Consider the following 115,343-nt stretch of genomic DNA (forward strand, 5'->3'; position numbering starts at 1 on the left):
GCAGGTCATGCAGGGGCGGAACATGGAGACGTTCCGTTTCACTGGCGTGGTCAACAAGTTCGACATCTCGCCGGGCAATGTCGTGGCCTCGAACAAGGTCGGTCAGGCCAAGGTGGCGCGAGTGGAGGGCGGTCCGATCGCCGATGGCAGTAACGGCGGCTGGTTGCAGGGCATTCTGCTCGGTGTGTCGCCGTTCTGATGAGGCGCCTTGCGACGGTGCTGGCCCTGACGGCGGCCGCCAGCGCGACCTTGGGCGGGTGCCTCTTCACGACGCCGGTGCCGGTGATCGCCGCGCAGGTGGCGTCCAGTGTGGTGACCACCGGCGTGATGCTGTCGGACCAGTTGCCGTCCATCGTTCCTCCCACCGAGCCCGCCGCACCGGAACTGCGCTCGCGCAGCTTGTGCATCGAGCTGGCGCCGGACGGCATCTCCGATTTGTTGCCGGCGATTCAGGGGCGGCTGCGCGCCTACGGCATCGTGAGCACGATCTATAGCCCCGGCACGTGGCCGGCGGGGTGTGTCGTCCTCAATTACACCGTGCGGCGCGCGTGGCGGAATTCGCTGTGGGGCAGTGCGCCAAGCGAATACCTTGCCTACGCGACGCTCACGCTCAGCCAGAACGGGTCGGTCATGAATACGGTGTATTTCGACGGCAGATCGTCGACGATCGAATCGTGGTCGGCGTCGAACTCGCGCATGGCGCAACTGGTCGACCGGCTGGTGGTGTTTTGAGCGAACGCTTCATGGGTTTTGTGAAGCTGCCTTCACGCGCCTGTCAGAACCGGTAACTCACCTTGAGACTTCCCGCCTGTGCCGACGCACGCGCAGTATTGATGAGCGCGTCGTAATCGAGCGAGATGTCCAATCGCTTGGCCAGCGTCACGCTTAAGCCCACGCCGAGCGTCAGGAAGCCGCGTGGCAGATTCGCGCCTGGTGCGACGAACATCGTCCCGTCCTGTGACGCCACCGTGATAGCGCGGCCGGCATCGAGTAGTTCGTGAGCGTACGCCACGCGGAACTGGACGTTCATGGGGCGTTGCGCGTCGCCGAATGCCTTGTCGAAGGTCACACCGACAAACGGTTGCAGGCTCCGGGTGTTGTCCGTGCCGACGCGCAGATTCTGCCCCCCGGCACCGCTTTCGTCGAAGCCGTTCGCGTGGAAATACGCATAACGCAGGCCCACCCGCGGCGTCATGACAATGCCGCCGAACGCCAAGGGCGCGCTCGCCTGTGTCGCCGCCGTGAATTCCTGCCCGATATGATCGCCTTCGGCGGTGCCTATGTTCGCGAACGGACGCTTCTGCGACAGGAAATGGATGCCATAGCCGACAGTGGCCGCCACGTCGACCGGTCCCATCTCGCGGCTCGCATAGGCGGCGAGACGCAGCGTGTCGCGAGTGCCGGAGTTTGCGGTGTTCTCTTCCGAGAGGTCGGCATGGGAATAGCCGCCTGCCAGCCCAAACGTGTTGCGCTCCCCGCGCTTCTCCGCACCGGCGAGGAACCCGTATTGGTTTTCCTGGAAGCCGGGTTGGGTGCCGGTGCCGGACACACGGCCGTGCAGGCCAGTGGCGGTTGCCCAGACCGACGAGATGCCCGGCGCCTGCGCCGTGTCTCCGGTGGCAAGCCCCGTGTCGACGGCGCGTCGTGTTGCCCGGTCGAGCACTGCCGACGTGGCCGACTGCGCATTCATCAGCGCAGCCGTGCCGAGCGCCGTATAGAGACTCGTATTCTTCGGGGCGATGACTACCGGAGTGGAAGGCCCCGATGCCCCCGAATTGCCCGATGCCGGATCGGCCAGCAGCAGGGTGACATCGTTTGCGCCGTAGGCCACGGACGATTGCAGGCCGCCGAGGTTCGCGCCTGTCGCCAACGTCCCCGTGACCGACGAAAAGCGCCCGCTTACACCGTTCGTTGCGCTCACCACGGTGTAGCGCGTGGCTGAATACGTACCGGGATCGTACGTGATCGCCAGCGTGCCGTTCAACGTCGCGCTGCCCGATACCATGAGTAGCGACGCCGCCGTCGGACTGACCTCGATGGAAAGCGTCGCGTTCGATGCCTGCGTGTAGTTTCCACCGACGCGCAACGTGCCGATGGACCCGCCGGGCGCCACGACCCCGCTGTTCGCGACATTGCCGAGCACTGTGCCGTGTCCGCGCAGTATCCCTTGCGCACCGACGGCCACGTTGCCGCCGATCGCTGCGCCGTCATGACTGGCGTCGCCCACTTCGAGTGTGCCCCCGCTGACGGTCGTCGTGCCCGTGAACCCGGTGCTTGCCCCATTGAGTACGAGCATGCCGGCGCCCTGCTTGACGAAGGCGCCGCTACCCACGAGCTGGCCGGCATAGGTACTGTCGGTTGCCGAGTTGACTGTCAGCGTGTTCGCGCCAACGAGCATACGCGTGCCGGCCGCGCCATTCAGCCCGGAAAGCGTCTGCGCCCCTGCGGAGGAAAAATCGAGCGTTGCGCCGCTACCCATGAGCGAAAGGGTCGACGCCGAAGACAAGCTGCCGCCTCCCGTCAGGGCGAGCGTGCCGCCGTTGATGGTGGTCGCGCCCGTGTAGGTGTTTGCCGCAGAAAGCGACTGTGTGCCCCCGTTCAGTGTCAGGCCGCCACTGCCGCTGATGGTGCCTGCGAAAACACCCGATGCATTCGTGAGCGTCAGCGTGCGCTGCCCGAGGGCAACCGCCCCGCTGCCGACGAGACTCGTCAGGGACGTGCCGCCTGACGTTGCCGAGATGTCGAGCGTGCCGTTATTGGTGACGCCACCCGATGCGGCGACGCTGCCGTTACCGCTCAACTTCAGCGTTGCACCGTTGTCGATCACGGTCGCGCCGGTATAGGTGTTGACCCCTGTGAGCGTCTGCGTGCCGGCGGCCACACGTACCGCACCCGAACCGTTAATGACGCCGTTGAACGTGCCGGCCGCATTGGTGAGCGACAGTGTCTGTGCGCCGAGCCACACCGTGCCCGTGCCGGTAAGCGCCTGGATCGACGCCCCTGCTGTGACGGCGGAAATGTCCAGCACGGAGTTCAGCACGACGCCGGACGAATTGCCTATGCTGCCGTTCCCCGACAGGGCGAGCGTGCCGCCACTGATCGTTGTCGTTCCCGTAAAGGTATTGGCACCCGTCATCGTTAGCGTGTTCGCGCCGACGAGATTCAGGGTGCCGGTACCGGAAATGACGCCCGACATCGTCATGCCGGCCGACGTCGTGGAGAAGGTAACGCCCGACGCCGCGTCGCTCAGGATGACGTCGTTGTTCAGTGCAAGGCCCGGGTTCAGCGCCGCGATGGTGGCAGTCGCCCCTGCATCGAAAAGCAAGTTTCCGAGGATCGAGGAGCCGGTCTGCAGATTCAGCGTGTTGTTTGTGCCGCCGAACTCGATGGCCGCAGCTCGGGTTCCGCCGCCGCCGGTCAGCCCGCCCATGATGAGACCCGAGTTGAGGATCGAATCCGTGCCCCGCGTGACGACGCCGACGCCGCCCCCGCCGGCCCCGTTGCCCAAACCGCCCGAGATCGTCCCGGTATTGCTGAGGCTATTGTGCGTTCCGGAAAGATTGACGCCAATACCCCCGGCACCGCCTGCGGCCGACTGCGTTGTGCCTGCGCCCGCAGCGCCTCCTGCGCCGCCCGTGATCGTGCCGGTGTTGATGATGGCGGCGAGACCGCTGAGCGCGAGCAGTCCATCGCCGCCTGCGCCGCCGCCGCCGCCGAAGCCGCCGGAGCCCCCGGCACCGCCTGCGCCACCGGTAATCGCCCCGTAGTTGTAGATTGTCGCGATGACCCCGGCCGACGTCATCCCGCTGCCGCCACCACCACCGCCACCGCCGTTACCCGACACCCCGTTGCTGGTATTTCCACCGTTGCCCCCGGCCCCGCCCGTGAATGTCGCCGCCGGCATGACGGTGATGTTGCTGCCGAGGTAATACAGCCCTGTGTTGCCGCCGTTTCCACCGCTTCCGAAGTTGAGTCCGTCCGGTCCGGTATTGCCGGCGGCGCCGATCGTCGTTCCATTGCTGAAGACCCAATTACCGGTGAGGGATTGCGCGGGGCCGTTGGCCGGCGCACTGGCTGTGTCTCCGGTTGCACCCGCGCCGCCGGTACCCTGGGTTCCCCAGCTACCTGTGTCCTGGACGGTCACGGCGCTGGCGTTTATGTGACTGGATCCACCGCCTTGGCCATTACCGGCACCGCCGCCACCGCTTCGACCCGGAACACCGTCGCCGCCCAATGCGCCGCAGCCGCTGGTGTCGCTGATGGAGCAGGCGGCTGCCCAGGCAGGCGCCGCAGTACCCGCGAGGGCCAGCGCAATGGCTGTGCTGCCAGCCGTTCGAATGAGTCGGGCACCCGCTGGTCTGTGGGCCGAGCCTCGGGCCGGCGCAGTGACGCAATCGAGCGTAGAAGGCGTTAGGGACGCCGGAGTGGCGGGTTTCGCCGGGTGGGCTGTGAGCCTGCGTTTGCGTTGGACCACGAATATATCCTCTCGTATCGCACCGTGCATTGCGACCGGCGACCGAGAAGATACGGCCATTCCCCCGCGGTACGGCAGTCATATAGGGCACCAGTGCTCAGGGAGGCAATGCTTGTTTCGACTTCGGAGCGCTGGAACGTGCGTCGCCTAGGGGCGCATCGGACACCGAATGTAATACAAAGTGAGGTGCTTCGCTATCGCGTTCAGAAAGTCGTCCCGTTTGGGGCCACCGGGGCGGCCCCTGACAAAACACTGAGCGTTGACGCAGGGTAGGCGGGGATCCGGGCAGGGACCATTCCCCGGCCATGCCAGGGTTGCGCCAACCAATGCCGGAGATGCATGACGAAGTACAAAGCCGACGACTTCTGCATTCGGGAGGGGCCCGCTCGAATGCGACACGTTTCGATGGGCGATATTCGGCTACTACGATGGAAGCGGCCGAGCAGGGGAGCAGATCGAGGGCGTTTTGAGTTCCCCACAGAGGCTGCGACCGAATGGGTGCGATCCGGTACTAGGCGGCGACGCCTTGCGTATGCGAACGGACGAGAGTGGAGCCTCGTAATCCATTGAATCTATTGGCGCGCCCGACTGGAATCGAACCAGTGACCCTCGGCTTCGGAGGCCGATACTCTATCCCCTGAGCTACGGGCGCTTGCTGACCACCGGTGAAGAAGGCGCGAACGCGCGACCGGCAGGCAAAGAAGTGGAAGCATAGCGGTTTTGCCGCGCGCCGTCCATGCCCTGTGCATACGCGTGCCCCAAAATGCGGCAATTCGCTGCCGAGCGCTCCGCTCGCGCGGATTTGCTGTGACTGCAACGCCCCCGCAGTTTGCGCACGAAGCATGCGGAACATGCCTTTGGCTTTCGCGTAAGTTAGGGAAAATACGGGACTTTTGCGGCGTCTGCGCACTGCCTTAGCGTGTCATCGGCCGAGGGTTTGTTGCTACAATGGTTCGTTATTTTGACTGGATGGTGCCAGCTATCCGGTGTGATGCACTCGGTTTCCACAAAAACTATTGAGAGATCCCGCATGAGTGAAGCACATAACGAGCATGAGTCCCTGATCAAAACACCCAAGCAGCTCATCGCCGCGGTCATTGCTGGCTTTCTCGTACCGATCGTCATCATCGTCTTGCTGGTCAATTACGTGGGTAACAACGCCCTGACCGGCGCCGGTAGTTCCGCCATGACCGAAAGTGCCGTTGCCGAGCGCATCGCGCCCGTGGCGAAGGTCGAAGTCAAGGATGCCAACGCGCCGCGCGTCTACCAGACCGGCGAACAACTTTATAAGGCCGTTTGCGCCGCCTGCCACGCGGCCGGTACTGCCGGGGCGCCCAAAGTCGGCTCCGCCGACTGGGCCCCGCGTATCGCTCAGGGCTACGACGGAATGCTCAAGATTGCGCTCGCCGGCAAGGGCGCGATGCCGGCCCGTGGCGGCACCAGCCCCGACGACGTGACGGACTACGAAATCGGCCGTGCCATCGTTTATATGGCCAATGCGTCGGGCGGCAAGTTGCCAGAACCGGCAGAACCGGCCCAGCCCGCATCGGGCGCTGCTGCGGCCTCGGGGGCGCCTGCCGTCGCCTCGGGCGCCGACGCGGGCTCTGCCGCCGCTGCCGCCGCCGCGATGGCGTCGCTCAAGACTGCGACCCCGGCTGCCGCCAGCGCGGGCGGCAATCTCGAGGCGGGCAAGAAGCTCTACGACACCGTCTGCATGGCCTGCCACGCGAGCGGCGTGATGAACGCCCCGAAGTTCGGCGATAAGGCCGCATGGGCCCCGCGCATTGCCACGGGCATCGACACGCTGCACAATGCTGCCATCAAGGGACTGAATGCCATGCCGCCGAAGGGCGGCGCTGCCAACGCGTCGGATGACGACGTCAAGGCGGCGGTCGACTACATGGTGAGCGCGGCCAAGTAAGCTGCCGTGTAAGTCGCGTAAGCCGCACGAGCTGCCTGCCTCACAGGCGGTCGCCACCATAAAAAATCCCCGCTTCGGCGGGGATTTTCGTTTCTCGCGTTGCGAGGCAGCCCTTCGACGGATCACACTCGCACGACCATCTGCGGGTCGAACGCGACATTCTCGACACGTCCCTCGAAGCAATAGCCGCGCGGATTGCACAGCACCCGGGTGTGGCCCACCCGGTAGTCGAACGAATCGTGCGTATGGCCGTGGACCCACAGCGCAGCGTCGGACTGGTCGACGAATGAAGTTAAATCCGAAATGAAGGCCGGATTGACGAGCGAACCCGCGAAGCGCGGATGGATGCTTTGCGGTGTCGGGGCATGATGCGTGACCACGACCGTCGGGCCATCGTGCGGTGTGGCGAGTGTGCGCGAGAGCCACGCGACGTTCTCGCGGCATAGTGCGGCGCAGTCGTCGGGTGAGAAAAACGGCAGATCCGACCACGGTGCGGCCGGGTCGCCGATGCGAATGCGCGTGAAGTCGCGCACGAATTTCTGCGACTCCTCGACGACGGCGTCGTGCTTGCCCTCGGCGTCGTACAACGCGAAGTCCGTCCATAGCGTGGTGCCGACGAAGCGCACGCCGCCCAGCACGACCGTGCCGCGCTCGAGCAGATGCACATTGGTGCCAGCGGTGAGGCGTCGCAGTTCGGCCAGCGTGCCCGCGAGCGTCGCGCCGTAGAACTCGTGATTGCCGGGGACGTAGATGACGGGGCGTGGCAATTGCCTGGCCCACTCGATGGCTTGCGCCGGCCGGCTGATATCGCCAGCGAGAATCGTGACGTCTGCCTCGACGTCGGGAATTGCCAACGGCGCTACGGACAAATGCAGGTCGGACAGAATATGCAGTCTCACGCACCACGCTCCACAAAGGCTTGAGGATCGGTGCCGCACACCCGCCGACGCCGTGTGTGCCAGACGCATCGCAAGCGCGCCGGAGGTGTGGGCATTGGGCCGAAATCAACGCAATTCACGCATTGTTTCGCCCGTTTTTTACCGACTATCGCCCGCCGCGCGCCGATGGTCAAGATGTCTTTGTCATCGAAGGGATGCGCTTCTATAGTGAAACCTCACCTGACGAGTGGAGGCGAGCCTATGCGCATACTGTTGGTTGCTGTTCTGCTTTGTTTGACCGGTCTGGCAGGGGTGTTCGTGGCGTGGAGCCCGGCAGCCGCCTGTGAGCAGACGTCTTCAGGTAGTGGCAAATAGCAGCAAGCATTGACCTCACGGTGCGCCCTACCGCCGCAGACAGCCCCGGTCGGATGTCGCCGTTCCTCAAGCCAGCCCCCGTACGCGGGGGCTATTCGTTTGTGCGGGGCGAACGTCCGGCGGCCTCAGGCGCCCGACGACGACGGCGTCTTGTTCGCGCCGCCCGCGAGCATGGCCTTGAGGCTGGCGAGCCGGTCCTTCGGCGACATGGGGGCGTCTTCCGGCGGCGGGGGGGGCGCTTCGTCGAGTTGCATCTCCGGCACGAAACGCGACACTTCGCATGAGAAGGTTTCGCGCGCGCGCTTGCGTTTCTTGCACCACGAGAGTTGCAGCGTGCGCTGCGCGCGCGTGATGCCCACGTACATCAACCGGCGTTCTTCCTCGATCTTCTCGGCGGTGACCTCCTCATCCTCGCGAATGTGGGGCAGGATGCCTTCTTCCACGCCGACGAGAAACACGTGCGGATACTCCAGCCCTTTCGACGCGTGCAGCGTGGACAGACGCACCGCGTCGGGATCGTCGCCGTCGCGGCCTTCGAGCATCGACATCAGGGCGATGGTCTGGGTGAGTTCCATCAGGCTCTTGCCGTCGCCATCGAGGCCGTCGGCCGTGTCGAAGCCGGCCGTCTGCGCGTCTTCGTTGCGCGTGCCTTTGCGCTTCATCCATTCGAGGAATTCAAGCACGGTCGTCCAGCGCGACTGCGCCTGACGCTCGTCGAACGTGTCGTACAGATACGCCTCGTAGTGAATGCCTTCCATCAGATCGTCGATGACCTCGTTGGCCGGGTCGCGCGCTGCACGCGCCGCGATGCGCTGAATGAAATCGCAGAATGCCCGCAGCGGTTCGAGCTGACGGGGTTGCAGCCGCGCTTCGACCGCGCCCATATAGACGGCTTCGAAGAGCGAGACCTTCGCCTGTCCCGCAAAGCCGCCGAGCACTTCGAGCGTGGTGCTGCCCACGCCACGGCGCGGCGTGGTCACGGCGCGGATGAAAGCAGGATCGTCGTCGGGGTTCGCCAGCAGCCGCAGATAGGCGCACAGATCCTTGATTTCCGCCTTGTCGAAGAACGACTGGCCGCCGGAGAGCACGTAGGGAATGCGTTCGCGCCGCAGCACCTGCTCGAAGATGCGCGCCTGATGATTGCCGCGATAAAGGATGGCGTAATCGCGGAACTCCGCGCGACGCTCGAACTTGTGCGCCGACAGACGAAACACCACCGATTCGGCCTCGTGCTCTTCGTCGTTCATCGCCGTGACGGTGATCGGGTCGCCCAGGCCGTGCTCGCTCCACAGTTTCTTCTCGAAGATTTTCGGATTCTTCGCGATGACGTTGTTCGCCGCCGTCAGAATGCGCGACGTCGAACGGTAGTTCTGCTCCAGCTTGATGACCTTGAGCGTCGGGAAGTCCACCTGCAACTGCTTGAGGTTCTCCAGTGTGGCGCCACGCCAGCCGTAGATGGCCTGATCGTCGTCGCCCACGGCCGTGAACGCCGCACGCGGACCCGCGAGCAGCTTGAGCAGCAGGTACTGACAGGTATTGGTGTCCTGATACTCGTCGATCAGCAGATAGCGCAGCTTGTTTTGCCAGCGCTCGCGCACTTCCTCGTCGCGGGCGAAGAGTTCGGCGGGCAGGCGGATGAGGTCGTCGAAATCGACGGCCTGATAGGCCTGCAAGGTCGCCATGTAATTGCGATAGACGAGCGCGGCCTGATGTTCGTCGGCGGTCTCGGCGGCGGCCAGCGCCGTTTCGGGCGCGACCAGTCCGTTCTTCCAGAGCGAGATGGCCGTTTGCACGCCGCGAATCATCGCTTTGTCGGTCGTGCCGAGTTGTTCCTGAATCAGCCCGAAGCAGTCGTCTGCGTCGAGAATCGAGAACTGCGGCTTCAGGCCGACGTTTTCCGCCTCGCGCCGCAAAATCTGCACGCCCAGCGAGTGGAACGTACAGATCGTGAGCTGATTGACGGGCACCTTGCGGCCTGCCTTGCCGGGGGTGCTGAGCGTCTTGCCTTCGAGTTGCTTGGCCACGCGCTCGCGCATTTCGGCGGCGGCCTTGTTCGTGAAGGTCACGGCGGCGATGTGCTTCGGCTCGAACCCCTTCGTCTCGATCAGCCACGCGATCTTCTGCGTGATGACGCGCGTCTTGCCGCTACCCGCGCCGGCCAGCACGAGGCATGGGCCGTCGAAATAGTGCGTGGCTTCGTTCTGGGCAGGATTAAGCGGAAAAGACGACATGGTGTGACGCGATGGGGGTGAGTGCGGTGACCGTCGGGTACGCGTGAGCCACAGGGCGCGCGCGCCGGTACGAGCATCGAAGTTGGCATGCGCCAAGGGGTGGGCAAGTCTATCACGCGGGGTGTGCGCAGCCGTGACATCGCAGTGGCTTCGCGTATGCTGCGCTGTGGGGCAGGCACGACGCCTCGCCGCAGTCTGGCGTCGGCGTAGATGGGGTGCCTATAATGAAAAACATTGCCATCGTGGTGGAGTCGCCGTGCAATGTCCAACCTGTGGGATGAACAATGCGCCGCGTGCGCCGTACTGTGAGAAGTGCGGCGCGAAACTCGCGGATGCCGAACCCGGTTTTCGGGATGATCGTCCGGCCACGGGTGCCGGCGGGGGCAGCGGTGCGCTCGATAACCTGGGGACGCCCGTGTCCGACGTGCGTGACGAAACCGCGCAAGCGGCGTTCGCTGCGGACGCAGCGCCCACGCGCCGTGGCAAACGAGAACGCGGCGAATCGCCCAGTTGGATCAATGGTGCGCTGGTTCTCGGTACGGCGATTTTCGCCGCCGTGGCATTGCTCGGTATCTGGTGGAATCTGCGCGCCCCATATGTCGACCCGGCGCCCAAACTCCCCGGCGGGCTAGCCGTCACCCCCTTCGGTAGCCCTAGCAACCCACCGCCTGCCGTCGCGTCCGGCGACACGGCGCTTGCCGCCGCCGGCAGCACCGAGAGCGAGGCCTCCGCTGCATTGGCGCGCGCACAGGCGCTGGCGGCTGCCGATGCCGCGGCGTCCGACGCGACAGCCGACGTCGCGTCTGCAAGTCAGCCGGTGCCGCTCACGGCTTCCGCGGCCACTGCGGCCCTGACCGCCGCGGCCACGGCGATGCCCCCGGCCCCCGCCCGCAACAACACGCCGGACGACATGATGCAATTGCTCGACCGTCGCAACACCGGCAACACCACCGCGCCACGGCCGACACCTAATGCCGATCTGCCTGCGCATTACGACAACAACGACATCGGCCCGCTGGCTGCAGAAGCGCAGCGTCAGGGGGCACCGGCCGCCCCGGCATCGGCGGCCGCCACCATCGCGTCGGCACTCGCGAAATGCAACCGCTATCGCTGGTACGAGGTCATTCCGAAGCAGCGCTGCATCTGGGCCGTATGCAATGGGCGCTGGGGGAAGGATGGTTGTCCGGCGGGGGCGAATCCGGGCGAGACGCATTGAGCCGCGCACGCGCTTCATGCGATCAAAAATGGCGTGGCCACGAGACTTGCCGGCTGGCGTGAAACGGCCGCCCGGCACCGCCCAGCGCCGATTCACACTCAGGCAGCCTGCGCTAAATTGACAGCCCCCGGCTTTCCCCGTAAAGTGCGCGAGCGTGGTCGGGAGAGCGCGCCGGGAAGCACATGCCGGCGCCGCCGAAGGGGTAATACCCACAAACTCTCAGGCATCAAGGACCGTCCGCGCCGAAGGCTTCGCCTTCGATCTCTGGAGAGCGGTTGCGGCGTGCATGCCACGCGAACAACCCACCGAAGGGGCCGGTAAGAGCGGCATCGCGCGCAGCGCGCCGCACGCACCGGGCAATCTCTCAGGTACCAAGGACAGAGGGGTCATCTCGCCAACTGGCATTGCGCCGGGCACATGCACAAGCATGCGCCGGACGCGGAAAGTGCCGGTCGTCGAGATGACCCCTTTTGCGTTTTCGGAGGACGTTTTCCGAAATCCATGAACCTTGAGCCCTGAGGCCCCGACGCTCCGATGACCGAACTCAAACGTACTCCGCTCAACGATACGCACCGCGCCGCAGGCGCCCGCATGGTCGACTTCGGCGGCTGGGACATGCCTGTGAACTACGGCTCCCAGATCGAAGAGCACAACGCTGTGCGCACCGATGCCGGCATGTTCGACGTCTCGCACATGTGCGTGGTCGATCTGCATGGCCCGAGCTGCCGCGAATTCCTGCGCTTCGCCGTTGCCAACAACGTCGACAAACTGCAAACGCCGGGCAAGGCGCTCTACAGCTGCATGCTCAACCCGAGCGGCGGCGTGATCGACGACCTCATCATCTATTTCATCGCCGAAGACTGGTTCCGTGTCGTGGTGAACGCCGGAACGGCCGACAAGGACCTTGCCTGGCTCGGCCAGCTCAACGCCCACGGCGACTACAACCTGACGATCACCTCGCGCCGCGATCTGTCGATCGTCGCCGTGCAGGGACCGAACGCGCGCGCCAAGGTCTGGCAAGCCGTGCCGGGCAGTCAGACAGCGAGCGAAGCGCTCAAGCCGTTCAATGCCGCGTTCGCAAAAGACACTGCATTCGGCGAACTGATGATCGCGCGCACCGGCTACACGGGTGAAGACGGCTTCGAAGTCATCGTGAGCGCCGATCACGTGGTGGCGCTGTGGAACGCGCTGGCCGCGGCGGGCGTGCGCCCGGCCGGGCTGGGCGCACGCGACACGCTGCGTCTGGAAGCCGGCATGAACCTGTACGGTCAGGACATGGACGACGACGTGTCGCCGCTCGACGCAGGCCTCGGCTGGACGGTCGAGAAGGAGAGCGCACGCACGTTCGTCGGCAAGGATTCACTGCTCTCGCGCGGACAGACGTGGCGCTTCGCGGGCCTCGTGCTCGACGGCAAAGGCGGCGTGTTGCGTGCGCATCAGGCCGTGATCACCGAAGCGGGCGACGGCGAAATCACCAGCGGCACGTTCAGCCCGAGCCTGCAGCAATCGATTGCGTTTGCCCGTCTGCCGAAGGGGGTGCCGGACGGCGCCACCGTCCATGTGCAAATTCGCGACAAGCAATTGCCCGCACGTGTGGTCAAATTACCGTTCGTGCGTCACGGCAAGGCCGTGGTGGCGTAAGTGCCACGGTGCGGCGACACGAAACACCGATAACCGAATACCCCAAACACTGAATCCCGGAGCGTCAACATGGCGAATATCCCCGACAACCTGAAGTACACCGAGTCCGACGAATGGGCTCGCCTCGAAGCCGACGGCACTGTGACCGTGGGCATTACCGATTTCGCGCAGGAATCCCTGGGCGACATCGTGTTCGTCGAGCTGCCGGATACCGGCCGCACGGTGGCTGCCGACGAGGCATCGTCCGTGATCGAATCGGTCAAGGCGGCGGCTGACGTTCACTCGCCGGTCGGCGGCGAGATCATCGAGACCAATGTGGAAGTGTCGGGCTCGCCGGATCTGGTCAATGCCGACGCTTACGGCAACTGGCTGTTCCGCCTGAAGCCGTCGAACGCAGCCGAATTGGACAAGCTGCTCAACGCCGAGCAGTACGCCAAGAAAATCGGCGCCTGATGCCGGCTGACGGTGCCGCGAGACCTTCGGGTCGCCCGGCACCGTCTGCGTTGGCTTTGCATTGGATATGCCCTGCCGTCACTTGCCGTGATCGAACGAGAGATTTGACCCATGAATGCTTTGACTGACCTGCAAGCCCCGCGCCGCTCGCTCGCCGAGCTTGAGCAGCGCGACAACTTCTGCGCGCGCCACATCGGCCCGGACACCCCCGAACAACAGGCGATGCTCACCGAACTGGGCTATGCATCGCGTGCCGCACTGATCGACGCTGTCGTCCCCGCATCGATTCGCCGCGACGGCAGCCAGTTTGCCACGTCGCTCGGCCAGTTCGCTGCACCGAAAACCGAATCGCAGGCGCTGGCGCAACTGCGCGCGCTGGCGGATCAGAATCAGGTCTTCAAGTCGTTCATCGGTCAGGGCTACGCCGATACGTTCACGCCGGGCGTGATTCTGCGCAACGTGCTCGAGAACCCGGCCTGGTACACGGCTTACACACCGTATCAGCCGGAAATTTCGCAAGGCCGCCTCGAAGCGCTGCTCAACTACCAGCAGATGATCATCGACATGACGGGGTTGGCGATCGCCAACGCGTCGATGCTCGACGAAGCGACCGCCGCCGCCGAAGCGATGACGCTCGTCAAGCGCACGGGCAAGTCGAAGTCGAATACGTTCTTCGTGGCCGACGACGTGCTGCCGCAGACCATCGAAGTGGTGCAAACGCGCGCCAAGCCGTTGGGCATCGAAGTCCAGGTCGGCCCCGTGGCCGCCGCGGCCGAAGTTGATGCGTTCGGTGTGCTGGTTCAATACCCGGGCGTGGACGGCGACGTGCGCGATTACCGCGCGCTGGCCGACGCCATTCACGCCAAGGGCGGCATGCTGATTGCCGCAGCCGATCTGCTGTCGCTCACGCTGCTCACGCCGCCGGGCGAGTGGGGCGCGGACGTGGCCATCGGTAACAGCCAGCGCTTTGGCGTGCCGATGGGCTTCGGCGGTCCGCACGCTGCCTATCTGGCGACGCGCGACGAACTCAAGCGTTCGATGCCCGGCCGTCTGGTCGGCGTGTCGGTCGACTCGCAGGGCAAGCCTGCGCTGCGTCTGGCGCTGCAAACGCGTGAGCAACACATCCGCCGCGAAAAGGCGACGTCGAACATCTGTACCGCACAGGCGTTGCTCGCCATCATGGCCAGCATGTACGCGGTGTATCACGGTCCGCAGGGGCTGCGTGTCATCGCCGAGCGTGTGCATCGTCTGACGGCCGTGCTGGCCGCCGGCCTCACCGCCCTCGGTGCGGCGCCTCGCAATGCCACATTCTTCGACACGCTGACGGTGCCGGTGGCCGGTCGTGCCGATGCCGTTCACACGGTGGCCGCTGCGCGCCGCTTCAACCTGCGTCGCGAAGACGCCGGCACCGTGGGTATCTCGCTCGACGAGACCAGCACGCGCGACGACGTGATCGCGCTGTGGGAAGTGGTGGCTGAGGGCCTCGGCAAGACCGCTATCTCGCTGGACTTCGACGCCATCGAGACCACGGTATCCAACGGATATCCGGAGGCGCTCGCCCGTCAAAGCCAGTACCTGACGCACCCGGTGTTCAATCGCTATCACTCCGAGCACGAGATGCTGCGCTATCTGCGCAGCCTGTCCGACAAGGACCTCGCGCTCGATCGCACGATGATCCCGCTGGGCTCGTGCACGATGAAGCTCAACGCCACCTCGGAAATGCTGCCGGTGACGTGGCCGGAATTCGCCCAGATTCACCCGTTCGCGCCGGCGGAACAAACGGTCGGCTATCGTTCGATGATCGATCAGCTCGAGCAGATGCTGGTGGCGGCTACCGGCTACGCCGCCGTTTCGCTACAACCGAACGCCGGCTCGCAAGGCGAGTACACGGGCCTGCTCGTCATTCAGGCGTATCACGCATCGCGTGGCGAAGCGCATCGCGACATCTGCCTGATTCCCGCATCCGCTCACGGCACGAACCCGGCGTCGGCCCATATGGCCGGCTTGCAGGTCGTGGTGGTCGCCTGCGACGCCAATGGCAACGTCGATCTGGCCGATCTGCAAGCCAAGGCCGAGCAGTATCGTGACCGTCTGGCCGCCATCATGATGACGTACCCGTCCACGCACGGCGTGTTCGAAGCCGGCGCGCGTCAGATTTGCGAGATCGTGCATGCGAACGGCGGTCAGGTGTATGTCGACGGCGCGAACATGAATGCGATGGTCGGCCTGTGCGCACCGGGCGAATTCGGCGGCGACGTCTCGCACCTGAACCTGCACAAGACGTTCTGCATTCCGCACGGCGGTGGCGGGCCCGGCGTGGGCCCCGTGGCGGTAGGCGCGCATCTGGCGCAGTTCCTGCCGAATCAGCGCTCGACGGGTTACTCGCGCGCGACCGACAACGGCGACGGGATCGGCGCTGTGTCGGCTGCCCCGTATGGTTCGGCGTCGATTCTGCCGATCTCGTGGATGTATGTTGCCATGATGGGCGCGCAGGGTCTGACGGCGGCGACCGAAACGGCCATCCTCAACGCGAATTACCTCGCGAAGAAACTCGCGCCGCACTATCCGGTGCTGTACTCGGGGCCGGGCGGACTGGTCGCGCACGAGTGCATTCTGGACCTGCGTCCGCTCAAGGACGCCAGCGGCATTACCGTCGACGACGTCGCGAAGCGTCTGATGGACTTCGGCTTCCACGCGCCGACCATGAGCTTCCCGGTACCGGGCACGCTGATGGTCGAGCCGACCGAGTCGGAATCGAAGCACGAACTCGATCGCTTCATCGAGGCGATGGTCACGATTCGCGAGGAAATCCGTGCCGTGGAAGAGGGCCGTGCCGATCGCGAGGACAACCCGCTCAAGCATGCCCCGCACACGGCCGATGTCGTGACCGCAGACGAATGGCCGCACGCCTATGCCCGCAGTCAGGCGGCATACCCGGTCAAGGCGCTGCGCGAGCGCAAGTACTGGCCGCCGGTGGGGCGCGCGGATAACGTCTACGGCGACCGGAACCTGTTCTGCGCCTGTGTGCCGATGAGCGACTACGAATAAATCGTCGCAATATCCGGACAAACAGGGGCTGGCAGAAACATTGCCAGCCCTTTTTTGTCTCAATGGATGTAACTCGAATGTGTCATCCCGACGGCATTCGTTGCGTCACAAATACGTTTCAGAACTTCAGGGAAGCCCCATGGCCGTTTCAGTTTTCGATTTGTTCAAGATCGGTATCGGACCGTCGAGTTCGCATACCGTGGGGCCAATGCGCGCGGCGCTGATGTTTGTGCAGGGATTGGAGCGCGACGGCCTGCTGCCGCAGGTAGCGTCGCTGCGTGCCGAGCTATACGGCTCGCTTGGCGCGACGGGCAAGGGTCACGGCACCGATAAGGGCGTGCTGCTCGGTTTCATGGGGGAGGCCCCCGACACCGTCGATCCGTCGACGATTGCGCAGCGTCTGGCGTCGTTACGCCGCGCGAAGGTGCTGTCGATTCTCGGCAAGCACGAGGTGCCATTCGTCGAGAAGGAGCACATGGTGTTCTACCGCCGCGAGGCGATGGCCGAACATCCGAACGGCATGAAATTCCATGCGTTCGACGTCGAGGGCAACAAGCTGCGCGAAGGGCGATACCTGTCGGTCGGCGGCGGTTTCGTCGTAACGGCCGGGGCCTCGAACGCGCAGGTGCTGGCGGCCCACGATCAACTGCCGTACCCGTTCCGCACGGGCAAGGAACTGCTGGAGATGTGCCGCGCGAGTGGCAAGAGCATCGCGCAGTTGATGTGGGAGAACGAGAAGGTCTGGCATCACGGCGAAACGGCGGAAGAGGATATTCGCCGCGGTCTGCTCAACATCTGGCACGTGATGCAGTCGTGCGTGACGCGCGGCTGCGGCATCGGTAACGACGAGGCCGACGGCGAACTGCCGGGGCCGCTGCACGTGCGGCGTCGCGCGCCGGAGTTGTATCGTCAGCTTACGCAACGCGCCGAACGCACGTTGTCCGATCCGCTGTCGGTGATGGACTGGGTGAACCTCTACGCCATTGCCGTCAACGAAGAGAACGCCGCAGGCGGACGCGTGGTGACGGCGCCGACGAATGGTGCCGCCGGCATTATCCCCTCGGTGTTGCATTACTACGACCGTTTCGTACATGGTGCGGACGAGCAAGGCGTGATCGACTTTCTGCTGACCGCTGGCGCGATCGGCATTCTGTACAAGCTCAACGCATCGATTTCCGGTGCGGAAGTGGGATGCCAGGGCGAAGTTGGCGTGGCGTGCTCGATGGCCGCCGGGGCACTCGCTGCGGTGCAGGGCGGTACGGTCGAGCAAGTCGAGAACGCGGCCGAAATCGGTATGGAACATAACCTCGGTCTGACCTGCGACCCGGTCGGCGGGCTGGTGCAGATTCCGTGCATCGAGCGCAATGCGATGGCATCGGTGAAGGCAGTGAACGCGGCACGTATGGCACTGCGGGGTGACGGCGCGCACTACGTGTCGCTCGACTCCGTGATCAAGACGATGCGTGAGACTGGCGCCGACATGAAGACGAAGTACAAGGAAACGGCACGAGGCGGACTGGCGGTGAATATCGTGGAGTGCTGAAAGTTTGATGATTTGATTGTTTTGATGTGCAAGCTGCGTGGTGAGAGCCGCGCAGCTTTTCTTTTTTGTGACCGCGCTTTCGTACACGTCCGCGCCATCTGAGTTTTTCGGGAAAATACCAAACCAGAATGTGGCCCCCCTCGCCGAGAATGTCGGCTTTGGCGCTATTGAGACCGCAGATGCATGACGTGAGAACACGCTCGGCGGCTTACAAAGTACAAAGAAGGGGAAGGTGATGCGAAGCGGACAGTCGGGCTTTTTTCTGGTTTCCGCTGCGGTTGCCGTGGCTGTGGTCGGCATGCTGATTACGTTTTGGGGCGTTCAGCAGCGTCGTCAAATGCGCATTGAGCGCGCAGAGCGCATTGGCGAGTCGCTCAAGGCCATTGGCGACGCGGTGGAGACGTTCACCGTGAAGCATCACGGCGAAATCGAGAAGCTGCTCTCAGGCGCGACACCACGCTTCTCCGCAGGTGGTGAGACCTTCACCATCAAAGGCACGCCGGGTCCGGGGGCGCTTACGGAGATCGCCGACTTGAATGCGGCACGCGTGATCAATGCGCTCACCCTCCCAGGCATTGGCACGACACCACCTCGCGGCGTCGGCGAGTATGCGATGCGGGTGTACCGAATCTGTGACGCTGGCAGCACGTCGTCGTGCAGGATCGAAACACTTACGTATCTCACGGAGCCGATAAGGAAGCTGTACTCTTCCGAGCCAGATCTCAGTCTGGCGGTCGTCGCGGCAAAGAAGATGGGGGTTTATGGCGGCCTGTCGACGGCCGATAACGCGCGCGAGTTCAGATTTGTCGAGCAGATCGACGGCGCACTGCCGGTGGAGAATCCCTTGGGGCGGCCCGGGCTGATCGCCATGCGCGGCGGCGCGCAGACAAAGGATCTCAGCAATGTTGTCACGCGAGACGGCTCGCGTGCGATGACGGGAGATTTGAATTTCATGGATCCCAGCACATCGCAGAAGCACAGCATCGTGGGTGTTCACAATATCAAAGCCGAAGGTGCGCTGGACGTAGGCCAGCTCAATATTGCCGACAAGGCAGTCGCCAAAGAGATGGACGCGACCAGACTGTCGACAAGTTCCTTGACGACCACAGGCCCATCCAGATTCGGCGGTGAGTTGAATATGGGCGAGGAGAGCGTGACGAATGCGAAGACCATCGAGGCTCAGGAAGTCAGATCCAGGCGCCTCCGATCGACATCGGGCATCGTTGAACTTAACGAAGTGCAGTCGCTGAACGACGAGTGCAGCGGCTCCGGCATCGCTGTGGATGGCGCTGGCAAAGTGCTGTCGTGTCAGCCGGACGAAAAAAGTCTGACGGGAAGACTGTGGAAGCTCTCGGGGACTGCGAATACCAAGGCCGATGTGTCCCTGAGTGTGCTCGGGGAGATTGCCAAGGACACGATCACAGACATGGTGCTTGTCGGCGTCACGCGAGGCGAACGATGGAATATCTCGAAGGTGCCCGTTGGGTCAACGGCCTGGTTGGGGGGGAACCGATATCGTCCCGCTCTCCAGGGCTACTCGGCATCGAACGTGGTGCTTTGCGGATTTTCGTCGCGCGCCGAGAACACTGTCGGCAAGCGGTGGGCTGGCCAACCGGCAAAACTTGAGCGTGACGGTGCCGGGAACTACACGCTTGCCGGAGCCAGCCAGCATCCGCTGCTTTGTCTGTGGCGGTATGACGTCAATGCCGCGAGGAAAGCCAAGTACCGAGGCGCGCAACGGGCGGTTTTTAAAGTGGACAATATTCACGATGTTCAGGGGGTGACGAACTACTCGAGCGACGACGTCGAGTTTGAAAGGTTGCTTGCCGACCTGACGCTGGGGCTAGGTGGCTACGACATGAATCAGGTTCGGGCTTACGCGATCGGAAGGCGGGAGTGGTACCCGTCAAACTTCGAGCGTATCGCGCGTGATACAGGACACTTTATCAACAAGGCGCGGATGTGCAATGTCGAGACGTTTTTCAGAACCGACGACGAGTACGGACTCCGTAGCTTCGATGTAGAGACCCGTAATGACGGTGTGTATGTCTCGTACTCGGATTTGCCCTTCAATAACTATCTTCGGGCAACGTGCCGCTTCGATACTGCGCAGGATGTTCGCGCCGCTGGTTTTGACGAAGTTTTGTAGGCGCGGGGCGCATTATCAATTGCCATGACGATCTCCGACGTTTTCTCCTTTCGCGCCGCGGCTTCAGCATCTGGACCGGCCGAAGAATTTTATCCGTCAAATCCTAAACCCTAAGCGATGCGTTCAACCCAGAATGTCCCCTTTTAATGCTGCGGCAATCGCCGCCGCCTCGTGCGGCGCGATTGCCGGCCGTTCCGAGGGCACGTCAATGCGAAGAAAGCAGTCCGGCATTTTTCTGATCTCAGCAGGTATCGCCGTGGCGGTGACCGGCATGCTGATTACATTCTGGGGCGTTAACTACACGCGGCAGTTACGCGCCGAGCGGGCGGAGCGCATCGGCGAGTCGTTGAAAATCATGGGCGACGCGACGCAGAGTTTCGCCGTGGCATATCACGACCGGCTGAATAAGCTGTTCGAAAAGAACGAGCCATTCGTCATCGGCGACGTTCAGTTCACGAGGGAGGGTACCGCGCCGCGAGTGGTGGGCAATCTGACGGCGGAGAACCTGCTCAAGGTCATGAACGTTAGGGGCGTCGCAAGCCGGCCGCCGAATGGCATGGGGGAATACGCCATTCAGGTGTATGAAGATTGCGTCAACAACCAATGCGATATCAAGACGTTGGTGTATCTCACTCAGCCTATCAAGCGAGCATACTCGGAAGCCCCCGATTTCGATGCCGCCGCTACCGCGATGCGAAAGATCGGTGCGTTGGGTGGCATGTCGCGGCAAGACGCGCCGGGCCAATTTCACTTTCTCGATAACAACGGGTCGGAACGCTTGGTCGCGAACCCGGCGGCGCAACCAGGCCTGATCGCTGTGCGCGGCGGACATCAGACGAGTGCGATGGACACTCTGCTCAGCCTCGATGGGCGTAAGTCGATGACGGGGAATCTCAATTTAGAAGATCGTAACGGCGGGGCGAACGGCGCAGCGACACGTCACAATATTGTCGGCGCGGGGAATATCGAAGGAAGTGGCGCACTGGCGATGAACAGCCTGGCGGTGAACTCCGCGCGCATCGCTGGCACGCTGGATCTCAGCAGCAACAAAAAGGACGACGACCAGAAGACAGGCAGCAGCATTATCGGTGCGCGTGACATCACCGGGAGCGGGACGCTGAGCATGGGCGGTGTCAATGCAGATCGCGTGAAAGTGGGCACAACGCTGAGCCTGAATGCGAACGACATCACGGGGGCGAGAAATGTCGACGCGAAGTCCGTTGACGCGACCAACGTAGAGGCAACCCGCGTCAAAGCCGAAAGAGTGGAATCGGCAGCCCTGAAGTCGACCGACGGTGTGGTCGAGCTGGGCACCAGCATCTCGGGGGGATCTTGCACGGGGATGGGCATCGGCGTTGATGCGCAAGGTCGGGTCATGTCGTGTCAGCAAGAAGACCCAAAAGGCAATGGCAGGGGCGCGCGCGTCTGGAAGCTGTCGAGCCCGACAGTCACCCGGGACAACGTGCCTGATAACGTTGTGGACAAGATCACGTCCGAGGTACAACGCAACTCGTCGTGGTGGATGTCCAGATTCGATCTGAGATGGGGCAAGAGCAAACTACTTCACCGCGGCGCAGCAAGCGTTCTTTATGAAGTGGGTTCGCCTGCGACTGCCTGTGTGCTGGACGCCGAGGCGATAAGCGCCGGTGGCATTCTCGAATACAACCACCGGCTCGACCGGTTCGTCGTGCGTGCAATGGGGCGTCCCGCCGGGGCCTTGTATTGCTTCTCGTACGGCAGTGGCTCAGTGGGCATGAGAACAACCTTTTGGGACTGGGGGAAGAACAACGTCGGGCACGGCATTATGGAAAATCCGACCTGGTATCGCGACAACACACCGGAGTTCCGTAACCTTTTCAAGACAACGATGACGCAAAACATCGGCGCGCTCAATGAGGGCGGAAACTGGCACCACTGATGCGTTTCGGGCAGGGATATCGATGCGGCTATCGTTCGCGCATGATCGTCACATGACCGACACAGAAGCTCGGTAGTCTACCTCCCGATGTCTCCTTGCCTTGTCTTTGAGCCGCGCGGCGTTTGCCGGGCGGCTTTTTTCTTGTCACGCGATTGCGTATAGGAATTGACGGAAAGTCTCGCCGCTTCCTGTCGCGCAGGGTCAAATCTTGAGATTCTTCGTCGCTTGCCCCCTGTTTTTCGGTGGGTCTACGAGTCGTTGCGACAGGAGGCACGTGACATGGAGAGTTGGCTCAAGCCGTTGGTCGATGCCGTCGGCGGGGTGCTGTCGGGATACCCCCTTGTGGTCACCTTGCTGGGGGCGGGGGTGTACTTCACCGTCCGTTTCGGCGGGATTCAGATTCGGGCACTTTGGCACAGTATCAGCCTGCTGCGCTCCTTCGGGACCACCTCGGGTATTTCACCGTTTCAGGCCTTTGCCACGGGACTGGCGAGCCGCGTCGGCACCGGCAACATTGCCGGGGTGGCCGTCGCGCTGACCATCGGTGGTCCGGGCGCCATTTTCTGGATGTGGATGACGGCGCTGCTCGGCATGGCGTCTGCGTTCGTGGAATCTACGCTGGCGCAAATCTTTAAGATCCCGCACCACGACAACACCTTCCGCGGCGGCCCGGCGTATTACATCGAGATGGGGCTGGGCTCACGAAAATTCGGCATCCTTTTTGCGCTGGCGCTGCTATTTACCTTCGGTTTCGCGCTCAACTCCGTGCAGTCGCACTCGATTGCCGAAGCGCTGGAAGCGTCGTTCGGCTGGGAGCGCACATGGATCGGCATCGCGCTGGTGTTGATGACGGCGCCGATCATCTACGGCGGCGTGCGACGCGTTGCGCGCTTGGCGCAGTGGATTGTGCCGGTGATGGCGATCGCCTATCTCGGGCTTGCCGTGTACATCTGCATCGTCAATATCGATCAGCTCCCCGGCATGATGTCGATGATCCTGCGGCACGCCTTCGGGCTTGAGCCTGCTGCGGGCGGTATTGCCGGCTACGCGGTGAGTCAGGCGGTGTTGATGGGGGTCAAGCGCGGTCTCTTTTCCAATGAGGCGGGCATGGGCAGCGCGCCCAACGCGGCAGCGGTGGCGACGACCCGGCATCCGGTGCAGCAAGGGTTGATGCAAATGCTCGGCGTGTTCTTCGACACCATTGTGGTGTGCTCGGCCACGGCATTCATGATTCTGCTCTCCGGCGAATTCATGCCAGGCGCCGCGCCCGAAGGCGCCGTACTCACACAACGCGCGCTGGCGGCGCACGTGGGCAACTGGGCCGTCGTCTTCACAGGGATCACCGTGTTCTTCCTCGCGTACTCGAGCGTACTCGGCAATTACGCATATGCCGAAGTGAACATGGACTACCTGACACAACGTCCGTGGCTTCTCAATATCTTTCGTGCACTGGTGCTCCTCGCGGTGATGCTCGGCTCCGTCGCCAGCCTGCCATTGGTTTGGAGCTTTGCGGACGTCGGCACGGCTTTGATGGCGTTCATCAACCTGGTCGCCATCGGCATGCTGATGAAGTATGCGTTGATCGCGTGGCGCGACTATCAGGCGCAGCGCAAGGTGGGTATCGTCGAACCGGTCTTCACGCGCGACGTGCTGCCCCCGGAAATGCGAGAGCGTCTGTCGAAAGATGTTTGGTGTGCCGAGCGGGGTGATGAACGTTGATGGCATCCCTAATTAACTTTGGCATTTGACGTTCTGTCGATAGCCGAATGATGAAAAAAAGCCGCGCGGCGTCAGTCACGCGGCTTTTTATTTTGGGGTTGTGCTTCTGGATTCGTTGTCACCGATGGGAGGTTAACGGGCATTTCCCAATCCTCGAACGAGCCGCCTCACTGACAATGTCATATTTCAACGATCTCGCAATCGCCGGCATGTGATGCCGCGCGTTTGCCGGACAACTCAAATGAGAGCGCGTCAATGCGAAGAAACCAATCCGGTATCTTTCTCGTCTCAGCTGCGGTTGCGATTGCTGTGGTCGGCATGCTGATTACGTTCTGGGGGGTAAACCAGATGCGGCAGATGCAGGTTGAGCGGGCCGAACGCGTTGGGCATGGGCTCAAGATCATTGGCAACGCAGCGGACACGTTCGTCGCGAAGTACTACAAGGATATCGAAGCGACGCTATCGGCACCCCGTGGAACCTTTACCGTCAAAGGGCACACGTTCACTCACACACCGCCGTCTTCGTCGTTCGCTTACTCGTACATTGGAAATCTGGACGCTCCATCGCTCGTCAAGGTGCTTGATCTTTCCGGCGCGGGAACCAAACCGCCGCACGGCCTGGGCGACTACGAGATCCGTGTGTATCGGAAATGTGATGGCGAAAACCCGCCAAATTGCCAGATCAATTCGCTCACTTATCTCACTGAGCCGGCAAAGCGCGCCTATTCGTCTTCGCCCGACTACGCTTTCGCTGCGATTGTCGCGAAGACGGTCGGCGTCTTTGGCGGCACGTCGCCGATCGACCGGCCGCAGGAATTTCGATTCGTCGATGAGAACATGCGGCCGCTTCCGGATGCTGTGCCGAATCCGTTGGGCAAACCCGGATTGGTCGCCATGCGCGGCGGCTTCCTGACGCACAGCCTGGACGTCAACGTCAGGCGCGACGGATCGCGCAACATCACGGGCGATCTGGATTTCGAGAGCGGCAATACGAACCAGAGCATCAAGGGCATCAAGAACATCGTCGGCGTAGGAAAGCTCGACATGAAGGAGTTGGAGATCCAGGGTAAGGCGACCATCAAAGGCCCGCTGCATCTGAGCGAAGGAACGGACGCGAGCCGACAGGACATTGTTGGTGCGCGAAATATCGAAGGCAAGGGCAAGCTGACGATGGCTGAACTGGACGTGCAAGGCGCGACCGTGGGTGGCGACGCAACTGTGAGAGGCGAGTTGGCGGCAGAAAAAGGGGCTACGATAGGCGGCGTGCTAAGAATGCAGCGCAATAATATCGAAGGTGCGAACCGGGTTGAGGCAACTCGGCTGCGATCCGAGTCGGGCGTCATTCAACTGGACGGCGTCAAAGCACTGAATGGTCGTTGCTGGGCGGGGGAAATCGGTCGCGATGCCAACGGAAAAATGTTGTCGTGCCAAAACACCGACGATGGCTGGTCATGGCAACTCGCGACGACAACCAAAACCGAGTTCGTCACCACTGTCGTGGAAAAGCCGGTGGAGCGAGTCGTCGACCGGCCCATCGTGATGGCGAAATGGACGCAGACGTACGCTGGCTGCAATGGATATAAGCGGCCAGTGGGGAGTAGTTGGCGTTGGAGTGGGTATTTCGGAAAGATCAACAATGCCGAGTTTTGCACCATCGTCGCGAGAGGGTGGTGTGACTCAAGCGCGTTCGGATACTGGGATAACGCCGGCGTGTATAACGTTGACGAAAGGGGCAACTCAACGACTTCCGGCGGTACCCCTTACGTCTACTTCGGAAATACCTACGGTGAACTGATGTGCGGTTTCAGATCGAAGGAGGACGCGCTCGCGGGCGGGTTTACGATTTGCAATGCCAGGACGAACAACTGCGAGTCACAATATTGAGCCCATATAGCCAACGCCTCTGCATCGCCTTGCCCAACTGCGCCTTCACCCGGCGCCGCTCGCCACTCGCCGAGCGGCTTCTTTTCAGTCGCGGTGAAATGCCAAAAAACACAAGGGCCGATGAGTTATCCTCACCGGCCCTTCTTGATGGTGCTGCGAGCGAAGCGCTGCCGGCTTACTTGCCGCCGACCGTCTCCAGCACGGTCCACTTGCCGTCGACTACCTTGTAGACCGTGATCGAACCGTACTTCAGATCGCCCACGCTGTCGTAAGCCAGCTCACGTGTGGTCACGCCGGGCATGCTCGTCTTGGCGAGCACCGGCAGATACTTCACCGGATCGGTCGAGTTGGCCTTCTTCATGGCCGACATCATCGCCATTGCGCCGTCATAGGCATACGGCGAGTACGTCTCCGGGCCGCTGCCGAATTTGGCCTTGTAGCGCGACTCGTATGCGGCCCCGCCCGGCATCTTGTCGAGCGGCAGACCGGCCAGCGAGACCACCGAGCCGTTGGCGGCGTCGCCGGCGATCTTCAGGAAGGCATCCGACTTGACCATTTCGCCGGCCATCAGTGTGCTCTTCATGCCAAGCTCGCGCATTTGCTTGGCGAGCGGGCCGGCTTGTGCGTCGGCGCCGCCGTAGAAGATCACGTCCGGGTTGGCGCGTTTCAGGTTGGTCAGAATGGCACGGAAGTCCACGGCCTTGTCGTTGGCGAACTCGCGGCGAACGATCTTGCCGCCAGCGGCCTTGGCGGCCTTCTCGAACTCGTCGGCCAGACCCTGACCGTAGGCGGTGCGATCGTCGACGATGGCGATGTTCTTGAAGCCCAGCTTCTTGACGGCGAAGTTACCGACGACCGAACCCTGCTGGATGTCCGAGGTCATCATGCGGAACGTCGTCTTGAAACCCTGCTTGGTATATTCCGGAGCCGTCGCCATGGCGATTTCGGGGATACCGGCCTGCGCGTAGATGCGCGATGCCGGAATCGTCGTGCCGGAGTTGAAGTGGCCGAGCATGCCCTTGACGCCCGTGTCGACCAGCTTTTGCGCGACCAGCGACCCCTGACGCGGGTCAGCCTGATCGTCTTCGGCCTGCAACACGAACTTCACCGGCTTGCCTTCGATGGTCGGCTTCGTGGCGTTGTATTCGTCGACGGCGAGCTGGATGCCGTTCTGCATGTCCTTGCCGTAGTGGGCCTGGGCGCCCGTGAGCGGTGCGGCAAAACCCAGCTTCACTTCCTGCGCCTGTTGTGCACCGGCGGTGCCGAACGCGAGCAGACCCGCGAGCGCGACTGCGCTGAGCATAAGCTTCGATTGCATCAACCCTCTCCTTGCATGTGTATGTCGTTGAGTGGCTTACCTGCGGGATCGCCGCGGTACGCCTTTCTTGGGACGCCGTCGAGACAAGGCCGGTCAGGCCCAGAGCGGCATCCATCGCAATCAAACGCAGAAGGCGTCCGACGCGGCAGTATTGGATGGCTGCGCGCGCCGGTCAAGAGGGACATATTCCGATAGATGGTGCTACCGGCTTATGGCGAAGGTTGCGCCGCCGGGGTGCCGGTGCTACCCGAGCCGTCCGCCGCGCCTTGCCTGATTGCACGCAGGGCAGCTTCGGCGGCGGTGTAGCGGGCGAGCACGTCCGCGCCGGGGGCGCGGTCGAGACGGCTCACGACGATGAGCGCCAACCCCCCCAGCACAAAACCCGGCAGGATCTCGTAGAGATCCCACCAGCCGAAGTGCTTCCAGATCAGTACGGTGGCCGCGCCGGTGACAATGCCCGCGAGCGCCCCGTTACGCGTGACGCGGGGCCACAACAGCGTGGCCAGCACCAGCGGCCCGAAGGCGGCGCCGAAGCCCGCCCATGCGTAGCTCACCATGCCGAGCACACGGCTTTGCGGATCGAGCGCGAGCAGCACCGCGACCACTGCCACGGCCAGCACCATCGACCGGCCGATCCATACGAGGCGGCGCTGGCTGACCGGCCCGGGCGCGAAGGTCTTGTAGAGGTCTTCCGTCAGCGCACTGGCGCACACCAGTAACTGGCACGACAACGTACTCATCACGGCGGCCAGAATCGCCGCCAGCAGAATGCCCGCGAGCCACGGTGCGAAGAGTTGCGTCGTCAACGCCATGAAGATCGTCTCCGGGTTGGCCGCCACGCCCGCGCCGAGATCCGGCCGCGCGCTATAGAACGCCAGCCCGAAGAAGCCTACGGCGACCGCGCCGATCAGGCAGAGCACCATCCACGTCATGCAGATGCGGCGCGCCTGCGGAATCGCGGCGGCCGAGCGCGTCGCCATGAAGCGCACGAGGATGTGCGGCTGGCCGAAGTAGCCGAGGCCCCAGGCCAGCATCGAGATCACGCCGATGGGAGCGAGATCGCCGAACCAGTCGGTGTGTGCCGGATGCACCGCCGTCACAGCATCGATTGCCGCCGCCGGGCTGCCGTCGAGCGCAATCACGGCAATTGGCGTGACGACCAGCGCAGCGAACATCAACGAGGCCTGCACCGTATCCGTCCAGCTCACCGCGAGAAAGCCGCCGATGAACACGTAGGCGATGGTCGCCACGGCACCAATCCACAGCGCCGTGCGGTACTCGAGCCCGAACATCGTCTCGAACAGACGGGCACCGGCCACCACCCCTGACGCGCAATAGATCGTGAAGAAGATCAGGATCACGAGCGCCGTGACGATGCGCAGCACATGGCTGCGGTCGCCGAAGCGCTGCGCGAGGTATTCGGGCAGGGTCAGCGCATTGCCGCAGACCTCCGTGTGCACCCGCAGGCGTGCCGCCACGAGGCGCCAGTTGGCCCACGCACCGATCGCAAGGCCGATGGCGATCCAGACGCCGGACAGTCCGCCCACGTAAATGGCGCCGGGCAGGCCGAGCAGCAGCCAGCCGCTCATGTCGGAGGCGCCGGCAGAGAGCGCGGTGACGAAACTGCCAAGGCGGCGCCCGCCGAGGATGTAGTCGGAGAGATTATTGGTGGAGCGGTAGCCGAGCCACCCGATCACCAACATCAAAAGCAAATAGACGGTGAAGGACACCGCAGTGGGATTCCAAAGGGACATGTAGCCTCCTTGAGCGTCGGGCTTGCGCGCGCCGGCACATCTCCCGGCATGACGAAAGAGGCGGCAACGCGGGGCGACGAACGCTGTGGCCGGCGATACGTGTCGCCGGCACGGGTTAACGGGGCAAACCGGGTGCAAACCGCGCGACGGCGGTGAGCCACGTGAGATGTCGGGGGCGGGCGCGAAGATACCGCGAATGCGCTCAATGTGCGGAACTACGTGATATGCGGCGGGGCGCAGAAGACGTTGTGAGGTGCGGGCGCGCGACCCCGCCGTTAACGATTCGCGGCCGCCGGCGTCCCGAAACACAGGACATTGGCGGCCGCGAGTGCGCGCGTGAGTTTGAGGACGGCGCGTCCGGCCGTCGAAGCCCGCCGTCAGATTTAGGACGAATCCAACAAGATTCGTCGCAAGGCCTGACGGCTTGTCTCAAGCCTGCGGTGCCGAATCGACCGAGGGATCAGCCGATGGTCATGAGGTTGGCGTTACCCCCTGCGGCGGCCGTATTGACGGACACCGAGCGCTCGCACAGCAGACGCTCCAGCGCGTAATCGTCACCGGCGGCCAGCGCCTCGGGCGCGAGACCCTGCATCGACAGAATCGGACCGTTGCGGGTAGCGATGCGGCGATTCAGGGCGCGCAGCTCGTCGCTGTCGCCCTCGAACAGCACGGCGGCGAGCGACGGTTCGGCGGCGGTGTCCGCACTGGCCGGCAGCACCGACGCGCGGCTCTTGAGTGCGGCGGGCAGGGTACTCACCAGCTCACGGGCGGCGGCGCTGTCCGCGAAGACGGCGTTGTTGCCCGTCGCCAGCACGGCTGCCAGTTGCGTGCGCGCGCCAAGCGGCGTGGCGGCCACGCACAGCACTGGGCCGCGCGGCGTCAGACCGTACGTGTTGCGCTCGCCGGTCGGTCCGGGAAGCACAGCGGTCGCGTCGAGGGCCGATGTCGCCAGATAACGGTCGACGCGATGGACCGCGGCGGCGTTGCCTGCCGTGTTGCCGTTGGCGTGCAGCCAGTCGCGGTAGTTCACCAGCGGTGAGAGTGCGGCTTCGTTGCGATTGAGTTCCGGGGCCAGCGCGGCCGGACGCGTCGCAAGCAGACGCGGCAGATACATCGGACCGCCCGCCTTCGGACCCGTCCCAGACAGCCCTTCGCCGCCGAACGGTTGCACCCCGACCACGGCGCCGATCACGTTACGGTTCACGTAGACGTTACCGACATGGGCGCGCTCGGTCACGTAGGCGATGGTTTCATCGATACGCGTATGCACGCCGAACGTCAGGCCGTAGCCGGTGCCGTTGATCTGATCGAGCAACTTGTCGAGTTGCGCGCGCTTGAAGCGGATCACGTGCAGCACCGGGCCGAAAACTTCGCGTTGCAGCGCCTTCAGATCGGTCAGTTCGATGAGTGTCGGCGGCACGAACGTGCCGTGGCGGGCAGCGTCCGGCAGCGGCAGTTGTTCGACCGGGAAGCCCTTGCCGCGCATCTGTTCGATGTGACGGTTGATGCCGTTCTGGGCTTCGGCGTCGATCACCGGGCCGACATCGATGGCCAGACGATCCGGGTTGCCGATGGCCAGTTCCTGCATCGCGCCCTTGAGCATGTGTAGCGTCTTGTCGGCGATGTCGTCCTGCAAACACAGCACGCGCAGGGCCGAGCAGCGTTGGCCGGCCGAATCGAAGGCCGATGCGAGCACGTCGTACACGACCTGTTCGGGCAGCGCGGACGAGTCGACGATCATGGCGTTCTGACCGCCGGTCTCGGCGATCAGCGGAATCGGACGACCGTTGGCGTCGAGACGATCGGCCAGCGTGCGCGCGATGATGCGGGCGACTTCGGTCGAGCCGGTGAACATGACGGCCTTGGTGCGGGTGTCGGCCACCAGCGCGGCGCCCACGGTCTCGCCCGTGCCCGGCAGCAGTTGCAGCGCACCGGCTGGCACGCCGGCAGCCTGCATGAGGCGAACGGCTTCGGCGGCGATGAGCGGCGTCTGCTCGGCCGGTTTGGCGATGACCGGGTTACCGGCGGCGAGGGCGGCGGCGACTTGCCCCACGAAGATGGCGAGCGGGAAGTTCCACGGGCTGATGCACAGCACCGGACCCAGCGGGCGGTGCGTGTCATTGGAGAAGCCCTGACGGATCTGCGCGGCGTAGTAGCGCAGGAAGTCGACGGCTTCGCGCACTTCGGCCACGGCGTTGGGCAACGACTTGCCCGCTTCGCGCACACACAGCCCCATGAGCGTGGGCATGTGGGCTTCGAGCAGATCGGCCGAGCGCATCAGGCAGTCGGCGCGCTCTTCGACCGGTGTGGCTTGCCAGATCGGGGCGGCAGCCACGGCGTGCGTGAGCGCGGCATCCACGTCTGCCGAAGTGGCTTCGACGACCTGGCCGACGATATCGCGCAGATCGGCCGGGTTGCGCACGGCACGCGGCGTGCCCGTGGTGCGCTCGCCGTCGGCGAGCAGCGGCGCGGCGCGCCACGGCATGCCCGCGCTGGCCAGCAGGGCCGAGGACAGCGAGGCGAGACGGTGCTCGTTCGACAGATCGAAGCCGGACGAGTTGGCACGCGAGGTGCCGAACAAATCACGCGGCAGCGGAATCTTGGCGTGCGGTGCGCCGAACGGTTGCACCTTCTCGGCTTCCGAAATCGGATCGGCGATCAGTTCGTCGACGCTGATGGTTTCGTCCGCGATGCGGTTCACGAACGACGTGTTCGCGCCGTTCTCGAGCAAGCGGCGCACGAGGTAGGCGAGCAGTGTTTCGTGCGTGCCGACCGGGGCGTACACGCGGCACGGACGCGCGAGCTTTCCCGAAGCGATGGGGCCGACGACTTCTTCGTAGAGCGGCTCGCCCATGCCGTGCAGGCATTGGAATTCGTACTGGCCGGGGTAGTAGTTGTTGCCCGCGAGGTGGTAGATCGCCGAGAGCGTGTAGGCGTTGTGCGTGGCGAACTGCGGGTAGATCGCATCCGGTACGGCGAGCAGCTTCTTCGCGCAGGCGAGGTACGACACGTCGGTGTAGATCTTGCGCGTGTAGACCGGATACCCCTCGAGGCCGTCGACCTGCGCACGCTTGATTTCCGTATCCCAGTAAGCGCCCTTGACCAGACGCACCATGATGCGGTGACGGCTGCGGCGTGCCAGATCGATGATGAAGTCGATCACGAACGGGCAGCGCTTCTGATACGCCTGCACCACGAAACCGATGCCGTTCCAGCCGGCCAGCTCCGGGGAGAAGCACAGCGCTTCGAGCAGGTCGAGCGAGATTTCGAGGCGGTCGGCTTCTTCGGCGTCGATATTCAGACCGATGTCATACGAGCGGGCCAGCTTGGCGAGCGCCTGCACGCGCGGCAGCAATTCCGTGACCGTGCGCTCGTGCTGACTGCGCGAGTAGCGCGGATGCAGGGCCGAGAGCTTGATCGAGATGCCCGGGCCTTCGTAGATGCCGCGACCGGCCGAGGCCTTGCCGATGGCGTGAATGGCTTGCTCGTAGCTCGCGTAGTAGCGCAGAGCGTCTTCTTCCGTCGTCGCCGCTTCGCCGAGCATGTCGTACGAGTAACGGAAGCCCTGCGCTTCGTACTTGCGGCTGTTGGCGAGGGCTTCGGAGATGGTCTCTCCCGTCACGAACTGTTCGCCCATCAGGCGCATGGCCATGTCCACACCCTTGCGGATGAGCGGCTCGCCGCCACGGCCGATCAGGCGCGTGAGCGCCTTGGTGAGACCGGCTTCGCTGGTGGTGGTCACGAGCTTGCCGGTGATCATCAGGCCCCAGGTGGCGGCGTTCACGAACATCGACGGCGAGTTGCCCATGTGAGCGTGCCAGTCGCCCTTGCTGATCTTGTCGCGGATCAGGGCGTCGCGCGTGGCCTTGTCGGGAATGCGCAGCAGGGCTTCGGCAAGGCACATGAGCGCCACACCTTCCTGGCTGGACAGCGAGAACTCGTGAATCAGACCTTCCACACCGCCGCCGGTGCTCTTGCCGCGCAGGGCCACGACGAGCTTGCGGGCGAGATCCGATGCCGACGTGGCGGTCGCCGGGGGCAGCTTGGCCTGACCGACCAGCACGGGCACGCATTCCGGCTCGGGACGGCGATAGGCCGCCGTAATCGCCGCGCGCAACACTGATTGCGGTTGCACGTTCTGCGCGAATTCGAGGAACGGATGCGGCACCGTGTCGTCACCCGCATGGCCGTCGATCACCTCGGTGCCGGACTGCGTTGCGCCGCTCAGTTCGGGCGGCAGCGCGCCGCTCTCGATGCGCTCCAGGTAGGCGAAGATGGCCTGTTTGATGAGCCAGTGCGGCGTGCGCTCGATTTGCTGGGCGGCGGTCTTCAGCCGGGTGCGCAGGACGTCGTCGACCTTGACGCCAAGAGTGGTGTTAGCCATGGAAGGGTTACCTGATGACGCGAAAACGTGATACCCATAGCGGGTGAATTGCGGCATCGTAACCGGGTTTCAAAAGAGGTGCAACCAGAGTCAATATTTGGGTTGCACCTTGTGCCGTGCAGGGCACGCCCGGCGAGTGTCACTTCGAATCGTTGCCGTACGCAGTTCCCAGATACTCGGAGATCAGTTTGACCTGATCTTCGGGAATCGGCGCACCGTAGACCTTCACCATCTTCGTGACTTCCGCATGCCAGAAAGCGGCGGGCATCGGCGGCTGGCTGTTGACGTAGTCGACGGAGTGGCACATCACGCACCATGCGTTGGCCGCCTGATGGCCGGCGAGGGTGGAGGCCTTCAGTTGAGATGTCTCCTGCGGCAGCTTGATCTCGAGCGCATGGGCGGGGGCGACGGCGAGTGTGCCGGCCAGCGCGAACAGTGCGGCTGTGCCGCTCGCGAACTTCGAAACGTTCATGATCGTCCCCCGTCTCATGCCGCGATCACACGCACGGTTTCCACCCCGTTGCGCAGATAGCCGGCCGGATTCCACAGCGATTGCAGCGGTTGCGAGACCCCTGCGCGATTCGTCGCCCTGACCTTCAATGCGTACTCGCCGGGCTGCGGCGGCGTGAAAGACGCCGTCCACTCACGGAACGAATACTTCGACAACTCGGTGCCAAGCCGCGCGGCCTGCCAGGTCTGGCCGCCGTCGGCGGAGAACTGCACGTCGCGAATGCCTTCGCCACCGTCGAACGCGATGCCGCGCACACGGGTCGCCCGGCCCGCCGTCACGCGCTGGCCGTCGGCGTGGCTGGTGACGAACGAGCGCACGGTGAAGCGTTCGATCGGCTTCGTTTTTTCGGGCGCTTTGCCGGGTGCGACGCAATTGCAGTCGTTGTCGGGAATGCGGTACGCCGTGGCCATCCAGAAGCCGTCGAACACTTTGTCGATGACGTTGATGTCCGCCAGATGCTTCACCCAGTACGTGCCGTAGTAGCCCGGCACGACCAGCCGCACCGGAAAGCCGTTGAGCATCGGCAGATCCTGGCCGTTCATGGCGAACGCGACCATCACTTCGCCGTCCATCGCGTGATCGAGGTCGAGCGCTTTCACGAACTCGGGCGTCGCCGGCACGATCGGCCGGTCGAGACCCTCGAACGTGACTTGCTTCGCACTGGCCGAAACGCCCGCGCGCTCGAGAATCCGCTTGAGCGGAATGCCGCGCCAGCGTGCGTTGCCCATCGCGCCGTTGGCGAGCTGCCCGCCGCCGACGCGCGGTTCGAAGAAGCCGCGGCTGTTGCCCGAACACTGATGCACCGCCACGATTTCCACCGGCGCACCAAAGTCCTTCTTGAGCGACGCGAGCGAGATGTCGAGCGGCTTGGCGACGCTACCGCTCACGCGAATGCGGTGTTTCGCCGGATCGATGTCGGTCGGAATGCCCGCGAGGTGATAGCGCACGAAGAACGCATCGTTCGGCGTAATCAGTCCGTCGTTGAAGACGTCGAAGGGCGTTTCCAGTTGCGGTGGCCGTGCCGTCAACCGGATCAGTGGCCGCTTCTGCGGATACGCAACGAGTTCGCGCTCGCCATTCGCAAATGGCAACGTGACTGTCTGCGGTGCGGCTGTGGCGGCGAGTACGTCGAGTGCGCGTCCGGCGAGACTGGCTCCGACACCTAGCGCGCCGGCACGTCGCAGGAAGCGGCGGCGCGAGGCTTCGGCCAGCGGAGATTCGGATAGCGGGAGGGACGGTATGGCGAGGTCTGGCGCCGTGGGGGCGGCGCTCCGGTCGTGCGACTTCATCGGATGTCTCCTATAGGACTTCTTATCTTGCGGATGACGTGAATCGTGCGACGTACGGCGTTCGACTGATGCTCGCATCGTCGGAGATTCCGGTGATGTTGTCAAATTTACGGAACGCTATATACCGATTTATATTTCGAGCGGATCGACTTCGAGATGCCAGCGCACGGGGGCTTTGAGCGCGCGCAGCTCGCCCATCCAGTGCGTGAGGAAGCGTTGCAGGGCGCCGCGATGCGGACTCTCGACCACGAGCTGCGCGCGGTCGGTGCCGGCGATGCGGACCATGGTCATCGGCACGGGGTCCCACAGGGAAATGCGCGGGTCGTTGAGCGGGGGGGCGGCGGCAATTTCGCGGGCTTGCTTCAGGAACGTCATGGCGTCGTCGAGGCGTCGTGCCTCGGCGCGCAGCAGCGCCTGATGTGTGTATGGCGGCAGCAGGGCGACGCGGCGTTCCTCCAACTGCTGCGCCGCGAAGCCCGCGTAGTCGTGGCGCATGAGCGAGGCGAACAACGGGTGCGATGCGTAGCGCGTCTGGATCAGCACGTCGCCGGGGCCATCGGCGCGGGCTGCGCGGCCCGCGCGGCCGGCCACCTGCATCAGTTGTGCGAAGAGACGTTCGGCCGCCCGGAAGTCGTGCGAGAACAGGGCACTGTCGGCGTTGACCACGCCCACGAGCGTGACGTTACGGAAGTCGTGGCCCTTGGCGACCATTTGCGTGCCGATCAGGATATCGATTTCCCCCGCGTGCACCTGCGCGAACAGCGCCTGGGCGCTGCCTTTGCGGCGTGTGCTGTCGGCGTCGATGCGCGAGAGACGCGCGTCGGGGAAATGTTCGGCCAGCGCTTCTTCGATGCGCTGTGTGCCGCGCCCCAGCGGCGCGAGATCCTGATTGCCGCAGTCGGGGCACGCATGCGGAATGCGCGACTCGGCGCCGCAGTGATGGCAGCGCAGCCGCCGTTCGGGCTTGTGCAGCACCATGTGCGCGCTGCATCGGCGACAGTCGCTGATCCAGCCGCAGGCGTCGCAGTTGAGCACCGGGGCGTAGCCGCGACGGTTCAGGAACAGCAGGCTTTGCTCGCCCGCTTCGAACCGCGCGCGAATGGCCGCGAGCAGGGGTTGCGACAACCCTTCGTGCACCGTGCGCTGACGCTTGCGCTCGATCTCCATGTCGATGAGCGAGACACGCGGCAGCACGGCGTCGGGCGTGGCGCGCTCGGGCATCGCGAGGCGCACGTAGCGACCCTGTTCGGCCCGTCGCCAGCTATCGAGCGACGGCGTGGCGGAGCCGAGCACGACGGGAATGCGCAACCGGTTCGCGCGCCAGATGGCGAGGTCGCGCGCCGAATAGCGCAGCCCTTCCTGTTGCTTATACGAGGGGTCGTGCTCTTCGTCGACGACAATCAGACGCAAATGCGGCAGCGACGCCATCACCGCGAGCCGGGTGCCGAGCACGACGCGAGCTTCGCCGCGATGCGCCGCCAACCAGTGCCGGGCACGCTCGCCTTCGGCCAGTGCGCTGTGCAGGGTGACAAGTGTCTCGTCGGGGAATCGCTTGCGGAAGACACCTTCGAGCTGCGGCGTCAGATTGATTTCAGGCACGAGGACGAGCACTTGCGCGTCGGGCTGGCGAAGCGCCTCGGCGACTGCGCGCAAATAGACTTCCGTCTTGCCGCTGCCGGTCACACCGTAGAGCAGGAACGGCGCGCAGGCGGGGGCGTCGCCCGCTTCGCCGTCGCCCTTCAGGGGGGCGTGATCGAGGCGTTGGGCGCCTGCCGTTTCAAGGGCATCGTGAATGGCCGCCACGGCATCGGCCTGTCCGGCGGTGAGTGTCTTGGCGGCGCCGGGGGTGTCTTCGGCGATGGGATCGACGCCGGCGCCTGCATCGGTTTGGCCTGCGATCGAATCCTCATCCATGACGCCGGCGTCGTGCGCATCGTCCATATCGGCGACATCGCGTATCGCTTCATGGAACGGTACGGTTTCAACGACCACCCATCCGGCGGCGGCCCATTGTTTGAGCACGTCGGCGGCTTTCGAGCAAAGTGCCTTGGCCTCGTCGGCATCGAGCGTGCCCGCTTGCGCGAGACCCTCGGCCAGCCGGCGTTGCGCGCGCAGCCGGGCGGGCACGTTGTCCATGAGCGTCGTCAGCGCGCCATCGGCAATCCGGTACCGCTGCACGCCGCGCTGGGCGAGGAGCCGTGGCCAGCGCATGGGCGTGCGCAGATGACCCGGCACGGCGGGCAGCGCCACCTCGCCGACGCCGCGCTGATAGTAGCGAGCCGCAAACTGCATCAGGTCGCGCCAGTCGTCACCCAGCGGGGGCAATTCGTGCCAGACGGACGTCACGTCACGCAGCTTTGCCGGGTCCACTTCGCTGCGCTGCGTCAATTCCCAGACAACGCCTACGACCTGTCGCCGTCCGAACGGCACCTGCACCAATTGACCCAGGCTCGCGGCCTGATCGAGCCGGTAGTCGAACAGCGTCAGAAGGGGCGTATCCAGCGCCACACGGGCGATAACCGGCGTGCCGGTGCGCAATGAGGCGCCCGGAGACAGTGCATCGCCGGTCGATGCAGGAGACGGTTCGGATAGGTCGTTGACGTGGGACAAACTTAAAGTGAATCCTGAGAAGTTTCGCTAAACCCCGGATTTGAGTCGGCTTTCCGGTGGGTGCAAAACGCTTGTGGATAACTATGTTGAGAACTGTGGGGATTATCGCTCGTCAGCCATGCTGCGTGGCCCTCACGCCGTGTAATGCTTGGACTTCGTAAGAATTAAAAAGGCTTTTCGATCAATAGCTTATGAATAGCGTCGACGGTACGCTCCCGTCGACTCTCACTTGCGGCGGCGCAGCGAGAATTTGTGCATAAGTCTTCGGGACAACTCCGCAAATTGGAGGGGTTATTCAACAGGGTTTCCCTTGACATTCCCAACGTGAAACGGCGGTCGGGTTTGCCGGGCGAAATGCGCCGCGAACCCGCACCGCCGCTTGCGAGCGTGACCGATTACGCCGTCTGGCGCAGCTTCCGGCTGTAGCTGTGCACTTCGTCGACGAGTGCCGCGACGTGTTCGGGCTGGGTGAACTGCGAAATCCCGTGGCCCAGATTGAAGACATGGCCCGGCGCATTGCCATACGCGTCGAGCAGGCGGCGCACTTCTGCGCGAATGGCGTCGGGCGATGCGAAGAGCGCGGTCGGATCGAAGTTGCCTTGCAGTGCACAACGCTCGCCCACGCGGCGGCGCGCGGCGGCGAGATCGACAGTCCAGTCCAGGCCGATCGCGTCCGGGCCGGTGTCGGCAATGGCTTCGAGCCACTGTCCGCCGCCCTTGGTAAAGACGATGTGCGGAATCCGTGCGCCGTTCCATTCGCGATGCACGCCGGCGAGCGCCTTTTGCATGTAGGCGAGCGAGAACCGCTGGTAGAGGCCGTCGGCCAGCGCGCCGCCCCAGGTGTCGAACACCATGATGGCCTGCGCGCCCGCTTCGATCTGCGCATTGAGATAAGCGGCGACGGCACGGGCGTTGGTCTCGAGGATGTGCGTCATCAGATCGGGCCGCTCGTACATCATCGTCTTGACGGTACGGAAGTCAGCCGACCCCGCACCCTCGACCATGTAGCACGCCAGTGTCCACGGGCTGCCCGAGAAACCGATCAGCGGCACGCGTCCGTTCAGGGCGCGGCGGATCTCGGTCACGGCGTCGAAGACGTAGCGCAGGCTGTCGAGGTCCGGTGCCTGCAAGCGGCGCACGTCATCTTCGGTGCGCAGCGGATGCGCAAAGCGAGGCCCTTCGCCAGCTTCGAACGACAGGCCGAGGCCCATCGCATCGGGAATGGTGAGGATGTCCGAAAACAGGATGGCGGCGTCCAGTGGAAAGCGCTCAAGCGGTTGAAGCGTGACCTCGGTGGCGTAGGCGGGGTTCTTGGCAAGCGCCAGGAAGCTACCGGCCTTGGCGCGGGTGGCGTTGTATTCGGGCAGGTACCGGCCCGCCTGGCGCATCAGCCAGATCGGCGTGTACTCGGTCGGCTGGCGCAGCAGGGCGCGCAGGAAAGTATCGTTTTGCAGAGCTTGGGACACGTCGCGGCGGTGGGTTGGGTAATTTGGGCAAGCGGCCATTTTACTCGGGTATCCAGAGGCCGGTCGCTTTGCGGGCGGTTATGCCGCATGTCAGGGCCTTGGCGGCGTCGCGGCACGGTGCGTGCGTTTGTGGCGAACGGGTTGGCGTCGGGCGAGCGAGTCATTAGTATTGAGCCCCACGAGCTGCGTGAGACAACTCGGGAAATTCGTGCCTCATAACGTCAATATTCAGGAGACAAGCATGACAGTCATGATGACGGCCGCCCGCGCGGCCCTCATGGCGGGGGCGGCGCTCGCTGCGTCCACCGCTATCGCTCAATCGGCCGTCGCCGTCAGTCCCGCCGCCTCCACCGTCCCCGCCGTGCATTCCCGGCTCGACGACATCGTGAAGTCGGGCACACTGCGTGCCTGCGCGACGGGCGACTACAAGCCTTACACGTACCGCCGCCCGGACGGCCAGTTCGAGGGTATCGACGTGGATCTGGTCGCTTCGCTGGCGAAATCGCTTGGCGTGAAGCCGGTGATTGTCCCCACGACGTGGAAAGGGCTGATGGACGACTTCACCGCCGGCAAGTGCGACATCGCGGTGGGCGGCATCTCGGTCACGCTCGACCGTGCGGCACGGGCCTATTACAGCAGCGTGGTGATGGTCGACGGCAAATCGCCGATCGTGCGCTGCGCCGATGTCGCGAAGTACCAGACGCTCGCCGATCTGAATCAGCCCAGCACGCGCGCCATCGCCAATCCGGGGGGGACGAACGAACGCTTCGCCCGTCAGTACCTGCCCAAGGCCACGCTCACGATCCATCCCGATAACGTCACGATCTTCCAGCAGATCGCCGACGGCCGTGCCGACGTGATGGTCACGGACACGTCCGAAACCCTGTTGCAGCACAAGCTCATCCCGTCGCTCTGCCCGGTGAACCCCGACAAGCCGCTTCAGTTCGGCGAGAAGGCCTATCTGATTCCGCGCGGCGACGACATCTTCAAGCAATACGTCGACCAGTGGCTCAACCTCTCGCAGAAGACCGGGGAGTATCAGGCCGTTGTGGACAAGTGGCTCAAGTAACCGCGCAGGCTTCAACCCAGCCAGTCGCGCAGACGCTGCGCCGCGTCGTGCATGATCAGTCTCGCTTGCGGGACGAACGGCTGTAACCTCGCGAAGCTGTGCGTCAGGCCGGGCGCTTCGATGATCTCCGCCCGGCCGCCCGATCGCGCCACGAACTGCGCGTACGACACGGCTTCGTCATGCAATGGGTCGTATTCGGCCGCAATCACCAACGCGTTCGGCAACGGATGACGCGGGGCTTGCGCCGTCAGATTGACGCGCACATCGTCAGCCGACGGTTCCGCGCCACCCAGGAATTCGCGCCAATACCAACGCATTTCATCCCGCGTCAGGCCAACACCGTTCGCCAGACGCTCGTAACTCGGGGTGTCGAACCGGTACTGCACCACCGGGTAGATCAGCAATTGTGCATCCACGATGCCCGGATGCTGATCGTTGAGCCATGCGGCGGCCTGCGCCGCGAGATGACCCCCGGCGCTGTCGCCGGCGACCGCCAGATGGCCGGCGCTCACACCCAGCTGTACACGTTGCGCCGCCGCCCACGCCAGCGCTTCGCGGGCGTCGTCGACCGGCGTCGGGAACGGATGCTCGGGCGCCAACCGGTAGTCGATGCTCAACACTGCCACGTCGCCGTCCTGCGCGAGGAACGCGGCCAGCGTCCCGTGCGTGTCGACGTCACCAACCACCCAGCCGCCACCGTGGAAGTACACGACAAGCGGCACTTCGCGGCCGATGGGACGATACAGCCGGGCTCGCAGATTGCGGCCCGGCAGCGGAATCTCGAAGGTCTCGCTACGCAGCCCGGCCGGCAGCGGGCGCAAAGCTTCGCCGGCAACGGTGGCGAACTGGGCCCGCGCTTCTTGCGCGCTAGGCGTGCCGGCGTCGGTGGAAGCGGGGTACTTGCGCGCCATTTGGTCGTAGTAGGCGAGTAGATCGGCGTCGATGGTCATGTCAGCAGGCGATTGGCGTGAAGGCGTTTGAAGGACAAAGGGGTTCGACTCATTTTCGGAAACGGCTGATGGGCGCGACCGACTCAGCGGCGGCTCGTTTGTCTGGAGGCGTGATCTCCCCGCATCTGCCAGCGCTGGTGTTCGATCTTGACGCAGCGGTCCATCACGACGTCGAGCCCCGCCGCCAAGGCGACTGCGGCCGCCTCGTCGTTCTCGATGCCCAACTGCATCCATAAACTGTTCGCGCCGATGGCCACCGCTTCTTCCGCGATAGGCGGAATGTCACCGCTGCGGCGGAAGCAGTCGACCATCTGGATCCGAACACCTTCGGCGCGCAGCGCCTCGGCGGCGTCCGTCAGGCTTGCGTAGACGGTTTCGCCCAGAATTTTCTCGCCGGAGTCCGCTGCCTGCGGGTTGACCGGCACGATCCGGTATCCCTGCTGCTGCATATAACGAGACGTGGTGTAGCTCGGCCGATCGGGCCGCGGCGACAGGCCTACGACGCCGATTACGCGATCGCGCGCCAGTATCTGCGCCAGACGTTCAATGGTTTCCATGCGGGTGCGGCCTTGTTCGGGCGGGTGCTGTCGTTGGACGAAATCCTTGCTCTCGGTGCGCCGCCGGTTCGCGAAGATGGCACGCCGCGTATCGCGGATGCCCACTTTGTTGCCACGCACAAAGAATGAAGTTAGCACATTGAGGAATCGGCCGTGAAATGCACCTGGATGCGTGTGCCGATGAATCGGCGTGTCCTCATGTCATGCGTCGTCGATACTTCATTCGACGAGTTAATCAGGATGGCGAACTAAATCGCGCTTTCTCTGTCACTTGCGAAGTCCTTGCCGAGTAAGGCGCTGCGACGCTTTCGAAGAGGAGATGACGCTCTAGGTGTTACATCCTGAAACACTTTGTTACCCCTCGCGCCATACGTTTCCACCACAATGCATCTCAACGCTGATGTGCTTATCCCCCGGTAACACAGCAGCGCGACTGTATCGGCAGAAGGCGTCCCCCGGCGCAATATGCAACGAAATTCGATGCAGTGCTCCGAATCTGGTCTCCTCGCGCTAACCCCGTAGCGTGTGGTTTTGGCGGGCCTAAGTGTCCCGCCATTTTTTTTACCCGCATCGACCTACATCTTTCCTCAGCCTTTCGCTGACATTCCCCTGCATTGCTTCGCCATCCGATTCATTTTCGGAAATCGATTCACGCCTGCGTAAATTGTCGATGCGTGCAATGCCGGTCGAGTGTCGGGATTGCCGGCGATGAGAAGCAACCGGCTACCGGGTGGCTCTGAGCCACGGCTTGAGCCAGCCAAGCCCGTCGCGCGTGGCACCTTGCGGCCGGTATTCGCACCCGATCCATCCCGCGTAGCCCAATTCGTCGAGAAGACGGAACAGAAACGGATAGTTGACTTCCCCGGTGTCCGGCTCGTGACGCGCGGGCACGCCCGCCACCTGTACGTGCGCAATGTTGGCAATGTGCTGACGCAGCTTCATCGCCAGATCGCCTTCGACGATCTGGCAGTGATACGCGTCGAACTGCACCTTCAGATTGCTCGCGCCCACGTCCTGAAGAATGGCCTGCGCCTGAGCCTGACGGGTGAGGAAGTAACGGGGGAAGTCGCGCGGATTGATCGGTTCGATCAAGATCGTGACGCCGTGTGCGGCGGCCTGTCCGGCGGCATAGGCGAGGTTGTCCAGATACACGGCGCGGCAGCGCTCAAGCGACGCCGCGGCGTCCGGACACCCTGCCATCACATGCAACTGACGGCAACCTAGCGTGTCGGCGTAGTCGAGCGCGAGTTCGAGGCCGTCGCGAAATTGCGCTTCGCGTCCCGGCAGCGCGGCGAGCCCGCGCTCGCCGCTCGCCCAGTCGCCGGCGGGTGTATTGAACAGCACCTGCGTGAGCCCCGTCTCGTTCAGATGTGCGCGGATGGCTTGCGCGGGATGGTCGTATGGGAACAGAAATTCCACGCCTCGGAATCCATCGCTCGCCGCTTCGCGAAAGCGGTCCAGAAACGGTACTTCCTGATACAGCAGGGTCAGATTCGCGGCAAATCGCGGCATGAGCATCTCCGTCGCCCAAAGCGGGCCGGGCAGGGTGGGCCTATGGCCGTCACAATATCATTGCCCGTCGATCTGAGGCGCTGCCACGCTGCGCAACTGAAAGCGGCCGTCGTTGTTGAAGAGCCACGTCTCGACCGCGCGTACGCGTCCGCTGCTGTCGACCAGCGCCCGGCTGGGCGCCGGTAACGGGCTGGCCCGTCGCAGGCTCGCCATGGCAATGCGCTCCGCCTCGAGATCGCCGTTGCTGCGGTAGAGCGCCACGCTCGTGACGTTCCCGCTGCGGTCCACCCAATACTCGAGCGACACCACCGAGCGCAACATCGGCTGTGGATTACCCGGCGTGATCTCCCGCGCGTTGACTTCGCTGACCCGCTGCGCCGCCGCGATCTTGTACAGATCCAGCGACGAGGCCGGCGTCTGACCGGACATCAGGTTGAGGACGAGCGGCTTTTTGGGCTCGAAATCCGGATTGGCGCAACCGGCAACCGCCAGAACACAGGCGATGACGGCGAGCCGCGTGGCGGCGCACGGTGCCCGCTGGCACCGGGAAAGTTGCGTATTCATGAGCGGTCTCCCGCAGCGTTCGCGACACTCTGTACTTGTGATCCACGTCCTTACGCCCGTCACGCGGCAACTGACGCCGCGTGACGGGTAAACCACCGCCGCGCTCAGTGCGCCCGGGTACCGAACGACCAGTTCGGCATCAGGGTATTGGACGGCAGATTCTCGTCCTGCAACTTGCGCGCCGTCTCGACGCCCGCCACCGGCAGTCCCGTTGCGTCGAGCAGGCCGATCTGCACCAGCACGCTGGCCTGATCCCAATAGATATGCTCGTGCTCGAGCTTGCCGCCACGGAATCGCACGATAGCGACCAACGGAATCTCGACGCGGCGCCCGGTGGGTTCCACCCCCGGCAGCATCCAGTCGACCGGCGTCGTATGCGTAAAGCAGAACAGCAATTCGTCGACGAGCTGCGTCGCGCCGATCGTGCGCGAAATCGGTATCAGCCGGGTGTCGGGCGGATTGCTGTTGACGAAGTGGTTCCGGTAAAAGTGCGCCAGTTGTTGATGGCCCACGCCGCCTGTCATCGTCGGGATGTGATTCACGTATGGCTCGTCGACCATGGTCTTCATCAGGGGATCGATTTCGCGGATGGCGAATTCGTAAGCGCAATGCGTCTCCCAGAGCGACGCGAAGTCGTAGTGCGGACCGACGGCACGGCGCAAGGCGCCGATCGTGCGCTGATGCGCCAGTTGCGTAGCCGCGCGATCGAAGTGATCGCCGGGGCGCGCGAAGGCGTGGTCCGCGTCGGGATAGGTGTAGAGCGTGATGTCGGCATGCCCGCCCAGCCGCGCGGCAAGCGTTTCGCGCACTTCGGCAGGGGCATATTTGTCGAGTTCGGCAATGTGCAGCACGAGCGGCGGGTGCTCACCGGCGAGTTCGTCGACGTGCTGCTCAAGCCCCACGCCGTAGTAGCTGATGGCCACGTCTGCGCTCGTGCGCGTGACGGACAGGGCTGCCAGCTTGCCGCCGAGGCAGTAGCCGACGACACCGACACCGCCGGCACACTCGGGCAAGGCGCGCAACGCGTCGACACTCGCGCCGACATCTTCCATCCCCAGATCGATATCGAAACTCTGGAACAGGGCAAACGCCCGCTGCCAATCGCCGGGCGAATAGCCCAATTCGATGCCCGGCTCGATACGCCAGAACAGATCGGGTGCCAGCACGACGTAGCCCTCTTCGGCATATCGGTCGGCAAGCTCGCGTATGTAAGCGTTCACGCCGAATATCTCCTGACACAGCACCAGTCCCGGACCCTTGCCCGCCCCTTGGGGGCATGCCAGATAGGCCTGGAAGGTTTTGCCGTCGCGCGACTTGATGCTGATGAAGCGTCCTGCCATGTCACTTTCTCCTGAAGAACCGGATCGTGCGACACCCAGTGCGTTCTCTGCCAATCTTAGGCGACCCATGCGGCGCGCGCAGCGCGGTTAACACGTAGAAAGCTGCACGTAAAAAGCCGCACCGGGAACCCGGCAGCTAGCGCCCTGCGGAGCGTACGTCGGACGATGCGTGAAGTTAATAGGGTGAGGCTGGGGTGAAGCTGGGGAGATGCCGCCGATGCTACCGCAGAGGTCCGTGGGTAGCGGCATACGACGATACCATGCATACTCGGAGCGCACGTTCGAGGCGTGAACAACGATATCGCGCCGGACGCATTTTGTACGCAATGGAGTGACCATGATTACCGTGTATCACAACCCGCGCTGCTCGAAGTCGCGCGAAGCGCTGGCCCTCGTGGAGGGCTCTCCTGCCGTGGGCGGCAGCGATCTGCAAATCATCGAGTACTTGAAGACGCCGCCGGCGCTTGCCGAACTCAAGCGTCTGCACAAGTTGCTGGGTGTGCCCGTGCGCGAGATGATCCGCAGCAACGAAACCGAGTATGCGGAACTGGGGCTGGCCGATACGGGGCTGACCGACGACGCATTGCTCGCCGCCGTGGCGAAGCATCCGAAGCTGTTGCAGCGTCCCATCGTGGTCAATGGCGACAAGGCGGTGATTGCGCGTCCGCCCGAGTTGGCGAACAACGTTCTATAAGCGGCCGGCATCGCAAGCGCGACGCGTTACACGTCGCGCTTGCCAGTGGCCGGCGGGGTTCAGCCGTGGGCCGTGCTGTCTTTGCCGGGGCCGGTGTCCGGTGACTCGGCGTCTGCCGCTTCGGCCAAGGCTGCCGCAGCGGCAGAACCGAACACCGGGGCGTCGGCGTTGGCTGTGAGCCCGGCGCCGCGCCAGCCGGGGAGTTCGGACAACGTCTTCTGCTGGTCACGCAGCTCTGCGAGCATGTTGCAGAAGAGGGCGCCTTGTTCGAGTGCGTCGTCGAGGGCCACGTGAGTGTGCGGCAGCGGGTCGAGCCAGACCTGCGGCAGACGTGGCTTGATGCACTTGCGGTAGGGCATGCCGGTCATCGCGAACGCGAGCGTCTTGATGTCGAGTGCCGACCATGAGAACGGGCAACGTCCGACGAAACGCATCATGTACCAGAACATGAACGTGAAATCGAACCCCGCCGGATAGGCGACGAACACCGGTTTGCCCGGCAACTTTTCCACCCACTTCACATACGCCTTGAGCGCCTTGGCCGGGTCTTCCGGATCGACGCGGCAAGCGGCCCATGCCTCGGGCTCGGTCTTCCACCATTTCATCGTCAGCGGATGCCCCTTGGCGTCCGGCAGACATTCGAGGTTGGCGCTGAAGGTGCCGATCAGTTCCTTGTCCGCCGTGTAGGCCGCCGACGCGAAGCTGAGCATCGAATGCGGGCCGGGGATCGGGCCATCGGCCTCGACGTCGGTACTGACGAAAATCTCCTCGTCGACGGGAATGATGCGCGACGGTGTGCGGGACATGGCCTCACTCATACGGCGCTCCGGGCGAGCACGGCGTCGGCGACGTACGGGTTGGTCTGACGTTCCTGTCCGAACGTGGAGACGGGGCCGTGCCCCGGAATAAACGTCACGTCGTTGCCGAGCGGCCAGAGTTTGTTGCAGATCGAGGCGATCAGATCGGCATGGTTGCCACGGGGAAAGTCGGTGCGGCCGATGGAGCCGGCGAACAGCACGTCGCCGACACAGGCCAGACGCTCGTCTGCCGAGAAGAACACCACGTGACCCGGCGTGTGCCCCGGGCAATAGAGCACATCGAGGGTGACCTCGCCGAACCGGACGGTGTCGCCGTCACCCAGCCAGCGGTCGGGCGTGAACGGTTCGGGCTTGGGAAACCCGAATCGCGCGCTTTGCGCCTCGAGCTGATCGATCCAGAAGGCATCGTCCGGATGTGGACCTTCGATCGGCACGTCGTACTTCGCGGCCAGTGCGCCCGCGCCCCCGCAATGGTCCAGATGGCCGTGCGTCAGGAAGATCTTCTCAAGCGTCACTCCCTGGCGTTCGATCTCGCCAGCGATTCGGTCGATATCGCCGCCGGGGTCGACCACGGCGGCGCGCTTCGTCGCATCGCAGACGAGCAGGGAGCAGTTTTGCTGGAAAGGCGTGACAGGAATCAGGGTAACGTTCATGAGTTATCGGGGACGCGGTTTTTGCCTATTGTAATTCGGGCCGGGGTGCGGTCGCCCGATGCACCGCCGAAGACCGATGTGCCGCCCGCGTGTCCGGCCTTTGTCGCAGGGGCGGGGCCGGAATTTTCCAATCGTCACCGGGCGACATGAACCATCGAATCGCGTAATGCTTTGTAAACAAGTCTTACCACGTAAGTGAACGCTCGCTGATGGGTTGAGTTTGACGACGTGTTAAACTTGCGGCCTATGCGAACACGCGACATGCTCACACGGTTCGCGGTTGGTTGCGCCCTCGCCCTGACGTTGACAGCCTGCACAACGCCGCTCGAACACCCCAGCCAAACGGCTGCCGCCCCTTCGGCGACAGGCGATCGCGCCCGTGCGCGCGAAGCCAACGCACCGGTTGGCTCAAGCTTCGATCTGCATTGGCCTGGCCGGGCCTACCGCAACGAAGGTCTCAATCCCGGCGACCCCGACGCACCGGAACGCGATGGCGAAGCCCGTCTGCGCGCCGACGCCGGCACGTTCTATCAGACCGGCATGGCATCGTGGTACGGCAAGAAGTTTCATGGCCGGCGCACGGCAACCGGCGAAGCCTTCGACATGAACGAGCCGACGGCCGCGCATCCGACCCTGCCGCTGGGGAGCTTCGCGCTGGTGCGCAACGTTGCCAATAACAGGACCGTCGTCGTCAAAGTCAACGATCGCGGTCCCTACACCCGCCGTCGCATCATCGATCTGTCCTTTGGCGCGGCCAAGCAACTCGACTTCATTCACGCCGGGCACGCCAAGGTCGAAATTCGCCGACTCTCCCGCAGCGAAGTCGCCGCCCTCGGTCTGGACGAGACCAACAACGCGCCCTGACCGCACCCTGACGCGCACCGAGACGCGGCTTGCGTCCCCATTTCCGAATATCCTCCCGGATTCGCCTCGCAATCCCACTTAAAAAATGGGACGTTGTTTGCATATTTATTGTGCAAAAAGGCCCGTTGTCATCGAAATTACGCGCATTGTTTCGTTTTTTGGTGCATCTCATTGGTTGAACGCCTCGCACGAACGTGCGCGCATCCGCTCACCGGCGACCGAATCGTCTAATTTTTTTACGATTGCCGCACCAATCTGCCAGCACTTGGGCGCAATCCGATGTTCTGCGCGGTGATGGGGAAGTTGCGTTGGTAACCGTTGTTCGCTGCGGGGGATGTGGGTAGACTGTGCCCCACGCGCAGGTGCACGCTTTGTGTGCATCCGAACGAGGCCCGCAGAGACCCGGGCACGGCGCACCTATCAAGAGTATTCCTGGAGGAGTTTTGATGTCGACAATGGGCAAACTCGCCAAGCGCACCTTGCTGTGCGCCGTGGCCGCAACGTTGTTGGGGACGACCGGCGCGGCATTCGCGCAAACGACGAAGTCGGTGGCCGTACTTGCCATCGTGGAGCACCCGGCGCTCGACGCCATCCGTGATGGTGCGCGCGACGAACTCAAGGCGGAAGGCTACGAGGTGGGTAAGAACCTCAAGTGGGAATATCAGAGCGCGCAGGGTAACGTCGGTACGGCTGCACAGATCGCCCGCAAGTTCGTGGGTGACAAGCCGGACGTGATCATCGGTATCGCCACGCCGACGGCACAGGCGGTCGCGGCAGCCACCAAGTCCGTGCCGCTGGTGTTCTCGGGCGTGACCGATCCGGTGGCCGCACAACTGGTCAAGAGCTGGGAGCCGTCGGGCACCAACGTGACCGGTGTGTCGGACAAGCTGCCGCTGGACAAGCAGGTTGCCCTGATCAAGCGCGTCGTGCCGAATGCCAAGCGTGTGGGCATGGTGTACAACCCGGGCGAAGCGAACTCGGTCGTGGTCGTCAATGAACTGAAGAAGCTGTTGCCTGCCGCCGGCATGACGCTGGTCGAAGCTGCCGCACCGCGTACCGTCGACATCAGCTCGGCGGCCAGCAGCCTGGCCGGCAAGGTCGACGTGATCTACACGAACACGGACAACAACGTGGTGTCGGCTTACGAATCGCTGGTGAAGGTGGCCAACGACCGCAAGATCCCGCTCGTCGCGTCGGATACCGACAGTGTGAAGCGCGGCGCCATTGCGGCGCTGGGCATCAACTACTACGATCTCGGCCGTCAGACTGGCAAGGTGGTTGGCCGTATCCTGAAGGGTGAAAAGCCGGGGGCGATCGCTTCGCAGACCAGCTCGAATCTGGAACTGTTCGTCAATACGGCAGCGGCCGCCAAGCAAGGCGTGACCCTGTCGGACGATCTGGTGAAGGAAGCCAAGACGGTTATCAAGCAGTAATGCGCGTGGTACCGGTGCGGCGGGCGAGTGCCTGATGCACCGGCGAGCGACAGGGCGGCGTCCGGACACGATCTGTCCCCGCCGCTCTTTTCCTATCGAATGGGTGGGACGGCTCCCCCCGGACGCGGTCGCATAACGACCGGCGATGACCCGAACTGGCCTATGTCGGCCGTGCGAGCGCTGATGCCGAGACCCGGCATGGGCTGTCTTGCGCAGTGGAATTACGAAAATGTCCCTTTTTTCTATGATGGGCGCACTGGAGATCGGCCTGATCTTCAGCCTCGTGGCGCTCGGGGTGCTGATTTCCTTCCGCATCCTCAATTTCCCCGATCTGACCGTCGACGGCAGCTTCGCGCTGGGCGGTGCGGTCGCGGCGATACTCATCGCCGGCGGCACCAATCCGTTCGCGGCGACCGTCGCGGCCATGGCGGCCGGGGCGTTGGCGGGCTTCATCACGGGCTGGCTCAATGTGCGGCTGAAGATCATGGATCTGCTCGCCAGTATCCTGATGATGATCGCGCTGTACTCGGTGAACCTGCGCGTGATGGGCGCACCCAACGTGCCGCTGATCACCTCGCCGACGGTCTTCACGATGATCCTGCCGGAGAATGCCCCGAACTGGCTGCCGGACTACGTGTTGCGTCCGCTGCTTCTGCTGGCCGTGGTGGTCGTGGTGAAGCTCGGTCTCGATTACTTCTTTTCGTCGCAGCAGGGCCTCGCCATGCGCTCGACAGGCGCGAATCCGCGCATGGCTCGCGCGCAGGGCGTGAACACCGGTCACGAGATTCTGGCGGGCATGGCGCTGTCGAACTCGCTGGTGGCGCTCGCGGGTGCGTTGTTCGCGCAGTCGCAGGGCGGCGCGGACATTTCGATGGGGATCGGTACCATCGTGATCGGTCTGGCGGCGGTGATCATCGGTGAGACGATCTTGCCGGCACGACGCCTCATTCTCACAACGCTGGCGGTGGTCGTGGGGGCGGTGCTGTACCGCTTCTTCATTGCGCTGGCGCTTAACAGTGACTTCATCGGTCTGAAGGCGCAGGACCTCAACTTGGTGACGGCCTTGCTCGTGGCGGTGGCGCTGGTGCTGCCCGCGACGCGCCGGAAGCTGTTTGCCCGCAAGAACGGAGGTGCCTGATCATGTTGAGCGCAAAAGACCTCAAGATCACTTTCAACCCGGGCACGCCCATCGAGAACCGCGCGCTGCGCGGCATGTCGCTGGAGATTCCGACGGGCCAGTTCGTCACGGTGATCGGTTCGAACGGGGCGGGCAAGTCCACTTTCCTGAACGCGATCAGCGGTGACCTGTCGGTGGATTCGGGCACGATTTCCATCGACGGAAACAACGTCACGAAAAAGACGGCATGGCAGCGTGCGAATCAGGTGGCGCGCGTGTTTCAGGACCCGATGGCGGGGACGTGCGAGGCGTTGACCATCGAGGAAAACATGGCGCTGGCGGTCAAGCGCGGCGAACGCCGGGGTTTCCGCTTTGCGTTGAATCGAGAGTTGCGCGAGCGATTCCGCGAGAAGCTGAGCCTGCTCAATCTCGGACTGGAAAACCGGCTCTCTGACCGTATCGGGCTGCTCTCGGGGGGGCAGCGTCAGGCGGTGAGTCTGTTGATGGCGTCGTTGCAGCCGTCGCGGATTCTGCTGCTCGACGAGCATACGGCGGCGCTGGACCCGAAGACGGCCTCGTTCGTGCTGGCGCTGACGGCGCGCATTGTGCAGGAGAGCAAGCTGACGGCGATGATGGTTACGCACAGCATGCGTCAGGCACTCGATTACGGCGACCGCACCGTGATGTTGCATCAGGGCAAGGTCGTGCTGGACGTGTCGGGTGACGAGCGCAAGGGGCTGGATGTGCCCGATCTGCTGCAGATGTTCGAACGCACACGCGGCGAACAACTCGACGACGATGCGCTGCTGCTGAGCTGATCGCCGCCATGTGATGGAAAAGCCCGCTTCGGCGGGTTTTTTTGTTTAGCGGCACTTGGGCAAACAGAGAAATCGTCGTCGGAAACGTCCGATTCCTGACGCCTCCGAACCCCGCTTCCCGCGCCCGGCAATCAACCGTTCTTCAGTGCCAGCGCGCGCTCGTAAAGCGCGTTCTTGGGCGCGCCGGTGATCGCCGCCGCGAGCTTGGCGGCGCTCTTCGTCGGCAGTTCCGCGACCAGCAGGGCGAGGATGCGCTGCGCTTCGGCGTCCACGCCGTCCTCGCTCGCACTCGCCATCGCGCCCGAGACCGCCAGTACGAACTCGCCGCGCTGACGGTTTGCGTCCGCCTTCAACCACGCCACGCCCTCGCTCAGTGCGCACTCGTGAATGTCTTCGAAGCGTTTGGTCAGTTCGCGCCCGATCAGCAGGCGTCGCTCGCCGCCCAAGCCATCGGCCAGCGCGGCCACCGTCTCCATGATCCGATGCGGCGCCTCGTAAAAGACCTGCGCCGACGTCGATCCCGCAAGCGCGGCAATCGCCTGAGCCCGTTGCTGCGCCTTCGAGGGCAGGAATCCCACGAAGGTGAATGTCTCTACCCACGCTCCGGCCACCGAGAGCAGCGTGATCACCGCGCTTGCGCCCGGTACCGGCACCACCGGGAGGCCGGCGGCACGCACCGCGTCGACCAGCCGTGCGCCGGGGTCCGAGATGCCGGGGGTGCCGGCATCCGAAATGTAAGCGATGCGTTCACCGCCGCGCAGGCGCTCGACGAGCCGCGTCGCCGCTTCATTCTCGTTGTGCTGATGGGCCGCAATCAACGGCTTGTCGATGCCGTATCGCTGCAGCAACTGCGCGCTGTTACGCGTATCTTCACAGGCGATGGCGTCGACCATGGCGAGGATGTGAAGCGCTCGCACCGTGATGTCGGCAGTATTGCCCAACGGGGTCGCCACGACGTAAAGCGTGCTTGCCGGGTAATGCTGGCCCTCGGCCAGCGACATCAGGCGCTCATCCATGGCGTCGGGCTCCCGCCAACGAAAGCACCGCCTCGCGGGGCGGGCGGGCGTGGGTAACATCGGCATCGCCGGTCACGTCAAACATCGGAACAACCATGTCGAATCAGCTTGGAGAATCGTTCGAGGGCCGCGCGCAGACGCTGCTGGAGCGGCGCGGCTGGCGGCTAGTCGCACGCAACTATCGGTGTCGCGGCGGCGAAATCGACCTCATTATGCGGGATCGCGCCGGCGTGCTGGTATTCGTCGAGGTGCGCGCGCGCTCGCGTAGCGACTTTGGCGGGGCTGCCGAGAGCATCACACGGACCAAGCGACGTCGTCTCGCGCTGGCTGCACGTCACTATCTGTTGCGGCGTCCCGCCGCGCGTTGCCGCTTCGATGTCGTGGCGTTCGACGGCCATCCGCCGGTGGCGTGCTGGCTGCCCGATGCCTTTCGCACCGACGATTTCTGACGAAACCCGCGCCCCTCGGCCCTGTTACACTTGCGGAAGTGCCGTTTTCAAGACTGACGGCCTGTGAACGCCGGCCGGCGCAGGTGAGTCCCCATGGGACTCCGAGGCGAGGCCGGCCGCTTTTGCGACACCCTGGCAAACGACCATGTCGATCGAACGAATTCAGCAACACTTTACGGATAGCGTCGAGACCAAGCTGGCGGCGCGCGACGCGCTGCCGGAATATATCGCCGCCGCAGCGGACGTCATGTTCGAAGCGCTGTCCAACGGCAACAAGATCCTCGCCTGCGGTAATGGCGGCTCGGCTGCCGACTGTCAGCACTTCGCGGCCGAACTCGTCGGCCGCTTCGAGCGTGAGCGTCCCGAATTGCCGGCCATCGCGCTGACGACGGACTCGTCGATCCTCACGGCCGTCGGCAACGACTACAACTTCGACGCGATCTTCTCGAAGCAGGTGCGCGCACTCGGCCAGGAGGGCGACGTGCTGCTTGCCATCACGACGTCGGGCAATTCCAGCAACGTGCTCGCCGCCATCGACGCTGCGCACGAGCGTGGCATGCATGTGATCGCGCTGACCGGCAAGGGCGGCGGCAAGGTCAATGCCGCGCTAGGCGAACTGGACGTGCACATCTGCGTGCCGGCCGAGCGCACCGCGCGAATTCAGGAAGTTCACCTGCTGACGATTCACTGTCTCTGCGACCTGGTCGACGCGATGCTTTTCGGCGAAGCGTGAACCTATTGTCATCGTAAGGCGTCAAGATCATGACGGGCACCGGATCGCGGGGGCGAACGGTGCCGGCTGAGTGCGGCGGGGGCCGCCCCGTTCGACTATCCAATAAGGAGAAAGCCCGATGAGTTTCCAACGCGTGATTAAGCCGCTTGCTGCGGCAGCGTTGATTGTTGCAACCCTGGGCGGCTGCGTCCCCATCCTCCTCGGCGGCGCTGCGACCGGCGCACTGGTCGCCACCGACCGTCGTTCCGTCGGCGCGCAAACGGAAGACCGCGAAATTCAGGTCAAGGCCGAAGCCAACATCGCCAATACCCTGACCGACGATGCCGTGCATGTGAACGTGACCGTCTTCAATCGCCGCGTCTTGCTGACCGGCGAAGTGCCTGACGAGAAGACCAAGCAGCGCGCGGTGGACATCGTCAAGCAGATCAATAACGTGCGCGGTATCGTCGACGAAATCGCCATCGCACCGAAGAGTTCCCTCGGCTCGCGCTCGAACGACGCCTGGATCACCAGCAAGGTGAAGGCCAACCTGATCAATACGAAGGAGATTTCGGCCAACGTCTTCAAGGTGGTCACCGAGCGTGGCGACGTCTATCTGATGGGCCTCGTCTCCGAAGAGGAAGGCCGTATCGGTGCCAATGTGGCGAGCCGCATCGACGGTGTGCAAAAGGTCATCAAGCTCTACGAATACGTGAAGCCGGAAGAAGCGCAACGCCTGTCGACCGAGGCTGCGAAGAACCCGGCGCCGGTGCAGGCAGACGATTCGAATGCCGCCACGGTCACGACTACGCCGATCGGCAACGATACGGTGACGGCCAAACCGCTGTCCTCGCCCGCGCCGATCAGCGAGGGCCCCGTCAAGCCCGGCCCGTCGACCAGGACCGGTAACTGACGCACGCCTCTTCCGAGCCCCTCCCAAGCCTCGGACACCCTCCGTGCGCATGCGTGCCGTCCTCTGCCCAGCAGTGAAACGCCGCTATCGCCTCCGTCACCCGATGACGAGACGGACGATAGCGGCGGCATTCGTTCTGACGTCCGCCGCATGGCTCGCCGCCACGGGCGCGGCGTTTGCCGCACCGGCCTCCGGCGTGCGTGCGGCGTCTCCCGTGTTCGTCGCGCCGATATCCTCGCAGGCGTCGCCACCCGACTGGCAGGCCCGCGATTGGGCGATGGCGTGCATGAGTTGTCACAACGCGTCGGCGCCGGTGAGCGCTGGCAAGGCGGCGCTGCCGACGCTGGAAGGCCGCCCGGTGGCGGAACTCATGACGGTGTTGCAAGCCATGCGCGACGCACGGCGTCCTGCCACGTTGATGCCGCAGCTTCTCAAAGGCTATCGCGACGACGAATTGCAGCGTATCGCGGCGTACTTCGCGGCGCAGCCCGCGGCCGATGCGGCGTCTGCGTCCGCACCTAATTCCCGATAAGGCGGACACGATGCGTCGCCGCGATTTTCTTCTTGGTCTGGGTTCGGCAACCGCATGGGCTGGCGCCCCCCCGGCGTTGGCAGCGCCGCTCTGGCCGACACCGGTCAAGGGGCGCGCCCGTGTGATCGTCATCGGCGGCGGGTTCGGCGGTGCCACGGCCGCGAAGGCACTGCGCCTGCTCTCGGGCCATACGATCGACGTCACGCTCGTCGAACCGAATCCGGCGTTCGTCTCTTCACCGTTGTCGAATCTCGTGGTCGGCGGGAATCTGCGTGTGAGCGACCTGACGGTTTCCTACGACAGGCTCGTCGCGCGACATGGCATCGTCTGGCGGCGCACGCGAGCCAGTGCCATCGACGCGGCAAACAAACGGGTGCAACTGGCCGACGGCGGCCGTCTTCCGTATGACAAGCTGATCGTTGCCCCCGGTGTGTCGCTGCGCCGGGACGCCATTGCCGGGCTCTCCGATCCGGCGATCCGCGACGCCCTGCCGGTAGCGTGGACCGATGCCCGGGAAAGCGCCGCGCTGCACGCCCGTCTGCAAGCGATGCCCGACGGGGGCGTGTTCGCCGTCACGATTCCCGAAGCGCCGTTTCGCTGCCCGCCCGCTCCCTACGAGCGCGCGTGTCAGGCGGCAGCGTGGCTCAAGCGGCACAAGCCTCGCGCGAAGGTCCTCATCTTCGACGCCAACGATCAGGTGCTCGCCGAAGCGGAGCAGTTTCACGAGGTCTGGCGCACCCAATTTGCCGGGATCGTCGAGTATCACCCGCAGTTCAATTGCACCGACGTGGCCATCGACGGCGCAAAGCAAATGGCACGCTTTGAACTGGGCGAGGAGATCCGGGCCGACGTGCTGAACGTGATTCCGCCGATGCGGGCAGGCGATATTGCCGTAGAGAGCGGACTGGCAACAGCCAACGGCCGGTGGTGCGACGTCGATTTCCTGACGCTCGCCTCGAAGGCGCAACCCGACGTTCATATTCTGGGCGACGCCATCCAGATCGCGCCGCAAATGCCGAAGTCCGGCCACATGGCCAACCAGCACGCCAAAGTCTGCGCCGCGGCCATTGTGGCGACGCTGTCCGGCCGCCCGGTCAACCCCGAACCGCTCTACAGCAATACTTGCTACACCTTCGTATCGGCGACCGAAGCGATGCACGTGGCGAGTGTTCATCGCTACGACGCCGCGCAGCACACCATGCTGCCGGTGCCGGGCACGGGCGGCGCTTCGCCACGCGCCACGCGAGACGAGTTCGCACTAGGACTCGCATGGGCACAGGGCATCTGGGCGGATACGCTGGCCTGATGCGGATGCCGACGGCATTCGCTGCCGTCGAAATGCGTTTGGAGGATAGCCTCTAAGCGACGCAACCTACGTACTGCCGACGCCCATGATCCGGTTGTTGTGTCGGTGCCGAATCTCCCCGGATTCCCCCGTTGACGGGGCCTCACGCCTCCCGGTTACACTGGCCCTACGAAAAAATAAGGGGGTGGGGATGGCGCATCGCCAGGGGGAGTCGCGTCTTTCGTCACGCATCGGGCGTGGCGTCTCGATCAAATCTGTTCGCGACCGCAAAGTCGTCGTTCGATTCGTTGCCGTGTCGCTGTCAGCCATCAGCCTGCTGAGCACGCAACAAGCCTGGTCCGATGGTAGCCCCGTGCGCGGCGATCCACTGCAAAGTCTTCCGAAGATCGAGGCGCCCAAGGCGCCGGCCGCCACCTTCCAAATTCAGCCGCCGACGCAGGAAGACGCCCTCAAGTCGCTGCTCGCCCGCAAGATCACGCCGCAGCGTTTCGGCATCGAAGGTGTCAAGTCGCTGTCGTTCGAATCGGTGGCCGGGTTGTTCGCGCCGATGGCGGGCAAGGAAGTGACCATCGGTGATCTGGTCGAGAAGGCCAATCAGGTCACGAAAATGTATCAGGACGCAGGCTATCTGCTGTCCTTCGCGTTCGTTCCGGCGCAGGATTTCAACGAAGGCTTCGTGCGCGTGACCGTGGTCGAGGGCTATATCTCGAGCACGAAAATTACCGGCAAACCGGGGCCGTCGGAACAACGTCTGCGCGACATCGCCGCGCATATCGAGGCGGAGCGTCCACTCAAGCGGGCCACGTTCGAGCGTTATCTGAATCTGCTCACGCTCGTGCCCGGCATGAAGATCAAGGCCGACGTGCAGCCGCCCACGCAGACCGACGGCGCGACCGAACTCTCGCTGGATGTGTCGCGTCAGCCTGTGGCGCTGGGCACGTCGCTCTCGTATAACAACCCCGGCGTTCGCGGCGTGTTCACGGTGTCGAGTAACGCGCTCACGCCGCTCGGCGAACAGATTCAGCTCACCGCCATCGCGCCGAAGGGCCACAACGACGAAGAGTTCTATGCCGCGTCGTATATCCAGCCGTTGGGTTCGGACGGTTTGCAGGCGCGTGTCGATGCGTCGCACTATCGCGGACAGCCCGACGATCAGGCGCTCGCCGGACTCACGCGACACCTCGATACCAAACGTGTCGCCGTGAGCGTGTCGTACCCGATTCTGCTGAACAATCAACGCAGCCTGACGGTCAGTGGTGGCATGTATGGCGTGAACTCACGCGATCGCTACGAAGTGCCGAATTCGCCGAACAACATCAATTCGCAGACGAACGTACGCGCCGGGCAAGTGCAACTCGCGTACAACGAAGTCACCGACAAGCAAACGCGCAGCGCCGCACTGGGCGTGTTCAAGGGGTTCAACGGGATGGGCGCGAGCCAGTCCTACACGACACAACCGGCGGGCCTGCCGCAAATACTCGGCCCCTACGATCTGGCCTTCTGGCGCTTCACGCTCGATGGCAAACAAGGTGTGGTGCTGCCGTGGGACTTCGGCGTCATCGTCTCGGCCGGTGCGCAGTACAGCAGCAACACGCTGCCAACGTCCGAGCAGGCGACGTTCGGTGGCCAGCGCTTCGGTCTCGGGTATCCGGCGGGCGAAATCGCCGGAGACAAAGGCTGGGGAGCGTCCATCGAGCTGAACAGGATGTTCCGCACCGACTTCCGTTTTCTCAAGACGATCCAGCCGTATCTGATGCTCGATACCGCGCGCGTCTATGTGAATGCCGGTCAGTTGTTCCACAATCAACTCGCCTCCGTCGGGCTGGGCGTCCGCATCTCCGACAGCAAGTACTACTCGCTCGACCTGTCATTGGCCAAACCGATGGCCGACGCCCCAACCAACTCGCCGAAACGGCCGCTGCGCTTCAACGCGAACTGGTCGTATCAATTCGAGTGAGACGGGACGGGTTTCTCGCAGCATCGCTCGCTTCAAGGGACGCGGTACGCTGAATGCGGTGCTTCGAACGGCCGCCCCTCGTCACTTTTCTTATCGGGTTTTTCCCTTATGCCGCGATCGGCCAAGAGGTCCCCCGTATGGCGGCGTCCGCCAGCGAGGGTGGCGTTACGCCTCGCGCAATCGCATGAGGCGTGGTGCGCTATATCCAGCGGTATACATGGAAACGCGGCTGACGAACGAGAAACATGCGCCGTCCGGCGAGTTGCATCGGGGTCCGATATGTTGCAGTGCAGCTTGCTTCTGTCGCCCGATATTTTGATTATCCGTATATGCGTATGTGGGCATATACGACATTTTCTGTGCCTTCACACGAACCTTATGTTTGGCCGGACTGAGCGTCATGGAAGAACTCGATCGCGTATTCGAAAAGGTGTCGCACTACTTCAGCCTGCTCTCCGAGCCGACCCGGCTGCGCATTTTGCACGCGCTTTGCGGTGGCGAGCGCTCGGTGAACGAGGTGGTGACGCAGGTGGGTTCGTCGCAGACGAACGTGTCGCGGCATCTCGGGGCGATGTACCAGGCGGGCGTGCTGTCGCGTCGTCGCGACGGGAACCAGGTGTATTACACGATTGCAGATACCGGGGTGGTCGAGATTTGTCGCGCCGTGTGCGTGCAGGTTGCCGGCCGGATCGAGGAGGAGGCCCTGCCGGAGCGTGCCGTCGATGGCTTCATGCCACGCGGGAACTGACACACGCCGCAGGTCGTGGTGAAACCGTAGCACCACAGCATTGCACGACCCGTAAGACAGCGCGGCAACGAGACCGCGTCCGTAGGCTCGAACAAAAGCGGTAAGCCGCCCGTGTCCTCGCGATATCGGCGGCCGCCACAAAACGCGAGGAGACAGGGGTGAGCAAGACCAGCGATAGCGCATCGCGAGCCGGCCGTTTGCGCCGTGCTCCGGAGAATTTCGTCGACGGCGAGCTTGCCGCCGACGTCGTCCGCGACGGATGGAACCCGACACGACGCAGTTTCCTGCAGCGCAGTTTTCTGGCGGCCGGTGCCGCGCTGGCGGGGGGCACGGCCTTCGCTGCCGACGCGCCGGCCACCCCCGGCGCCGTGGGCGACCCGATGATTCTCGAACCGCGTCCGTGGGCCACGTCGCTGGGCCAGCCGGTCGCGGCACGTCCGTACGGCATGCCGTCGAAATACGAAGCGAACCTGCAACGCCGTCAGTCGCCGGGACTCACCCAGACGGCGCAGGCCTCGGTCGCCTTCACACCATTGCAGGGCCTGTTCGGCATCATCACGCCGAGCGGCCTGCACTTCGAGCGTCACCACCAGGGCTGGCAGGAGATCGACCCGACGCAACACCGCCTGATGGTGCACGGCCTCGTGCGTGAGTCGAAGGTGTACACGATGGACGACATCATGCGGTTGCCGTCGGTCTCGCGCATGCACTTCATCGAATGCGGGGCGAACACCGGCATGGAGTGGGGCAATGCGGCGGTGCCGACTGTCCAGTACACGCACGGCATGCTGTCGTGCTGCGAATTCACGGGGGTGCCGCTGTCCGTGCTGCTCGACGACGTGGGCGCCGACACCAAGCGCGGCCAGTTCGTGCTCGCCGAAGGCGGCGACGGCTCCGGCATGACCCGTACGATCTCGATGGAAGCGGCACTCTCGGACGTGCTCGTCGCCTGGGGGATGAATGGCGAAATGCTGCGCCCCGAGAATGGCTATCCGCTGCGATTGGTCGTGCCCGGCGTGCAGGGCGTGTCGTGGGTCAAATGGCTGCGCCGCATCAAAGTGGGCGACGCGCCGTGGAATACGAAAGATGAAACGAGCCACTACGTCGACCTGATGCCGGACGGTCAGCATCGCCAGTACACCTCGATTCAGGAGTGCAAATCCGTCATCACGTCGCCCTCGGGGGGGCAGGCGCTGCTCGATCGCGGCTATTTCAACGTGACGGGCCTCGCGTGGTCGGGGCGGGGCCGCATCAAACGGGTCGACGTGTCGACCGACGGCGGCAAGTCGTGGCGCGCGGCGCGGCTCGAGTCGCCCGTGTTGCCGAAGTGCCTCACGCGCTTCAACTTCGACTGGCAGTGGGACGGCTCGCCCGCGTTGCTGCAAAGCCGTGCGGTGGACGAGACGGGCTTCGTGCAGCCGCGTTACCGGCAGCTACGCGACGTGCGCGGCACCAAGTCGATTTATCACAACAACGCGATCCAGACGTGGCAAGTGGCGGCAAACGGGGAGGTGATCAATGTTCACGTCGATTGAACGCAAATTATCTCGTCACATGCTGCGGCGCATACAGGTGGCGATCATCGCCCTCCTTTGGGCAAGTGCGCTGGCGCTCGCCGCACTGACCGTTGTCGCGTGGCTCTCGGCTCCGGCGAAGGCAGCCCCGGTCAGCGTCTCGCAGACGGCACCCGTCAAGATCAAGGCCCCCGCCGGCATCGGACGCGACGCCACACCCGCCGAACTGAGTGCGTGGGACATCGACGTGCGTCCCGACTTCAAGGGGTTGCCCAAGGGGCAGGGGTCGGTGGCCGACGGCCAGAAGCTCTTCGATGCGCGCTGCGCGTCGTGTCATGGCACGTTTGGCGAGAGCAACGAGGTGTTCAACCCGCTGGTGGGCGGCACCACGGCCGACGACATCAAGACCGGGCACGTGGCGTCGCTGCGCGCGAACAACCAGCCGGTGCGCACCACGCTCATGAAGGTCGATACGGTCTCGACGATCTGGGATTACATCCGTCGCGCCATGCCGTGGAATGCGCCGCGCTCGCTCACGCCGGACGAGGTGTACGCGGTCACGGCCTACATCCTGAATCTCGGCGAGATCGTGCCGGCGGACTTCGTGCTGTCCGACAAGAACATCGCCGACGTGCAGAAACTCATGCCCAACCGCAACGGCATGACGCGCTCGCACGGCATGTGGCGCGTGGGCGACAAACCGGATACCCATAACAAGGCCTGTATGCAGGATTGTCCCGAGGCTGGTATCGTGACGTCCGCACTCCCTGCGTACGCCCGCGACGCACATGGGGATCTGGCCGCGCAAAACCGTGTCGTCGGACCGGTGCGCGGAGTCGATACGAAGCTGCCGCCGCTGTCGGGCACTGCCGCGCAAAATGCGTCGGTGCGCAAGACTGCGGCCCTCGTCACGCTAGGCATGACGAGTCCGGACGCGCCGGCCCAAACCGCTGCTGCGACGTCATCGGTAGCAACGCTTGCGGACAAGAATGGTTGTCTGGCCTGTCACGGTGTGACCGACAAGAAGATCGGGCCCGCCTTCTCGGAGGTCGCCGCCAAGTACCATGGGCAGTCGGATGCGACTGAAAAACTGGTGGCGAAGATACGTGCCGGAGGCGCCGGTAACTGGGGCAGCATGCCAATGCCGCCTCAGGCACAGGTCGCCGAGACCGACGTCCGCACGATGGTCGACTGGATTCTCCGTGGTGCACATTGAGCGGGCAGGGTGTCCGACGGATGCGCCAGGGTTGTCAGGCCGCCGCAGGACCCCGTCCCCTACACAAATCGAAGGAGATACGATGAAGAAGATGCTGATCGCTGCGGCCATGCTGGCCGGCACCTCGCTGGCGCACGCCGGTGTCGATGTCGCTGCGGCGACCAAGCTCGCGGGTGCCAACGCCTGTATGGGTTGCCACGCCGTCGACAAGAAGCTCGTGGGGCCGTCCTATCAGGATGTCGCTGCCAAGTACAAGGGCGACAAGGACGCTGTGGCCAAGCTGGTGAAGAAGGTGAAGGGCGGCGGTTCGGGCGTCTGGGGTCCGATCCCGATGCCGGCGCACCCGAGCATGTCGGATGCCGATGCCAAGATCCTCGTTGAGTGGGTGCTGGCCGGCGCCCCGGCGAAGTAATACCGGGGCAGGGGGCTCGCCGGCCGGCCGCCATGCAGGATCGGGCGGCAGATCGGGCGAGCGAACGGCGGCCGGTGCGACAGGTGTCTTCAGCACGTTTCGCATCGGCGGCCTTCAGAGAAGGAAATACACAGAGATGAACCAACAGCGACGCGACATGCTGCGGTTTTCCGCGGTAATGGGACTGGCGGTGGCCGCCGGGCTGATCAAGCCCGAAGAGGCCCGCGCGGCACAGGTGGAATGGAACAAGGCGGCGTTTGCGACCCGAAGCGTGGCCGATACGGTCAAGGCGCTTGGCGGCACGAGCGCGAGCCCCAGCGACCTGGTCGTGCTGACCGCTCCCGACATTGCCGAGAACGGTGCGGTCGTGCCGGTGGCGGTGACGAGCAAGGCACCGCATACGCAAATGATCGCGATTCTGATCGAGAAGAATCCCAATACGCTCGCCGCGTCGTTCGACATTCCGGACGGCACCGAGCCGTCGGTCACCACGCGCGTGAAGATGGGGCAGACCTCGAAGGTCTACGCACTCGTCAAGGCGGATAACAAGTACCTCGTGGCCGAGAAGGAAATCAAGGTCACGTTGGGCGGTTGCGGCGGTTAAGCGGCGCATCGTAGAACTCTAGAGGAGCCACAACATGGGTAATCCGATGCGCATTCGCGCAACCGAGGCCGGCGGTGTCGTCGAGGTCAAGGTGCTGATGAGCCACATCATGGAAACCGGTCAACGCAAAGACGCTTCCGGTAATATCGTCCCTGCGCACTTCATCCAGACGGTCATGGTCACCTGCAACGGCAAGACGGTGCTGACGGCCGAATGGGGGCCGGCGGTGTCGAAAGATCCGTTCATGTCGTTCAAGTTCAAGGGCGGCAAGAAGGGCGATAAGGTCACGGTGACGTGGACTGACAACAAGGGCGACTCGCGTACCGACGAGGCGGCCATCGCCTGACGGAGCGAACGCCGGGAAGTGCGCGGTGGCGCTGACGGGGAGCCTCCCCGTGATGCGCCGAACAACCCCACACAGAGGAGACTCAGATGCTTGAGGCGCAACATAGCGCACGGGTGAGCACCCCACGTCACGCAGCATGGCTGCGTCGGACTGTGCTCGGCGGCATGCTCGCCATCGCGGGTGCCAGCGCCCCCGTCGCCGCCGTATTCGCTGCCGATAGCTCGACGGCCGACGCCATCGCGCAATATCGCGAGATGCTCGCCGACGGCAACCCCGCAGAACTGATCGAAATGCGTGGCGAGGAACTCTGGAAAACGCCGCGCGGCCCGAACAACGTCTCACTCGCGCAGTGCGACCTGGGCCTTGGCGCCGGGGTCGTGAAAGACGCCTACGCGCAACTGCCGCGCTACTTCCCCGATACGAAACGCGTGCTCGACGCCGAGTCGCGCATCGTCGAATGCATGGTGAATCTGCAGGGCTTCAAGCGGGCAGACGTCATCAAGCAGCCGTTCTCCAAGGAAGGCCAGGACCCGACCGATCTCGAGTCGCTCACCGCCTATGTGGCCGGTCAGTCGCGAGGTGCACTCATCCACGTGCCGCAGTCGCGCAAGGAAGAGAAGGAAGCGTATGCGCGTGGCCAGAAGATCTTCTATTACCGTGCCGGTCCGTACGATTTCTCGTGCGCGTCGTGCCATGGGGCTGACGACAAGCGCATTCGTCTTCAGGACCTGCCGAACCTGACCAAGCCTGCGGCGGCGCGTCAGGCGTTTGCGACGTGGCCGGGCTATCGTGTCTCGCAGGGTGCGCTGCGCACGATGCAGTGGCGGATGTACGACTGTTTCCGTCAACAGCGTTTGCCCGAGCTGAATTTCGGTTCGCAGGCGTCCGTCGATCTGATTACCTTCCTCGGTGTGATGGCCAACGGCGGCAAGATGGACGCCCCCGGCCTGAAGCGCTGACCGATCACGAGGCACACCCATGAAATCATTCGCATTGCGCGCGACGAGCGTTGCGCTGGCAGCGGCCGGGGCACTCGTCGTCGGCATGGCGTTCGCACAGGGCGAGGGCGCGAAGCTCGTCACCGGCTCGACCGATGCCGCTGTCGTGCAGGAACTGCGCGACTCGTTCCGTCCCTCGGGCATTGCTCAGATCGATCGCATCGATCAGAGTGAATTGCAGAAGCTGTGCACGCAGTACGCGGTCAAGCCGATGCCCGCGAAGATTGCGGAGCGTCTGCAAAAGATCGAACTGGCGAACGTCAAGGCACCAGCCGACGGCAAGTATCTCGGCGACTGGAAGGAAGGCGAGAAGGTGGCGCAGAACGGCCGCGGCATGCAGTTCACCGACAAGGCGGACACCGTCAACGGCGGCAATTGCTACGCGTGCCACCAGTTGACCAAGAGCGAGATCTCGTTCGGCAACATCGGCCCTTCGCTGTACAACTACGGCAAGCTGCGCGGCGATTCGCCCGAGGTGGTCAAGTACACGTGGGCGAAGGTCTATGACTCGCACAGCTACATGGCTTGCTCGAACATGCCGCGCTTCGGCGCGGCGGGCATTCTGACGGAGCAGCAGTTGAAGGACGTCATGGCGCTGTTGCTCGACCCGGCTTCGCCTGTGAATCAGTAACACCACCGCCGTTCCGGCAGGCGACCGGAGATCCGTCCGATCGATGGTCGCCGCCTGCTTCCGGAGTGTCGCAAGCATGAAATCCCTGGGCTTTTCTATTTCTCACGTCGGCACGCGTGTGCGACGGCGGATGTTGGCTGCCGTGCTGGGCGTGGGGGTGATGGCCGCCGCGTGGCCCGCACAGGCGTTGGAGGTTGGCGATGCCGTCGTGCTGCCGTCGCTCACGTTGCTCGATGGCAAGACGTTGCCCGCCAGCGCGTTCAAAGGGCGTACGGTCATCGTCGAGTACTGGGCGTCCTGGTGTCCGTTCTGCGCGCAGCAGAACCCGCATCTGCAGAAGCTCTACGAAGCTACGCGCGGCAAGCCGATCCAGATCGTCACCCTCTCCATCGACAAGAAACCGCAGGAAGCCGCCGACTATCTGAAGACGCATGGCTACACGTTCCCCGCGGGCATGGAGAGCGAGGCGTGGCAGGCGGCGCTGGGCAAGCGTCGCGGACTGCCGGAGCTGTATGTCATCGGCCGCAACGGCCGCGTGCTGCGCAAGGAAGTGGGCGAGATGTTTGGCGAGGATGTGGCGGCGCTTGCGGATTACGCGGGCAAGTAAGCGAGCCGAATTCGACGAATGACAATGCAGGCGCGCCACATCGTGCGCGTGCTACGGAGACGAAATGAATCGACGCGAGTTCATGCAGGTGTTGGCGGTGGCGGCGGCGGGTGGGATGGCGCTGTCGCATCACGAAACGGCGGCGGCCAAGGCGGCTGCGGCGTTCTACGATCTGCCGACATTTGGCAATGTGCATCTGCTGCACTTCACCGACTGCCACGCGCAGTTGCTGCCGATTTATTTCCGCGAGCCGAGCGTCAATCTGGGGATTGGCGAGCAGGCGAACAAGCCGCCGCATCTGGTGGGCGAGGCGTTCCTGAAGGCGTATGGTCTGCGTCCCGGCACGCCTGAGGCATATGCGTTCACGTATCTCGACTTCGCGGCGGCGACGCGCACATACGGCAAGGTCGGCGGGTTTGCGCATCTGGCTACGCTGGTCAAGCGCATGAAGGCGTCGCGCCCTGGCGCGCTGTTGCTCGATGGCGGCGATACGTGGCAGGGCTCAGGCACGGCCATGTGGACGAAGGGGCAGGACATGGTCGACGCCACGCTCGCGTTGGGCGTCGACGTCATGACGGCGCATTGGGAATTCACGTACGGGGCGGATCGCGTGAAGTCCGTCGTCGAGGAGCAGCTCAAGGGCAAGATCGACTTTGTTGCGCAGAACGTGCAGACGAACGATTTCGGCGATCCGGTCTTCGCGCCGTACACGATCAGGACGATGAACGGCGTGCCTGTGGCGATCATCGGACAAGCGTTTCCGTACACGCCGATCGCGAACCCGCGCTACTTTGTGCCGGATTGGACATTCGGAATTCAGGAAGCGCGCTTGCAGTCGATGGTCAACGAGGTGCGCGGCAAGGGCGCGCAGGTCGTGGTCGTGCTGTCGCACAACGGCATGGACGTGGATTTGAAGCTGGCGTCGCGCGTGCGCGGCATCGACGCGATCATGGGCGGTCACACACACGACGGCGTGCCGAAGCCTGTTGTCGTGGAGAACGCGGGCGGCAAGACACTCGTCACCAACGCCGGTTCGAACGGGAAGTTTCTGGCGGTGCTCGACTTCGATGTGAAAGGCGGCAAGCCGGTGGACTTCCGTTACAAGTTGCTGCCGGTGTTTGCCAACTTGTTGCCGGCAGATGCGCAGATGCAGGCGCTCATCGAGCGCGTGCGTGCGCCGTTCGCCGCGAAGCTGGCGGAGCCACTGGCGGTGACGGAAGGCGTGCTGTACCGCCGGGGCAACTTTAATGGGACGTTCGACCAGTTGCTGCTCGACGCGGTGATGGCCGAGAAGGACGCCGAAATCGGCTTTTCGCCGGGCTTCCGTTGGGGAACGTCGCTGCTACCGGGCGCGACGATCACGATGGAGCAACTGCTCGACCAGACGGCAGTCACCTATCCGTATACGACGCTCACGCCGATGACCGGCGAGACGATCAAGACGGTGCTTGAGGACGTGGCCGATAACCTGTTCAATCCCGATCCGTATTACCAGCAGGGAGGGGATATGGTGCGCGTGGGCGGCATGGATTACACGATTGATCCGATGGCGCCGATGGGGCAGCGCATTACGGACATGCGTCTGAACGGCAAGCTGATCGAGGCGGGCAAGACGTACAAGGTGGCCGGCTGGGCGCCGGTGGCCGAAGGGGCCCAGGGCGAGCCGGTGTGGGATGTCGTGGCCCGGTATCTGCGCGCGCAGAAGACGGTGGTGGCGAAGGCCCCGAAAGTCCCGTCCATCAGGGGGATGAAGGGGAATTTGGGGGCTGCCTGAGGGGAGATGTTCCGAAATCCCGAGCAATTTTGTCGGCTGCTCGCGGGTTCGGGAAAAACCGATATAATCGTGGCTTCGTGTGGGGCGGTAGCTCAGCTGGGAGAGCGTCGCGTTCGCAATGCGAAGGTCGGGAGTTCGATCCTCCTCCGCTCCACCAACTTCTATGTAAACGAGTTGCGAGAGGCGCCATGCCTCGAATTCGCTGGGCTCGGAGCCGTTGTTTTCGGCTAAATAAAGCCCATACACCGCTGACATTGGCTGTTGCCCGATGTTGCGCTCGCTGTGTCCTGACCACGATTGACCTGGCGCTCCCGCACGTCTCCAAGTGTGACATCTTGTCACGCGCACCCTGTCGCAAGGGACACGGCGTCAAACCAAGACGGGCTTATTCGCCCGGATGCCCGCGACGCACAGCGATTGGAATCGCGAAGCGATGCCTAAACCGCCCCTTTCTGTCGGGGCGGTTGCGTCATGATCGAAGCGCGTTAGGTTGGTAGCACAGTGCGCTGCTTGGCAAGTCGATCACGCCACCGTGCCACGACCCCCCCATTGCTCACGAGCGCTTGCAGCGCCGCGAGGAGCACCAGTGCTGCAAAATTCATGGCAAGCGGAATTACGTTCTGGCGTGGCGTCAACCCGAACTGAGCGACCAGATTAGCTACGTAGACCCCCATGAACGCCATGATGAACGGATTCTCGGTAATCCACCCTGCAAGGCGTTCAGCGGCGAGCACCGTCAGGCCCAGCAGGAAACACCCGGCGAACACAATCCATACGGTGCCACTCAGATAGAAGAATCCAATGGGTCCCGGCAGCGTAGCGAACTGGTATCGCTTGGGATCCATATCCTTGTAGTGGGCTGCCGAAATCGACTGATATTCACTGATCGTGTCGAGCTGGCGCTGTTCCATCATCAGCCGGCCAAACGTTTTCAGGCTCTTGTCGCTATATGCCACGGCAGTCATGACGCCTTCTGCGCCCAGCCAGCGATCGACGGCCAATTGTGAAAATGTTACCGCTGCCTTTAGCAGGAAGCCACGCGACTTCATCTCGGCGATGATCGCATTTGCAGCCGGATTGCCGCCGCCTCCCCCGTCACCGAAGCCACCCACGCTACCCACGCTACCCACGCTACCCTGCGCAATCTCGGGCCGGCTCGTATAGACGTAATCGCGCTGGAGGTTGACTGCGGTCGCCGTCACGAACGTTCCCACCGCCGCAAGGGCGACGAACGCAAGGGCGACACGGTGACCGAACAGACGGCGCCCCGAGAAGTGCATATACATCAGCACAAGGCCTACAGGTAACAGATGAAAGACGTAACTGGCACGACTGAGAATCGAGACGCCAACAATAAAGCCTTCCAGTATCACAATGACGACGCCAAGCTTCACATTGCTGCGGCTCAGCACGCTGAGATACATCAGTGTCGCGACGCCGAGGGCGAAGCCGGTCGACATGAGCCAACTCACCAGCGCATTACCCGGATATGGCAGGACGACATCGGGTGGGAGGCCCACGCGAAGGATATTCAGGCTGGCATTTACCACGCCCAAGCCGAGCATGGCGAGCAACGACAACAGCCACGCCCATTTGAGCGCCGAGGGCAACCACGGCTTTGCGCGCGGCCGCACGGTGTTCTCTCGCATAGCCACGTAAAAGCGCGACGCTACAAGGAAGGCGACGGCAAAGCCCATCATCCCAATGGAGGAAACATGCAGAAGCTCTGAAAATTCAGCTGGAAGGAATTTGAATTTCCCAAGCGGCTCTATATAAGGATAGCCGACGATAAAGTGACAGGTAATTTTCAGCCAAATGCCCAGCCACACGAATAAGGCCAAAACGCCCGTGCCGTAGGCGCGAGACTTGAAAATCCCGATGTCGAGCATCAAGGCCGCACTGAGCGTAAAGAAAAAGAAATCAACAGCGCTGCCGCCGTAAAAGCCAACAGCAACCAATCCCACCACCACCTGCAGTCCCCAAAGCACCGCACGGCCTCCGCCTACCATACGCTTCATAATCACAATTTTCCCGTTCGGATCGAAGATGACGTCAGACTTCTCGTGAACCGTTTCCCGGTCAGCGCCGGACCCCAAAATAACATTCGATTACCGCATACGCTGTCGTGTACGGCGTGTCCCAACATAAAATGCCTTCACAGATTCGCCGCGGAGCACCGCCTGCAGCGAATGCACTGCAACCCCGAAATCAATGGATGCAAAGGCCTCGCTGGCCATCGCACCTGACCAAATCGATTCAGCGGTCGCCAGACGCCAAGTGTTGCGCTGTCGCGGCGAGGAGGTACTCTTCAACGTGATCGATCCGTGCCGTTACAGTTGACCACAAGTGTGGAGTAGCGAATTGAAATAGCGTGAGCGTCCGCTCGTGCGCAGGAATTGTCTGCCTGCTTCACGCATTTCCTGCCATCGCGCGTCGGACATACCCAATACTGCATCGCAAACTTCGTCGTATCCGGCGTAATGACGCATATCCACAAATGCCTCGGCAGGTACCAGCGAATCGATATCCGGTGCCCCCCAATAAATCGGAACCGTACCCGCGTAAAAGCAATCGAAGATTTTCTCTGTGAGGTATCCCGTCATTGGCATGTTTTCGAAGCATAACGAAAATCGATAATTCGCCAACACATCAAATTTCGATTCACAACTGCCACGATACGCCTTCATGAGCGCACGATAATGAAGCCAGTACGGCAACCATGCTGACTGTCGCGACCAACGCCGGTCCCAGCCGCGTCCATACAAATCAATCACATCCCGCTTGCCAAGCTGCGCAACAGCTTCAATGCGCTTGCTATAGAATTCCGGACGGCGAAAACGTGGATTGTGATTGCCCGCGATGACAACCAGTTTATTCTGGCGATCCGTTCTGCTCCAGGTGCCGGGGATTTCAGATTCATAAGGTTGTGGCCAGTCAAGCTTTTCTAGCTTGTCAATGTCAACACCCTTTAGCGAGTATCCGTCCCCGATCGTATTATGAAGAAGGACTGATTCAAATTGTTGTGAGATTTCCGGCAATGCCGAATACGTTTTTGGGGCAACCAGAGGCGGTTCAAATAGAAAGAACCCTCTGAACCGAATATCGTCGCGCCCTTGCAGCGGTTGGTAACCATTCAGCAGCCCCATGGACCAGTAATGGTTCTGCTTGGCGACGACGCGCCCTTCGCGCAGTGCGTCGGCCGTATGCACAGGAATCCCTCGCGCCATCAATTGCTCCCTCAGCCGCACGAAGGGTTGAAGCGTGCCGTCGCGATTCAGGAGTGCATTGCTGGCGTCAAATAACCGATCGCCCAGGAAATGTTCGCTTGAAGGGTCGATAAATACCGCATGCTCGGGGAAAAACTGCGCCATTTAATACCGCTCCCTATACGCTTTTGAAATTCCGGGGCTGTCCCATTTCTGAAAATACTCGTGCAAAACGCTTTGCATAAGTGTGCTCTGACATGGTGCGCTCGTAAGCTGCGTCTGCCATACGGTTACGCAATGCTTCGTCGTCCAGGTAGTAGCGAACTTTCTCAACCAGATCGTCAGGATCGAGATAGATCGCCATTTCTTCGCCGAGACGATAACACCGCTCCAGGCCGTCAACGTAATACGAGAGTTGGAATGCCCTGCAGGCATTGATCTCGAAATGACGGGCCTTCAGTTGTTCCACGCTCTTCTTCGATCGCAAACGGTTCAGCAGCGCTCTTGGCGACGACGCGAGAAAGCGAACATCCCACGAAGTGGAATTCGAAAGATTCAAATTAATTCTGCTTTCGTTGAATATTTTCACCATCTCTTCGTGAGCGACGATGCCGTTAGGCCATCGATACCCCGCCACGTACACAGAAATGCCGGCCTTTTCGAGCCGTTTGATCAACCATTCGCGATAGGGGTGCCATGCACCAACAAACGATACGTCGTGTTGCTTCTCAAGGCCGAGCGGTTTGTAGCGAGCCTCGTTGACTCCGAACGGCATGTGAAGTGAGTGATGTATGCCGAGGCGCTCGTATTTGCGCTTGCTTTCAAAATCGGGCGACGTGAAATAATGAAAATGCGGCGCCCAAAAACGTGAAAAATCGACTCGCCACGTGTCGTCGTGGAAAAAACATAAGGTTTGCGTATGATCGCGGACCTTATCCACCGTTTCGGGTGTCAACTGGTCGGTATACAAAGAGAAAATGGCGACGTCGGGCTTCATTGATGTGACGCGATCAAGCAACGCGTCGTTCATCGCGGCCTTCCCCAGTCGCCCAAGTTCTTCCATGTAATCAAACAGCTCGACGTCGTTGCCCGCCGCCTTGAGACTTTCGAAGAAGTTGTAGTACTCGTACGAGCGGCCGCGTGAACGATCCCCGTAGTCATACTCCATGCACACAAGCAGGATTTTCATGATTCTTTAAGAATTTTGGAGCGTCGGAGCATCAACATGGCAACGGGCGACCAGAGACATGCGATCAACGCCGTACCGACTAGCGGCGTCACTCGCCCGCCCAGACCGTCGATCCAAGGTCGAAGCAGTATTGATATCGCAACGCCCAGTGCGGCAACGACCGTCACCGTCAGCAACGGCCGTAGACTGGGGCGCATCACAAAACCCGTGCCGCGCGAATGCCAGTAGAGCTGAAGTACGACCAGGGCTCCCCCAATCGCGATCGAGGGTGCCACGCCGTCGAGCCCAACGTGCGGCAGTGCGAGAAACACGAGGCCGAATGTTGCAGTCGCGCCAACCAGATTGGGCACGACAAGCGATCGCGTCTGCATGCGCAAATGGGCGCCCAGACCAAATAGTCCGATCAATATGCGAATCCACTCTGCAATCGCGCCAAACGCTACGAAACGTGCGGCGCCCTGATACTGCGGACCCAACATCAACGCGGTCAGATAGGGTGCGCCCGCCAGTAGCGCGGAGACGCCCAGAATCGAGAGCGGCAGCAGCTTGTCGGCATAGCGAACCCACGCCGTTGCTCGGACGTGCTGATCCGGATCGTTTGCCTGGCGGTAGAAAGCAGGTTGAAACCAGGTTGTCAGGATCGTTTCCGTGGCGGCCAGTAACGCCGCGGCAATACCATATCCTGCGACAAACAGGCCGAGATCCGCGAGTCCCAATTCCTTGGCGAGAACGAATCGGTACCCCTGCATCTGTAACCAATTCAAGCCGGCAGCCAAAGCCACGGGCCAGCAAAAGCGAAACAGGGCGACGCATCGCTCCCTTGTCAGTACTCCACGTAGCCCCCTGAACGGCTGCATTGTCGCCGGGGAAAAAAAGACGACGTAGCCGAGCACGGAGAACAGGATCTGCCCGATGATGACACCGGTCAGCCAGCTTTCCGCGCTTGCCGACCATAGGTGTACGAGAACGACAGAGAACGCCAATCCGGAGATCAAGGTTGCCAAGGTCAGCACGACGAACGCGCGTGCCCGTCCGATCATGTTCAGCGACGGCACGAGTGTCTGATTGACGGTGGCAAACAGAATGGAGCCGGCCACCAACAATGCCGGCCACCATGTCCCGGTTCCGGGTGGCACGAGCCGGGTATGAAACAGTGCCCAGATAATGGCCGCAGCAACAATCGCTACACCGCTCAGATAGAGACAATAGGCGTGAAAATAGCCACGCATCGTCTTGTTGTCCTGCCACGCGTGCAGGCGCCGGTTGATGAACATCCCGACGGGATTGATTAGCAGCATTGCGAAGAAAGCGACGCTGCTGGTGATCAGTGCCGTTTTGCCCAACTCGTGCGGCGGCAATATGGTCGTCATGACCTTGACCGTAAGGAACATCACCGCAAACTGCAGTAGGCGGCCGACGAGTACAAAAATCACGGTGGTTTCGTCCAAAATGGGAGCAAGCGGATGCTCCTGTAGGCGTTCGCTCAGCGGGAGCGCGTCAGCAATTTTCGACTGAGCGAAGGGTGCTTGAGGCCAAGTCGACACCCCATGAATAGCAGGTAGTGGCTGACGGTGCGATAGCACCATGCGCGCTCACAGGCGGGGCGTTGCCGCTGCGCCCGCCACCAGTTCAGCCAGTAGACGAAACGGTACTCGACAACCGCCGGCGAGCGGGGCGTAATGCTCGACTGCCGGTATAAGTGGCGCAGCAGCCTTAGCCGCTGCCCGATCGACTCCACCCGGCTGTCGTTGCTCGCGTGAACGCGATACAGCATATGCGGCTTGGGCAACCAGAGCATCGGCCCACGTCGCAATACGCTCATCAGGAATGCCAGGTCGGCGTGCTTGCCGCCTTCCTCCGGTTTCAGGGATAGGCCATCGAGCCACTTGCGGCGGTACATATATCCCGGGAACGGTGCGGGCCTCGGGCCCGTCAAGGTCAGATAGGGCGTCACCAATGCTTCGACAGACCCAATCTCTTGCGCCTCGGTGCAATCGCCCATAACGCGCCGCGGCGTTACCTTGTCTCCCATCATGATGTTGGCATTGCAAGCTACCGCACCCAACTCCGGACGGGCAACGAGCGCATCGCGCAAGGTCGCGACGAAGCCCGGAAGAATCAAGTCGTCATCGTGAAAATAGACGACGAACTCAGCGGAGCTTTCCGTGATAACCACGCGGAAATGGTCCAGCGCAGGTAGCGCCGGCCGACGTCTGATATAGGTGACGAGAGGAAATTCCCTCGCAACCATGTGCTCGACCTCATCGCCCTCGGAGTTATCCGAGACGATGACCTGAACGTCGTCATTCATCTCGCAAATTGCCGAACGCAAGGTCTCCTGTAGGTATTTCGGGCGATCGCGAGAAAGGATGTACAACTGCACCTTTGCAGTCGTCATGTCGCAACCCCGCCTGAACTCGACAGAATGCCTTCGATGCGCTTGCGAATCGTGGGAGTATCCAGTCGATGCTCGCTGAGCAGATATTCGTACGTGCCGCAATAGGCGGAGAACCGGTCTTCCACGCCGATTCGATGGACGCGCGGAGTGTCCGCCCCCAGATCGGCGAGGCTTTCGGCCACGCAACTACCCAGTCCGCCGGCGACGACGTGTTCTTCCAGTACGAAGATGTCCTTTGCGCGTGCACCGATGCCACGCAACGCCGTCGTGTCGAGGGGTTTGATTGACGGGATGCTCCAAACGTCGGCCTGCATGCCCGCATCGACCAGATTGACTGCCGCACTTACCATTGAGCCGGTCGCGATCAAAACAATCTCGCGATTGCGCTCGCGCACCTTAAGGGAGGTGCCGGGTGTCAGCGTGAGCGCGCCGTTATGCACATCGCCGCGATCCGATTTTCCCATGCGCAGGTAAACTGGGCCGCGCGTGTCGAAAGCAAGCTGCATCGTCGCCGCCATCTCGTAACGATCCGCCGGCGACAAGATGGTAAGTCCCGGCAACGGACGCGTCACGGCGACATCTTCCATCGACTGATGGCTCGCACCCAAGTGGCTGTAGACAAATCCTGCGCCGTCGCCAATCAGCATGACCGGCAGGTTCTCGTAGCAGATGTCGATCTTGATTTGCTCAAGCACGCGCACGGGAACGAATGCAGCAAGGCCGTACACTACAGGCCGAAAACCCGCGCGCGCCAACCCGGCGGCCACGCCGACCATGTTTTGTTCGGCCACGCCACAGTTGATGTATTGATTCGGGCAAGCGCGACGAAACGCATCAAACAGTGCGTAGCCGTGATCGCCGGTCAGCAGCAGAATTTTTGGATTGGCTAGCGCTGCGCTTACCAGGGCATCTGAGAAGGCGGCTCTCATTTGGCAGATCCCAATTCATTCATTGCATTACGATAGGTGTCGCTGTTCAGACGAGTGTAGTGCCAGATATTGGCGTTCTCCATGAACGACACGCCCTTGCCCTTGATCGTGTTGGCAACGATCGCCTTGGGGCGCCCATCGCGCCGCTGCCTTGCAGCCAAATAGGCGGCGCCGATCGCATTTTCGTCGTGCCCGTCGATGGTTAGGGCATCGAAGCCGAAGGCCGCGAACTTGGCTTCGATGTCGCCGAGTCTCATGACCTCGTCCGTCGATCCCATTGCCTGGAAACCATTCTTGTCGATGATGACCACGAGATTATCCAGCTTGAATTGGCTCGCGAACAACGCTGCTTCCCAGATCGTGCCCTCGTTGATTTCGCCATCACCCACCACGGCATAGCACATCTGATCGGTGTGATTAAGCTTGGCCGCGAGCGCCAGACCGGCGGCCACCGACAACCCGTGGCCAAGCGAGCCTGTCGTGGCTTCCACCCCGGGGACATGCACATCGGCGAGTCCCTTCAGGCGTGTGCCGTCCTTGAAATAGTTCGCCAGATCCTCCTGCGTCAGCCAGCCGAGTTCGGCAAGGCAGACGTATTGCGCCATGACGCCATGGCCCTTGCTCAGGACGAGATAATCGCGTTCCGGCGCATCGGGCTGGTCAACCCTGAGCCTCAGATGATCGCGATACAGAACGGCAATCAGTTCAACGATGGAGAACGCACAGCCGATGTGCACGGTGCCGCCGGCATACGCCATGTCGATGATCGCTCTACGAATCGCTTGTGGGTTAAATTTGCTCATAGTCTGGTCGTCGTCCGAGCCCAGGAAATGGTCTTGTGAATTGCATCGTTCAGAGCGACATACTCCTCCAGGCCCAGTTCGCCTCGCGCCTTGGATGTGTCGGGGACGTAGCGTTGCGGCAGGCCGGCAGTCGGCGTGCCGGCAACGGTCAGTGCAGCATTCGAACCGCTTGCGTCGCGAATACGTTCGGCCAAGGTGCGGATAGAGACAACATGCTCCGACCCCACGTTGTAGGCGGCGCCGGCGGTGCCGCGCATCAGCATCTGCAGCAGCCAGACGCAGGCGTCAGCTACGTACAGATACGTCCTGCATGGGCTGCCGTCACCCTGTATCCGGATCGGATTGCCGGCGACGGCATCACGAATGAAATTACCCGCCGCAAAGGTTCCGTCGAGAGGCAGCCCCGGGCCGATCAACGCGTAAATGCGTGCAATGCAGGCTGCCATGGCGGTGTGCTCCGACATCGCGCACGTTAACCATTCCGCCGCCCGCTTACCCTGTCCGTACGCACTGGCGACATCCAGTGGCGATGGGGCCTGCGGGAACGTTTCGGAGACCGCCGCCACTTCCGGTGGTTGCGGTCCGTACACGGCACCGCTCGAGGTCAGCAAGAATCGCTGAGCACCGTTCTCCAGTGCGGCCTCGAGCACTCGACGGGTTCCCATCAACGCCGTATCGAAGGTCTGTAAACGGTTGGCTGCCTTGCGAGGATCGGACACGTCGGTCGCCGCGTGAATGCACAAGTCAACCGCGCCGATATTGCGATCGAACGACACCGCGTCGCCGCGCACGAACCGTACGTGAGACGCGCCAAATACCTGTATCGCCCGCGCGCACGCGGCGTCGGGATCGCGGCTAAGTGCCACGACCTGGATGTCGCTGTCGAGCATAGCGTTCGCGTACCGCACGCTTTCCACCAGCCAGGTGCCGATGAAGCCCGTTGCGCCAGTGAGGAACAGACGCGCGCCGCGATAGCGGTGCCAAAACTCGGCGGTCCGTTCGACAACCTGCTCGATATCCCGCGAAGGCAAGGCGATAAACATGGCCGTCGCTTAGAAATTGACGCCCAGGTACGTTTCGATCTTCTCTGCGACGAAGTCGAGCATCTCGGTCGACAGCCCCGGATAAATGCCTACCCAGAATGTCTGGTTCATGATGATATCGGTGTTGGTCAGCTCGCCGACAACACGATACTTCTGATTGATCATGTACGGCTGACGCGTCAGGTTGCCAGCAAACAGCAGGCGCGTGCCGATCTTGTTCTGGTCGAGATATGCGAGCAGATCAACGCGGTTGAAACCGACATCGGACTTCAGCGTGATCGGGAAGCCGAACCAGGACGGATCGGAATTCGGCGTGGCTTCCGGAAGAATCAGGAATTCAGTGCACGTCTGCAGGCGATCTTTCAGGTAAGCGAAATTACGCTTGCGAGCCTCGATAAACTCTGTCGCACGGTCGAGCTGTGCAAGACCGCAGGCAGCCTGCATGTCAGTGATCTTGAGGTTGTAGCCAAGATGCGAATACGTGTACTTGTGATCGTAGCCAGCGGGCAAGTTGCCGAGTTTCCAGCAGAAGCGCTTGCCGCACGTGTTGTCCTTGCCCGGCGGGCAATAGCAGTCACGGCCCCAGTCACGGAACGATTCGGCAATACGTTTAAGGTCGGGGTTGTTGGTAAAGACCGCGCCACCCTCGCCCATCGTGATGTGGTGCGCCGGGTAGAAACTGAGCGTGCCGATATCGCCGAATGTCCCGACAAGCTTGCCGTCGTATGTTGAGCCCAGCGCATCGCAGCAGTCTTCGATCAGCCAGAGGTTATGCTGCTTGCACAGCTTGGTGATGACGTCGAGATTGTACGGATTGCCTAGCGTATGCGCGAGCATGATCGCTTTGGTCTTGGGCGTGATGGCCGCTTCGATCTTGCTTGCGTCGATGTTGTAGGTGCCGAGTTCGACATCGACGAATACGGGCACCGCGCCGAATTGAATGATCGGGTTGACCGTGGTCGGGAACCCTGCGGCCACGCCGATGACTTCGTCACCTTGCTTGATCGCCCGATCGCCCAGTTGAGGCGATGTCAACGTCGAGAACGCCACCAGGTTCGCCGACGATCCGGAGTTGACGGTGATCAGATACCGAACGCCGAGGAAGGCGGCCAGGCGCTGCTCGAAGGCGTCGTTGAAGCGCCCTGTGGTTAGCCATCCATCGAGTGAGGCATCGACCATGTACTCCAGCTCTTTCGAACCGATGACTTTACCAGAGGGCGGAACGACGGTGATGCCCGGTTCGAAGTCGGGACGCTGTGTCGACAGTTCGCCATACTGGCGAACCAATTGCCGAATCTCTTCGCGAAGTTGGTCTTTATTCATAAATTCCGTTGCTGCTGTTTTGATACTCGGCGATCTGGCACAACGTCATCGCGCGCATATCAGTGTTGTGAAGGTGTGCTTTGTGCCAAGCGACAATCTTTTCCAACGCCTGAACAAGTGTCCAGCGCGGCTGCCACGCCAACTGCGAATGCGCTTTGGTGCAATCGAGCTTCAGAATATTGGCCTCGTGCGGCTGCGGATTTGCGTCAAGGCGCCAGGTGCGCCCGTCGCCCCATAGCTCAACGAATCGCTCGACGATCCATTGCACGGGTCGCGCGTCGCTGCCGGCAGGTCCGAAATTCCATCCTTCCGCGAAGGCCGCGCCTTCTTCGTATAACTTCTCGGCCAGCAGCAGGTAACCGCTGAGCGGCTCCAGCACATGCTGCCAAGGGCGGATGGCATGCGGACTACGCACCAGAATGTCACTGCCTTGCACCATGGCCCGAACAATATCGGGCACCAATCGATCCAATGCCCAATCGCCACCGCCGATAACGTTACCTGCACGCGCGCTTGCCAGACCGACGCCATGTTCTCCGTGGCGTTGCGTATTGAAATATGAGTTTCGATACGCGGCCGTGACGAGTTCGGCACAACCTTTACTGCTACTGTATGGATCGTAGCCGCCCATTGCCTCGTTCTCGCGATAAGGCCACGGCCACTCGCGATTCTCGTAGCACTTGTCGCTGGTCACGTTGACCACCGATTTAATCCCCGGTGTCGCGCGCACGGCTTCCAGCAGATGGACAAGCCCCATTACGTTTGTCGAGTATGTCTCGACCGGCTCTGCATACGAATAGCGAACTAATGGCTGCGCTGCCATATGAATGACGATCTCGGGCTGTGCTTCGCTCACGGCTCGACGCAGCGAGGCGCCGTCACGCACATCCCCAATCACCGAGCGCATGTTCTCCGCGACCCGAGCGACCTCGAACAGACTGGGCTGCGTCGCTGCAGGCAACGCGTAACCGGTGACTTCGGCGCCGAGCTGCTGTAGCCAAAGTGCCAGCCAGCCCCCCTTGAAGCCGGTATGGCCTGTCAGAAAAACGCGCTTTCCGTGCCAGAATGTCGGATTCATCACCATGTCTTCCACGGCGCCTTGCCGCTGGTCCACAGGTCCTCCAGCAACACCTTGTCACGCAAGGTATCCATTGGCTGCCAGAAACCATCGTGGGAGTAAGCTGCCAATTGACCGCTGCTTGCCAGGCATTCGAGCGGCGCGCGCTCCCAGATCGTACTGTCGTCGCGGACCAGGTCAATAACCTTCGGCGAGAGAACGAAGAAGCCACCGTTGATCTTGGCGCCGTCGCCCTTGGGCTTTTCTTCGAACGTCAACACACTATTGCCTTGCATGTCGAGCGCACCAAATCTGCCCGGCGGCGTGACCGCAGTCAAGGTCGCCTGGACGCCTGTACTGCGGTGGAAGGCGATTAGTTTCGTGATATCCACATCACTGACGCCATCGCCGTAAGTGAAGCAGAATGCCTCCTCATTCTCCACGTAGCGCGCCACCCGCTTCAGCCGGCCGCCAGTCATGGTTTCCTCGCCAGTATCCACCAACGTCACACGCCACGGTTCGGCGTGCCGCTGATGTACTTCCATCTCGTTTCGCTGCATGTCAAAGGTCACGTCTGACGTATGCAGGAAGTAATTGGCGAAGTATTCCTTGATTACGTAGCCCTTATACCCGCAGCAAATTACGAAATCGTTGACGCCATGCGTCGAATACATCTTTAAGATGTGCCAGAGAATCGGCTTGCCGCCGATCTCGATCATCGGCTTGGGCTTGAGATGGGTTTCTTCGGAAATACGGGTTCCAAGTCCACCGGCGAGAATCACTGCTTTCATGACTTAGATCTGCCTCAACGCGGAAATAGCGTTTTCAATCGGATAGTGATGGTTGCCAACGAACAGGCCGGAATGATCGATGTGCTCCGCGTTTCGCAATTCCCCTGCAATCGAATGATCGAAATACTTCACGACATCGTTCTTGGCAAAGTTACCTGCCACGATCGGGCGGCACTCGAAGCCTGCTTCGTTGAGTCGCTTGACCAGCGTATCTCGGGTCAGCGACGAACCCCGGCGAATCACCAGACTGAACCCGAACCAGCTGCTCTCACCGATTTCGCGTTGGATCATCAACTCCGGATGACCTGCCATCACTTCTTGAAGTCGTGCGCCGTTGGCGCGGCGCGCACGAATCAGCTCGGGCAACCGCTTGACCTGCTCGATACCGATCGCGCCCGACATCTCCAGCGGGCGGACGTTATAGCCGGGCAGCATGAAGCGGAACGATTCCTTGAACGGATCATCGCTCTTCTCGCCGCACACGTGGTTGAACTTCGGCAGGTTGCGAGTCCAGCCATGCGCGCGCAACGACAGGAGGATGTGATAAAGCTCCTCGTCGTCGGTGACGATCATGCCGCCTTCCATCGTCGAGATATGGTGCGAGAAAAAGGCGCTGTAGCTGCCCATGATCCCGAACGTACCGGTCTGACGATTCTCGAAAGTCGCTCCCATCGACTCGCAGTTGTCTTCGATCATGACGATTTCGCGCTTGCCGATGATCTGCTTGAGGCGGGCGAAGTCATTGGGGTTGCCCAGCAGGTTCACGACCATGATCGCGCGAGTTTTTTCGGTAATCGCGGCTTCGAGTGCATCCAGATCATAGTTGAGCGTTTCGAGATCGATATCGACGAAACGCAACTTCAGTCCGTATTGGTACAGAGGGTAGTACGTGGTGCTCCACGACACGGCGGGCACGATCACTTCGTCGCCTCGCTCCAGCTTGAACGCCGGATTCTTCGTGTAGAACTGTGCTGCCACCATCAATAGATTGGCCGACGATCCGGAATTCACCATCACGCAGTACTTGCTGCCGACATAGTCAGCAAAGCAACGCTCGAATTCCGCTACTTTCGGCCCCATGGAAAACATGCCAGACGCGACAACGCGCTGAATGGCGTCATACTCCTCGGGTCCCCAGGAAGACGTGGCGAGTGGATATTGAAAGCTCATCCGAGATAGTCCTTCAAGTAATAGTCATAGGTTTTGGCAATGCCGTCCTCGAGACTTGATTTCGCTTGCCAGCCCCAGGTGGTTTGTCTTTCGATCGACACGAGTTTCTGCTTCATACCGACCGGTTTGCTCAGATCGTGCTCGAACTTGCCCTGCCAACCGATGACCCTGGCGGCGATTTCATAATATTCATTGATGCTGAAATCATGACCCAGCCCGATGTTTGTCATCTCGGGCAGTCCCTCGAAATCGTCGAGCGCATGGAGGATTGCGTCGGCCAGATCGCCGGCGTACATGAATTCGCGCCGCGCCGTGCCATCCCCCCAGATCTCGACCGAATCCTGCTCGGAAACCTTGGCGGTGTGGACCTTGTGGATGATGGCCGGAATCAGATGTGAATTCTGCGGTGCGAATTTGTCGAAGCGGCCGTAGAGGTTGCAGGGAATGAGCGTCTTGTAGTCGAGCCGGCTGTTTTCGCGGCGCACGTACTGGCAAAGCCGTGCGGTCACGATCTTGGCGATTGCATAGCCCTCGTTCGTCGGTTCAAGCTCGCCTTGCAGTACCATCTCCTCCGATAGCGGGTTCGCGGCATTGCGCGGATACATGCAAGAGCTTCCGAGGTTCAGTAACCGTGGCACGCCGATGGCCTTGGCGGCCATGACCACGTTGCGTCCCATGTCGAGATTCTTGACAAGAAAATCGACCGGCGCCGCAATATTTGCCTGTATGCCGCCAACCAGCCCGGCAGCGTGGATCACGACATCGGGACGGTGTTCGGCCATATAGGCTTCAACTTTCGCGTAGTCGCACAGATCCAGCTCGCGTGAGGTTGGGGTCAGGAATACCCGTCGGCCCGCACCGGCGCGCTCGACGATATTGCGCCCGACCATGCCGCTGCCGCCCGTCAACAAGATACGCTGCATGGTCAGCCTTGATAGCGCAGGGCCTTGTGGCCCGAGGCCTTGACCTGTAATTCGAACTCCGCTTCGCGGAGATCGGACTCGGCCATTTCGCGTACCAGCTCGGCAAAGCTTGTCTGTGGCTTCCAGCCCAACTTGTCGTGTGCCTTGCTCGCGTCGCCCAGGAGCGTCTCGACTTCGGTCGGGCGGAAATAGCGTGGATCGACGGCAACGACAGCCTTGCCGATCAGCGTCTGCGCACTCTCGCCTTCGGCAGCGGTCAGAATGCCCACTTCATCGACCCCCTCGCCGTGCCATTCAAACTGAAGGCCAAGGGCATCGCCGGCGCGATTGACGAAATCGCGCACACTATGCTGCTCGCCGGTCGCGATCACGAAGTCGTCCGGAGTGTCCTGCTGCAACATCAACCACTGCATCTCGACGTAATCGCGAGCGTGACCCCAGTCACGCAAGGCGTTCAGGTTGCCAAGGAACAGCTTTTCCTGCAGGCCGAGCTTGATGCGCGCAAGTGCGCGGGTGATTTTGCGCGTGACAAACGTCTCGCCGCGGATCGGGCTTTCGTGATTGAAAAGAATGCCGTTGCAGGCATACATGCCGTAGGCTTCGCGGTAGTTCACCGTGATCCAGTAGGCATAGAGTTTGGCCACCGCATAGGGGCTGCGCGGGTAGAACGGCGTCGTTTCCTTCTGCGGTATTTCCTGCACCAGGCCGTACAGTTCGGACGTCGATGCCTGGTAGAAACGGGTCTTTTTTTCCAGGCCGAGAATCCGCATGGCTTCGAGAATTCGCAATGCGCCCAAACCATCCGAATTGGCCGTGTACTCGGGCTCTTCGAACGACACCGCGACATGGCTCTGTGCGGCGAGGTTATAGATCTCGTCCGGCTGGGTCTGCTGAATAATGCGCACGAGACTTGACGAGTCGGTCAGATCGCCATGATGCAGTATGAAGCGCGGATCCGGGACGTGAGGGTCTTGGAACAGATGGTCAATCCGGTCAGTATTGAACAGCGAAGTGCGGCGTTTGATGCCGTGCACTTCATAGCCCTTGCCAAGCAAGAACTCGGCCAAGTACGCGCCATCCTGACCGGTAACGCCCGTAATCAGGGCAACTTTTCGTTCGCTTTTAACCATTTGTTCGTCCATAAGTATCTTCAAATCGTACGATGTCGTCCTCGCCCAGATAGCTGCCCGACTGAACCTCGATGATTTCGAGATCAAATTTGCCTGGGTTTTCAAGCCGATGGACGGTCCCCAGCGGGATATAGGTGGACTGGTTTTCCGACAGCAGGATGGTTTCGTCGCCGCGTGTCACTTTGGCCGTGCCATGCACGACGACCCAGTGCTCCGCGCGGTGATGGTGCATCTGTAGACTAAGCGATGCGCCCGGTTTCACAACAATGCGCTTGACCTGGAACCGCTGCCCGGCGTCAATGCTGTCGTACCATCCCCAAGGGCGGTGCACCTTGCGGTGGGTGTTGGCCTGGCTAAATTGCTCCACCTTGAGGCGCGACACGATATGCTTGACGTCTTGGGTGGCGTCTTTGTGGGCCACCAATACGGCATCGGGTGTCTCAACCACGATCAGGTCGTCCACGCCAACACACGCCACCACGCAATCTTCGGCAAATATAAGATTATCGCGTGCATTGTGCATAAGCACATCGCCTCGCGTGACGTTGCCGGCATCGTCCTTTTCGGACACCTGCCACAGAGATTCCCACGAGCCGACGTCCGACCAGCCTGCCGACAACGGGATCACGTGGCACGGCATCTCGGCGGACTGGGCGGCCGACAGCGGTTCCATGACCGCGTAATCGACTGAGTCCGACGGACACGCCTCGAAGGCGGCAGCATCGATGCGGCGAAAATCAACGTCCGTGCGACCTCCTTCGATGGCGGCGCGACAGGCTTCAAGCATCGTTGGCTGGAAGCGAGCCAAGGCTTGTATCCAGGCGCTCGCACGCAACACGAACAGTCCGCTGTTCCAGAGATATTCGCCGCTTTCGAGATATCGCTGTGCAGTAGCGTTGTCAGGTTTTTCGACAAATTGCGTCAGCGCCAGCGCAACACCGTCCGTCCGTCGCTGACCCGTGCGAATGTAGCCGTAACCCGTCTCGGCTCGGTCAGGCACGATACCGAAGGTCACGATCCCGCCGTCGGCGGCGAGCGGGAGTGCCGATGCCACGGCCGCCTCAAAAGCCGCCACGTTGCTGATCACATGATCGGCAGGCATTGCGAGCAGTACTGGGTCCGCATCCGATTGCATTGCGACCAAGGCGGCCAGGGTGAGCGCGGGTGCGGTATTTCGGCCAAACGGTTCGAGCACGATTTGGCTCGAGGGCTTGCCCGCCGCTAACATCTGCTCTGCGGTAATGAAGCGATACGCCTCATTGCAAACGATGATCGGCGCTCGCAGTGCTGCGGTCTTCGACAGCCCGTCCACGCGTCGGGCCGTTTCCTGCAACATCGAGCGCTCGCACGTCAACTGCAGCAACTGCTTTGGATATTGCTCGCGTGAAAGCGGCCATAAACGCGTGCCGGATCCGCCCGAAAGAATCACCGGCTGAAGCACTACTTCGCCAAATTCCATACTGTTCCAATACAAATCGCGGGTTGAATGGGATGAAGAAATGCATCGTCATCCGTTGGCTTTGCGTATGCCGAACGGCGATCGTTTAATTAAATTCGCTCCAGGGCGTCGTATGCTCGGGCGCTGGGCCTCACCGATTAAGCTCTCACTTCGGCACCGAGGTCGCCGGATGCGTCGACTTCCTCTTGCAACGCATCGATTTCGCGGCGCATCGCCTCGTATTCCGCTTGCTTCCGACGTAAATAGGACAACGTCAGCTTGGCCTTGGCCTCGATGCCTGCGGGCGTCAACAAGTATGCGTACGCGCGTTTGTTTTCACTGTTGTGGAAGTTCTGTACTTTTACCCAACTCTTCCCCAGCAGGCCGCGCAAGCAGTAATTGGCCTTACCCAAGCTCACGCCGAGAACTCTGGCAAGCTCTCTTTGAGAGATGGTAGGGTTTTCGGCTAATAATCGCAGTATTCGGTAGTGAATCTCGTCCATATCCGAAGGGAAATGTAGTGGCAAGCGCCAGAAATAATCGCTTGCGACATCGGCCTCTACCTGGGGTGAGTCGAACCGCCGTCAGCGTTCAACCATTGAACTCCCGGGATTCGACCATGACTTGTCAGACGTGTCAACCGCCGGGTAAAGGACGCGCGGCAACATTGCCGTTCGTCGGCCAAAACGCGCGGTGCCGAGATGCTGAGGGTTGCGCATACGCAACGTCCCGCGATCCGAGGTGTTTTACAATCCTGCTTCGTTTGCCCGATTGATATTGCCGAACCACCGTCCGCCGACCTATCCCGGAAGATGCGATCGATCGCCATGATGGCGATGTTGCTCTGCGCTGGTCCCATTCATAACACCGCCCGCTGAAGCCGCCGTGCGCCATCCGCTTGCTTTTCCCTTACCGTCCGACAGGCAATCCGACGACATTGGCCGGATTCGACACCGATACCTATGTCCAGCAAGTTGATCATCCACGCCACGAACGTCCACCAGGGCGGTGGCCGAACATTGCTCGACGCGCTGCTCCGGCAAGCCCCTGGAGGTCCGATCACAGCGTTGCTGGACAGCCGTATGGCGCTGGCGGAAGGTGCGGTGCGAGGCATCGATATCGTGCGCGTCAAACCTACGCCGATGGCACGCCTGCGTGCCGAGCGGTGGTTGGCCGCCAATACGGGCAGCGGCGACGTCGTGCTCTGCTTTGGCAACTTGCCTCCCCTGTTCAAGCTGCGCGGCTGGGTGCGCGTCTTTCTGCAAAATCGCTACCTGATCGACGAGACCCCCTTGGACAACTTCTCGCTCAAAGACCGTTTGCGTATCTCCGTTGAGCGCAGATGGCTTTCAGGACGTATCGGTAACGTCGATGAATTCATCGTGCAGACGCCTACCATGAAGCGGTTGCTTGACGAGAAAACGCATGGACAGCCGCTGGCGCATGTTCTGCCGTTTGTTACCGATAAGCGGCACTACTCGCGCAGCATTGGCGCCGGCGTCACCGCTCGAACCGCTTGCCAAGGGCGTTTCGTCTACGTGTCATCAGGCGAGCCGCACAAAAACCATCGTACATTGCTACAGGCCTGGTGCCTGTTGGCCGAAGAAGGACTGTTTCCGAGCCTGCAGGTCACGCTGGACGCTACGCGATTCGCCGACTTGTGCGGCGACATCGATGCTATGCGCGCCCGCCATGGGCTTCATGTCACGAATCTCGGCCATGTGCCGCACAGCGAAGTCCGCGCATTGTACGCAGACGCTGACGCACTGATCTTCCCGTCCACGCTGGAATCGTTTGGCTTACCATTGATCGAGGCCAGACAAGCCGGGTTGCCCGTGCTCGCTTCTGAGCTCGACTATGTTCGCGATGTGCTCGATCCCGAGGCCGCGTTCGATCCCTATTCGCCGTATTCGATAGCGCGCGCAGTCAAGCGCTTCTGCGGTAATCAAGAGCTTTCATTGCCATTGCGCGATGCCTCCGAATTTATGAATTGCATCGTTAAAAAGGGCAAACTATCTTGCGAGTCCTGATCGTCAGCCAGTATTTCTGGCCGGAAAATTTCCGCATCAACGACCTGGCGTCCGGGCTTCGGGAGCGGGGTCACGATGTCGAGGTCCTGACTGCCCGGCCGAATTATCCTGCGGGAAAGCTATTCAAGGGCTACGGCTGGTTCAAGCCTTGGCGGGAAACATACGATGGCATCCCGGTTTTCCGCGTGCCGATCGTGCCCAGGTTTGAAGGTCGGGGGCGTCATCTTGCGATGAACTATCTGTCCTTTGTTGTCTCCGGATGCCTCCTGGCGCCCTGGTTCTGCCGTGGCAAGTACGACGTCATCTTCGTCTATGGAACATCGCCGATCACGGTGGCGTTGCCCGCTATGATGTTGCGCGCTCTCAAGCGCGCCCCGATGCAATTGCAGATTCTCGATCTCTGGCCGGAAACGCTTGAAGCGATTGGCGTGACGCGATCGCGCTGGGCGGCGCGTCTGGCTGACGGACTGGTGCGCTTTATCTACCGGCATTGCGATCAAGTGCTCGTTCAATCGCGCGGGTTTGTCGAGTCCGTGGTATCCCGGGGCGTGCCTGCGGAGCGCGTCGACTACTTCCCGACGACAGCAGAGTCCCTGTTTTCGGCATCGAACGGCGACGCTGCGGGGCCACCCGTGACGGTGCCCGGTGAATTCAAAGTGATGTTTGCCGGCAATGTCGGGGATGCGCAGGACTTCGGTACGATTCTCGATGCGGCCGCGCTCACGGCACACGAGCCACGCATCACCTGGGCCATTGTGGGCGACGGCCGCCGGTCGGCTTGGGTGGCATCGGAAGTGTCGCGCCGTGGTCTGAGCAATGTGGCGCTGCTTGGGCGGCACCCGCTAGATACGATGCCTGCCTTTTTCGCACAGGCCGACGCATTGCTGGTTACGCTCAAGCGCGACCCGGTATTCGCGCTGACGATTCCTGGCAAGTTGCAGTCCTACCTCTCGTTCGGCAAGCCGGTTGTTGCGGCGCTCGACGGCGAGGGCGCGCGCTTGGTCAAGGAGTCCGGCGCCGGGTTGGTGTGTGATGCAGGAGACGCGGAAGGCTTGGCTCGGTCGGTGCTGTCTCTCGCCGCCATGAACGAAACGCAGCGCGCTGAACTTGGCCAGAACGGCCGACGCTATTTCGGCACTCATTTCGAGCGTAACATGCTACTTGACCGACTTTGCGGTTGGATGCATGCCTTGGCTCAAGGTGGCCGTAAAGCATCAACTGAAAATGAACGTATATAAAATGAGTCCCTTCAAAGATAAAACGGCCCTGATCACTGGCGGAACCGGTTCGTTCGGGCGCACCGTATGTAATTACCTGCGCGAACAAGGCTGCGGCGAAATTCGCGTGTTCAGTCGCGACGAACTCAAGCAAGAACTCATGCGGATCGAACTGAACGACCCGCGGGTGAAGTTCTATCTTGGGGATATCCGTGATGAAGCCAGTATCGACGGCGCCATTGAGGGCGCAGACCTGGTGTTCCACGCCGCCGCACTGAAGCAAGTGCCGTCATGCGAGTTCTTCCCGATTCAAGCGGTCAAGACCAATGTTGTCGGCAGCGAGAACGTGATTCGCTCGGCGATCCGGCACGGCGTCGACAAATTGGTGTGCCTCAGCACCGACAAGGCGGTCTACCCCGTAAACGCCATGGGCATGACCAAGGCGTTGATGGAGAAGGCGGCGCTGGCCGCGTCCCGCGACAGCGGCAAGACCACGATCTCCTGCGTTCGATATGGCAATGTAATGTATTCGCGCGGTTCCGTCATTCCGCTGTTTATTCAGCAGATTCGCGATGGCAAGCCGCTGACGATTACCGACGGAGAAATGACCCGCTTCCTGTTGCCGTTGCGCGATGCGCTTGATCTGGTGCTTTTCGCGTTTGAGCATTCGCGCTCCGGTGACATCTTCATCAAGAAGGCGCCGGCCTGTACGGTGATTGATCTCGTGACGGCGCTCAAGAACCTGTTTGGCGCAGACAATCCGGTGGCGCAAATCGGCACGCGCCACGGCGAAAAGGTCTACGAGACGCTGGCGACCCGCGAGGAACTTGTGCGGGCGGACGATCTTGGCGACTACTATCGCGTACCGATGGACGGCCGCGATCTCAACTACGGAAAGTTCTTTACCGAAGGTTCGGTCGTCGAGGCAAGTACCGACGACTACCACTCGCATAACACCCGCCGTCTGACGGTGCCGGAGATCGAAACGCTCTTGCTCAGCCTGCCTGAGGTGGTGCACCAGTTGGATGCACATCGTGCCGCAAAGGGCAAGGCATGAAGACAGTCGGGATCACCGGAAGCAATGGCCTCATTGCTTGGCACCTGCGGAGCTTCCTGTCCACGGATAAGACGCTGTCGATAGTTTGCGCCGGAAGGGAAACTTTCGCGCGGACCGAATTGCTTGAGGCATTTGTCAAACGCTGTGACGTCATTGTCCATCTTGCGGGCGCGAACCGCGGCAATGAAGCGGAAGTGACGGCGACCAATGTCGGTCTGGCAGACTCGCTCGTTGCCGCTTGCGAGGCGACGGGGGCGACGCCGTACGTCATCTATTCGAACTCGACGCATATCTACCGTGGCACGCCGTATGGGCACTCCAAGCGAGCTGCCGCCGAGACGCTGCGCGCATGGGCGATCCGTAGCGGTGCGAAACTGACCAACCTGATTTTGCCGAACGTCTTCGGTGAGCACGGTCGGCCCTTCTACAATTCCGTCGTTGCGACCTTTTGCCACCAACTCGTCAACGGGGAGACGCCCGAGATCAAGGTCGATGCGACCTTCGACTACGTGCATTGCCATGAAGTGTCGTTGGCGATCGGCGCACTTCTTGCCGACCCCGTCGATGGTGACCAAACATTGTCTGGCCGTCCGATTTCGGTGACGCAGTTGCTGGCGTTGTTGACGAAGTTCCAGCAGCGCTATCGCGACGAAGGCGTGATCCCGGTATTGGCCGACCGCTTCGAATTGGCGCTTTTTAACACCTACCGGTCGTATCTCTACCCGCAGCATTACCCTGTCGTGTTGCCGTTGCGCACCGATGCGCGCGGTAGTCTGTTCGAAGCCGTCAAGACCGACCGGGAAGGGCAGGCATTTCTGTCCACGACACATCCCGGCATTACCCGCGGCAACCATTTTCATTTTTTCAAGATCGAGCGCTTCCTGGTGTTGAGCGGCGAGGCAACAATCCGCTTGCGGCGTCTGTTGACCGATGATGTCACTGAATTTCGCGTGACCGGCGATTCGCCATGCTATGTCGACATGCCGACACTGCATACGCACAACATCACCAATACAGGTAGTGGGGACTTGCTGACGATGTTCTGGTCCGGCGACATTTTCGACCCGGCCAATCCCGATACCTTCGCTGAGCCCGTGTAAGACCATGACCAAGCGTTTGAAAATTGTTACTGTCCTGGGTACCCGTCCGGAGATCATCCGTCTTTCGCGCGTGATCGCCGCGCTCGACCGGTACTTCGATCACGTTCTTGTCCACACGGGCCAGAACTACGACTATGAGCTGAACCAGATTTTTTTCGATGATCTGGGACTTCGGAAGCCGGATTACTTTCTCGATGCGGTCGGCACGACCGTTGCCGAGACGATCGGCAACGTGATTGCCAAGGTGGACCCTGTCCTTGCCGAGGAGGCGCCGGACGGGGTACTCATTCTGGGCGATACGAACAGCTGTCTGGCGGCCATCTCCGCCAAGCGCAGGCATATCCCCGTGTTCCATATGGAAGCGGGTAACCGGTGTTTCGACGCGCGTGTTCCGGAAGAGACTAATCGGAAGATTGTCGACCATACGTCGGATATCAACATGCCCTACAGCGATATCGCGCGCGAATATCTGCTGCGCGAGGGCATTTCGCCGGATCGCATCGTCAAGACTGGCAGTCCGATGTATGAGGTTCTGACGCACTACCGGCCGGCGATCGACGCTTCGACAGTACTGGCCGACCTTGCGTTGAAGGCGAATGAGTATTTTGTCGTAAGCTGCCATCGCGAAGAGAATGTCGACGCACCGGAAGAGCTTGCACAGTTGGCCGACGTACTGAATCAACTTGCTGCGCAATACGATCGGCGTGTCATCGTCTCGACGCACCCACGAACTCGCAAGCGGATCGAGGCTGCGGGCCTTACGCTGGACAATCGCGTTGAGCTCCTGAAGCCACTCGGCTTCTTTGATTACGTACATCTTCAGATGCGCGCTCGCGCAGTACTGTCCGACAGCGGAACGATTACCGAAGAGTCGTCGGTGCTCAACTTCCCCGCCCTTAATATTCGCCAGGCGCATGAGCGTCCCGAGGGGATGGAAGAGGGTGCCGTCATGTTGACGGGTCTGCGTTGGGCGCGCGTCAAGCAGGCACTTGCGATTTTGGAAAGCCAGCCACGGGACGACCATCGTTTGCTGCGCATGGTGGCCGACTACAACGCCCCGAATGTCTCCGAGAAAGTGGCCCGCGTCATTCTGAGCTACATCGACTACATTCAACGTGTCGTTTGGCGCCAGCCGGTGTGAGCGTCTGAGTCGGGGGGGGCATAGTGTTAAACGGGCGAAGCCATGAACGAAAGATCGCGTGCTTCGCTCGATAAGCGTCTGCCGGAAGCGGCGGCTTAATATGAGAATAGCGTCGCGCCGGGGAACGCCGCAGACGCTGAACGATCGATAGGGAGCGTCGGCCGGCGTGGCGCGCAATTACCGTTTCCGACTCACGGAACATGAGCGCTGACACCCGTTACCGGCTCGATGCCTGGAAGAAGAGTGATGACGCTTCACGGACTATTTTTATGGTTGTTTGCCGCGGGAGTTGCGTGGGTTGCCGCCGTATTCTTGCGGCGTCATGCGGTTCGCTTGCACCTCGTGCAAGCGCCGAACCACCGCTCGTCGCATGCACGGCCTACGCCACAGGGCGGGGGGGTGGGCATTGTGCTGGCTGGTGTCGCCACCGCCGTCTGGGTGGGAGACGGTGAAATCCGCCAGGGGCTGACGCTTCTGTCGTTGCTGATCGCAGTTGTCGGTTTCTGGGACGACGTTGCACAAGTGTCCGCAAAACTCCGTTTCGCCGTGCAGTTGCTGGCAAGCGGTGCGTTGATCTGGCTGTATTGGTCGCCGGCTGCGTTGCCGCTGAGCGCGCAATGGGTCATCCCGGGACTTTGGTTAGCGGTGCCGCTGACGATCGCCAATGTATGGTGGATCAATCTGTTTAATTTCATGGATGGCATCGACGGCATTGCTGCGACGCAATGCATTTTCATGCTGCTCGGCGCGGCTGCACTCGGTGTGTATGTACAACCCGACTTGTCTGGCACGCCGGTCTGGCAATGGATGATCGCGCTGGCGGCGGCGTCGTTCGGATTCCTCTGCATGAATTGGCCGCCTGCGAAGATTTTCATGGGGGACGTGGGCAGCACTTATCTGGCGTTCGTCATGTTCGGTCTGGTTCTGATCAGCACCCGTGCCGGATGGATGACCTATTCGGCCTGGGCGATTCTCGCCGCAGCATTCGTCGCGGATGCAACCGTGACGCTGGTACGGCGGATGGCGTCGGGGCAGCGATGGTCGCAGGCTCATCGAAGCCACGCGTACCAGCGACTCTCGAGGCGCTGGGGCTCCCATAAACGTGTCACGCTTCTGTTCGTGGGATTGAATGTTTTCTGGTTGCTGCCGCTAGCTTGGCTATCGTTGGCATGGCCTGAGGCAAGCTGGGCGTGCCTTGTGGCCGCTTACGCTCCGTTGGTCGTTACGGGGAGCAAACTCGGTGCCGGGAGGCCTGACCATGCGTAAAATTTTCAGTTCGCACCTGACGAGCATGCCGAGGCCGTACAAACAGGTGCTAATGTTGGTGACGGACATCGTACTGATGACGTTCGCGGGATGGGCGGCATACTCGATCCGTCTCGGAGATTTCTTCGTACCGAATTCCCGGCAAGTACTGCTTTTGGCGGCGGCGCCTTTGCTTGCGCTGCCGTTTTTCGTTGTCTTCGGGCTGTACCGTTCGATCATTCGCTACGTGGGGGAGTACGCGCTGTGGGCTGCCGCACGGGCTATGACACTGGCGGCGCTGTGCTGGACCGGGTTGGCGTTTCTGACATCGATGACCGGATACGAGGGCATGCCCCGGTCCGTGCCGCTGATGTACTGGATGATCGGATTCATTCTGCTGGGTGGCAGCCGGTTTCTTGCGCGCTGGGTACTTTGGAAGCCGGTCAAGGAGCGCTTTCGCGGGCGCCAGGTGATGATTTACGGCGCTGGCGCGGCTGGGCGCCAACTGGCGGCATCGTTGCGGCAAGGCAAGGAATTATTGCCGGCGGGTTTCCTGGACGACGATCCGCGCCTGCACGGCACCGACGTCGCGGGGGTTCGCGTCTACTCGCCGAAGCGTTTGCGGTCACTGATCGACCAGTTCGGTATTCACGATGTCATCGTGACGCTTCCGTCGGTGTCGGCAGCTCGACGCCGGGAAGTCGTGGCTTTGCTGGAGCGGCATCGGGTGCACGTGCGTATCTTGCCCGCGCTCGTTGATATTGCGAGTGGCCGCCACCTGGTGAATATGGTGCGCGAAGTGAACATCGGTGATCTGCTCGGACGCGATCCGGTCGCAGCCGACCCGTCTTTGCTCGGACGCAGTATTACTGACAAGCGCGTGCTTGTCTCAGGCGCCGGAGGGTCGATCGGCTCGGAACTCTGCCGGCAGATTGCTTTGCAGAACCCTTCGCGCATGGTGCTCGTCGAATCGAGCGAACATGCGCTTTATCAGATTGAGCGGCATATCCGCGGTCTTGTGGATATCCCGGTACAGGCTTGCCTCGGGTCGGTGACGGACGAGGCGCTCATGCGACGCCTGATCGAAGACAATCGCATTCAGACGGTCTACCACGCCGCGGCGCATAAGCATGTGCCGCTGGTGGAGGCCAACGTCATCGAGGGCACTCGAAATAACGTGCTTGGCACGCGTGCGCTGGCGCAAAGCGCATTGGCGGCGGGTGTGGAAACATTTGTCCTGATTTCGACGGACAAGGCAGTACGGCCGACGAATGTGATGGGTGCAACCAAGCGCTGGGCCGAACTGGTGGTGCAGGATGCCGCGCGTACTGCTGCCGAACGCGGCACGGGACAGCGTTTCTGCGCAGTGCGCTTCGGCAATGTGCTGGGGTCGAGCGGGTCGGTGATTCCGCTGTTCAAGGAGCAGATTCAGAACGGCGGGCCCGTGACGGTGACCCATGAAGACGTCACACGATATTTCATGTCGATTCACGAGGCCGTCGAGCTGGTGATTCAGGCGGGCAGCATGGCGCAGGGCGGAGAAGTCTTCCTCCTCAATATGGGCGAACCCGTGAAGATCATCGACTTGGCGCGCAACATGATTCGTCTTGCAGGGCACACCGTGTGCGACGCAGATTGCCCTGACGGTGATATCGAAATCGAGGTCACAGGTCTACGTCCGGGCGAAAAACTCTACGAAGAACTGCTGATAGCAAGCAGCAATGCGGAGGGGACATCTCATCCCAAGATCATGAAGGCGAACGAGCCTTGCATCGTCGGCGAGCGCTTGGTGAACCTCATGAACCGTTTGGAGTACGGGCTGGACCGTCGGGATTCGGGCGCAACACGCGATCTGCTCATGTCGATCGCGCTGGCCACTGGGGCCGAACTCGACTCGGTAAGCGCACCGCCCGTCTTGCATCGTATCGATGGCAGGAAGGCCGGTGGTACGAACCCCTGATGGATCGCCGCTGGCGGGGGAATGTGGCCGGCGAGTCCACTTTACCGGAGGGGCTGCGCGACCATCGAAGTCTATGGACTGGTCGAGAACGGTAATGGCACACAAGCCGTCAACGCCGAGAGGTAAACGATCGGTTCTCGTGCGTTGGATGGCAATATGGCGCGAATTCGAATTCACGGTTCTAGCGCACCGTCTTCCCAGGCTACGCCCTTGATTGTATTGCTCCTGTGAGGCGCAGGCAGCAGTGAATTGTTGCGGCGCAGCACCGACGTCGCTTGCTGAGAACTTGACAGGCGCGCATGAGCGTCTAGCCTTAATGACACCAAGCTCATGGTGCATGCTCCACAGAGGAGCGATTGCGCCACGAATGCGGGGTGCGCAAGGAGGATAGACAACAAGGAGGTCGGCATCGTGCAAGACGATTCGTACGGCAAACGCCGGGCGGGCGTGCACTTTGGCGTCCGCGCGCATTGGTATCACTGCGCGCCATGGCCCTCCCGATCCTCCTGATCGTCATTGTCGCCGCCGCGCTCGCCTTCCACTTCTGGAGCCCGTGGTGGCTGACCCCGCTGGCGTCGAACTGGCGCCAGATGGACGACACCCTCACCATTACGCTGATCATCACCGGCGTAGCCTTCGTTGTCGTGAATCTCTTCGTCGCCTGGGCGATCTTCCGCTATCGCCATCGCGACGGTCATCGGGCCGCCTACGAGCCGCATAACCGGCGTCTCGAAGGCTGGCTGATCGGCATTACCACCGTTGGCATTGCCGCCATGCTCGCGCCCGGCCTGTTCGTCTATGCCAAGCTCATCGATCCCCCCGCCAATGCGCGCGTCGTCGAGGTTGTCGGTCAACAGTGGCAGTGGCGCTTTCGCCTGCCCGGTCCGGACGGCCGTCTCGGCGCTTCCGACCCCAGCTATGTCACCGCCGAGAACCCGCTCGGCCTCAATCCCAAGGACCCTGCGAATCAGGACAATCGCATCGTCGACGCCCCGGAACTCCATCTGCTCGTCGGCGAGCCTGTGAAATTGCTGCTGCGCGCAAAAGACGTCCTGCACGATTTTTACGTCCCGCCGTTCCGCACGCGGATGAACATGGTGCCCGGCATGGTCACGCAAATGTGGCTCACCCCCACGCGCACCGGACGTTTCGACATCCTTTGCGCCCAACTCTGCGGCGTGGGGCATGCGAACATGCGTGGCGTGGTCGTCGTCGACGACAAGCCCGCCTACGATGCCTGGGTCGCCAAACTGCCCACATTTGCTGCACTGCAAGCACAACATGCGGGCGCGGCGATGCTTGACCCGCTCGCCGCCAAAGGGAAGTTGCTGGCGCAGGCCAAGGGATGTGCCAGTTGCCACACCGTCGACGGCGCGCCCGGTGTCGGACCCACTTGGCACGGCCTGTTCGGCAAGACGGAGACGTTTCAGGACGGCAGTTCGGCACACGTCGACGAGGCGTACCTTTCCGCTTTCATTCGCAATCCAACCGCTCGCGTGCCCAAAGGCTTCGCACCGATCATGCCGAAGCTCGATTTGACCGACGACGAGCTAAAGGCGCTCATCGCTTACATCAAGACATTAAGCACTGCGGCGTCGCCCGGGCTGACACCGGCGCAGCCGGCTACCCCGGCGTCTTCGCCCGCCGCACCTGTTGCTGCGCAGGCCACCACGCCCCCTATGTCCGTCTCTACCGCCAATAGGCCGGCACGCATGCTTCATACCGCCGCTGTTACCGCTGTCGCTTCCATCCTCGTGTCGACGTCCGTGCAGGCGGCCCCGCAGACGCCTGCGCCTACCATTCAATTGGCGCAGGACGCTGTGCAAACCCCCCGCCCACCGGTCCAGTTCGCGCCGCTGACGCCCTCCGCGTCGCCGTATGCCGGTACGCAGCGACCGTCGCAACCCGCCCGCCGACAGGGAGGGACGGCCGGCCTGCCGTTGCAGAACGACCCGAATACCAACGCACCGCCGCTGGCGATCCCGCCACGGCAGTCCGGTAACCCGTCGTCGGGCCCGTCACAGCCGAGTGTGCCGATGATCCGGCCTGCCCCGTAGGCGGCAAAACACCTGACCGAGGCGATACCGACAGGCAACGCTGAGAAGCATCACCAAGAAGCAACGTTGAGAAGCCGCACCGGAATACGAAACCGAGAGAAGCCACCGCACCCACAACAACACAGGGAGACATCTCATGACCGGAGATCCCGACAGTTCCGACAGCGCTGCCCATGCCGGCGCACACCCCGGCGGTTCCTACGATTTCTGGACGAAATACGTCTGGAGTCAGGATCACAAGGTGATCGCGGTGCAATACGCGTGCACGGCCATCGCGGTCGGCCTCGTGGGGCTCGTGCTCTCGAACCTCATGCGCATGCAACTGGGCTTCCCCGGCAAGTTCTCCTTCATCGACGCCAATCACTACTATCAGTACGTCACCATGCACGGCATGATCATGGTGATCTATCTGCTCACGGCACTTTTCCTCGGCGGCTTCGGCAATTACCTGATCCCGCTGATGGTCGGCGCGCGCGACATGGTCTTCCCGTTCCTGAACATGCTCAGTTACTGGGTTTACCTGCTGGCGGTCATCGTGCTGATGGTGAGCTTCTTCGTACCGGGCGGCCCGACAGGCGCGGGCTGGACGCTTTATCCCCCGCAAGCGATCCTGCCGGGCACGCCGGGTACCGAATGGGGCATCGTGCTGATGCTCGTCTCGCTGGCGATCTTCATCGTGGCAGCGACGATGGGGGGCCTGAATTACGTCACGACGGTGCTGCAAGCGCGCACCGAGGGCATGACGTTGCTGCGCATGCCGCTCACGGTCTGGGGCATCGTGATGGCAACGGTGCTGGCACTCCTCGCGTTCCCCGCGTTGTTTGTCTCCGCCGTGATGATGCTGCTCGACAAGACCCTGCATACGAGCTTCTTCATGCCGGCCATCGTGTCGATGGGGCAGCCGCTCGACTATCGCGGCGGCAGCCCGCTGCTGTTCCAGCATCTGTTCTGGTTCTTCGGCCATCCTGAGGTGTACATCGTCGCGTTGCCCGCGTTCGGCATCGTCTCGGATCTCATCAGTGTGCATGCGCGCAAGAACATCTTCGGCTACCGCATGATGGTCTGGGCGATTCTCGCCATCGGCGTGCTCTCGGTCGTCGTCTGGGCGCACCACATGTTCATCAGCGGCATGAATCCCTATTTCGGCTTCTTCTTCGCGACAACCACACTCATCATCGCGATCCCGACTGCCATCAAGGTCTACAACTGGGTGCTCACGCTGTGGCGCGGCGACATTCACCTCACGGTGCCGATGCTGTTTGCCATCGGCTTCATCAGCACCTTCGTGATCGGCGGGCTTACCGGACTCTTCCTCGGCAACGTCAGCGTGGACATGCCGTTGTCGAATACCTACTTCGTCGTCGCTCACTTTCACATGGTGATGGGCGTCTCGCCGCTGCTGGTGATCTTCGGCGGCATCTATCACTGGTATCCGCTGATCACCGGCAAGCGACTGAACGATCGTCTCGGCCAATGGCATTTCTGGATCACGTTTCTCGGCACCTACGCGATCTTCTTCCCGATGCACTACCTCGGCGTGCTCGGCATGCCGCGTCGCTACTACGAGTTCCAGAACTACAGCTTCATTCCCGAATCGGCGCACACGATGAACGCCTACATTTCGGTGGCGGCGTTTATTGTCGCCACCGGTCAGTTCCTGTTCCTGTTCAATCTGGCCTGGAGTCTGCGCCACGGCAAACCGGCGGGCGCGAATCCGTGGCGTGCCGCTTCGCTCGAATGGCAGACGCCCGACGTGCCGCCGGTTCACGGCAATTGGGGGCCGGTGCTGCCAGTGGCCTATCGCTGGCCCTACGAGTACAGCGTGCCGGGCGATATCGACGACTTCGTGCCGCAGAACCTCGCGCCCGACCCTCGCCGGCCGGCCACGCTCGTGTACGGCGATTCGGCGGCGCTGCCTCGCCGCGACATCCCCCCGCCGTTGCCGCCGTCTCCACCGGATTCGCCTGGTTCACCCGAGTCGCCCAAGGGAGCTACATCATGAGACCCGCGCCGTCCTGGCCGCCGATGCCCTCGGGAGGCGTGCCCGTCGCACCGCCGCGCCGCCGCGCGGCGTCGCAGATCGCGCTCTGGTGGCTTATGGGCGTGATCGGCATGCTGTTCTCGTTAATGCTCGTCGCTTACGTGATGCGCATGAGTCTCGGGGACTGGCGTGCGCTGCCACCCGTCAACGCGTTGTGGGTCACCACGGGCTTGCTGGGCGCCGCGTGCATCGTGATGCAGTCGTCGGCCTCGCAGGCCCGGCGCGGCGAATGGCGGCGCTCGCGGCGCGACTGGGGTCTCGCGGGCGTGCTGGCGCTCGCCTTCGTTGCGGGCCAACTGTGGGTCTGGCGCGATCTGGTGGCGCACCGCTACGGGGTGTCCGGCAATCCTGCGAACAGCTTCTTTTTTCTGCTGACAGGTCTGCACGCATTGCATCTGATCGGCGGGCTGGTGGCGTGGGCATGTCCGATACCGCGCCGCTTCACGTCCGCCACGCGCGCCCGCCGCCTGTCGCTGACGGCGCAGTACTGGCACTTTCTGTTCGTGCTGTGGGTCGTGCTGTTCGCCGCGATCGTCAACCTCACACCGGAGATCGCGCAGCGCTTGTGCGGCACCGGCGGGTTGAGTCCGTGATGTGATGCGTTTGCCATGGCACGAGGAGTTGCATCGTGAATACGTCATCGTCTGCCGTTCCCCGCGCTGCGCCGCCGCCTGACGGCTGGCGCGGTGTTGTCACCGACTGGTCGGGAGACCGGGCCGCGTTCCACGTGCCGTGGGGCAAGGCGATGATGTGGATCTTCCTGCTCTCGGACACGTTCGTGTTCAGCAGCTTCCTCATCGGCTACATGACGGTGCGCATATCGACGACCGCCGCGTGGCCGAACCCGGCAGAGATCTTCGCGCTCAACGTGAACGGTCATCCGGTGCCGTTGCTGCTCATCGCCATCATGACCTTCGTGCTCATCAGCAGCAGCGGCAGCATGGCGATGGCGGTGAACTTCGCATACCGCCGCGACCGCGACAAGACGGCGGCCTGCATTCTCGCCACGGCGTATCTCGGCATCGCTTTCGTCGGCATGCAGGCATTCGAGTGGACCAACCTGATCGTTCACGAAGGCATCCGGCCCTGGGGCAATGCGATGGGCGCGGCGCAGTTCGGTGCGTGCTTCTTCATGATTACCGGCTTTCACGGGCTGCACGTGAGTGCGGGCGTCATCTATCTGCTCACGGTGATGCGCAAAGTGCTCAACGGTACGCTCGAGCGGCGCGATAACTATCAACTCGTCGAGATCGCGGGCCTTTACTGGCACTTCGTAGATCTCGTCTGGGTGTTTATCTTTGCGCTGTTTTATCTCTGGTAGGAGGCGCGATGGAATCCACGACAACACCGGTTGTGCACACGGCCGTTACCGGGGCAGACGCGAAGGGGCAACAGCACTCGGTCGGCATCTACCTCAAGGTATGGGGGCTGCTGTTCGTGCTCTCGACGCTGTCGTATCTGGTCGACTATGCCAACCTGCAAGGCTATCTGCGCTGGGGGCTGATACTCGCGCTGATGGTGGCCAAGGCGGGGCTTATCGTGGCGGTGTTCATGCACATGCGCTGGGAGCGTCTCGCGCTCGTCTATGCGATCCTGATTCCGCCGCTGGCACTGCTGGTGTTGATGGGGCTGATGGCTGCCGAGGCGGACTACACGTTCCTCACGCGGCTCGCGCACTTCCGCTGAGCCGCCCGTTACAGCAATTCCACCAGCCGGCGGTCGCTTTTGCGGCAGTACTCGGCGCAAGCGGTGCGCGCTGCGGTCGCGGCACCGTGAACGAAGAGCGGCGCGTCGGCGCGCCGCGACATCGACACCACGATGGACGGCGGCGCCGGCTGCAACGGCAGCTCCGCGACTTCTCCGCTCGCAATCAGATCGTCGACGAACAGACGCGGAATCGCCGCGACCCCGAACCCGTCGCGAACCAACTGCACGATCACGGCAATCGACGGCGAGCCGGTGATGCGCGTCTCCGAGAGCGGCACGCCGTGCACGCCCGCCAGCTTCTCCACAATGTCCTCTAGCGCACGATGCGGCGCCGTGCCGCGCCCGTAAGTGAGGATCGGATGTTGCAGCACCTGCTTCGCCAGGCTGCTGCGTGAGTTCGGAAACATGCCCGTGCGCGCGATCCAGTGCACCGGGTAATTGGCAAGTGCGTCGCACACCACGCTGCTGTCGTCGCTGCCCTCCACGCGGATGATGAGGTCGAGTTCGTCGGCAATCAGGCGTCGCTGCAACTGCACCGAGACGTCGACCGTCAACTCGACTTCCAACGTGGGGTAGTCGGCCGCCAATCGCCGCAAATAGTGCGGCAGCCAGCTATGGACAACGGTCTCGATCACGCCGAGACGCAACCGTCCGCGCATCGTGCTCTCGCCCGACGCGGCCGTTTGCAGACGCCGCGCCGCCTCCACGACCGCCTTCGCATAACCCAGCAGGTATTCGCCGTTCGGGGTGAGCCGGAACTCACGGCTGTCGCGGTCGACGAGTGCGGTTTTCAACTCCTCTTCCAACACTTTGAGCCGTTGCGAGATCGCCGCGGGCGTCGCGTGCAGCGCCGCAGCCGTCGCGCGAAAGTTGCGCAGCTTGGCCAGCGTGACGAAGGTTTCGAGAAAGCGTGTGTTCATATGACTCGGCGTGTCGGGACCAAGACGGGAGCGTGCCCAAAACGCCCAACGGTGCAATGAAAAGAAATGCAACGAACTTCGGGAAAACCCGTGAAGTTGTTAAGAAATTCTATACGGTGACGCGTATAAAAACTCGTTAGCGACAACTTTTTTTTCTTTCTATGCTTTCCCCATCCGATGCCGCAACGGCATTTCTTCTCCGACGCCAGAGCTGCCATGAACCACCGAGCCATGCCGAACGATTTCCTCTCGCAACGCGACACGATCACGCCCTTTGAATTCCGTCAGGCCGTTCGCAGCGGGCAATTCCGCGGGCCGACCGCCGGTTACTGCGGCGACTTCGCGCAGGCCAATCTGGCTATTCTGCCGATGGCGTATGCGCACGACTTTCTGCGCTTTTGCCAGAGCAATCCAAAGGCTTGCCCGCTGCTGGGCGTGGGCGAGCCGGGGCAGTGGCATGTACCGGCGCTGGGCCGCGAGGTAGACATTCGCGCCGACGTACCGGGCTACAACATCTACCGTGAAGGCAAGCTCACCAAGCAGGTGGATAACCTCGCCGAGTACTGGCAAAGCGATTTCGTCGTTTTCGCTATCGGTTGCTCGTTCTCGTTCGAAGACATGCTGGCCAAGGCGGGTATCCCGCTGCGTCATGTGGAAGAGGGCTGCAACGTGCCGATGTACCGCACCAAGATCGCGAATCAGCGCGCTGGAAAATTCGGCGGCGAACTGGTCGTGTCGATGCGACCGATGAAGGGGGCCGACGCCATTCGTGCCGTGCAGATCACGAGCCGCTTCCCCGGCGTGCATGGGGCGCCGATCCATATCGGCGACCCGTCGGCGCTGGGCATCGAAGATTTGGCCAAGCCCGAGTTCGGCGATGCGGTCACCATTCGCGACGGCGAGTTGCCGGTGTATTGGGCCTGCGGTGTGACGCCCCAGACGGCGCTCATGGAAGCCAAGCTCCCGCTCGCCATTGCACATCGGCCCGGCTACATGCTTGTTACGGATATTCCGAACGCGTCGCTCGCCGTGTTCTAACCAGGTAAGACGAGTCCGGCCACTGGGGCGGCGGGTCGGGAACCACTCGGCAGGCGAGGGTGCATAACGCGTCTTCCCCGTAACAAAGCGCCGCCGCGCATCGGAAATCAAGCCGTCGCACGAGGCCGCGACCCGGGCCGAAGCAAAAGGGCGCAGCAGGCAATCACCGCGTTAGGGAGCGGAAGTCTCTCCCCGTATCGCGCCAAGACGGGAGGCGGCCAGCGAGGGTTGGCTCGCCGCCGATCCCACACGCACACCGCATGTGCGGATTTGTCGACATCACACGCAAGTCAGGACATCACCGGAGTCTTATTTCTCATGGAAAGCAAAACCCCTCTCGCGCCGCCCGCCGCACCGGCCTCGTCTGCCCCTCCCGAGGCTAGCGGCAGCCTGTTCGGTTGGTACGGCGACGCCGCACCGCGCGAAAAACGCGCCTTCTGGAGCTGCAAGGTCGGTTACATGCTCGACGGCATGGACACCCAAATGCTGAGCTTCGTCATCCCGACGCTGGTTGCCACGTGGGGCATCAGCCTCGCGGACGCCGGCTTCATCGGCACGCTCACGCTACTCGCTTCGGCGCTGGGCGGCTGGGTGGCCGGTATTCTGTCGGATCGCATCGGACGCGTTCGCACGCTGCAACTCACCGTCCTGTGGTTTGCCGTCTTCACAGGGCTTTGCGGCCTTGCGCAGAACTACCACCAGTTGCTGGCCGCGCGTGCGCTCATGGGCTTCGGCTTCGGCGGCGAATGGACGGCAGGCGCCGTGCTTATCGGTGAAGTCATCCGCGCGCGTGATCGAGGCAAGGCCGTTGGTCTGGTGCAATCGGGCTGGGCCATCGGTTGGGGTCTGACGGCGATTCTCTACTCTGTGCTGTTCTCGCTGCTGCCCGCCGAGATGGCCTGGCGTGCCCTGTTCCTGATCGGCCTGCTGCCGGCGCTGCTCGTGCTCTTCATCCGTCGCTATGTGCAAGAGCCCGAGGTGTACCGCAACGAGAAGGCCAAACAGAAGTCGGAAGACGCACCGGGCCTGGCTGCCATTTTCAGCCCGGCACTGCTCTCGACGACGATTCGCGCCGCGCTGCTGACCACGGGGGCGCAAGGTGGCTACTACGCCATTACGACGTGGCTGCCGACGTATCTGAAGACGGAGCGCCATCTCACGGTGATGGGCACCGGCGGCTATCTCGCGATGATCATCTTCGGCTCGTGGGTCGGCTATCTGGTCAGTTCGTATTTGACCGACCGGCTGGGCCGCAAGCCGAACTTCATCCTGTTCGCTGTGGGATCGATGGTGATCGCGTTCTCGTACACGTCGCTGCCCCTGACCGACAGCGCAATGTTCTGGCTCGGTTTCCCGCTTGGCTTCTTCGCGTCGGGCATCTTCAGCGGCATGGGCGCCTTCCTGACCGAACTGTTCCCGACGCGGGTGCGCGGTTCCGGACAGGGCTTTTGCTACAACGTCGGCCGTGCCGTCGGTGCGCTCTTCCCGTTCCTGATCGGCATGCTCTCGAAGCAATACGGCCTGGGTCCGACCATCGGCATCTTCGCAGCGTTCGCCTACGGCGTGCTCATCCTCGCGGCGCTCACCTTGCCCGAGACGCGCGGCCGCGAACTCGAATCGCTCGAGACGCGCGCGTCATGACACCGCGAGGTGTGTGCCGATGAACTACCGCGGCAGCCGTCGCTGCCGCGTCCGATGACATTTCATCAGACGCTTCACTAACGCTCCCCGGTAACGAAAACCGTGAGTGCGAGGCCCCGTCCGACGATGTTGGGCGGGCCCCGTGCCGGGAGACGTGCGCCTCGCGCCAACATGAATGACGACGGTATCTCTGCACCGTCACCCCCTTCGATTCTCGTTTGACCCTTGCTTTGCGAGTAACTCCATGACGAACGCTCTCACGCCCTCCGACCAAAATCGCGCGCCTGCGCATCAGACACCTTCGCGCTGGCAGTTCTGGATTGACCGTGGCGGTACCTTTACCGACATCGTGGCTCGCCGCCCGGACGGCGCGCTCGTCACGCACAAGCTGCTCTCCGAGAACCCGGAGCAGTATCGCGACGCCGCCGTCGCGGGTATTCGTCACCTGCTGGATCTGGCGCCGGGCGAGCCGATCACGCCCGCACAGGTCGACATGGTGAAGATGGGTACGACCGTCGCGACCAATGCGCTACTCGAACGCAAAGGCGAGCCGCTCGCGCTGGTGACGACGCAGGGCTTTCGCGACGCACTGCGCATCGCGTATCAGAATCGGCCGCGCCTGTTCGATCTGGACATCGCGTTGCCGGAAGCGCTGTATGCGCACGTGGTGGAAGTCGATGAGCGCGTCGGTGCGCACGGGGAAGTCGTGCGCGAACTAGACCTCGATGCGGCGCGCAGCGCCCTCGAGGCGGTCTATGCGAAGGGCGTTCGCGCACTCGCCATCGTGCTGATGCACGGGTATCGCTATCAGGCGCACGAAAAGGCGCTGGCGACGATGGCACGCGCGCTGGGCTTCACGCAGGTCTCCGTCTCGCACGAAGTCTCGCCGCTCATGAAGCTCGTCTCGCGCGGCGACACGACCGTCGTCGACGCCTATCTGTCGCCGATTCTGCGCCGCTATGTCGAGCAGGTCGCGCAGGAGATGCCGGGCGTCAATCTGCAATTCATGCAGAGTAGCGGCGGCCTCACGCGCGCCGATAACTTTCAGGGCAAGGACGCCATCTTGTCAGGACCGGCGGGCGGTATCGTCGGTATGGTGCGCGCATCGAGCGCGGCAGGCTTCGAGCGCGTGATCGGTTTCGACATGGGGGGCACGTCGACCGACGTGTCGCACTACAACGGTGAGTTCGAGCGCGTGTTCGAGACGCAAGTCGCGGGCGTACGCATGCGCGCGCCGATGATGAGCATTCACACGGTGGCGGCAGGCGGCGGGTCGGTGTTGTCGTTCGACGGCACGCGTTTGCGCGTGGGGCCGGATTCCGCGGGCGCGAATCCGGGGCCGGCGGCGTACCGTCGCGGCGGGCCGCTCACGGTCACCGACTGCAACGTCATGCTCGGCAAGATTCAGCCGGCGCACTTTCCGAAGGTGTTCGGTCCGAATGCCAACGAGCCGCTGGATCGGGATGTGGTTGTCGCGAAGTTCACGGCACTGGCCAATGACATCGAACGGGCAACGGGCCGGCGTCAGACGCCCGAAGCGCTCGCCGAAGGCTTCCTCGAGATTGCGATCGGGAGCATGGCCAACGCCATCAAGAAAATCTCGGTGCAGCGTGGCCACGACGTGAGCCGCTATGTGCTGACGACGTTCGGCGGCGCGGGCGGTCAACACGCCTGTGGCGTGGCCGATGCCCTCGGCATGACCAGGGTCTTCGCGCATCCGCTCGCCGGGGTGCTCTCGGCGTATGGCATGGGTCTCGCGGATCAGACGGCGATGCGCGAACGCATGATCGAAGCGCCGCTGTCGGAGGAAGGATTGGCCGCGCTTGACGACGCATTCGACGCGTTGGCGGACGAGGCGGCAGGCGCGTTGTTGTCGCAAGGCGTGCCGCCGTCGCGCATCGAGACCGTGCGTCGGGTTCATGTGCGCTACGCCGGTACCGATTCGGCGCTGGCCGTGCCGTTTGGCGACGTCGCACAGATGCGCGCCGCCTTTGAATCCGCCTATCGCCAGCGTTACTCGTTCCTGATGGACGGCGCGGCGCTGATTGTCGAAGTGGCGTCGGTCGAAGCCATCGGTCACTCGGACGCACCGGTCGACATCGCCCCGCTTGAAACGCGCACGTCGGGTGCGCCGCAGGTCGTCGATCACGTGAAACTGTACGCGGGCGGCGCGTGGCACGAAGCGGCGCTGTTCGCCCGCGACACGCTGCTCGCCGGCGATACCGTCGATGGCCCCGCCATCGTCGCCGAGAAGAGCGGCACGACCGTGGTCGAGCCGGGCTGGCAAGCCCAGATGAGCGCTCAGGGCAATCTCGTGCTCACGCGCGTGGTGCCACGTGAGACGCAACGTGAGGCGGGCGAAGGGGCAACGCAAGCCGATCCCGTGCGCCTCGAGATTTTCAACAATCTCTTCATGTCGATTGCCGAGCAGATGGGGTTGCGTCTGCAGAACACGGCGTACTCGGTCAACATCAAAGAGCGTCTGGACTTCTCCTGCGCGTTGTTCGATCGCGATGGCAACCTCATCGCCAATGCACCGCACATGCCGGTGCATCTGGGGTCGATGGGCGAGAGCATCAAGACCGTGATCGAACGCAATCGCGGTGCGATGCGTGAGGGCGATGTCTTCATGCTCAACGATCCGTATCACGGTGGCACGCACTTGCCTGACGTTACGGTGATTACACCGGTGTTCGTGACGGGTGAGGGCAGCAATGAGGAGGATGCGACCGAGCCCCTCTTCTATGTCGGCTCGCGCGGCCATCATGCGGATATCGGCGGCATTACGCCCGGCTCGATGCCGCCTGACTCGACGCACGTCGAAGAAGAGGGGGTGCTGATCGACAACTGGCAACTGGTTGCGGCGGGCGAACTGCGTGATCGGGAGACGCGCGACCTGCTGGCCGGTGCTCGCTATCCGGCACGCAATGTCGACCAGAACATGGCCGACCTGCGGGCGCAGGTGGCGGCGAACCAGAAGGGCGTGGACGAACTGCGCCGCATGGTGAGCGAATTCGGGCGCGACGTCGTGCTCGCCTACATGGGGCATGTGCAGGACAACGCCGAAGCCGCCGTGCGACGTGTGATCGGCGCGCTGGCCGACGGGCATTACCGCTACGCACTGGATAACGGCGCGGTGATCGAGGTCGCCATTCGCGTCGATCACGCCACCCACACGGCAACCATCGATTTCACGGGAACGTCGGCGCAACTGCCTAACAACTTCAACGCGCCGCGCGCCGTGTGCATGGCCGCCGTCCTGTACGTCTTCCGCACGCTGGTTGACGACGACATTCCGCTCAATGCGGGCTGTCTGAAACCGCTGACGGTGATCGTGCCGCAGGGTTCGATGCTCAACCCCGTCTACCCGGCGGCGGTGGTGTCGGGCAATGTGGAGACATCGTCTGCCATCACCAACGCACTTTACGGTGCGCTGGGCCGTGTGGCGTCGAGTCAGGGCACGATGAACAACTTCACGTTCGGCAACGAGACGTATCAGTACTACGAGACCATCGCGGGCGGCAGCGGTGCGGGCGACGGCTTCCACGGCGCAGATGCCGTGCAGACGCACATGACGAATTCGCGTCTGACCGACCCGGAAGTGCTGGAGTGGCGCTATCCGGTACGGCTGGAGAGCCATCGTATTCGCACCGGGTCGGGCGGCGCGGGGCGTTGGCATGGCGGTAACGGCGCGGTGCGGCGTATTCGTTTCCTCACGCCGATGACGGCGTCGATTCTCTCCAACAATCGCGTTCATGCACCTTTCGGTGCACAGGGCGGCGCCGTTGGCGCGCTGGGCGCGAACTATGTCGAACGGGTGGACGGCTCACGCGAAGCTCTGGCACACATCGGACGTACGCAGATGCAGCCGGGCGATATCTTCGTCGTCGAAACGCCAGGAGGAGGCGGCTTCGGCGTGGCCTGAGTGATCCGCCACGAGGGAATCCGCCGCGCGATGGGAATTCGCTGAAGCGCGGCGTGATACCGGAAGGGAATGCTGCCTTTGCAAAGGCGAGCACCGAGCGTCTTCGTACGATGCGTTATGTCTTGAACGACTGACCGCAACATACGGAGGCGCTCTCATGTCTGACCCGTTGCAACACCCGATTCTCCCGTCTGCCGCATCCACCGATCCGGAAACCAGTGTGGCAGACGAGCTTCTCGTTCAGTACGAACGCGCGTGTGCCGAAATGCAGTTGGCCGGGCGCAAGTTGCACCGCCAGATGCAGGAGTATCAAGCGGTGCTCGACGAAGTCGCCCGTCTCGAAGCGGCGGGCACATCCGACGCCCGCGAGAAGCTCAAGCGTCTTGAGGCGCTCGTCGAGAGCGAAGCCTTTCAGCGCGACGACCGCGAAATTCGCCGCATGACCGCCGCGCTTGCGCACACCATCGAGCGGATGCGAGCCGATGCGCCCGTGCCACTCGACGACACCCCGGCCTCTCCCGCGAAACGTGCGCCAGCCGCCGTACGTCGCGTGTGCGCCTGAGACGAGGTTGCGCATGATCGATCGAATCTCCGGCGCGTCGTCGCCCACCCACCCCTACGGCGCCTCCGCCATCGGTGCGAGCCCCGCGGCCTCCCAGAACCCGCTGCTCTCGACGATGGGCCTCGCCCACGATCGACTGAGCACATTGCAGTCGATGGCCGATACATGGCTCGCGTCGGCACAGACTCGCGTGAACGTCGCCCGTGAAGCCAGCGGGTTTGCGACGTTGGCAAGCGAGATGGCAAAGCGCGCTGCGGATGGCGCGAAGCAGGAAGTGCTGCCGAAAACGCTGCGCGACTTCGCCGTCGAGCACGCACTCGTATCGCCGCAAGCCGCCGACGCGCCGTTTGACGCCGCAAGTCTGCAAGCCCTCGCGTCGCAACTCCAGTCGCTGGCGTTGACCGACGGCGCATCGAGTACGCGCGAGCAAATCCAGCTCAAGCGCTTCGTTACCAGCTACGACAACACCCTCACGCTCTACAACGCGGTGATCGCCCGACTTGGCGAAGTCACGAAGAAGATCGTGAACAGCCTGTAGGGGGTGGCGTGTGCCACCGGGTACTGCTTTCAGGTCGCCTTCCGGCCTCGATTTCACTTATTTCAGGATCCAACCTCATGATGACTATCCAGCCCACCTCCAGCTTCGCTTACCCGTCGTCCGGTCTGACGCGCGACGTCAACGTCGGGGGGCGCAAGATTTCGCTCGATTTTCACGGAACGCTCGCGCAATACGCGATGTTGATGATGGAGATGAACAACGGCGAAGCGCAAAACATGATTCAGGAGATGCAGCGGCGCCAGAAGGAAGGGCAAGAGGCGCGCGACGTGTCGAATCAGATCGAATCGCTGATCAACGACATCGGCTCGGACACCTCGAAGAAAGTGGCGGTCGGTGACGGCATTCGCGGATTCTTCGACAAGTACAACATCGAGATCACCGTGTACGCCGACGGCACGAAGAAGACGATGAAGGAGTGGGAGTTGCGCGACAAGCGGGTCGGGGAGAGCGGCTACACGACCTACACGGGCGAATACTCGGCCGCCAACCTGCGCTCGCTCAAAGCCGCCGCCGAGGGCTTCACCGAGCAGGCGTCCGACAGCCGCACGGTCGACCAGATCAAGATCAACAAGAAGCTTCAGGAATACAACGGCGCCTCGACGCTGGTGAACACTATCTACAGCTCGCAAGGCTCGCAGCTCAACCAGATCAACGGGTCGATGCGCACGTGAGCACGCCAACGCCCCCGGAAGCCACGCTGCCGGAACTCGACGCGGACGAAGCGCAAGCCGTCCTCTCGCAGTTCTTCGAAAGCGGCGGCGCACTGCGCATGCTGGCCGATCTCGACGAGGACGATCTGGCGCGCGTTCGTGCGCACGCCGGTCAGCGTTTCGCTCAAGGACAGATCGCGGCCGCGCAACGTGTGTACTTCGTGCTCGCCACGCTCGACCAATGGTCGTTCGACGATTGGTACGGGCTCGGGCTCTGCTACCAGCGGCTCGGGCAGCACGAGCAGGCGCTGCCGTGTTTCGCGAAGGCAGGCGTAATTCGCGTATCCGATCCGCGTCCGCCGTATCTCGCCGGGATGAGTTACGAGCATACGGGCAACCGGGAATTCGCACGCAAGTCCTATGACGCCACGCTGCGTGTGTGCGGCCAACTGCCCGAGCACGACGCACTGGCGCGCTCGGCCCGTGCGCGGCGCGACGCGCTGAATGTCTCTTCGGAACCTCAAACCCTATGACAGTCATTCATTCCCCGCAGGCCGGCTACGTGCCGGCCTGGAACAGCCGCGTCACCGACGCATCCGCTGCCGACACGGCAGACGAAGCGATCGAATCGGGCGATGCCACGCGCAAACGGCGTGAGCGCAGCGACTGGCTCCGCACCGAGGACTTCGCGCCGGACACGTCGACCGGCGCCGATTGGCGCGAGGCCGATGGGGCGTTTGCCCGCCTGCTCGGCCATCTCTTCGCGGCAGGCAGCGGACTCGCGGCAAACGCGCTGCGTTCGACGAATCCGCAGGGCGAAGCGAACCTCTCCGCCCTTGAGAATGTCGATCCGTCCACGCTCGCCATGATGGCCTCGATGCTCGCGATGGACGCATTGGGCGACACCGCGAAGTCTACGCAGCGTGCGCTGGAGTTGCTGGGTGTGCGGCAGGAGAAGCTGCGTCAGGAGGACATCAAGAAGTATCGCGAGCAGATGGACGCGAAGACCGAAGATGCGAACAAGGCGCGCAAGGGCGGCATCTTCGGCGTGGTGTTCGACTGGCTCATCGCGGCGGTCGATGTTGTGGTAGGTGCGGTCAAGGTGGTGACGGGCATCCTCACGATGAACCCGCTGATGATTGCCGGCGGCGTGGCCGATGTGGGGGCGGGGATCGCCGGGCTCGGCGCGGCGTTCCACAAGACGATGGCGCTGGTCGACCCGAAGAACGCGGATTACCACGAGAAGGAAGCCACCAAGTGGGGGCATGCGCAGTTGGCGTTCCAGATGCTTGGCATGGTCATCGGCTTTGGTACGTCGATTGGCGGGTTCCTCGCCAAGCGTGCGACCACCAAGGCGGCGAGTCGCGTATTCAAGGCAGGCGCGAGCGAAGCGTTGGAGCAGGCCGTCAAGTCGGGCGACAAAGCTGCTATCGGCGCGATCAAGACGCGCGTGGTCTCGGAGGTCGGATTCGTGATCGGCAACGAGGTTGGCAAGCGCGTTGGCCGGTCGTTGCTGCAAAACGGCACACAAGGCGCGCGCCGACTGGCGAAAGCGGGTTTCAATCGCATGGCCGAGCAGTTCACGCAGCAGATGGTCGAGCAGATGGCCTCGCGCGCTTTCGACAAGGTTGTGAAGAACGCCGCGAAGCAGGTCGCTCGCGGCAAGGCCGTGAGTGCCAAGACGCTGACCCAATCGTTCACGTCGAGTATGAACTTGCAAGGCTACTTCGCGCTGGCGCGCGGTTCGTGGTCGCTCTCAAGTGCCGTGCGCGGCGTGTTCTCCGGAGCCAGTGCCCTTGGGCAGGGAATCGTCGGCGTACAGCGCGCGAAACTGCAACTGGAAGCTCGCGACCTTGCCGTCGACATGATGTGGCTGCAAATGCTCATGCAAATAAACGGCGATGACAAGAAGCGCACCGCGAAGTCCATGGAAACGCTCGTGGGACAGCAGAGCGACATTGCCGTATCGATGGGTGAGCAGGTGCAGAAGACCGGCGAGATGCGCATCCGAATTGCAGCCTCGCTCGCAAGAGCGTGAGTGAGTGCTGATTCATCAGGCACGGCATCCGTCGTGCCTTCTACGTACGGAGTGACGACATGATTACTGCATTGAATTCGACGTCTTCGGCGCATCGTCAGACGGACATCGCAACCCTCGAAGCCCAACAACGTGCCGCGTCTGGCGGCGAAGATTCGCAAGTGTTGCCGCGTATCCGGGAGAAGGTCGATGGGCTTCAGTCCGCGCAAACGCTCATCGCACTGTTTCTCGCCATGCGAATTGCCGAGCGCAATACCGATCAATCGTATCGCACGCGTCATGACGCGATGGTTTTCGAGCGCGGTTTGACGGCACGCTCGGAGAAGTACAAGGCCAACCAGTCGCACTATTCCGCAGGCCTGCATTCGGCCATCGGAGGAATCGTTTCGGGGACGTTCTCGCTGGTAGGCGGTGTCGGCTCCGGGGCGGCGGGTTTCGGCGGTGAACTCGGCAAACTGAGAACGGTTGGCACTGCGGTCGGCGAGACGACGAAAGGTTTCAGCCAGTTCGTGAAGTCGCCGTTCGATATCGTGTCGAACGACGAATCACTCGCCGGTCGCGACAACGACGTGCTCGGCGAATTCGAGATGTCGCTCACTGACGAGACGCGTCGCACCAACGATCGGCTGCGTCAGCGAATCGATTCGTCGAGTGCCGATATCCGCGATGTGTCGCGCTCGATGTACGGCATGATCGGGCAGCAGATCACGAAGATGTACGACACCATCCGATAAGCCCATGACAGTCTGCGAGCGCGCCGTTGCGGCATTTTTCAGGAGTCACCGTTTTTCGGCGCGCGTTGAAGTCTGCGAGCGCACGCGCGTCGCAGTGGGACAGCGCGTCGAGAACGGCGAGCTGTCCCTTTGTCATCGTCTCGACAAAGTGGCCTCGGGCATGGTGCTCACGATCACCGATTTCCGGTTGAGTCCGGAGTCCAAAGCGGGGGAGCATGCCGTGCGGCGCTTTTGCCAACTGATCCGCACGCTATTGCGCACGGTGCCGCATGTCGGCTACGTGCGCGGCATGATCCTGCCCGGTGTGAGTGACACCCGCCTTCGCACTGTACGTCTGCGGCTCGGCGCGATTCTCGAGCGCGAAGGGGCGTTCTGGCGGGAGGAGGACGGCGACCGTTGGCTGGTCTTTTGCCGCGAACCCAGCCGGGGATAGGGCATGCGCTGTGCCCGCATCGCGTCGGCCACCGTATGGCTTGGCAGGGGAATTCAGGGCAGCATGCCGAGCAGACGCCACCAGAGATAGTCGAGCGGAAAGAGAAAGACGAGCGTGACGATCGTCATGACGAGGGTAAGCCGCGTGCCATCGCGCATGCCGACGCCACCCAGATGCATGGCAATCATCATCGGCGGGCTTTGATAGGGCAGCAGCACGGTGGAAAACACCGGCACTTGCAGCATCAGTACGGTATAGAGCGGCAGGCCACTGGCGGTGGAAAGGTGCCCTGCCAGTGGCGTGAGCACGGCGGGCAGTCCGGGTAGCGTCGCCACGAGCCCGATGGCCGCACCGATGGCAATCAGCCACGCGGCATTGATCGCGGGTGTGCCTGGGGTCATGCCGACGGCATCCAGACAGAGTTGCGCGACCTTTTCTCCCAGTCCCGTATCTGCCACTACGGCGCCAACGCCGAGAAAGCCGGCGACGTAGACGAGCGGCGTGATGTGCATCTGTTCGGTGAAGGTCTTCGGCGTGACGATGTGAATGGCGGGCAGCAGACAGAGGATGGCGGCGGCCACGGAGATCCACGCGGGAGAGATGCCATGCCACGCGTCGGTGGCGAAACCGGCGAGGGCGAGCGCGAGCAGTGCCGACAGGCGTCGCGCATCGCGCGTGAGCGGCGGCGCGGCATTGGTCGACGCGTTAGTCAGCGGGCCGTCATCCGGGAACAGGCGGCAGATCGCCCACACCAGCACCGCAGCTTTGAGCGCACCGAGTACCGGGAAGTGCAGCAGCAGATACGGCGCGTAGTGCAGCTTTACGCCATAGAACGAGTCCGCCGCGCCCATGAGCACGCTGTTCGGAATGTTCGCGGGCAGGATCGTCGTGGGCGGCATATAGCTCGCGGCGGCGACTGTCATCACGAGGCCGGTGCGTCCGCGCCGTCCTTCGGTAAGACCGATGCGCTCTGCGAGCGCGAGCACGATGGGGATGAGCAGCAGAATCCGGCCGGTCGTCGACGGCATGACGAAGGCCAATCCCACGCACGCGACCATCACCGATGCGACATAACGCGGATACGTCGGACGCTTCAGTGCGAAGACCGTCGCCGCGAGACGCGAACCGAGTCCCGTCGTGCGCACGGCGATGCCCGTGACGGCGCCACCGAAGACAAGCCACCACGCCGCCGAATGAAAGCCCGCGAAGATCACCTCGGGCTTCGCCACGTGCAGTAGCACGGCGAGCAGGAAGAACGTCAGCGTCGTGATCGGTTCGGGGAACATGCCGAACGCCCACGCACCGATAGTGAAGAGGACGAGCACGGCCGCCTGCGCCGCCGTGGATGACAGGCCAAGCGTGGTGCTGCCATGGCTGGCCGCCCATAGAGCGAGTGCGAGCAGCACATAGGCGGCGTAACCGCCAAGGGCGCGCACGCGGGCATGCAATCGCTCGCGGCGCAGGATGTCGGAAGCGGGCGGCAGGTGCTGTGTCTCGGGTGAAGCAGAGTCAGTCATGGCGCTTGTCGTTTTGATGATGGGCCAGAAGGGGGGGCGTTATCGTCTGCTACGTATAACGCAAAGGTGACTTCACAACTCGCTCGAATTCAGCGGTGCGCTGTTCGATTGGGGACGGCCGAAAACGTGACCCCCAACGCATGCATGACTCGCAATATTGTAAAGAAGCGAGGTTGAGCGTTTGGCGCAAGTGCTTTGTACAGACTTTCTCGGCCGAGACCGGCCGCCAGTGCCACCTGCGTCATGCCTTTCGCTTTCGCGACGTCGGCAACCGCAGAAAGGAAGATCGCGGCGTCATTCTCGTCGAGCGCCGCATTCAGGTACTCGGCGATCATTTCGTCACTGTCCAAATACTCCGATGCATCGAAGCATGTTATGTCAGCGTGACTCATCTTGATAATTCCTTCTTGATGTGACTCCACAGGGTTTTCGCCCGCGCATCTCAGCGCGCTTGATGCGGACAAGGATTCTTGCTTTGGCTGCCGTATCCCGAAGCCCGTTCAGCCACCTGCGGAACGCACCACTCTGATTGATGATGTACATGCAGATTGTATCCAATTGGATACAAAAGTCAAAGATTGCCCCGATTTGAATTTTGCTTGCTGCCTCAGTGGTCACCCGTGGAGGCTTGGGGGAATTGTCGATGCCGATTCGACGATAAGTCGAGTTGTCCGCTGGTCTCGTAGGCGACCTGGCACCTCATACGCCATAATTCGGATCGCCCGGCTGCGATGAAGTCTTCACCGGGATTGCGCGTGGCCGACAGAAATGCCAGGCGCAGGCCTCACATGATCTTCAATGAGTCGATGCGGGGAAGTATCCGTGTGTACGGAATGAACAAAGTCATGACCGCCGCAACCCCGAAACCCTGGTTCCTCTACCTGCTGGAGTGCGCAGGCGGACGCATCTACACCGGCATCACCGTCAATGTGGAGGCGCGCTACGCGGCGCATGTCGCGGGCAAGGGGGCGCGCTTCACGCGTGCCTATGCGCCCTCGCGCGTGCTCCTCGCGCTTGCGTTTGCCGACCGTTCGGCGGCCTCGCGGGCCGAGTATCGCGTCAAGCAATTGACTGCGTCGCAGAAGCGCGCGCTGATCGCAGGTAAGTGGGTGTGCGATTTCGGTGGTGTCGACGTCGCCGCCGGCATCAAGGCACCAGCCGCGCCTGACGAATGATCCGGCGCACGTCGCGCTGAATCGCACCGAACTGACCGCGCGAGGGGATGGGCGACACGACCAACGCCCAGCTGTCGCCCGGCACGGTCTTCTCCACCACGGTGTAATAGGTCGACTGCGTGCGGAAGAAGTCGGCAATGCCGTCGTGACTGATGCGGTAACTGCGCTCGCCGGCGCCCGTCAGCATGAATACGCCGAGCGTGTAATACACGTCGCGATCGGCATTCACTGGCCCTGACTGCTTGTCGAGCAACAGCGTGCGCAACGTCTTCTCGGTGAGCAGGCCCGGA

The 115,343-nt window shown here is 62.5% G+C and carries 94 protein-coding genes, 2 tRNA genes, 1 pseudogene and 2 riboswitches (2 of these 99 running past the window's edge); of the genes and pseudogenes, 58 read left to right on the top strand and 39 right to left on the bottom strand.

Annotated features, from left to right (window positions below; genetic code table 11):
* Positions 1–199 carry the 3' end of a flagellar basal body L-ring protein FlgH gene (locus PCO31110_RS05710; protein ID WP_010807688.1) on the top strand. The gene continues 500 nt to the left of window position 1, outside the view, so the window shows 199 of its 699 coding nt (coding positions 501–699); its start codon lies off the left edge, out of view; its stop codon occupies positions 197–199.
* Entirely contained in the window at positions 199–732 is a 534-nt protein-coding gene (locus PCO31110_RS05715) for a hypothetical protein (RefSeq protein ID WP_150689815.1), read from the top strand. Before PCO31110_RS05710 ends, PCO31110_RS05715 begins: the two co-directional genes overlap by 1 nt.
* A 43-nt stretch (positions 733–775) precedes the next feature.
* On the opposite strand, the gene PCO31110_RS05720 is transcribed toward PCO31110_RS05715, so the two are convergent.
* The gene (locus PCO31110_RS05720; protein ID WP_150689816.1) at positions 776–4,144 is read right to left on the bottom strand and encodes an autotransporter outer membrane beta-barrel domain-containing protein; all 3,369 of its coding nucleotides are present in this window, start codon (positions 4,142–4,144) and stop codon (positions 776–778) included.
* Positions 4,145–5,050: 906 nt separating this feature from the next.
* Positions 5,051–5,126 (bottom strand) — tRNA-Arg (locus PCO31110_RS05725).
* A gap of 378 nt (positions 5,127–5,504) precedes the next feature.
* Between PCO31110_RS05725 and PCO31110_RS05730 the strand changes: the two genes are divergently transcribed.
* The gene (locus PCO31110_RS05730; protein ID WP_010807685.1) at positions 5,505–6,395 is read left to right on the top strand and encodes a c-type cytochrome; all 891 of its coding nucleotides are present in this window, start codon (positions 5,505–5,507) and stop codon (positions 6,393–6,395) included.
* 122 nt (positions 6,396–6,517) lie between these two features.
* Here the strand turns inward: PCO31110_RS05730 and PCO31110_RS05735 are convergent, their stop codons facing one another.
* On the bottom strand, positions 6,518–7,294 hold the full coding sequence (locus tag PCO31110_RS05735; RefSeq protein ID WP_010807684.1) for a metallophosphoesterase: 777 nt from the start codon (positions 7,292–7,294) through the stop codon (positions 6,518–6,520).
* Between the two features lie 479 nt (positions 7,295–7,773).
* Positions 7,774–9,879: a UvrD-helicase domain-containing protein gene (locus PCO31110_RS05740; RefSeq protein ID WP_150689817.1), complete on the bottom strand. Its 2,106-nt coding sequence runs from the start codon at positions 9,877–9,879 to the stop codon at positions 7,774–7,776.
* A gap of 256 nt (positions 9,880–10,135) precedes the next feature.
* Between PCO31110_RS05740 and PCO31110_RS05745 the strand changes: the two genes are divergently transcribed.
* The 9 genes from PCO31110_RS05745 to PCO31110_RS05785 all read left to right on the top strand — a co-directional run bounded on the left by PCO31110_RS05745 (position 10,136) and on the right by PCO31110_RS05785 (position 25,450).
* Positions 10,136–11,095, top strand: a complete 960-nt coding sequence (locus PCO31110_RS05745; RefSeq protein ID WP_150689818.1) for a zinc ribbon domain-containing protein — start codon at positions 10,136–10,138, stop codon at positions 11,093–11,095.
* A 149-nt stretch (positions 11,096–11,244) separates the two neighbouring features.
* Positions 11,245–11,341: riboswitch (glycine riboswitch) on the top strand.
* 8 nt (positions 11,342–11,349) lie between these two features.
* A riboswitch (glycine riboswitch) is annotated at positions 11,350–11,486 on the top strand.
* A gap of 143 nt (positions 11,487–11,629) precedes the next feature.
* Complete coding sequence (gene gcvT, locus PCO31110_RS05750; protein WP_010807681.1) at positions 11,630–12,736, top strand: glycine cleavage system aminomethyltransferase GcvT; 1,107 nt, start codon at positions 11,630–11,632, stop codon at positions 12,734–12,736.
* Positions 12,737–12,805: 69 nt separating this feature from the next.
* The gene (gene gcvH / locus PCO31110_RS05755) at positions 12,806–13,189 is read left to right on the top strand and encodes a glycine cleavage system protein GcvH (RefSeq protein ID WP_150584184.1); all 384 of its coding nucleotides are present in this window, start codon (positions 12,806–12,808) and stop codon (positions 13,187–13,189) included.
* A 111-nt stretch (positions 13,190–13,300) separates the two neighbouring features.
* The gene (gene gcvP, locus PCO31110_RS05760) at positions 13,301–16,237 is read left to right on the top strand and encodes an aminomethyl-transferring glycine dehydrogenase (protein WP_150689819.1); all 2,937 of its coding nucleotides are present in this window, start codon (positions 13,301–13,303) and stop codon (positions 16,235–16,237) included.
* A gap of 139 nt (positions 16,238–16,376) precedes the next feature.
* Positions 16,377–17,780 (top strand): L-serine ammonia-lyase, encoded by a 1,404-nt coding sequence (locus PCO31110_RS05765; RefSeq protein ID WP_150689820.1) that lies wholly within the window; start codon positions 16,377–16,379, stop codon positions 17,778–17,780.
* A gap of 289 nt (positions 17,781–18,069) precedes the next feature.
* Positions 18,070–19,929 (top strand): hypothetical protein, encoded by a 1,860-nt coding sequence (locus PCO31110_RS05770; protein ID WP_150689821.1) that lies wholly within the window; start codon positions 18,070–18,072, stop codon positions 19,927–19,929.
* 133 nt (positions 19,930–20,062) lie between these two features.
* Positions 20,063–21,847, top strand: a complete 1,785-nt coding sequence (locus PCO31110_RS05775) for a hypothetical protein (RefSeq protein WP_150689822.1) — start codon at positions 20,063–20,065, stop codon at positions 21,845–21,847.
* A gap of 279 nt (positions 21,848–22,126) precedes the next feature.
* On the top strand, positions 22,127–23,566 hold the full coding sequence (locus tag PCO31110_RS05780) for an alanine/glycine:cation symporter family protein (protein WP_010807674.1): 1,440 nt from the start codon (positions 22,127–22,129) through the stop codon (positions 23,564–23,566).
* A gap of 255 nt (positions 23,567–23,821) precedes the next feature.
* A complete protein-coding gene (locus PCO31110_RS05785) occupies positions 23,822–25,450 on the top strand; it encodes a hypothetical protein (RefSeq protein ID WP_010807673.1) in 1,629 nt (542 codons plus the stop codon).
* Between the two features lie 175 nt (positions 25,451–25,625).
* On the opposite strand, the gene PCO31110_RS05790 is transcribed toward PCO31110_RS05785, so the two are convergent.
* The 7 genes from PCO31110_RS05790 to hemE all read right to left on the bottom strand — a co-directional run bounded on the left by PCO31110_RS05790 (position 25,626) and on the right by hemE (position 38,782).
* The gene (locus PCO31110_RS05790) at positions 25,626–26,768 is read right to left on the bottom strand and encodes a branched-chain amino acid ABC transporter substrate-binding protein (protein ID WP_010807672.1); all 1,143 of its coding nucleotides are present in this window, start codon (positions 26,766–26,768) and stop codon (positions 25,626–25,628) included.
* Between the two features lie 209 nt (positions 26,769–26,977).
* The gene (gene putP, locus PCO31110_RS05795; RefSeq protein ID WP_036664117.1) at positions 26,978–28,522 is read right to left on the bottom strand and encodes a sodium/proline symporter PutP; all 1,545 of its coding nucleotides are present in this window, start codon (positions 28,520–28,522) and stop codon (positions 26,978–26,980) included.
* Between the two features lie 460 nt (positions 28,523–28,982).
* Entirely contained in the window at positions 28,983–32,906 is a 3,924-nt protein-coding gene (gene putA / locus PCO31110_RS05800; RefSeq protein ID WP_150689823.1) for a trifunctional transcriptional regulator/proline dehydrogenase/L-glutamate gamma-semialdehyde dehydrogenase, read from the bottom strand.
* 139 nt (positions 32,907–33,045) lie between these two features.
* Entirely contained in the window at positions 33,046–33,378 is a 333-nt protein-coding gene (gene sorB, locus PCO31110_RS05805) for a SorB family sulfite dehydrogenase c-type cytochrome subunit (RefSeq protein WP_010807669.1), read from the bottom strand.
* 14 nt (positions 33,379–33,392) lie between these two features.
* Positions 33,393–34,706 (bottom strand): SorA family sulfite dehydrogenase catalytic subunit, encoded by a 1,314-nt coding sequence (gene sorA, locus PCO31110_RS05810; RefSeq protein WP_010807668.1) that lies wholly within the window; start codon positions 34,704–34,706, stop codon positions 33,393–33,395.
* Positions 34,707–34,835: 129 nt separating this feature from the next.
* Positions 34,836–37,316, bottom strand: coding sequence for a primosomal protein N' (locus tag PCO31110_RS05815; RefSeq protein ID WP_010807667.1), 2,481 nt, complete (start codon positions 37,314–37,316; stop codon positions 34,836–34,838).
* A gap of 395 nt (positions 37,317–37,711) precedes the next feature.
* Complete coding sequence (hemE, locus tag PCO31110_RS05825) at positions 37,712–38,782, bottom strand: uroporphyrinogen decarboxylase (protein WP_010807666.1); 1,071 nt, start codon at positions 38,780–38,782, stop codon at positions 37,712–37,714.
* A gap of 241 nt (positions 38,783–39,023) precedes the next feature.
* Here hemE and PCO31110_RS05830 point away from each other — a divergent pair, with 241 nt between their 5' ends.
* Positions 39,024–39,851: a transporter substrate-binding domain-containing protein gene (locus PCO31110_RS05830; protein ID WP_010807665.1), complete on the top strand. Its 828-nt coding sequence runs from the start codon at positions 39,024–39,026 to the stop codon at positions 39,849–39,851.
* A gap of 11 nt (positions 39,852–39,862) precedes the next feature.
* Here the strand turns inward: PCO31110_RS05830 and PCO31110_RS05835 are convergent, their stop codons facing one another.
* From PCO31110_RS05835 to PCO31110_RS05855, 5 genes are all read right to left on the bottom strand, one after another.
* Positions 39,863–40,801: an alpha/beta hydrolase gene (locus PCO31110_RS05835; protein ID WP_010807664.1), complete on the bottom strand. Its 939-nt coding sequence runs from the start codon at positions 40,799–40,801 to the stop codon at positions 39,863–39,865.
* A gap of 83 nt (positions 40,802–40,884) precedes the next feature.
* On the bottom strand, positions 40,885–41,463 hold the full coding sequence (locus PCO31110_RS05840; protein WP_306439146.1) for a CoA-binding protein: 579 nt from the start codon (positions 41,461–41,463) through the stop codon (positions 40,885–40,887).
* A 618-nt stretch (positions 41,464–42,081) separates the two neighbouring features.
* Positions 42,082–42,870 (bottom strand): 2-oxo-tetronate isomerase, encoded by a 789-nt coding sequence (gene otnI, locus PCO31110_RS05845; protein ID WP_150689824.1) that lies wholly within the window; start codon positions 42,868–42,870, stop codon positions 42,082–42,084.
* Positions 42,871–42,927: 57 nt separating this feature from the next.
* Positions 42,928–43,434, bottom strand: a complete 507-nt coding sequence (locus PCO31110_RS05850; protein WP_150689825.1) for an energy transducer TonB family protein — start codon at positions 43,432–43,434, stop codon at positions 42,928–42,930.
* 104 nt (positions 43,435–43,538) lie between these two features.
* Entirely contained in the window at positions 43,539–44,774 is a 1,236-nt protein-coding gene (locus PCO31110_RS05855; RefSeq protein WP_150689826.1) for a dienelactone hydrolase family protein, read from the bottom strand.
* A gap of 337 nt (positions 44,775–45,111) precedes the next feature.
* On the opposite strand from PCO31110_RS05855, the gene arsC reads away from it, so the two are divergent.
* Positions 45,112–45,468 carry an arsenate reductase (glutaredoxin) gene (arsC, locus tag PCO31110_RS05860; protein ID WP_150689827.1) on the top strand — a complete coding sequence of 119 codons (357 nt, stop codon included), beginning with the start codon at positions 45,112–45,114 and terminating at the stop codon, positions 45,466–45,468.
* 59 nt (positions 45,469–45,527) lie between these two features.
* Here arsC and PCO31110_RS05865 read toward each other — a convergent pair whose 3' ends face one another.
* Together PCO31110_RS05865 and PCO31110_RS05870 are read right to left on the bottom strand one after the other, a co-directional pair.
* The gene (locus PCO31110_RS05865; protein ID WP_246189733.1) at positions 45,528–46,274 is read right to left on the bottom strand and encodes a 3'-5' exonuclease family protein; all 747 of its coding nucleotides are present in this window, start codon (positions 46,272–46,274) and stop codon (positions 45,528–45,530) included.
* A gap of 8 nt (positions 46,275–46,282) precedes the next feature.
* Positions 46,283–46,939, bottom strand: coding sequence for an MBL fold metallo-hydrolase (locus tag PCO31110_RS05870; RefSeq protein WP_150689829.1), 657 nt, complete (start codon positions 46,937–46,939; stop codon positions 46,283–46,285).
* Between the two features lie 261 nt (positions 46,940–47,200).
* Here PCO31110_RS05870 and PCO31110_RS05875 point away from each other — a divergent pair, with 261 nt between their 5' ends.
* The 4 genes from PCO31110_RS05875 (at position 47,201) to PCO31110_RS05890 (ending at position 51,171) form a co-directional block, all read left to right on the top strand.
* Entirely contained in the window at positions 47,201–47,803 is a 603-nt protein-coding gene (locus PCO31110_RS05875) for a septal ring lytic transglycosylase RlpA family protein (protein WP_010807656.1), read from the top strand.
* A gap of 446 nt (positions 47,804–48,249) precedes the next feature.
* The gene (locus PCO31110_RS05880; RefSeq protein ID WP_010807655.1) at positions 48,250–49,236 is read left to right on the top strand and encodes an ABC transporter substrate-binding protein; all 987 of its coding nucleotides are present in this window, start codon (positions 48,250–48,252) and stop codon (positions 49,234–49,236) included.
* A 229-nt stretch (positions 49,237–49,465) separates the two neighbouring features.
* Complete coding sequence (locus tag PCO31110_RS05885) at positions 49,466–50,374, top strand: ABC transporter permease (RefSeq protein ID WP_010807654.1); 909 nt, start codon at positions 49,466–49,468, stop codon at positions 50,372–50,374.
* A 2-nt stretch (positions 50,375–50,376) separates the two neighbouring features.
* Positions 50,377–51,171, top strand: a complete 795-nt coding sequence (locus tag PCO31110_RS05890; RefSeq protein WP_010807653.1) for an ABC transporter ATP-binding protein — start codon at positions 50,377–50,379, stop codon at positions 51,169–51,171.
* Between the two features lie 131 nt (positions 51,172–51,302).
* On the opposite strand, the gene rsmI is transcribed toward PCO31110_RS05890, so the two are convergent.
* Positions 51,303–52,187 (bottom strand): 16S rRNA (cytidine(1402)-2'-O)-methyltransferase, encoded by an 885-nt coding sequence (rsmI, locus tag PCO31110_RS05895; RefSeq protein ID WP_010807652.1) that lies wholly within the window; start codon positions 52,185–52,187, stop codon positions 51,303–51,305.
* On the opposite strand from rsmI, the gene PCO31110_RS05900 reads away from it, so the two are divergent.
* The 17 genes from PCO31110_RS05900 (at position 52,139) to PCO31110_RS05980 (ending at position 67,063) form a co-directional block, all read left to right on the top strand.
* A complete protein-coding gene (locus PCO31110_RS05900) occupies positions 52,139–52,636 on the top strand; it encodes a YraN family protein (protein WP_370855808.1) in 498 nt (165 codons plus the stop codon). The genes rsmI and PCO31110_RS05900 overlap by 49 nt on opposite strands.
* 145 nt (positions 52,637–52,781) lie before the next feature.
* The gene (locus PCO31110_RS05905) at positions 52,782–53,369 is read left to right on the top strand and encodes a phosphoheptose isomerase (protein WP_010807650.1); all 588 of its coding nucleotides are present in this window, start codon (positions 52,782–52,784) and stop codon (positions 53,367–53,369) included.
* A gap of 118 nt (positions 53,370–53,487) precedes the next feature.
* A complete protein-coding gene (locus PCO31110_RS05910) occupies positions 53,488–54,261 on the top strand; it encodes a BON domain-containing protein (protein ID WP_010807649.1) in 774 nt (257 codons plus the stop codon).
* Between the two features lie 103 nt (positions 54,262–54,364).
* A complete protein-coding gene (locus PCO31110_RS05915; RefSeq protein WP_051126516.1) occupies positions 54,365–54,793 on the top strand; it encodes a c-type cytochrome in 429 nt (142 codons plus the stop codon).
* Between the two features lie 10 nt (positions 54,794–54,803).
* Positions 54,804–56,099, top strand: a complete 1,296-nt coding sequence (locus PCO31110_RS05920) for an NAD(P)/FAD-dependent oxidoreductase (RefSeq protein ID WP_010807647.1) — start codon at positions 54,804–54,806, stop codon at positions 56,097–56,099.
* Positions 56,100–56,391: 292 nt separating this feature from the next.
* Positions 56,392–58,056, top strand: coding sequence for a ShlB/FhaC/HecB family hemolysin secretion/activation protein (locus tag PCO31110_RS05925; RefSeq protein WP_246189734.1), 1,665 nt, complete (start codon positions 56,392–56,394; stop codon positions 58,054–58,056).
* Between the two features lie 400 nt (positions 58,057–58,456).
* A complete protein-coding gene (locus tag PCO31110_RS05930; RefSeq protein WP_010807644.1) occupies positions 58,457–58,804 on the top strand; it encodes an ArsR/SmtB family transcription factor in 348 nt (115 codons plus the stop codon).
* Between the two features lie 158 nt (positions 58,805–58,962).
* Positions 58,963–60,339 (top strand): sulfite dehydrogenase, encoded by a 1,377-nt coding sequence (gene soxC, locus PCO31110_RS05935; protein ID WP_150689832.1) that lies wholly within the window; start codon positions 58,963–58,965, stop codon positions 60,337–60,339.
* Positions 60,323–61,534 carry a c-type cytochrome gene (locus PCO31110_RS05940; protein WP_010807642.1) on the top strand — a complete coding sequence of 404 codons (1,212 nt, stop codon included), beginning with the start codon at positions 60,323–60,325 and terminating at the stop codon, positions 61,532–61,534. The genes soxC and PCO31110_RS05940 overlap by 17 nt, the downstream gene beginning before the upstream one ends.
* An 82-nt stretch (positions 61,535–61,616) precedes the next feature.
* Positions 61,617–61,946: a c-type cytochrome gene (locus tag PCO31110_RS05945; RefSeq protein ID WP_150584154.1), complete on the top strand. Its 330-nt coding sequence runs from the start codon at positions 61,617–61,619 to the stop codon at positions 61,944–61,946.
* Between the two features lie 136 nt (positions 61,947–62,082).
* Positions 62,083–62,550: a thiosulfate oxidation carrier protein SoxY gene (soxY, locus tag PCO31110_RS05950; protein ID WP_010807640.1), complete on the top strand. Its 468-nt coding sequence runs from the start codon at positions 62,083–62,085 to the stop codon at positions 62,548–62,550.
* 34 nt (positions 62,551–62,584) lie between these two features.
* On the top strand, positions 62,585–62,896 hold the full coding sequence (gene soxZ / locus PCO31110_RS05955; protein ID WP_150689833.1) for a thiosulfate oxidation carrier complex protein SoxZ: 312 nt from the start codon (positions 62,585–62,587) through the stop codon (positions 62,894–62,896).
* A 164-nt stretch (positions 62,897–63,060) separates the two neighbouring features.
* On the top strand, positions 63,061–63,855 hold the full coding sequence (gene soxA, locus PCO31110_RS05960) for a sulfur oxidation c-type cytochrome SoxA (RefSeq protein ID WP_370855817.1): 795 nt from the start codon (positions 63,061–63,063) through the stop codon (positions 63,853–63,855).
* Positions 63,856–63,874: 19 nt separating this feature from the next.
* Entirely contained in the window at positions 63,875–64,525 is a 651-nt protein-coding gene (soxX, locus tag PCO31110_RS05965) for a sulfur oxidation c-type cytochrome SoxX (RefSeq protein WP_150689834.1), read from the top strand.
* A 76-nt stretch (positions 64,526–64,601) separates the two neighbouring features.
* Positions 64,602–65,132 carry a TlpA family protein disulfide reductase gene (locus PCO31110_RS05970; RefSeq protein WP_370855809.1) on the top strand — a complete coding sequence of 177 codons (531 nt, stop codon included), beginning with the start codon at positions 64,602–64,604 and terminating at the stop codon, positions 65,130–65,132.
* Between the two features lie 64 nt (positions 65,133–65,196).
* A complete protein-coding gene (gene soxB / locus PCO31110_RS05975; RefSeq protein WP_150689835.1) occupies positions 65,197–66,906 on the top strand; it encodes a thiosulfohydrolase SoxB in 1,710 nt (569 codons plus the stop codon).
* Between the two features lie 81 nt (positions 66,907–66,987).
* Positions 66,988–67,063 (top strand) — tRNA-Ala (locus PCO31110_RS05980).
* Positions 67,064–67,391: 328 nt separating this feature from the next.
* Here the strand turns inward: PCO31110_RS05980 and PCO31110_RS05985 are convergent.
* From PCO31110_RS05985 to PCO31110_RS06060, 16 genes are all read right to left on the bottom strand, one after another.
* Positions 67,392–68,924, bottom strand: a complete 1,533-nt coding sequence (locus tag PCO31110_RS05985) for a hypothetical protein (RefSeq protein ID WP_010807634.1) — start codon at positions 68,922–68,924, stop codon at positions 67,392–67,394.
* Between the two features lie 312 nt (positions 68,925–69,236).
* On the bottom strand, positions 69,237–70,277 hold the full coding sequence (locus PCO31110_RS05990; RefSeq protein ID WP_010807633.1) for a glycosyltransferase family 10 domain-containing protein: 1,041 nt from the start codon (positions 70,275–70,277) through the stop codon (positions 69,237–69,239).
* 13 nt (positions 70,278–70,290) lie between these two features.
* Positions 70,291–71,301 (bottom strand): CgeB family protein, encoded by a 1,011-nt coding sequence (locus PCO31110_RS05995; protein ID WP_010807632.1) that lies wholly within the window; start codon positions 71,299–71,301, stop codon positions 70,291–70,293.
* Positions 71,298–72,749: a lipopolysaccharide biosynthesis protein gene (locus PCO31110_RS06000; protein ID WP_010807631.1), complete on the bottom strand. Its 1,452-nt coding sequence runs from the start codon at positions 72,747–72,749 to the stop codon at positions 71,298–71,300. The genes PCO31110_RS05995 and PCO31110_RS06000 overlap by 4 nt, the downstream gene beginning before the upstream one ends.
* Positions 72,750–72,784: 35 nt before the next feature.
* Positions 72,785–73,699 (bottom strand): glycosyltransferase family A protein, encoded by a 915-nt coding sequence (locus tag PCO31110_RS06005; protein ID WP_010807630.1) that lies wholly within the window; start codon positions 73,697–73,699, stop codon positions 72,785–72,787.
* A complete protein-coding gene (locus tag PCO31110_RS06010) occupies positions 73,696–74,628 on the bottom strand; it encodes a transketolase family protein (protein ID WP_150689836.1) in 933 nt (310 codons plus the stop codon). Before PCO31110_RS06010 ends, PCO31110_RS06005 begins: the two co-directional genes overlap by 4 nt.
* Positions 74,625–75,431, bottom strand: a complete 807-nt coding sequence (locus PCO31110_RS06015) for a transketolase (protein WP_010807628.1) — start codon at positions 75,429–75,431, stop codon at positions 74,625–74,627. Before PCO31110_RS06015 ends, PCO31110_RS06010 begins: the two co-directional genes overlap by 4 nt.
* Complete coding sequence (locus PCO31110_RS06020) at positions 75,428–76,474, bottom strand: NAD-dependent epimerase/dehydratase family protein (RefSeq protein WP_150689837.1); 1,047 nt, start codon at positions 76,472–76,474, stop codon at positions 75,428–75,430. Before PCO31110_RS06020 ends, PCO31110_RS06015 begins: the two co-directional genes overlap by 4 nt.
* Positions 76,475–76,483: 9 nt before the next feature.
* Positions 76,484–77,797 carry a lipopolysaccharide biosynthesis protein RfbH gene (rfbH, locus tag PCO31110_RS06025; RefSeq protein ID WP_010807626.1) on the bottom strand — a complete coding sequence of 438 codons (1,314 nt, stop codon included), beginning with the start codon at positions 77,795–77,797 and terminating at the stop codon, positions 76,484–76,486.
* Positions 77,790–78,875, bottom strand: a complete 1,086-nt coding sequence (gene rfbG / locus PCO31110_RS06030; RefSeq protein ID WP_174979357.1) for a CDP-glucose 4,6-dehydratase — start codon at positions 78,873–78,875, stop codon at positions 77,790–77,792. Before rfbG ends, rfbH begins: the two co-directional genes overlap by 8 nt.
* Positions 78,875–79,645, bottom strand: coding sequence for a glucose-1-phosphate cytidylyltransferase (gene rfbF, locus PCO31110_RS06035; protein WP_010807624.1), 771 nt, complete (start codon positions 79,643–79,645; stop codon positions 78,875–78,877). The genes rfbG and rfbF overlap by 1 nt, the downstream gene beginning before the upstream one ends.
* A gap of 3 nt (positions 79,646–79,648) precedes the next feature.
* Positions 79,649–80,815, bottom strand: coding sequence for a DegT/DnrJ/EryC1/StrS family aminotransferase (locus tag PCO31110_RS06040; protein ID WP_010807623.1), 1,167 nt, complete (start codon positions 80,813–80,815; stop codon positions 79,649–79,651).
* Positions 80,812–81,738, bottom strand: coding sequence for a GDP-L-fucose synthase family protein (locus PCO31110_RS06045; protein WP_150689838.1), 927 nt, complete (start codon positions 81,736–81,738; stop codon positions 80,812–80,814). Before PCO31110_RS06045 ends, PCO31110_RS06040 begins: the two co-directional genes overlap by 4 nt.
* 2 nt (positions 81,739–81,740) lie before the next feature.
* On the bottom strand, positions 81,741–82,868 hold the full coding sequence (gmd, locus tag PCO31110_RS06050) for a GDP-mannose 4,6-dehydratase (protein ID WP_036664211.1): 1,128 nt from the start codon (positions 82,866–82,868) through the stop codon (positions 81,741–81,743).
* The gene (locus tag PCO31110_RS06055) at positions 82,861–84,327 is read right to left on the bottom strand and encodes a mannose-1-phosphate guanylyltransferase/mannose-6-phosphate isomerase (protein WP_150689839.1); all 1,467 of its coding nucleotides are present in this window, start codon (positions 84,325–84,327) and stop codon (positions 82,861–82,863) included. The genes gmd and PCO31110_RS06055 overlap by 8 nt, the downstream gene beginning before the upstream one ends.
* Positions 84,328–84,464: 137 nt before the next feature.
* Positions 84,465–84,809, bottom strand: coding sequence for a MarR family EPS-associated transcriptional regulator (locus PCO31110_RS06060; protein ID WP_036664125.1), 345 nt, complete (start codon positions 84,807–84,809; stop codon positions 84,465–84,467).
* Positions 84,810–85,268: 459 nt separating this feature from the next.
* Between PCO31110_RS06060 and PCO31110_RS06065 the strand changes: the two genes are divergently transcribed.
* The 12 genes and pseudogenes from PCO31110_RS06065 (at position 85,269) to PCO31110_RS06120 (ending at position 99,840) form a co-directional block, all read left to right on the top strand.
* Entirely contained in the window at positions 85,269–86,336 is a 1,068-nt protein-coding gene (locus tag PCO31110_RS06065) for a glycosyltransferase (protein WP_150689840.1), read from the top strand.
* Positions 86,324–87,574 carry a glycosyltransferase family 4 protein gene (locus PCO31110_RS06070; RefSeq protein WP_150689841.1) on the top strand — a complete coding sequence of 417 codons (1,251 nt, stop codon included), beginning with the start codon at positions 86,324–86,326 and terminating at the stop codon, positions 87,572–87,574. The genes PCO31110_RS06065 and PCO31110_RS06070 overlap by 13 nt, the downstream gene beginning before the upstream one ends.
* A gap of 1 nt (position 87,575) precedes the next feature.
* Positions 87,576–88,610, top strand: coding sequence for a polysaccharide biosynthesis protein (locus PCO31110_RS06075; protein WP_010807616.1), 1,035 nt, complete (start codon positions 87,576–87,578; stop codon positions 88,608–88,610).
* Positions 88,607–89,710: a polysaccharide biosynthesis C-terminal domain-containing protein gene (locus PCO31110_RS06080; RefSeq protein WP_150689842.1), complete on the top strand. Its 1,104-nt coding sequence runs from the start codon at positions 88,607–88,609 to the stop codon at positions 89,708–89,710. The genes PCO31110_RS06075 and PCO31110_RS06080 overlap by 4 nt, the downstream gene beginning before the upstream one ends.
* 4 nt (positions 89,711–89,714) lie before the next feature.
* A complete protein-coding gene (gene wecB, locus PCO31110_RS06085) occupies positions 89,715–90,851 on the top strand; it encodes a non-hydrolyzing UDP-N-acetylglucosamine 2-epimerase (protein WP_150689843.1) in 1,137 nt (378 codons plus the stop codon).
* 342 nt (positions 90,852–91,193) lie between these two features.
* Positions 91,194–92,117 (top strand): MraY family glycosyltransferase, encoded by a 924-nt coding sequence (locus PCO31110_RS06090; protein WP_246189759.1) that lies wholly within the window; start codon positions 91,194–91,196, stop codon positions 92,115–92,117.
* Positions 92,110–94,056 carry a polysaccharide biosynthesis protein gene (locus tag PCO31110_RS06095; protein ID WP_150689845.1) on the top strand — a complete coding sequence of 649 codons (1,947 nt, stop codon included), beginning with the start codon at positions 92,110–92,112 and terminating at the stop codon, positions 94,054–94,056. Before PCO31110_RS06090 ends, PCO31110_RS06095 begins: the two co-directional genes overlap by 8 nt.
* Before the next feature lie 488 nt (positions 94,057–94,544).
* Positions 94,545–95,657: pseudogene (locus PCO31110_RS06100) on the top strand (cytochrome c oxidase subunit II); the annotation flags it as partial.
* A gap of 592 nt (positions 95,658–96,249) precedes the next feature.
* Entirely contained in the window at positions 96,250–98,115 is a 1,866-nt protein-coding gene (gene ctaD, locus PCO31110_RS06105) for a cytochrome c oxidase subunit I (RefSeq protein ID WP_010807610.1), read from the top strand.
* Positions 98,112–98,747 carry a cytochrome c oxidase subunit 3 gene (locus PCO31110_RS06110; RefSeq protein ID WP_150689847.1) on the top strand — a complete coding sequence of 212 codons (636 nt, stop codon included), beginning with the start codon at positions 98,112–98,114 and terminating at the stop codon, positions 98,745–98,747. The genes ctaD and PCO31110_RS06110 overlap by 4 nt, the downstream gene beginning before the upstream one ends.
* Positions 98,748–98,782: 35 nt before the next feature.
* Positions 98,783–99,475, top strand: a complete 693-nt coding sequence (locus tag PCO31110_RS06115; protein ID WP_010807608.1) for a heme-copper oxidase subunit III family protein — start codon at positions 98,783–98,785, stop codon at positions 99,473–99,475.
* 8 nt (positions 99,476–99,483) lie between these two features.
* The gene (locus tag PCO31110_RS06120; protein WP_150689848.1) at positions 99,484–99,840 is read left to right on the top strand and encodes a cytochrome C oxidase subunit IV family protein; all 357 of its coding nucleotides are present in this window, start codon (positions 99,484–99,486) and stop codon (positions 99,838–99,840) included.
* Positions 99,841–99,848: 8 nt separating this feature from the next.
* On the opposite strand, the gene PCO31110_RS06125 is transcribed toward PCO31110_RS06120, so the two are convergent.
* Complete coding sequence (locus PCO31110_RS06125) at positions 99,849–100,781, bottom strand: LysR family transcriptional regulator (protein WP_010807606.1); 933 nt, start codon at positions 100,779–100,781, stop codon at positions 99,849–99,851.
* A 264-nt stretch (positions 100,782–101,045) separates the two neighbouring features.
* On the opposite strand from PCO31110_RS06125, the gene PCO31110_RS06130 reads away from it, so the two are divergent.
* The 10 genes from PCO31110_RS06130 (at position 101,046) to PCO31110_RS06175 (ending at position 112,361) form a co-directional block, all read left to right on the top strand.
* Positions 101,046–101,819: a putative hydro-lyase gene (locus PCO31110_RS06130; RefSeq protein ID WP_036664227.1), complete on the top strand. Its 774-nt coding sequence runs from the start codon at positions 101,046–101,048 to the stop codon at positions 101,817–101,819.
* Positions 101,820–102,137: 318 nt separating this feature from the next.
* Positions 102,138–103,460, top strand: coding sequence for an MFS transporter (locus PCO31110_RS06135; protein ID WP_150689849.1), 1,323 nt, complete (start codon positions 102,138–102,140; stop codon positions 103,458–103,460).
* Between the two features lie 244 nt (positions 103,461–103,704).
* Positions 103,705–107,385, top strand: coding sequence for a hydantoinase B/oxoprolinase family protein (locus PCO31110_RS06140; protein ID WP_150689850.1), 3,681 nt, complete (start codon positions 103,705–103,707; stop codon positions 107,383–107,385).
* A 157-nt stretch (positions 107,386–107,542) separates the two neighbouring features.
* On the top strand, positions 107,543–107,947 hold the full coding sequence (locus tag PCO31110_RS06145; protein WP_150689851.1) for a hypothetical protein: 405 nt from the start codon (positions 107,543–107,545) through the stop codon (positions 107,945–107,947).
* Positions 107,948–107,960: 13 nt separating this feature from the next.
* Complete coding sequence (locus tag PCO31110_RS06150) at positions 107,961–108,485, top strand: hypothetical protein (RefSeq protein WP_150689852.1); 525 nt, start codon at positions 107,961–107,963, stop codon at positions 108,483–108,485.
* A 77-nt stretch (positions 108,486–108,562) separates the two neighbouring features.
* Positions 108,563–109,177, top strand: a complete 615-nt coding sequence (locus tag PCO31110_RS06155; protein WP_150689853.1) for a hypothetical protein — start codon at positions 108,563–108,565, stop codon at positions 109,175–109,177.
* Complete coding sequence (locus PCO31110_RS06160; RefSeq protein ID WP_010807599.1) at positions 109,174–109,689, top strand: tetratricopeptide repeat protein; 516 nt, start codon at positions 109,174–109,176, stop codon at positions 109,687–109,689. The genes PCO31110_RS06155 and PCO31110_RS06160 overlap by 4 nt, the downstream gene beginning before the upstream one ends.
* The gene (sctE, locus tag PCO31110_RS06165) at positions 109,686–111,194 is read left to right on the top strand and encodes a type III secretion system translocon subunit SseC family protein (protein ID WP_150689854.1); all 1,509 of its coding nucleotides are present in this window, start codon (positions 109,686–109,688) and stop codon (positions 111,192–111,194) included. Before PCO31110_RS06160 ends, sctE begins: the two co-directional genes overlap by 4 nt.
* A 59-nt stretch (positions 111,195–111,253) precedes the next feature.
* Positions 111,254–111,928: a hypothetical protein gene (locus PCO31110_RS06170; RefSeq protein ID WP_150689855.1), complete on the top strand. Its 675-nt coding sequence runs from the start codon at positions 111,254–111,256 to the stop codon at positions 111,926–111,928.
* 4 nt (positions 111,929–111,932) lie between these two features.
* Positions 111,933–112,361, top strand: coding sequence for a secretion system effector SseE (locus PCO31110_RS06175; RefSeq protein WP_010807596.1), 429 nt, complete (start codon positions 111,933–111,935; stop codon positions 112,359–112,361).
* Between the two features lie 53 nt (positions 112,362–112,414).
* Here the strand turns inward: PCO31110_RS06175 and PCO31110_RS06180 are convergent, their stop codons facing one another.
* On the bottom strand, positions 112,415–113,878 hold the full coding sequence (locus PCO31110_RS06180; RefSeq protein ID WP_150689856.1) for an SLC13 family permease: 1,464 nt from the start codon (positions 113,876–113,878) through the stop codon (positions 112,415–112,417).
* A gap of 89 nt (positions 113,879–113,967) precedes the next feature.
* Entirely contained in the window at positions 113,968–114,270 is a 303-nt protein-coding gene (locus PCO31110_RS06185; RefSeq protein ID WP_010807594.1) for an addiction module antidote protein, read from the bottom strand.
* 453 nt (positions 114,271–114,723) lie between these two features.
* Between PCO31110_RS06185 and PCO31110_RS06190 the strand changes: the two genes are divergently transcribed.
* Entirely contained in the window at positions 114,724–115,053 is a 330-nt protein-coding gene (locus PCO31110_RS06190) for a GIY-YIG nuclease family protein (RefSeq protein ID WP_246189736.1), read from the top strand.
* Here PCO31110_RS06190 and PCO31110_RS06195 read toward each other — a convergent pair.
* Positions 115,025–115,343, bottom strand: partial view of a serine hydrolase domain-containing protein gene (locus PCO31110_RS06195; RefSeq protein ID WP_174979329.1) — the 3' end only. 956 nt of this gene lie beyond the right edge of the window; 319 of the gene's 1,275 nt are visible here — the last part of the coding sequence; its start codon lies beyond the right edge, outside the window; it ends in the stop codon at positions 115,025–115,027. The genes PCO31110_RS06190 and PCO31110_RS06195 overlap by 29 nt on opposite strands.

This window comes from Pandoraea communis (assembly GCF_902459745.1).
Taxonomy (GTDB): Bacteria; Pseudomonadota; Gammaproteobacteria; order Burkholderiales; family Burkholderiaceae; genus Pandoraea; species Pandoraea communis.

Excerpts from the sequence above, each read along its gene's own strand:
- PCO31110_RS05715 (WP_150689815.1), top strand. The coding sequence starts at position 199 with ATGAGGCGCCTTGCGACGGTGCTGGCCCTGACGGCGGCCGCCAGCGCG.
- PCO31110_RS05730 (WP_010807685.1), top strand. The coding sequence starts at position 5,505 with ATGAGTGAAGCACATAACGAGCATGAGTCCCTGATCAAAACACCCAAG.
- PCO31110_RS05740 (WP_150689817.1), bottom strand. The coding sequence starts at position 9,879 with ATGTCGTCTTTTCCGCTTAATCCTGCCCAGAACGAAGCCACGCACTAT.
- gcvT (WP_010807681.1), top strand. The coding sequence starts at position 11,630 with ATGACCGAACTCAAACGTACTCCGCTCAACGATACGCACCGCGCCGCA.
- gcvH (WP_150584184.1), top strand. The coding sequence starts at position 12,806 with ATGGCGAATATCCCCGACAACCTGAAGTACACCGAGTCCGACGAATGG.
- gcvP (WP_150689819.1), top strand. The coding sequence starts at position 13,301 with ATGAATGCTTTGACTGACCTGCAAGCCCCGCGCCGCTCGCTCGCCGAG.
- PCO31110_RS05765 (WP_150689820.1), top strand. The coding sequence starts at position 16,377 with ATGGCCGTTTCAGTTTTCGATTTGTTCAAGATCGGTATCGGACCGTCG.
- PCO31110_RS05775 (WP_150689822.1), top strand. The coding sequence starts at position 20,063 with ATGTCCCCTTTTAATGCTGCGGCAATCGCCGCCGCCTCGTGCGGCGCG.
- PCO31110_RS05780 (WP_010807674.1), top strand. The coding sequence starts at position 22,127 with ATGGAGAGTTGGCTCAAGCCGTTGGTCGATGCCGTCGGCGGGGTGCTG.
- PCO31110_RS05785 (WP_010807673.1), top strand. The coding sequence starts at position 23,822 with ATGCGAAGAAACCAATCCGGTATCTTTCTCGTCTCAGCTGCGGTTGCG.
- PCO31110_RS05790 (WP_010807672.1), bottom strand. The coding sequence starts at position 26,768 with ATGCAATCGAAGCTTATGCTCAGCGCAGTCGCGCTCGCGGGTCTGCTC.
- putP (WP_036664117.1), bottom strand. The coding sequence starts at position 28,522 with ATGTCCCTTTGGAATCCCACTGCGGTGTCCTTCACCGTCTATTTGCTT.
- putA (WP_150689823.1), bottom strand. The coding sequence starts at position 32,906 with ATGGCTAACACCACTCTTGGCGTCAAGGTCGACGACGTCCTGCGCACC.
- sorB (WP_010807669.1), bottom strand. The coding sequence starts at position 33,378 with ATGAACGTTTCGAAGTTCGCGAGCGGCACAGCCGCACTGTTCGCGCTG.
- sorA (WP_010807668.1), bottom strand. The coding sequence starts at position 34,706 with ATGAAGTCGCACGACCGGAGCGCCGCCCCCACGGCGCCAGACCTCGCC.
- PCO31110_RS05830 (WP_010807665.1), top strand. The coding sequence starts at position 39,024 with ATGACAGTCATGATGACGGCCGCCCGCGCGGCCCTCATGGCGGGGGCG.
- PCO31110_RS05835 (WP_010807664.1), bottom strand. The coding sequence starts at position 40,801 with ATGACCATCGACGCCGATCTACTCGCCTACTACGACCAAATGGCGCGC.
- otnI (WP_150689824.1), bottom strand. The coding sequence starts at position 42,870 with ATGCCGCGATTTGCCGCGAATCTGACCCTGCTGTATCAGGAAGTACCG.
- PCO31110_RS05850 (WP_150689825.1), bottom strand. The coding sequence starts at position 43,434 with ATGAATACGCAACTTTCCCGGTGCCAGCGGGCACCGTGCGCCGCCACG.
- PCO31110_RS05855 (WP_150689826.1), bottom strand. The coding sequence starts at position 44,774 with ATGGCAGGACGCTTCATCAGCATCAAGTCGCGCGACGGCAAAACCTTC.
- arsC (WP_150689827.1), top strand. The coding sequence starts at position 45,112 with ATGATTACCGTGTATCACAACCCGCGCTGCTCGAAGTCGCGCGAAGCG.
- PCO31110_RS05865 (WP_246189733.1), bottom strand. The coding sequence starts at position 46,274 with ATGTCCCGCACACCGTCGCGCATCATTCCCGTCGACGAGGAGATTTTC.
- PCO31110_RS05870 (WP_150689829.1), bottom strand. The coding sequence starts at position 46,939 with ATGAACGTTACCCTGATTCCTGTCACGCCTTTCCAGCAAAACTGCTCC.
- PCO31110_RS05875 (WP_010807656.1), top strand. The coding sequence starts at position 47,201 with ATGCTCACACGGTTCGCGGTTGGTTGCGCCCTCGCCCTGACGTTGACA.
- PCO31110_RS05880 (WP_010807655.1), top strand. The coding sequence starts at position 48,250 with ATGTCGACAATGGGCAAACTCGCCAAGCGCACCTTGCTGTGCGCCGTG.
- PCO31110_RS05885 (WP_010807654.1), top strand. The coding sequence starts at position 49,466 with ATGTCCCTTTTTTCTATGATGGGCGCACTGGAGATCGGCCTGATCTTC.
- PCO31110_RS05890 (WP_010807653.1), top strand. The coding sequence starts at position 50,377 with ATGTTGAGCGCAAAAGACCTCAAGATCACTTTCAACCCGGGCACGCCC.
- rsmI (WP_010807652.1), bottom strand. The coding sequence starts at position 52,187 with ATGGATGAGCGCCTGATGTCGCTGGCCGAGGGCCAGCATTACCCGGCA.
- PCO31110_RS05905 (WP_010807650.1), top strand. The coding sequence starts at position 52,782 with ATGTCGATCGAACGAATTCAGCAACACTTTACGGATAGCGTCGAGACC.
- PCO31110_RS05910 (WP_010807649.1), top strand. The coding sequence starts at position 53,488 with ATGAGTTTCCAACGCGTGATTAAGCCGCTTGCTGCGGCAGCGTTGATT.
- PCO31110_RS05915 (WP_051126516.1), top strand. The coding sequence starts at position 54,365 with ATGACGAGACGGACGATAGCGGCGGCATTCGTTCTGACGTCCGCCGCA.
- PCO31110_RS05920 (WP_010807647.1), top strand. The coding sequence starts at position 54,804 with ATGCGTCGCCGCGATTTTCTTCTTGGTCTGGGTTCGGCAACCGCATGG.
- PCO31110_RS05930 (WP_010807644.1), top strand. The coding sequence starts at position 58,457 with ATGGAAGAACTCGATCGCGTATTCGAAAAGGTGTCGCACTACTTCAGC.
- PCO31110_RS05940 (WP_010807642.1), top strand. The coding sequence starts at position 60,323 with ATGTTCACGTCGATTGAACGCAAATTATCTCGTCACATGCTGCGGCGC.
- PCO31110_RS05945 (WP_150584154.1), top strand. The coding sequence starts at position 61,617 with ATGAAGAAGATGCTGATCGCTGCGGCCATGCTGGCCGGCACCTCGCTG.
- soxY (WP_010807640.1), top strand. The coding sequence starts at position 62,083 with ATGAACCAACAGCGACGCGACATGCTGCGGTTTTCCGCGGTAATGGGA.
- soxZ (WP_150689833.1), top strand. The coding sequence starts at position 62,585 with ATGGGTAATCCGATGCGCATTCGCGCAACCGAGGCCGGCGGTGTCGTC.
- soxA (WP_370855817.1), top strand. The coding sequence starts at position 63,061 with ATGCTCGCCATCGCGGGTGCCAGCGCCCCCGTCGCCGCCGTATTCGCT.
- soxX (WP_150689834.1), top strand. The coding sequence starts at position 63,875 with ATGAAATCATTCGCATTGCGCGCGACGAGCGTTGCGCTGGCAGCGGCC.
- PCO31110_RS05970 (WP_370855809.1), top strand. The coding sequence starts at position 64,602 with ATGAAATCCCTGGGCTTTTCTATTTCTCACGTCGGCACGCGTGTGCGA.
- soxB (WP_150689835.1), top strand. The coding sequence starts at position 65,197 with ATGAATCGACGCGAGTTCATGCAGGTGTTGGCGGTGGCGGCGGCGGGT.
- PCO31110_RS05985 (WP_010807634.1), bottom strand. The coding sequence starts at position 68,924 with ATGAAGCGTATGGTAGGCGGAGGCCGTGCGGTGCTTTGGGGACTGCAG.
- PCO31110_RS05990 (WP_010807633.1), bottom strand. The coding sequence starts at position 70,277 with ATGGCGCAGTTTTTCCCCGAGCATGCGGTATTTATCGACCCTTCAAGC.
- PCO31110_RS05995 (WP_010807632.1), bottom strand. The coding sequence starts at position 71,301 with ATGAAAATCCTGCTTGTGTGCATGGAGTATGACTACGGGGATCGTTCA.
- PCO31110_RS06005 (WP_010807630.1), bottom strand. The coding sequence starts at position 73,699 with ATGACGACTGCAAAGGTGCAGTTGTACATCCTTTCTCGCGATCGCCCG.
- PCO31110_RS06010 (WP_150689836.1), bottom strand. The coding sequence starts at position 74,628 with ATGAGAGCCGCCTTCTCAGATGCCCTGGTAAGCGCAGCGCTAGCCAAT.
- PCO31110_RS06015 (WP_010807628.1), bottom strand. The coding sequence starts at position 75,431 with ATGAGCAAATTTAACCCACAAGCGATTCGTAGAGCGATCATCGACATG.
- PCO31110_RS06020 (WP_150689837.1), bottom strand. The coding sequence starts at position 76,474 with ATGTTTATCGCCTTGCCTTCGCGGGATATCGAGCAGGTTGTCGAACGG.
- rfbH (WP_010807626.1), bottom strand. The coding sequence starts at position 77,797 with ATGAATAAAGACCAACTTCGCGAAGAGATTCGGCAATTGGTTCGCCAG.
- rfbG (WP_174979357.1), bottom strand. The coding sequence starts at position 78,875 with ATGAATCCGACATTCTGGCACGGAAAGCGCGTTTTTCTGACAGGCCAT.
- rfbF (WP_010807624.1), bottom strand. The coding sequence starts at position 79,645 with ATGAAAGCAGTGATTCTCGCCGGTGGACTTGGAACCCGTATTTCCGAA.
- PCO31110_RS06040 (WP_010807623.1), bottom strand. The coding sequence starts at position 80,815 with ATGAGCTTTCAATATCCACTCGCCACGTCTTCCTGGGGACCCGAGGAG.
- PCO31110_RS06045 (WP_150689838.1), bottom strand. The coding sequence starts at position 81,738 with ATGCAGCGTATCTTGTTGACGGGCGGCAGCGGCATGGTCGGGCGCAAT.
- gmd (WP_036664211.1), bottom strand. The coding sequence starts at position 82,868 with ATGGTTAAAAGCGAACGAAAAGTTGCCCTGATTACGGGCGTTACCGGT.
- PCO31110_RS06055 (WP_150689839.1), bottom strand. The coding sequence starts at position 84,327 with ATGGAATTTGGCGAAGTAGTGCTTCAGCCGGTGATTCTTTCGGGCGGA.
- PCO31110_RS06060 (WP_036664125.1), bottom strand. The coding sequence starts at position 84,809 with ATGGACGAGATTCACTACCGAATACTGCGATTATTAGCCGAAAACCCT.
- PCO31110_RS06065 (WP_150689840.1), top strand. The coding sequence starts at position 85,269 with ATGTCCAGCAAGTTGATCATCCACGCCACGAACGTCCACCAGGGCGGT.
- PCO31110_RS06075 (WP_010807616.1), top strand. The coding sequence starts at position 87,576 with ATGAGTCCCTTCAAAGATAAAACGGCCCTGATCACTGGCGGAACCGGT.
- PCO31110_RS06080 (WP_150689842.1), top strand. The coding sequence starts at position 88,607 with ATGAAGACAGTCGGGATCACCGGAAGCAATGGCCTCATTGCTTGGCAC.
- wecB (WP_150689843.1), top strand. The coding sequence starts at position 89,715 with ATGACCAAGCGTTTGAAAATTGTTACTGTCCTGGGTACCCGTCCGGAG.
- PCO31110_RS06095 (WP_150689845.1), top strand. The coding sequence starts at position 92,110 with ATGCGTAAAATTTTCAGTTCGCACCTGACGAGCATGCCGAGGCCGTAC.
- ctaD (WP_010807610.1), top strand. The coding sequence starts at position 96,250 with ATGACCGGAGATCCCGACAGTTCCGACAGCGCTGCCCATGCCGGCGCA.
- PCO31110_RS06110 (WP_150689847.1), top strand. The coding sequence starts at position 98,112 with ATGAGACCCGCGCCGTCCTGGCCGCCGATGCCCTCGGGAGGCGTGCCC.
- PCO31110_RS06120 (WP_150689848.1), top strand. The coding sequence starts at position 99,484 with ATGGAATCCACGACAACACCGGTTGTGCACACGGCCGTTACCGGGGCA.
- PCO31110_RS06125 (WP_010807606.1), bottom strand. The coding sequence starts at position 100,781 with ATGAACACACGCTTTCTCGAAACCTTCGTCACGCTGGCCAAGCTGCGC.
- PCO31110_RS06135 (WP_150689849.1), top strand. The coding sequence starts at position 102,138 with ATGGAAAGCAAAACCCCTCTCGCGCCGCCCGCCGCACCGGCCTCGTCT.
- PCO31110_RS06140 (WP_150689850.1), top strand. The coding sequence starts at position 103,705 with ATGACGAACGCTCTCACGCCCTCCGACCAAAATCGCGCGCCTGCGCAT.
- PCO31110_RS06145 (WP_150689851.1), top strand. The coding sequence starts at position 107,543 with ATGTCTGACCCGTTGCAACACCCGATTCTCCCGTCTGCCGCATCCACC.
- PCO31110_RS06150 (WP_150689852.1), top strand. The coding sequence starts at position 107,961 with ATGATCGATCGAATCTCCGGCGCGTCGTCGCCCACCCACCCCTACGGC.
- PCO31110_RS06155 (WP_150689853.1), top strand. The coding sequence starts at position 108,563 with ATGATGACTATCCAGCCCACCTCCAGCTTCGCTTACCCGTCGTCCGGT.
- sctE (WP_150689854.1), top strand. The coding sequence starts at position 109,686 with ATGACAGTCATTCATTCCCCGCAGGCCGGCTACGTGCCGGCCTGGAAC.
- PCO31110_RS06170 (WP_150689855.1), top strand. The coding sequence starts at position 111,254 with ATGATTACTGCATTGAATTCGACGTCTTCGGCGCATCGTCAGACGGAC.
- PCO31110_RS06175 (WP_010807596.1), top strand. The coding sequence starts at position 111,933 with ATGACAGTCTGCGAGCGCGCCGTTGCGGCATTTTTCAGGAGTCACCGT.
- PCO31110_RS06180 (WP_150689856.1), bottom strand. The coding sequence starts at position 113,878 with ATGACTGACTCTGCTTCACCCGAGACACAGCACCTGCCGCCCGCTTCC.
- PCO31110_RS06185 (WP_010807594.1), bottom strand. The coding sequence starts at position 114,270 with ATGAGTCACGCTGACATAACATGCTTCGATGCATCGGAGTATTTGGAC.
- PCO31110_RS06190 (WP_246189736.1), top strand. The coding sequence starts at position 114,724 with ATGACCGCCGCAACCCCGAAACCCTGGTTCCTCTACCTGCTGGAGTGC.